Source organism: Terriglobia bacterium (assembly GCA_020072785.1).
In the GTDB taxonomy this organism is placed as follows: domain Bacteria; phylum Acidobacteriota; class Terriglobia; order Acidiferrales; family UBA7541; genus Acidiferrum.
On the sequence record JAIQGG010000004.1, the window covers coordinates 113,302 to 228,644 of the forward strand.

Here is a 115,343-nt window from a genome sequence, read left to right on the forward strand (position 1 = left end):
GGGATCACCTCGACTAATCGGCGGTTGAAATTTTTCGGCCCGACTGTGTCGGACCTCAGGATGACAAGCGAAGAAGGACAACTCCGATGAACATCATCGTATGCATCAAGCAGGTCCCCGCCAAGGACGCCCCGCTGGCCATGGCCGGAAACTGGATCAAGGAAACCGACATTGGCTTCGAGATGAACGAGCCGGACACCTACGCCCTCGAAGAGGCCCTGCGCCTCAAGGAAAAGCACGGCGGCGAAGTGATCGCCCTGTCCCTGGGGCCGGAGCGCGTCAAGCAGACCATCAAGGAAGCGCTGGCCAAGGGCGCCGACCGCGCCATCCACGTCGCCGACGACAATTTCTCTCAGCTCGATCCCCTGGGCACCGCGCGCGCCCTGGCCGCCGCCATCCAGAAGGAAAAGTGCGACCTGGTGCTCACCGGCCTGCAGAGCGACGACCAGGGCTTCGGCCAGACCGGCGTGCTCCTCGCCGCCATCCTCAATCTCCCGCACGCCACGATCATCATGCAGATCGAAGTTGACGGCGGAAAGATGAAGCTCAAGCGCGAACTGGAGGCCGGCTGGTTCCAGTGGATGGAATGCCCGCTGCCCGCGGTGCTCTCCATCCAGTCCGGCATCAACAAGGTGCGCTACGCCACGCTCAAGGGCATCATGGCCGCCAAGAAAAAGGAGATCGCCACCATCACCCGCGAATCCCTGGGCGTTTCCGGCGAGGTTACGCAGCGCGTCGAGCGCCTCTACGTGCCCAGCAAGTCCAAGCAGACCGAATTTCTGACCGGCCCGGCCAAGGAAGTGGCCGCGAAGCTGGTGGAAAAACTCAAGTTCGAAGCGCGCGTGATCTAGGTGTAGGGGCGGGACTGGCCCCGCCCGCGTAAGACGCAAGCTTGATCAAATGTCCGGGAAGGGAACTACGCCATGAAAATCCTCGTCGTCACCGAACAACACCAGGGCAAGTGGAACGCCACGAGCTTCGAAACTCTGGCCGCCGCCCAGCAGATTGCCAAGGAGACCTCCGGCAGCGTCAGCGCCGTGGTCATCGGCAAAGCCGTCGCCGCGCTGGCCGGCGAGCTGGCCGCGAAAAACGTCGCCGAAGTCATCCTTGTCGAGCACGACCTGCTCGACGCCTACACTCCCGATGGCTACTGCGTCGCGCTCGCCCAGGTCATCACCGCGGCCCAGCCCGACCTCGTCTTCTTCCCGCACAGCTATCAGGTGCGGGACTTCGCTCCCCAGCTCGCCGCGTCTCTCAACAAGGGCATGGTCGCCGACTGCATCGCCGTGCGCAACGCAGCCGGCAAGCTGACCTTCGTCCGCCAGATGTTTCAGGGAAAAACCGCCGCCGACGTCACCTTCCAGGGCGCGGGCCCGTGGTTTGCTTCCTTCCAGACCGGCGCCTTTCGCGCGGATCTCCTCGCCGCGCATCCCTCCGGCAAAGCCCCGGTGAACAAGGCCGCCATTGACCTCCAGCCCGGGCAGATCCGCACCAGGCCGCTGGAGCTCTTCCGCGAAGCCAAGCAGGCCGTGGACCTCACCCAGGCCCCGGTGATCGTAGCCATCGGCCGCGGCATCAAGGCCCCGGAAAATATCGCCCAGGCCGAAGCCCTGGCCAAGGCCATCGGCGGGGAAATCGCCGCCTCCCGCCCCATCTGCGACGAAGGCTGGCTGCCCATGGAGCGCCAGATCGGCAGCTCCGGCCAGACCGTGGCCCCCAAGCTGTATCTCGCTCTGGGCATCAGCGGCGCCATCCAGCACGTCGTGGGCATGAAGGGTTCGCGCACCATCGTGGCCGTCAACAAGGACCAGAACGCCCCCATTTTCGAAATCGCCGACTATGGCATCGTCGCCGACATCTTCGAGATCATGCCCGCCCTCACCGAAGCCCTGGAAAAAGCCAAATCCTCGTAAGCGTTCGGCAGCGAAAGTTTGAGTATTGAGTAGACGCAGTGCCATGAAACTCGAAGAGTACAAACCCATTCTCTACCGGCAGGAAGATGGCTCGTGGGTTGCGGAGGTTCCCGCCATCCCGGGTTGTTATGCTCTGATGAACACTCGAGAAGCCGCACTTGAGGAGTTACGTCTCGTCTTTCGGATGATCCCGCAAGAGTATCGCGAGAAGGGTCTTCTGCTTCCCACCTGAAGTCAGAGCCGTGCGTCCTGCGCAGTCGAGGGATCACTCTTCTTTTGCTAGAATGGCGGCAAGCCTATGACCGTCCAACGCGAACAACTGGAAGCCGATGTCCTCATCGTCGGGGCGGGGCCCGCGGGACTTTCCTGCGCCCTGCACCTCGCCAACCTCATCCAGAAGCACAACGCCTCCGGCGCCAAGCCTGAACTCTCCGCCGAAAACATCTACGTGCTGGAAAAGGGCCGGGAGATCGGCGCGCACCAGCTTTCCGGCGCCATCCTGAACCCCGCGGCGCTGCGCGAGCTGGTCCCGGATTTCGAAACCTCCGCGCCGCTGGATACGCCGGTGACCGACAGCGCGCTGCTCTATTTCACGAAAGGCGCATCGCTGCGGGCGCCCATCACCCCGCCGCCTTTTCAGAACAAGGGCAATTACGTCGTATCGCTGAGCAAGCTCACGAAGTGGCTGGGCGGGCTGGTCGAGAAGACCGGCGTCAACCTCTTCACGCAATTCGGCGGCGCGCAGCTGATCTACCAGGGCGATGGCATCGCCGGCGTCATCACCGAGGACAAGGGCCTGGACAAGAACGGCAAGCCCAAGGATAACTACACCCCGGGCTACGAGCTGCGCGCCAAGGTCACCGTGCTGGCCGAGGGCCCGCGCGGCTCGCTGACCAAAGATCTCGTCGCCAGGAAAAATCTTGGCAACATCAACCCGCAGAGCTACGGCCTCGGCATCAAGGAGCTGTGGGAAGTGCAGCCGGGCCGCGTCCAGCCGGGCTACGTCGCCCACACCATGGGCTGGCCGGTCTCTACCGACATGTACGGCGGCGGCTGGATCTACGGCCTCACCGGCAACCGCGTTTCCATCGGCCTGGTGATCGCCCTGGAATACGCCGACCCGCAGTTCGATCCTCACGCCGCGTTCCAGACGTGGAAGACACATCCCGTCCTGAAGAGCATGCTCGACGGCGGCAAGATCGTGCGTTATGGCGCCAAGACCCTGCCCTATGGCGGGTGGTACTCCATGCCCCGCAATTACGTGGACGGCGCCCTCATCGTCGGCGATTCCGGCAGCTTCCTCGATTCCCAGCGCCTCAAGGGCATCCACCTGGCGATGAAGAGCGGCATGCTCGCCGCCGAGACGATCTTCGATGCCCTCGTCGCCGGCGACACCTCGGCCGCAAGACTTTCCGCCTATAAGCAGAAGATCGACCAGAGCTACATCCGCAAAGAGCTGCGCGCCGTGCGCAATTTCCACCAGTCCTTCCAGCACGGTTTTCTCGGCGGTTTCTTCCACGCCGGCCTGCAGATGCTCACCGGCGGCCGGGGCCTGATCGATCCCATGCGCGCGCATGCGGGTTACGAAGCCTATCGCAAGATCGACGGCCGCCCCGCTCCGGAGCGCTTCCAAGGCGACGGCAAGCTCACCTTCGACCGCCTCACCGACGTCTATCACTCCGGCACGCGCCACGACGAGGACCAGCCCTGCCATCTCCACGTCGCGGACACCAACGTCTGCGCCACGAAGTGCGTCACCGAGTACGGCAACCCCTGCCAGTATTTCTGCCCCGCAGCCGTCTATGAAATGGCCCGGGAAAAGGGCGAGATCCGCCTGAAGATCAACCCCGCCAACTGCGTGCACTGCAAGACCTGCGACATCGCCGACCCCTACCAGATCATCACCTGGGTGGTCCCCGAAGGCGGCGGGGGCCCCAACTACGAAGGCATGTGACACGCGCCGCGCGCGCGTGCCTCATCCTCGCGCGTGTCATCCTTCGGGCCGATGCTTTTCATCGGCCCGAAGGATCTCAACCAGCGGTGTTTGCAATAGTTGACGGTGCGAGCGCTCAGGAACTGCGCGGCCAGATGCGCTGCAGAAGACTGCGCACGCGATCCACGACGGAATAGCCCGCGGCAGGCGCGCTCTTCCGCGGCGCCCCGGCCGCCGCATTCGGTGCCGCGGCGAGTGGCGGCGCAACGGCGGCCGAAGCCACCGCTTCGCCCTCCACGCGGCCCTGAAAAATCAGCGTGGGCCGTACGCGCACCCGCCGCACCAGCAGGATCAGCCGGGGGTCCGGCTCCGGCTGCACCGCCGCCGAGGCATTGAACGCCAGCGGCGGCATGAACACCTGGTAGACCGGCTCTTCCCTGGGCGCGGCTTTTTCCGCGGAAGGTTTGGCGGCCCGCACCTCGTCGCCCGAGGCCAGCCGGCTGATTTCCGGCAGACCCGCCTGCAACTCGCAGGAGCAGCGCCCCCCGCTCGTCTGCAGCGAATCGATCTGCCCGTTCAGCAGTTGCACGTTGGCGCCCTGGGGCAGCAGCACGCTCTGCCCGGTGAGCTGCTGCTCGATGCGCACCGCGCCGGAATTGGCCCGCACGCACATGGCCCCCGCCGCGTCCAGCCCGACCAGCAGGTCCTGCGCGTCCCCGCCGATGGCCACCGGCTGCGCCTGGATCTGCGGCGTGTAGATAGTCAGCGCCGGCGCGCTCTCGATGCGCGCATGAATCGTCCCGGAGTCCAGCGCCACGGTCAGCGCCCCGCCGGACTTCAGCACCGAAAAATGCGCCGGCCCGCAGATGAATAGCTGCCCGCCTTCGCTCAGATCCACGCGCGCGCTGCCGGACTTCACCCGCACATCGCCCCCGCTGAGCAGAATCGTGCGCACTTCTTCGCCCGCCACTTCCACCTTCAGCGGGCCTTGCACCGCGATGGAGTTGCCGTCAATGATGCCCACGGCTTCCTTGGGCGGCTCGTCCGGGAGCGGGGCAGCCGGAACGCCCGCCAGGGCCGCCGCGGCCGCGCAGCAGAGCATGCCGCCCGCGGCTAGCAGCGCGCGGCGGGGCGACTTCAGGCCGTCTTGGGGGTTGCGGCGCATTTCGGGGATCCGGCACGAGCACCGGCCGGAAAGCTCGCCTATACTATACGCCGATGAGCACTTCGCCGGCAGCGGGCGGCGCTCCCCAGGAGCCCGTCAGTTCACATTACGATACGCGGCTGCCCCGGCTGCCGCTGACCCGGCGCCTGCAGATCCCGCTGATCGCCGCGGCCGTCTACAGCGTCATCCGCGCCCTCGGCCCCACCCTGCGCTACGAAATTCACGGTTGGCAGCACGCCGGGCGCGTCTACGCCGCGAAGCAGCGCTGCATCTGGGCCTTCTGGCACCGCGTGATTATTCCCATCGCCTGGTGGGCGCGCAATCGCGGCATCGTCATCCTCAATACCACCGCCTTCGACGGCCAGTGGACCCGCAAGGTCATCGAGTGGCTGGGCTTCGGCACTGCCCAGGGCAGCTCCAGCCGCGGCGGCCTGCGCGGCCTCGCGGTCATGGCCCAGCGTCTGGAGGAAGGCCTGGACGTGGGCTTCACCATCGACGGCCCGCGCGGCCCGCGTTACGTGGCCAAGCCCGGCCCGGTGATGCTCGCCCGCCGCACGGGTTGCCCCGTCATGGTCTTCCACATCGGCGTGGACCGCGGCATCACCTTCGAAAAGACCTGGGACCGCTTCCTCCTGCCCAAGCCCTTCGCGCGCGCCGTCATCCTCTTCGCCCCGCCCATCTATGTCCCGGCGGACGCCGGCCGCGACCTGCTCGATGCCAAGCACGCCGAAATGCAGCGCGCCCTCGAACGCGTCCGTGACATCGCCGAATCCTGGTATTCCCTCACCGCGGCCGAACGCGCGCAGTATTGCGCCGAATTCGACCAGTAGACCCGGCATTCCTGCGTGTCCCGCCGCCGGCGCGGGGATTAACTGCCGGACTGCTCGCCGAGCGTCACCGCAATGTCCATCTTTTTCGCGCCGCGGAAAACCGTGACCGTGATCTTGTCGCCCGGCCGCTTGCGGTTCATGGCCACGTTCATGTCCAGCTGGTTGGCCACCGGTTGCCCGTCGATGCCGACGATCACGTCGCCGCCCACCAGGATCCGCCGCATCCCGGCTACCACCGTGCGGTCGCCCCCGCGCAGCCCCGCGCGTTCCGCGGGGCCCCCGCGCGCCACCGTTTCGATCATCAGGCCGTCCTGCACCGGCAGGTCCAGCGCTTCCGCCAGCCATCCGCCTACCGGCAGTGTGCCCACGCCCAGAAACGCCCGGCGCACGCGCCCTTCGGTCATCAGGTCGTGCGCGATCAGTTTCGCGGTGTTGATGGGGATGGCGAAGCCGATCCCCGCCGTCGTTCCGCTCGGCGTGTAGATTGCCGAGTTGATCCCGATCACTTCACCGCGTGAATTCAGCAGCGGCCCCCCGGAGTTGCCGTGGTTGATCGCCGCGTCGGTCTGAATGGCCTCGTCGATGATCGTCGTCTCGCTGGTCTGCACGGTGCGCCCCAGCGCGCCCACCACGCCCGTCGTCAGCGTGCTCTGAAATCCGAAGGGATTGCCGATGGCCAGCACCTTTTGCCCCACCTGCAGCGCCGAGGAATCCCCCAGCGGGAGCGCCACCAGCGGTTTGCCCTTGGGCTCCACCTTGATCAGCGCCACGTCGTTGCGCTGGTCCGCCCCGATGAATTTCGCCGGGTAGCGCGTGCGGTCGCCGAGCACCACTTCGATCGTCTGCGTCTCCGCAACCACGTGATAATTCGTCAGGATGTAGCCGCGCGGATCGATCACGAAGCCCGACCCCGCGCCCTGTACCGCCACCGGATCCATAAAAAAATCGTACTGCGTGGCCTTGGTGAGAATATTCGCGACCGCCGGCGCGGCCTCCCGGTACACCCGTACGTTGATAGCCTCTTCGTCCGTCAGCCCCGCGTCGCGCTGCCTCGCGTTTTCCGCGGCAGCGCCCAGCGGCAGCGCCTCCACGCGCTCCGCCTGCCGCGGCCCCCACTTGGACCCGGCGTAAAAGCCTCCCAGCAGCACCAGCAGCGCCAGCGCCGCCCACCGGATTCGATTCCCTGCCTGTTCTTCACTCATGGCCATTTCCTTCCTGCCTCCCTCGCAAATTCCATTTCGTTCAACCAACGCACCATCATTGTCATTCTGAGCGAAGCGGAGAATCTCGGCGAATACTTCGAGCAAAGCCTGTACGCCGGCGTCCTTCTCCCACCAGTACCTTTTGCTGTGCTCAAGGTGAATCGGGTGGGCTCAAAACGACAATTCCTAGCCATGCGGCCCATGCGGCCGCAGCCTCTCCGCCAGCGCCTCCACCTGCCGCCGCGTCTCTTCCAGAGTCCCTGAGCAATCGATGGTCTCCGTGGCGTGCCGCAGCTTCTCCTCCAGTGGCATCTGCGAAACGATGCGCCGCCGCGCCTCTTCCTCGCCCAGCCCCCGCGCCAACAGCCGCTCCATCTGCTGCTCCGGCCGGCACCACGCCACCACCACGCCGTCGAGCTGCCTCTGAAAGCCCGCCTCGATGATCAGCGCGGCCTCCACAAACACCGCGGCCTGCCCGCCGCGCTCCCACTCCGCGAACTGCCGCTGCATGGCCTCCGCCACCCGCGGGTGCACGATGGCGTTCAGCCGCTCCAGCCGTTCGCGGTGGCCGAAGACCAGCGCTCCCAGCTTCGCGCGGTCGATGCGCCCGCTGGCATCGGCGATCTCCGCGCCGAATTCGCGCAGCACCTCGTCGTGCGCCGGCTGCCCCGGCTCCATCAACCGGTGCGCCAGCGCATCCGCGTCCAGCACCGCAAAGCCCAGCTCGCGCAGCATCCCCGCCACGGCGCTCTTGCCGCAGGCGATTCCCCCGGTGAGGCCGAGTTTCAGCATGAACGTGTCAGCGCGCGCCGCGCGCCGGCGCTGCGCCACCCGCCGGCGCCCCATGCACTACCGCCGCGGGCGCGCCGCGGCGCAGCCGCGCCGCTTTCACCGTGTTGCTCATCAGCATGGTGATGGTCATGGGGCCCACGCCGCCCGGCACCGGCGTCAGCGCCCCGGCCACGTTCACCGCGTCCGGATGTACGTCGCCAACCAGCGCCTGCCCCTTGGCGCGGAACTTCGCCAGCCGCTCGGGATGGTTGCGGAACAGCCGCTCCGCCTCCGCCGCGTCCGTCACCCGGTTCGTGCCCACGTCAATCACCGCCGCGCCCGGCCGGATCCACTCCGCCTGCACGTATCCGGCCTTACCCATGGCCGCCACCACGATATCCGCGCGCCGCACCACTTCCGGCAGGTCGTGCGTCTTCGAATGGCAGATGGTCACCGTGGCATTCGCGTGCATCAGCAGCAGCGCCATCGGCTTGCCCACGATGTCGCTGCGCCCCAGCACCACCGCGTTCGCCCCGGCAATGGGGATGCCGTTGCGCCGCAAAATCTCCATGCACCCCGCCGGCGTGCAGGCCACCAGGCCCGTGCGCCCGCTCACCAGCCGCCCCAAATTCACCGGGTGAAACCCGTCCACGTCCTTGGCCGGGTCTACCGCTTCCAGCACGCGCTTGGTATCCACCTGCGGCGGCAGCGGCAACTGCACCAGGATGCCGTCCACGGCGTTATTCTCGTTGAGCTGGGCCACCAGGGTCAGCAGCTCCTCGGTGGTGATGCTCGCCGAGGGCGTATGCACCCATCCCGCCAGGCCGAGCTGCACGCACGCCGCAATCTTGCTCTTCACGTACACCTGCGAGGCCGGATCTTCCCCCACCAGCACCGCCGCCAGCCCCGGCTGGATGCCCTCCGTGCCCAGCGCGCGGATCTCCACCGCCAGCTCCGCGAACACCTGCTCGCGTATCTTGTTCCCGTCCAGGATGCGTGCCGTCATGCGTCGCTCGCTCTCTCCGCAGCTTCCACCCTGCGCAAATCGAAATCATAGCACACGCAAATTCGCCCGGCGTGACGGGTGACCCATGACGAGTGACTCGTGTGATTGGTGATGACCGTTCGCCTTTCCGCAACGTGGCCAGTATCTCTGTCGGGCTCGCCCTGTGCTGCAAAAGCAAAACGCCCGGGCCGCTGTCGCGCCCGGGCGTTTTGTTCTTGCGGGAATCGCTGGAACCAGGACTGTTCCACGAGTCACCCGTCACGAGTCACCCGTTGCTAGTAAATATCGTACTGCTCCCAGTGCAGCGTGGCGTCCGACTGAATGATCACGTGCTTGTGCGAGGTCTGCTCCAGTTCGTCCATCAGCATCGCCTCGCGCGTCTTCAGCGCCTTGGCGATTTCCGGATGCACGCGCAGCGTCAGGTTCGGCGCATCCTGGTCCGTGGCCATCTTCCGCGCTTCCGCCTGGATCTCGTAGCACAGCGTGGGGATGGACTTGACCATGCCGGAGCCGGAGCACGACGGGCAGGGCTGGCACAGCACGCGCTCCAGCGCCTGTTTGGTGCGCTTCCGGGTGATGGCCACCAGCCCGAACTCGTTGAACCCCAGGGCCTTCGACGGCGCCTTGTCCTCGTCCAGCGCCTGCTGCAGCGCGGACATCACCCGCTCCCGGTTGCGCCGCTCTTCCATGTCGATGAAGTCCACGACGATGATTCCGCCGAGGTCGCGCAGCCGGATCTGCCGCACGATCTCCTTCACCGCTTCCAGGTTGGTCTTGACGATGGTGTCCTCGAGCCGCGTGGACCCGCGCCCCACGTACTTGCCGGTGTTCACGTCGATGGCCACCAGCGCTTCCGTGTGGTTGATGACGATGTAGCCCCCGGACTTCAGCCACACCTTGGGGCGCAGCGCTTTGTCCAGGTCGTGCTGGATGCCGAACTCTTCGAAGATCGGCGTCTCCTTCGTGTACAGCTTCACCCGGTTGACCATCTTGGGCTGGAAGCGGTTCACGAACTCCACCACCTTGCCGTACTCCTCTTCGTTGTCGATCCAGATCGCCGTGTATTCATCGTTCACGTAGTCGCGCAGGATGCGTTCCACCAGGTTCAGGTCGCGGTGCAGCAGCGCCGGCGCCTTGCGGTCTTCCCCGCGCTTCTTGATCTCGTTCCACGTGCGCCCCAGGAACTCGATGTCCGCGCGCACTTCTTCGTCGGTCGCTTCGCCCGCCGCCGTGCGTACGATGAACCCCCCGGGGAAGCTGCCCTTGGCTTCGCTCACCAGCCGGCGCAGCCGCGAGCGGTTTTCCGCCGTCCCAATCTTCCGTGACACCCCCACGTGGTCGATGGTCGGCATGTACACCAGGAAACGCCCCGGCAGGGCCACGTGGCTGGTAATCCGCGCGCCCTTCTTGCCCAGCGGCTCCTTGGCGATCTGCACGATCACTTCCTGGCCCGCCTTCAGCATTTCGGAGATGAGCTGCGGACGCCGTGACGGCGCGGCCTGCCCGCCTGGCCCGCCTTGCGGACGCCGCTCGAACCCCGGCCGCGGACGCCCCCCGCGATCTCCGCGCCGCCCATGCCGCGGACCCCCGCGGTCGCGCCCTCCCCTCTGTGGACGCTGGAAGCGCGCCCGCACATCTCCGCCGATGCGCGCGGATTCCCGAGGCTGTTCTTCCCGCGGGCGCTCTTCCCGGGGCTGTTCCTCCCCAGGCTGCTCCTCGCCCAGCGGCAAGCGCGCGCGCTGTTGCGCGCGGGTCTCTCCGGGCAGCAGATCGCCCTCGAGTTCCAACGGCGGCGCTTCGCCGCCCGCCGCTTCCGCTTCCGCGTGCGCCAGTTCGTGCGCTTCGGCGGCAGCGGCTTCGTGCTCCTCGGCTTCCGCCAGCCGCTCTTCGTGTGCTTCCTCTTCCGTGAGCTCTTCTTCTCCCGGCTCCAGAATCGGTTCGCCGAGCGCCTCGCCTACTTCGGCCGCCTCTTCCTCGGCCTCTTCTTCGGTCGAGATCCCGCCGTTCTCTTCCTCGAACACCGCGCCGCCCACGACGGCGTCGGCTTTCGCCTCTGCTTGAGTCTCTTCGTGCTTGGCTTCGGCGAGCTGTGTAGCCAGCGCCGCGACGTCTTCCTCCGTCAGATTGTTCTCCGCTCGGGTTACGGCCGGAGCTGCGGCAGTTTCCGGCGCTGCTTGCGGCGCGTTCTCCGCGGCCGTCTCGGCTTCGGCATTGGCCAGCAGCCAACTGGGCAGGCTGCGCTTGGCGCGCTGCGGCGTGCCCGGCGTTTCGACCACTGGCGCCGGCGTTTCCACGGCTTCCGCGCGCGGCTGGCTCGGCACATTCACCGGCTCATCAGGGGGCAGCATGGTCGCTGGAGTGCGCCCGCGGTACTTCGCGAGCGATTCGCCCGGCAGCACGATCGGCTCTTCGCCGCCGGCCACGGGTTCGGGGGGCGCAGTAAAGCGCGGCGTCTCCGGACGCCGCTGCTCCGGACCCCGCGGCTCAAACGGCCGCGGTTCGGAACCCTGCGGAGACGCGTACTTGGAAGGCGGCAGGTTGCGTCCGCGCTCCGGTCCGCGTCCTCCGCGGTGCCGCCCGCCACGCCGTCCAAAGCGCCCGCGTCCTCCGCGGTCGCCGCCACGATCGCCACCACGGTCCCCGCCGCGGTCACCACCACCGCCGCCGCGGTATTGTCCGCCCTCCGGGCGCGGCTGAAAACTCTGCTGCCGGTGCGCGGCCTCGTTGTTGCCGATATTTTCCTGCGGCTGGCCTTCGCCCTCGCCTTCCGCGCGCGCTTCCGGCTCAGCCGCGGCTTCCGGGGGTGCTTCCGCCCGCTCCGGCAGCGCGGGGGCCGCCGGTTGCGGCGCCGCAAGGGGCGCTTCCGCATGGGTGCCCGCGGGTTCGTACTCTTCCAGGTTTTCGAATACGTCGCTGACGTACAGGAAGGCGTCGCCGTCCAGGCCGATGTCCACGAAGGCCGACTGCATGCCCGGGAGCACGCGGGTGACCCGGCCCTTGTAAATGCTTCCAACCAGCGCGAACTCTTTCTCGCGTTCGATGTAAATCTCTACGAGTTGTCCTTCTTCCAGAATCGCGACTCGCCGTTCGTGGGCGGGTGCGGAAATAACCAGTTCTTTTGCCATGAAAACTCCTCAGGAGGCATCGCCGCAAGCCCGGGCCCGGCGGAGTCCCGTCCCGTTGTGAGCGGGGCGTACGCTGGCCACACCCCTGGGGATGTGGCCGGACGTTCGAAGCCGGAGGGGTAGTGCTTCCCCATGCTTTCGCGGTAGTTCCGTTGCCGGGTATTTGACGGGCGAACGGCGGACGATGCGATCCTCAATCGTGAATTCCTATCCGCTGCCGCTCGCGCTGTGATCTGGCGGCTGGCGGAAACCGGTGACGGGCTCAGTTGACGAAACGGCGCAACCGTACGTTCATGACCAGGCCCATCGCCAAAAACACAAACAACGTGGCCGAACCCCCGTAGCTCATCAGCGGCAGCGGGATGCCGGTTACCGGCATATAGCCGATGACCATGGCCACATTCACCAAAACATGGAACCCCAGCGCCGCTGCAACGCCCATGACGAGAAACATTCCCGCGCGATCTTTCGCGCGCTGGGCATTTTGCACCAAACGCAGAAGCAACGCCATGTACAGACCTAAGGCAAGCAGCACGCCCTTAAAACCTTGTTCCTCGGCCCATGCCGCCAGGATGAAATCCGAATAGCGGACGGGCACGAAGCCTAGTTGATTCTGGCTGCCGTTGCCAAACCCCTTGCCCCAGAATCCCCCCGAACCCACGGCGATCTTCGACTGCAACAACTGGTAGCCGGATCCTTTCGGGTCTTCTTCCGGTCGCAAAAAGGAGGTAATCCTTTCTTTCTGATACGGCTTCAAAACATGCCAGCCTACGGGCAACAGGAGAATTCCGATCAGGGCGATCGCCACGGCATGCTTCCATTGTAACCCGGCCAGGAACGCGCCGACCACCAGCATGGGCATCAACACCAGCGCCGTGCCCAGGTCCGGCTGCAGCAGGATCAGCCCTAGTGGCACGCCGACCAGCATTCCCGCTTTGAGCAAATCCCCCAGCGAGAGATGGTCCGAGCGCACTTCACTGAAGAAACGTGCCAACTGAATAATTATAATCAACTTTACGAGTTCTGACACCTGAAGATACTGCCCCAGCAAGGGAATCCACCTTTTGGCCCCAAACCGGGTATGCCCCACCACCAGCACCGCCACCAGCGCCGCCAGCCCGATCAGGTAGAACACCGGCGCCTGGTCCAGGATCAGGTGATAGTCGATCCGCGACAGCACGAACAGGCACACCAGCCCCAGTCCCAGCCACCATATCTGCTTGGTGTGCATCCCTGCCAGGTGGCTGGCGTGCGTCGCGGAATAGATCTCCGCCACCCCGATGGTGCAGATGGCCAGCACCAGCGTCAGCAGCCACCAGTCGTATTCGCGGTTTCCTGGAGCGTCTTTCATTGCGAACTCTTCTGTCCCTCTCGCCGAGCCTTCCCGGCTCGCATCCTTCACTAGTGTGACCGCGAAGCGGTCAACCCCGCTCCCCGCCTGCGCCTAGTGCCGGTTCTCGATGTCCGCCGCGGGCAGCGGCGCCACGCTTACTACGGGCTCTGCCGGCTTACGCACCGGGGGCCGGTTCGGTCTTCCGGGCTGTTGCGCCGCCTTCGCTTCCTGGGGTGGCTGGACAACTCCTGCCGTGGGGCTCCCGTCGCCGAGATCATACCGCTTATAGTCGACGGTGTATTGCCCCTGCGTCTTTCTGGCCTTCTTGTCGTAGTAGGCCTTGATGATATCCCGCGCCACGGGTCCCCCCACGGCGCCCCCGTGCTCGCCTTCCTCGATCAGTACGGAAACCACAATCTCTGGATTGCGCCGCGGCGCGTAGCCCACAAACCACGCATTATCCTTGAACCGCGCCTGCTTGCCCACCTTGTCCCGGGTGTTGTACCCGATGACTTGCGCGCTCCCCGACTTCCCGCACAATTCGATGCCCTGCAACCGTGCCCCCGCCGCCGTTCCGCCCTCGTTCACCACCCCATACATCCCCTGCGTCACCTTCTCCACCGTCGCATCGGCTATCGCGAAGCGCTCCTCGCCCACGTGGCGCGCATCCTTCACCAGGTGCGGCTGCTTGAACACTCCGCCCATGGCCACCCCCCCGATCATCCGCGCCAGTTGCAGCGGCGTCGACGTGAGGGCCCCCTGCCCGATGGACACGGAGATGGTCTCCCCGGCGTACCACTTGCGATGAAACACCCGCTGCACCCACTCTTCGGACGGTACCAGCCCGGGCTCTTCGCTGGGCAGGTCGATCCCCGTGCGATGGCCCAGCCCCAGCTTCATCGCGTAATACGCGATTTTGTCGATCCCCAAGCGCATGCCCACGTTGTAGAAGAAAATGTCGCAGGATTGCACGATGGCTTTGTGGAAATCCACCAGCCCATGCCCGCCCTTGCCGAAGGTGTGGCACTTGAACATCCGCCCATAAAACGTCGCATAGCCCGGGCAGAAGACCGTGTAGCTTTCCGGCAACACTTTGGTCTCCAGCATCGCCGTGGCCATCACGATCTTGAACACCGACCCGGGCGCCAGCTGCGCCTGAATCGCCCGGTTCAGCAGCGCCCGGTCGGGATCTTCGTTCAGCCGCTTCCACTCATCCTTGGAGACGCGGATCGCGAAATCGTTGGGGTCCGGCGCGGGCCGGCTGACCATGGCCAGCACTTCCCCCGTGCGCGGGTCCAGCGCCACCACCGCTCCTTTGCGCCCCTGCAGCGCCTGTTCGGCCGCCTCCTGCAGGTCGTAGTCAATCGTCAACTGGATCTGCTTCCCGGGAATGGCCTCCTGCTGGGAGAGCCGCCCCACTTCCTTGCCGACGCTGTTCACGATCACCCGGCGCATCCCGTCGGTGCCCATCAGCAGATCGTTGTACTCCCGTTCCAGTCCCGTTTTTCCCGCGATGTCCCCGGGCCGCAGCCGCCCGTCGCTCGCTTCAATCTGCTTCTCGCTCACTTCTCCCACGTACCCGCTCACGTGGGCCATGAACCCGCCCGGCAGATACCGCCGCCGGTGCACCATCAGCATTTCCAGGTACGGCACATCGGTGCGGTGCGATTCAATAAACGCCACGTCCGCTTTCGTCGCTTCCGGCTTGATCACGATGGGCTGGAATTTCGGCAGGCTCCGCGCCGCCTCCCACTGCTCGCGCAGATCGCTCAGCGGCACGTTCAGCCCCTCCGCGATCTGCGGCAGATTCTTCTCCACCTGCCCGGGATCGTCGCGCAGCAGCAGTACGCTGAAAGAGGGGTAGTTGTCCACCAGCACGCGCCCATCGCGGTCCAGCATCCGCCCGCGCGGCGCGATGATGGGAATCGAGCGCACCCGGTTGCGCTCCGCCATCAGCGCATATTTGTCGGAATCGATCACCTGCAGCTTCCAGAACCCCAGCAGCAGTAGCGCGATCATTCCGATGATGACGTAAGAGGCGACCGACAGCCGCCCTTGTGGCAATCGATTATCGTTGCGGAACCAGTACGACACAGGAACCCCGCGCGCGAGCCCCGATTTCGATCGGGGGAGCCTCATTCATTTCTGTGACCGCGAAGCGGTCAACTATTTCCGTGACCCCAAAGCGGTCCACTCGGCCCGGCCCACACTGGCCTTCTCGCGTCACACCCAAGTTTTCCACAGCGCGAGGCTCTCGAAACTCCCGTAGCACTCCGGCAAAGCTTCCGAACCGCCGCCCGGCCTTCCTTTGTCTGCGTGACCCCGAAGCGGTCAACTGCAAGTGTGACCGCAAAGCGGTCAACCTGCTCAGAACGAAGGCATTTTTAAACCTATCACCTGCCGCATACCCGCGCAAGCTGCCTCCCGGGACAGGTTCGAAGACTGCACCGCGCACATTCCGGGGAATTGGCCTGCTCCAGCGGGGCCAGTCTGGCCCCGCCCCGGACAGCCGTCGGGGCCTTGCCCGCTCCCTGTTCACAACTCCCCGGGGGCACACTGCCTCGGGCCCTGGCGCAGAATGCCGTTGTTTTCGCTGCTGTTATCAGTCTAGAATCCGCCTTCCCCTTATCCCCGCCTCCCGGAGGGCGTATGCAACGCTTCATCTCCTCGGCCTTCTTCGCCGCCGTCTTCGGCACTGTCCTTGTTGCCGCTCTCCCCAGCCGCACCGTTGTTGCTGCCGGCGTTGACCGTTTCGCGGTCACAGAAATAGAGGACCAGGCCGTGCGACAAGCCGACCACGCTCTGCTCCAGGCCATCGCCAAGGGCGACAAACCCGCGGCCGACGCCCTGCTCGACGCAGATTTCACCTGGACGGACCACACCGGGAAAACCCGGACCAGGGCCGAGATCCTTCAGGATTTGCCGGCGCTCGCCGCGGAGAGCGACACGGATCTGCAAGTGCGCGATTATGATCAGGTCATCCTGGTTCGCGGCGCACACCGCATTTCCTCCCGGAATCTTGGCGTGCGTTTTGTGCGCGCCTGGGTCAAGCGGCCCGCGGGCTGGCGTGTCCTCGTCTATCAGGAAACCAAAATTGCCGAGCACGTCCCGGAGCACAGACAGGGCTTCGGCTCCCCGAGCGGCGGCGCCCCGGTCGACTGCGACAATCCCTGCCAGACCGTCCCCTACAAACCGGAAGATCCGGCCGCGCGGGAAGTGGTCGCCATGTGGCAGGCCGTGGAGCGCAGCGTCCTGGATAATGACGTGGACGCCTGGATCCCCAATTTCACCGACGACTTTATTTTCGTCACCCCCGACGGCGGTCCGCCCCTCGACAAGGCCGACCGCATCGCCATGATCAAGGAGCTGAAGCGCACTTCGACCGTGCTGATCCCGCCCAAGGTGCAGTCCATGCAGGTGTGGCCTTTTGGCAATTCGGCGGTCATGCGCTCCGAACACCGGCCGCGCAGCGGCAAGACCCTCCACGTCACCCGCGTCTTCGTCAAGCGCGAAGGGCACTGGCAGATCGCCTTCGGCCAGCAGACCACGATGGAACCGTCCCCCAGCGCAAGCCAATAGCCCGCAGAACGAAACGCGGTAGCCGCCCTCTGCAGTTGACCGCTTCGCGGTCACACCGACAGTTGACCGCTTCGCGGTCACGCATACAGGCGACGGTCTTTTCTTTCTTTCCCCCAGCGCTTCCGCCTGGCCCGAACCACGAGAAATCTCCGCGGTCTTAAGGCCGCGGCTGCAACTCAAGTGGCCGCGCGCCTTGCCGGACTGCCAACCGCCGCGTTATCGTAGAGTGTTCTCTACACAACGATGACCACGACCTCTCACGCTCCGTTGCGTCTGGCCTTCATCGGCATGTCCGGCTCGGGCAAAACTTTTTGGACCCGCAAGCTGGCCGAAGCCGGCTATCCCGCGCTCTCCTGTGACGACCTCATCGAAGAGCGTCTCCGGCCGCTCCTGGCCGCCGGCGGCTATGCCGGCATCGGCGGCGTGGCCGCCTGGATGGGCTGGCCGGACAGCCCGCACTATGGCGAGCGCGAATCGCAGTATCTCCGCGAAGAGACGGCCGTCCTCGATGAGGTCCTCGGGGACCTCGCGCGCCAGCCCGAAAAACCTCTGGTCCTGGATACCACCGGCAGCGTCATCTACACTGGCAATCACCTGCTCATGCGCCTGCGCCGCCAGATGAAGGTCGTCTATCTCGCGGCCTCCGCCGAAGAGCAGCAACTCCTCATCGAGCGCTATCTCACCAATCCCAAGCCGGTCCTCTGGCGCGGCACGTTTCAGCCGCGCTCCGGCGAAACCCCGCGCGACACCGTAGCCCGCTGCTATCCCGCGCTGATCGCCGCCCGCCGCCAGAGCTACGAAGTCCTCGCGCACTGCGCCATTCCCATCCGCGCCCTGCGTGAAGCCGCTCTCGACGCCGCGGCCTTTCTCGCCCTCGTGCAGCAGGCCCTCGAGCGTGCCCGATGAGGTACCGCAGCACCGGCGGCCAGGCCCCGCTTACTTCGCTGCGCTCCGCGGTCCTCCGCGGCCTGGCGCCCGACGGCGGCCTGTACATGCCCGTGGAGATCGCGCGCCATTCCCCGGACGAGCTGGAGGAGTTCCGCCGCCTGCCCTTTACCGAAGTCTGCTATCGCGTGGTGCGCCCCTTCACCGGCTCGGAACTCCCCGAAGAGGTCCTCTGGCAGATCGTCAGCGAGTCCATCAATTTCCCGGTGCGCCTCGTTTCGCTCTCCCCCGGCCTGCACATTCTCGAGCTGTTCCACGGCCCCACGCTGGCTTTCAAGGATTTCGGCGCGCGCTTCATGGCCCGCCTCATGGCCTATTTCGTCCGCGGCGAGACCCGCCCGCTCACCGTTCTTGTCGCCACCTCCGGCGATACCGGCAGCGCCGTGGCCCACGGCTTTCTGCGCGTCCCGGGCATCCGCGTCATCATCCTCTACCCCAGCGGGCGCATCAGCGAAGCCCAGGAAAAGCAGTTCACCACCCTCGGCGAAAACATCACCGCCCTCGAAGTCACCGGCACGTTCGACGATTGCCAGCGTCTGGTCAAGCAGGCCTTTTCCGACGCCGCGCTCAACCAGCGCACCTTTCTCACCTCCGCCAACTCCATCAACATCGCCCGCCTGCTCCCGCAGATGTTCTATCACGTGGCCGCTTACCGCCTCCTCCCGGCCACCTCCACCCCGCTCATCGTCGCCGTACCCAGCGGCAATTTCGGCAATCTCACCGCCGGCATTTTCGCCAAGCGCATCGGCATGCCCGTGGCCCGCTTCGTCGCCGCCACCAACGTCAACGACGCCGTCCCCGAATACCTGCGCACCGGCATGTTCCGTCCGCGCGCGGCCACCGCCACCTACTCCAACGCCATGGACGTCGGCAATCCCAATAATTTTCCGCGCCTCCTGGCCCTCTGCCGCAATCGCCTCGACGAAGTGCGCCGCGAAATCTGGGGCCACGTTGCCACCGACGAAGAAACCCTCGCCGCCATGCGTCAGATTCACGAGCGCCACCACTATCTCGTCGATCCCCACACCGCCGTCGGCGTCCTCGGCTGGGAAGCCTACCGCCGCGAGCATCCCGAGCCGTCGCAAGGCATCGTCCTCTCCACCGCCCACCCCGCAAAATTCGCCGATGTGGTCCTGCGCGCCGTCGGCATCGCCCCCCAGCTTCCCGAGCGCCTCGCCGTTTACCTCCAGCGCCCCAAGCTCTCCCTCCCCATGTCCGCCGACTACGAAGAGTTCAAGCAGTTCCTCCTTACCCGCTAGAACTCCTAAGCAAAATGCCAAGATCACCGCTCGGTCATCTCGAGCGGAGCGGGCCGGCTTCATCGGCCCGCGCCGGCCCGTTTTCTTGCCATCCCGGTGTCTTTTTGCTGACAGTCCGCTGGCATCCCCGCAGACGACAGTTGCGTTTCATGCTTCAATCCGTGTGCGTAGGTTCGTTACTTCATCTTGTCTGGCGGGATGTACTGCCGCAAAGGAAGGTCAAAGCGGCCTTCAATACGTATCTCGAAAAACTGCAACTCGCGGACTAGAACCTATGCAGGTCCGCCTGTGCACTTGCTGGAACAGGGAAAACCGCTCAGGACGGTTTGCGTAGCCGGTCCAGCAGGAAGAACAGCCCGACGGCCACGACGCCGTTCACCAGCGCCGCCAGCCCCAGCCGCATCGTGAACCAGGTCTCCGGCTGCGCCAGCAGCAGGCGCTTGATCAGCACAATCACTCCCTGATGCACCCCGAAGAAGACAATGGTCAGCGCGAAGCGGCTTGCCGGGTGTTCCGTGTCCAGCCGCCCTCCGATGGACGAGGCGATGAACCCGATCACTGTTTTCGCAATGCCGTAAAGGCCCAGCGGCGACTTGCTGAGGCTGTCCTGCAACAGTCCGATCACCATCCCCAGTAGCAGCCCCGTCGAGGGATTGCGCCGGCTCAGCCCGAAATACGTGGTCAGCAGCAGCGGCAGGTCCAGGATGGCGGCCTTGGGGAAATAGACGGGCAGCAGCGCCTGCAGCACCAGCGCCGCCACCATGGTCGCCACCACCGCCCCGGCGCGAAACTTGTGCACCTCGATGTGTGTTTCCGTGTCCAGGCGCAGGTCAAAGGTATCGTTGTTCATGGCTTGGCCGCTGCCGGCGCTGACCCCGCCCGGCTCTTAGCCGGGGCTGCGGCCTCCGGCTCCGCTTCTTTCCTCAAGTCCAGCGGCTGCAGCGTCTGCAGCACCAGCACCTCTTCGAGCCGTTGCAGCCCCGCCGCCGGCCGCACGCGCACCAACTTGAAAGGCATGCCGGGCTTCACGTCCACCACCGTGCCCACCGGCAGATCCTTCGGGAATATCCGGTCCATCCCGCTGGTTACCACGCGCTCCCCGGGATTCACCGCATCATCCTCGCTCACGTACTTCATCTGCAGCAGTGGTTCGCCCATCCCCACTACCGGGCTCTGCAGCCGCGAATCCGCGAGCATGGCTCCAACCCCGCTATCCTTGTCCGTGAGCAGCAGCACCTGCGAGGTGTTGCGGTAGGCCTCAAGCACCTTGCCCACCACCCCGTCCGGCGTGATCACACCCATGTTGGCGAGGACTCCGTCGCGTTCCCCGCGGTCAATGTAGATGGTCTGGCTGGCAGCCTCTGCGCTGGTGCCGATGACCCGCGCGGCAATCAGCGGAGCGTTGGCGTGCTCCTGGCGGAACTTCAGCAGCGCGACCAGGCGGTCGGCTTCCGCGGCCCGGCCCTGCAGCTGGTTGATCTGCATCTTCAGGGTGTCGCGCTCACCCCGCAGGCTGTCGTTTTCCTGCGCCGCGTAGCGCAGCGCGAAGTAATGGTTCCAGGTGCTGCGGACTTTGCCCACCCCCCAGGCCCCGGCGCGCTCAAACGGCGAGATCACCGCCACCGTCCACACGCGGATCAGCCGGTCATGCCGGCCCTGCTGGGCCTGCTGAATCTGCACGGCAAGCAGCAGCACCTGCGCGACGATGGCAATCGCGAGCAGGACCAGCGATCGGTGACGCGAAGCAATAGCGGCCATGGGAGATCGAAACTCGGAACCCGTATCTCTTCACTTGCTTGGCCATTCCCCGGCGTAGCCAAGCTCTTCCAGCGGCATTTCTCCCGACCCGGTCGGCAGGCCGCCGTCTTTCCTTCCTTCCGCAATTCCTCTTAATCGATGCACACCTGCCGCAGCAGCCGGAAGTCGCTCAGCATCTTTCCCGTGCCCAGCACCACCGACGCCAGCGGATCGTCGGCGATGGACACCGGCAACCCGGTCTCCTCGCGGATGCGCTTGTCCAGATTCTTCAGCAGCGCCCCCCCGCCGGTCAGCACTATGCCCCGGTCGCTGATGTCCGCCGAAAGCTCCGGCGGCGTGCGCTCCAGCGCCACGCGAATCGCATTCAGAATCGTGGACACGCATTCACTCAGCGCCTCGCGGATTTCGCTGTCGTCGATGGTCACCGTGCGCGGCACACCTTCGATCAGGTTGCGCCCTTTCACTTCCATGGTCAGCGGCTTTTCCAGCGGGTACGCCGATCCGATCTCCATCTTGATCTGTTCCGCCGTGCGCTCTCCCACCAGCATGTTGTACTTGCGCTTCAGGTACTGCATCACCGCTTCGTCCATCTCGTTCCCGGCCACGCGCACCGACCGCGAATAGACGATCCCGCTCATGGAGATTACGGCGATATCCGTGGTGCCCCCGCCGATATCCACCACCATGTTGCCCGAGGGCTCTTCGATGGGCAGCCCCGCTCCGATGGCCGCGGCCATAGCTTGCTCCACCAGGAAGACTTCGCTGGCACGCGCCCGGTAGGCCGAGTCCTGCACCGCGCGCTTCTCCACCGGCGTGATCTCGCTGGGCACGCCGATGACGATCCGCGGATGCACCAGCACCCGCCGGTTGTGGGCCTTCTGAATGAAGTACGTCAGCATCTTTTCGGTGACCTTGAAGTCCGCGATGACCCCGTCCTTCATTGGCTTAATGGCCACCACGTTGCCCGGCGTCCGCCCCAGCATCTCCTTGGCCTCGCGCCCCACGGCCACCACTTCGCCGCTGTTCTTGTTGATGGCCACGATCGATGGCTCGTTCACCACGATCCCCTTGCCCCCCGAAAACACCAGCGTGTTCGCCGTGCCCAGGTCGATCGCTAGGTCGGATGAAAACAGGCTGAAAATCGACCTCAGATTATATCCGTTCTTGTTCATGTCCCCTCAGTCCCCCCGCGGAGAAATAGTTCTCCGCAGCCCGCGGGAGTTTCCCGCGGGCCCCAGACCAGCGCGCCGGCCGCGCCGCGGTCCTTATTTCGGTATCACGATGGGTACCCGCAGAATCGCCGTGCCTCCGCGGCGATTCTGCCCCGTAATCACAATCGTCTGCTGTCCCGGTTGCAGCTGTTCCGTGAAGTGCCGGAACTTTCCGTCCGGCCCGATCATCGATACCGCCTGCCCGTTTACTATCAAAGCTGCTCCCGGCTCGGTGCGCCCGATGATTTCCACGACGCGTCCGTGCAGCTGCGTGCCGTCTACTTCCAGCACCATCTCCTGTGTCTTGCCCTGTGCCACCAGCGAGAACTTGAACGTATCGCTCACCTCGCTCGTGCGCTTCCTCACGTCCATCGCCGTCACGTTCCAGAAGTACTCCCCGGCTTCCAGCCCGCTGACCTCCGTGCTCGTCCCGGTCACCTTCTTCTCCACGTATTTCGCGAAGACCGTCGAGGTGCTGATCCGCAGCGTATACGATACCGCGTCCGGTACCGCTCTCCATTCGAAATGCACCGCCGCCGCTTTCGGGTCCGCCACGATCAGCGGCTGTAGATTGAGCGGTTCCACCAGGTCCGGCGGCGCCAGTACCGTCGATTTCTGGATCGCTCCGCCTGTCGCGAAGCTGGCCTTCTCCCACTGCGCCAGTTCAATGTGCTCCGACCCGCGCTGTACCTCCGCGCTGCCTTGCGCCACCACGATCTCATGCTCGTTCTTCGTCGGGTCGTTCTTTACGCTCATGCGGCTGTTCTGCCGCGCCTGCGCTTTCGCGTCATCCACCGAAACCACCGCCAGCGAACCCGGCGCCAGGTTCGGCGTCGCCAGGTCCAGCGCACCGGACGTCACGCGCATGGCCACGCTCGTGGGCCGGTCGTGCTCGGTCGAGTTTTCCTCCACGGTCACGAAGGAGTCCGATTTCACCGTGTAGGTCGTGCCGTCCGCAAAGGCGATGCGCGCCGCCCCTTCCGCCGACGTCTTCACCTGGTCGCCCTTGTCCAGCGTCGTGCGGTAGTCCGCATCCACCCATTCCACCGAATTCACTTTCTTGATCTGCACCTTGCCGTCCAGGTTCACGAAGCGCGCCTGCTTCTTCTCCATCGGCGCCGCTTCCCCCTCGCTGCTGCCCATGGCATTCGTCAGTTTCCGGTAGGCCGCCGAGTACCAGTCCGGCACCAGCAGGTACATCCCCGCCAGCAGCACCGCGGTCAGCAATCCCGCGTATACCGCCACGGTCTTGTACGTCACCGCGGTCCACACCACTTCCACGCGCGGTATCTTCTGCTGGTGCGGGTCGGACGGTAGTTGTGTGCTCACGGTTTTTGGCGCAGCTGGAGCGCTAATTTAACAATTTAGCACAGCGCTCCGGGAGCGTCCAACGCCTGCGCGCCTGCGTACTCTATCAGCAAACACCGTCTCCGCCTTTCCTTCCGATCCCGCAGCCCCGCCGCTGCTTCCCGGACGATGCCGGATGTCCTGCTTCCCGGCCCTCTTTTTGCCCCCGGCGCCGCCCTTGTGCGTTTCCGGTTGTGGCGTGTGCCTTCTCTCTCCTATAATGCAACGTTTGTTCCCGTACCCTGGAGACATCGCGGATGGCTGGCATTCTGGATAATCGCAAGACCCTGGTTCGCATCTTCATCGGCATAGTGATCGGCCTGCTCGCCGTCAGCATGCTGCTCTACCTCGTGCCCCAAGGCCCCGCGACGGGCGATGCTGCGCCCGATGCCGTCGCCCGCATCGGCGATCAGACCGTTACCGTCGCCGACGTGCGCGAGCAGTTCGCCCAGATCTCCTCGCGCGGCCAGATCCCCAAACAGCTCGAAGGCCTCTATGCCCAGCAGATCATGAACCAGCTCGTTTTCCAGAAAGAGCTGGAATTCGAAGGCCGCCGTCTCGGTATCCGCGTCAGCGACGAAGAACGCGCCGACCGCATCCGCCAGTTTCTACCCACTGCCTTCAGCGGCGGCACCTTTGTCGGCATGGACCGCTACTCGGCCGAAGTGCAGAGCCGCTTCGGCATGAGCGTCCCGCAATTTGAAGAGCTTGTCCGCCAGGGTCTGCTCGAAGAAAAATTCCGCCGCCTGGTCACCGACGGCATCAGCGTCAGCCCCGCTGAAGTCCAGGAGGAGTTCCGCTACCGCAATCAGAAGATTACACTGGCCTACGCCTACATCAAGCCCGAGGATCTCGAGGCCAAGCAGGCCCCCGACGACGCCGCCATCCAGGCCGAATTCGAAAAGAACAAGGCCCAATACCAGGTTCCCGAGCGCCGCGTCGTCCGCTATGCCCTCGCTGACCTAAACCAGCTTCGCCAGAGCATCCAGGTTTCCGACGACGAACTGAAGGCCCTCTACCAGTCGCGCATCCAGCTCTACCAGGTGCCCAACCGCGTGCACGTCCAGCACATCCTCTTTCGCACCACCGGAAAAACCGATGCGGAAGTCGCGGAGATCCGCAAAAAGGCCGAAGATGTCCTCAAACTGGCCAAAAAGGGCGCCAAGTTCGAGGACTTGGCCAAAAAATATTCCGAGGACACCACCAAGGACAAGGGCGGCGACCTCGGCTGGATCGAGCAGGGCCAGACGGTGGCGGAGTTTGAAAAGGCCGCCTTCAGCCTCCCCAAGGGCGGCATCTCCGATCTGGTGCGCACCCAGTTCGGCTTTCACATCATCAAGGCCGTAGACAAAGAGACCGCGCACACCAAGTCCTTCGACGAGGTCAAGGAGTCCCTGCGCGCCCCGCTCATCCTCGAGAAGGCCGACCAGCGCGCCGCCGACCAGGCCGAACAGATTGCCGCCGTCGTCCGCAAATCCAACCGCGGCTCCCTCGATGACCTCGCTAGCCAGTTCCATCTGACTGTTGCGGAGACCCGCCCCGTGGCCGCCACCGACGTGCTCCTCGAGCTCGGCAATTCCCCGGAGATCAAGGACGCCATCTTCCGCCTGCGCCAGGGCGAACTCGCCCCACCCATCCGCATCGACCGCGGCTACGTTGTGTTGACCGTGCAGGAGATCCTGCCGGCCCATGCCGGCACCCTCCCCGAAGTCCGCGACCGCGTCCTGGCGGACCTCAAGCGCTCCATGGCCGCCACCGCCGCGCGCTCCCGCGCCGAGGAGCTCGTCCGCCGCGTCAAGGCCGGCGAGAAATTCGCCGCCGTGGCCAAATCCCTGGGCCTGGAGTCCAAGACCAGCGACTCCTTCGCCCGCAACGGCTCCATTCCCGGCGTCGCCAGCGGCCGTCAACTGGCTTCCGCCTTCCACATGAACTCCGGCGAAACCGGCACCCCGCTCAGCCTCGGCAACAACTGGCTCGTCTACCAGGTGGTGGCCAAGGAAGAGCCCGACCCCGCCAACTTCGACAAGGACAAGCAGTCGCTGGCCGATCAGGTCCTCCAGAACAAGCGCAACTTGGCCTTCGAAGCCTTCAAGACAGGCCTCCAGAACCGCCTCAAGCAGGAAGGAAAGTTGCAGCTGATGCCCGAACGCCTGAAGAATTTTACCGGCCAAGGCTAATCTAAAATACTGTAAACAAATGACTTATTTATGTTGACGGCTCCTCTTGCCATTCCCCGGCCGTCCAGCTACGCTATATGCATCCGGACCGCCTTTCTTTGCTTCCCCCGCCGTTACTGGCGGCTGACGGAGGAAGGGTGGATTCACTGCTCCTCGGCCCAGGCTCCACAAACTGCCCGCAGTGAATCCGCAGGAAGGCACTGCCGGTGGTACGCGGTTCCCGCAAGTCCTTTTTTCAAGTGAGACTTATATGCCCGCTCGCACCACAACCATCCGCAACGACTATCGTTGCAGCATGGAACGCAATCAGGCCGGCAAGTACTGCGTGCGCATCCGCGTCCATTACCCCCGTCATGCCTGGACCCTGGCCACCTTCTTCATGGCCTCTTCCTTCGATCGGGCCATGAAAAAGCTCGAACAGGCCCTCGATTTCCTCCAGCACAACGAAGAAAAGCTCTGGTTCTGGGGCGTGGACCGCGCCGCCGACCTTGGCTTTTCCGCCGAATTTCTCCGCGAAGCCGGCCTCAAGCTCGATCGCCGCGTGGAGTTCCCCCGCAAGTGCGCCAGCCTCAGCCTGGCTCCCGAGCGCCCCGTCCCCGCCTTCCTCCTGGGACCCGTGCGCCGCGGCCTGGCCGAGTCCGTCGAAAGTCCCCGTAGCGTCGCCGCCGTGGGCGACTGAACCGCTCGTCCTTCTTGGCTTCCCGGTCCAGTTCACGCCATCATTCGCGCGCCCTGAAGAAGATCAGTGACGATTTTCACCCTGCCCCCTCCCGCCAGCGCAACTGGATGCGAATCCTTGCCCGCCGGGCCGCGCATCCGCCGCGCGCAGCACGATCTACTGGTAGTCATCCTGAGGTCCCCACGTTTTCTATGGGGGACTCAGGATCTCCACTGCGGGTGTCTGCAATCTGTTTGGAATTATCCGAGGCGGGATCGCGGAGCAACTCTTCCACTCTTCAACTCTTCAACGGTTGAACCCTTGAACCGTTCGACCCTTTTACTCTTTACCCCTCGCGCAGAATCACTTCGCCCTGCCCGACCATCTGGTCGTTCAGCCACAGCCGGTACTTGTAGATCCCGGCTTTCGTCCCGATGCGCGGCGGCCCGCTCAACAGCCGCATCCCCATCGGCGCCTGAAACACGTTCGAGGAGAACGGGCAGCGGTTCACGTCGAACTCCACGCGCAGATTGCCCGCATCGGAGATCCACGACACCTGGTCCCCGGCCTCCAGCACCACCACTTGCGGGATCAATCCCACCAGCACCGGACGTTCCGCCATCGCTCTCTTCATCCTTTCAGATGCGCTGCGCATCGGCGCCCTGGCAAATTTCCGCGCCCGTCGTGACGATAACATATCCGCGTGCGCGTCGCACCGGTTACCCCCCGGCAAACCATTCCTTGACCCCCTTCCTGCCGCCCCGTAAACTGGGATTGCTTACTCGTGACGGCGTCTCCGGCAGGTTTCGCGCTCGCGGTCGGCGCAAGATTATTTGTCCTCATGTAAGTTAGGACGCAAAGGAAACTCGCTGGATGGCTTCACGGGCTCTATCTATACCTCTGCCGAATGGCTCGCGCATTTCGGTTTTGCATACCCTCCCGTTTGCGCTGATTCACTTGGCCGCGCTCTCGGTCTTCTGGGTCAAATTTCACTGGTCGTATCTGATCGTCTGCCTGGCCCTTTACTGGGTGCGCATGTTCTTCGTCACCGCGGGCTACCACCGCTACTTCTCGCACCGCTCCTTTAAGACCAGCCGCGCGTTTCAGTTCGTCATCGCCTGGATGGCCATGTCCTCCAGTCAGAAGGGTATCCTCTGGTGGGCCGCCCATCACCGCCATCATCACCGCCATTCGGATACCGACGAGGATCTCCACTCCCCCACGCTCTTCGGCTTCTTCTGGTCCCACGTCGGCTGGTTCATCTCCGACAAGTACAACGGCACGCGCATCGAATACATCGGCGACTTCGCCAAATTTCCCGAGCTGCGCTGGCTCAACAAATATCATCTCGTGCCTCCCGTGGTTCTCGCCGTGGTGCTCGCGCTCATCGGCGGCTGGGGGCTCTTCCTCTGGGGCTTCTGCCTGAGCACCGTGCTCCTTTGGCACGGCACGTTCACCATCAATTCGCTCTCACACCTCTTCGGCTCGCGCCGCTACGTCACCTCGGACACCAGCAAGAACAATTTCGTGTTGGCCCTGGTCACCCTCGGCGAAGGCTGGCACAACAACCATCACCACTACATGGCCGCCGCCCGCCAGGGCTTCTTCTGGTGGGAAGTGGACATCACCTACTACGTGCTGAAGGTGATGTCTTGGGTCCGCATCGTCCGCGACCTCCGCCCCGTGCCCCCGCACCTGCTCTCCGAAGAACACGCCTCCGCCTAGCTTGTCTTTCTTGCTTGCCTGCGTCCCCGCAGGATGTGCCGCCTCGCACGGCGGCCATTCCCATTGCTTCTGATTTTCTGCTACCCTGCAGCGTCATCTCGCTCAGCGCGGCCCGTCCGCGGCCCATGCGAGGACCGCTGCGAAGCGCTGCTGGGCAACGCACGCCGCGAACGCGGGCTCACGGGAGGCACCCCATGGAACCGATGTACCTGAAAGACGTGGAAAAGGCGCTGGGCAGCGATTTCCGCGCCCGCATGATCGCCAGGATGCGCGAAGCCGGCCGGAGCGTTCCCCAGATTTTCCACATGTTTGCCTTCAAGCCCGGCGCTACGGCCCATCTCGAGCGCTATACCCAGGAGGTCATGCGCGGCCCCTCGCCTCTCTCGCCCGGCATGCGCGAATTGATTTCTGCTTTCACCTCCAGCCTCAACCATTGCCCGTTTTGAACCGGCACCCATTCCGCCGGTGCGGCGGAACTCCTCGGCGACCGGAAACTGGTGGACGCGGTGCTTCGCGACTTCCGTTCCTCGCCTCTGTCGGAACCCGAAAAGGCTCTCTTCGCCTTTGTCGAGAAGCTCAATGACCAGCCGCACGCGATCTCCCAGCAGGACGCGGACACGCTCAAGACCGCCGGCTGGTCCGACGAAGCCGTCTACGACGCCATCACCGTCTGCGGCCTCTTCAATTTCTACAATCGCTGGTGCGATGGCGCCGGCGTCCACGCCCTCTCCCCGGAGGAATTCGTGGAATCCGGCAAGCGCCTTGCCCGCTTCGGCTACATCGGGGGATAGCCCCCGGATTGTGACGCGCTGCCCGTTTCCAGAAACCGCGTTGTGCATGACTTCCGAGTGCGACATGATCCACCCGCAATCGGCGGCCAGCTCCCAATGCAGCTTCCAACTTCCCACAAGCGGACTTATGTAACTCAGCCATGGGGTCCAATTTAGCGGGCGTCTTGCTTTTGGCTACGTTGCCGAAATGAATTCGCACTTCTTATTCGTTTAACCAAGACGCTCTCTGGACGTAGGAAGGCATTCGTCCACGAGTTTGTCTCCCGACCTCGCAGCAGCAAGCGCTCGAATTCGATGGTGGCACTAGTTTGCAATCTCTACCAATTGGGATAAGCAGCTCATCTCGCAATCCATCAGACCGGCGGACAGCAGCGGACAATCGATGACTGTCCAGGAAGTCCACCGGCCATCATTCATCTGCCATCTTGCCACGACGATGCTGGCGGAGAGCTTCTTGTCTGGGCAACGAACCGTACCGTTGCGGTAGGTGCATGATTCGAGAAGCGATTTGATTGCGGAGGGGTTGGACATAATCCACCTCCCTTGGCGGGCCGAACCTTTTCGAGTCCATACTTATCCCAGTGGCGCAACAAGTCAAGCGCCGCATGGCATCGGGCAAGTGTGACGCGGCCTTCTGCTCAGCCCCGCTGACGAGCATCTGCCGGGGTCCTTTCGTGGTCCGAATGTTGAGCTGCTCCTTACATTCCTCTACAATCTGCCGCCAGCGTCAGCGCCCCATTCCTCGACTCTTGGAGCCTGACCGAATCGAGTTGTGTCCAATCCGATTTTGGCTCGCCCGATGTATTCCCCAATGCGCACATATAACGGCGGATACTTAACTTCTTTACCCAAGCGACAATACGATCCATCGGGATTTTTCAGAGAAAGTCTGATGCTGATCGCGCGTGCCCGCCCTCTTGACCGCCGCTCCAGGCAAGCGTAGCCTCGCGGGAGAAATCCCTGCATTCGCCCTTGCAACCGAAGGAGGCTGCGCATGGTCCCTCTCACTGCACTTTGGCTCCCGGTCCTGCTGTCGGCCGTCATCGTTTTTGTCGCCAGCTCCATCATGCACATGCTTCTGCCTTACCACCGCGGCGACTACCAGCAACTCCCGGAAGAGGACAAGCTTCTTGCCGCCTTACGAGCCGCTGGTTTGAAGCGGGGTCTCTATATGTTCCCTTTTGGCAGCCATAAGGAGATGAAGTCGCCCGCCATGGTGGAAAAATACCAGCAGGGACCAGTGGGGATGCTGACCGTGATTCCCAGCGGCCCACCCGCCATGCCCAAGTTCCTGGGCCTGTGGTTTGCCTATTGCCTCCTCATTGGCTTCTTCGTCGCCTACCTCACCGGACACACGGTTGCGCCCGGCGCCCACTATCTGGCCGTCTTTCGCGTCGTGGGCACCGCCGCGTTCCTTGCCTACGGCCTGGGACACCTGAGCAACGGCATCTGGAAGGGCCAGCCTTGGGGCATGACCCTGAAGGAAGTCATTGATGGACTCGTGTACAGCTTGCTGACCGCAGGCACCTTTGGGTGGCTTTGGCCCCGCTAGCACCCTGACCGGACATGTGCCCGGCGGCGATCACGAGAATTGCCTTGGTCCGGTTAGCGCGTTATAGGGACAAGTGACTTCCGCTGATCTGAGGCAAAGTCCACCTTTGAAGATCAGTCCGAACGTGATCCTGTCGACGGCCCGTGGGTGAGTTGGGAAAAGAGGATTTTATGGAGTTGTGCGAGGCTCACTGCGGGAAGTTCATCTGGCGCGACAGAATCCCGGAAATGCGGGTTGGAGCAGAAGAAAAGCCCAGAATTCGCTAGGAAGCCTCGGGCCCGGCGGATGCGCGGGCCCGAGGCGCGACAACGAGAAATCTCTCGACGCTTCCGTCATCGAGAGCATACAGTTAGAGTGGCTGGCTGGTGCCTCACGCGATGCGGAATACTCGATTGCTTTATGGCTTCACGCCACCGTCCGGGTCCAAGGTCTGCTTGCCGACCGTAACGCTGTATTTGTACCTCTGGTTGTCCTTGGCTTTACTCGTCGGACGGCCAGAAAGCGCACGACGATGACCCTCGAAGTGCGAGTCGTTGAAGGGCGAGCCGGTCGTCTTATCAAAGTCCACCTTGAAGCAGGGATCGTTTGCATCGCCATGTTCATGATGCTGAACGCATACCCACTTCACCTGTTCGTCTTCACATCGGTAGATCCAAAAGGGGTCTGGTTCCACGGTGATTTTTCCGGCAGCGTCGCATCCGATATGGACGCGAACGTCTTGAGGGGCGGTTTGAGGCATTATTTTCGGGGTTGCCATAACGTGTTTCCTCCTTGATATCGGGTTATTGGGTTCTGAGTAATTCCGGGAATTGCGGATTGGTCCGCAAATGGTCGAAGTTGGGAAGGTCTCGAATGCGAGACGGAGAGTAGCCTGCCGCGAGTGCTTTCCTCAACCAGTCGATAGCCTCGTCCGGTTGGTCGAACTGGTTGTAAACGAGCGCTGCTTGAAAAAGTGAGAACGGATTGTTTGGTGAAAGCTGGAGCTCCCGCCGCAGGGCGTCCAGGGCCGGTTTTTTCTCCCCGAGCATCGCGTGACAGATGGCCAGAACGCCGTACGCGTAAGAATCCTTCGGATTGACGCGGAGTTCCTCCCTCGCAATCGCGATCGCTTGCCGGTACGCAGTCACGGATTGATTGCGTTTTCCTGGTGTCCAATAGTATCCGTCCCCCAGATTCCACCATAGGAAGGATTCCTTTTCGCTGAGCTTTACCGCTTGTTCGTAGGCGCGATCGGCCTCCTCGTATCGTCGCAGGAAGAAGTAGGCGTTTCCCAGGTTAGTGTAGCCATAGGCTATCGGTCGGATGGCGATGGAACGCTCGAGAACCGCAATTGCTTCCGTATAACGGCCCTGCTCAACATAGGCGGCACCGAGGTTGGAATAGCCAAGGAAGCTGTCCGGAGCGAGTGCTACCACCTGATTAAACATCTCGGCAGCTTCCCGGTAGCGTGCCTGGCGATAAAAAAACGCGCCCAGCCAGCTATAGTTGGACCAATAATGAGGCCGCAGTTCGATCGCCCGCCGATATGTTGCTTCTGCGTCTTGAGGCTTTCCCAAATGCTGGTACGCGTCCGCCAGGCCATGAAATGCGGCATCGTTGGTGGGCTCATTCTCGACGGCGCGTTCGAATTCTCGTGCCGCCTCCTGATAGTTCCCCGTTCCCGCGTAGAGGGATCCCAGGCAGGCATGGGCGGAGGACAGTCGGCTATCCAAACGGTTGGCCTGTTGACAGGCCTCCCGGCTTCTTTCGATCCAGGCAGGTTCTCTGCTGCTCTCGTATTTCTTCCAGTAAGCATCGCCCAGACCCGCGTAGGCTAAAGCGTAGCGGGGGTCGAGAGCCAGAGCCCGCTCGAAGACTTGGACGGCGCTATCGAGGTTTTCCACCCGGTCGTAGTTCTGAAGATATCCTCTCCCCTGCAAGTAATAGTCATAAGCTCTGGCCACCTGTGTGCCGTGACTTTCGAGAGCCTGACGCTCGCGCCCCTGCACTTTGATTTCGAGCATCCGTATCGCTCCATCTACTACCGCGTCTTGGGCGCCAAATGGATCCGTTGCTGCTACAGTCAGGCTGCTGGCGCGTATCTGCCGGCGTGTTTGAGCATCTACCAGGATGTAATTTACGCGGATCTGCTCCCCCGATTTGTGCAGGCTGCCTTCCAGGGCTAGGTTCGCACCAAACTCCTTGCGTGCGTCGTCCACTGTGCTGATGTGCTTGGCGCGTATCTCGGTGGCGGGAACGACCTGCAACGACGGGTCGCCGGTTAGTTGCGTGAGCTTGGCGGTCAGGGTTTCGGTGAGGCCCGCGCTGAACGCTGCCGTTTCCGGGTCACTGCCCACAACGCTGAACGGCAAAACCGCCACTTGTTTCGCTCGGGGCATAGGACTTAGGCCCAGCCCGGTCCTCAGTTGCTGCCGCAGAGGGGCAAGAACTGCCGCTGTGGCCAAGAAAACCGCCGCAATACCTGCGGCCCAGAACAGGGCTTTCTTGTTTACGCGAACAGAGGACAATTGACGTCCGATAGGGGCTCGCCCTGCGGTGGGTACGGGGCGCTTGTCCCGGCCTAGCCGGCTCAGGTCCGCCGCCAGTTCCTTGGCCGACTGGTAGCGGTCCTCGGGATCCTTCTCCAGACACTTCCCGATGATTCGTTCCAGCTCCGGAGACAGTTTGGGATTCAGCGTTCGGGGCTTGGCAGGAGGACGCCGCAAGATGGCGCCGATCAACTGGCCGCTTTGCACCTCCGCAAAGGGGCGCTGCCCCGTAGCCATCTCATACAACACGAGCCCGGCCCCATGAATATCCGTGCGCGCGTCAAGCTCCTCCCCCATCAGTTGCTCCGGAGCCATATACGCAAAGGTTCCCGAAATAGCTTGCGTCTGCAGCGTGGTTTCCGCCGCGGCACTCTCGGCCAGCGGCTGCCGCAGCTTCGCCAAACCGAAATCCAGAATCTTCAGCCGTCCGTCGCTCGCCAGCCGGAGATTGCCGGGCTTCAGGTCGCGATGCACCACCCCGTGTTCATGCGCTGCGGCCAGACCATCGCTGAGCTGCATTCCCAGGCGCAGGACTTCGTTCTCCGGCAACGGTCCGCCGGCCAACTTCTCGTTGAGGGTGACCCCAGGGATGTATTCCATCACCAGGAAGTCGATGCCGCCCTGAGTATCGAAATCGAAAATCGTGGCGATGTTGGGATGATTCAGTTTGGAGAGCGCCAGGGCCTCTTTGTGGAGATGCTTCCGAGCCCATTCATCGGTGATGGTCCCGGGGAGCAGCACCTTGATGGCGACTTCGCGGTCGAGGTGCTCGTCGTGGGCGCGGAAGACCACACCCATCCCGCCGCTGCCGATTTCTTCGATGATGCGGTAGTGGGAGAGCTCGACCCCGATGAGGGAGTCCAGGGATAGAACCTGGTCCGGCATGGGAAGACCTCCTTCCCATTAACCCTCTATGGCGAGATATACGCTTGCGCCTCTCACAAGTCAATGTACGTCCCGGCCCGCTTCGGCTACATCGTCGGATAGCCCCGCTCTTGCTTCGAGCCTTTACCGTAGCGGACGAAATTTATCCCTACTTGTCCCGGCTTTTTCAGGGCCTGCCCCGGCTCCGCGGGAACCCAGCCGGAATGCCGCCGTCTCCGCTTTTGTGGCACAGCCATTCCTGGCTATGCTCTTCTCTCCTCGTAGAGGGGTGGGTGCCCGCCCGCCAAACAGCGCAGGATTGTTCCCCTGATCCAATAAGCTGGAATGGCCCTGGCCGCTCGGTCCACGAAATCTACCGCCGATGCCGCTGGCCTTTAGGTTGACCTGCGAGTTGAGTAGGCGTCCAGGCGCTTCTTGTAAAGCAGGAGCACGCTCGGACCGAAAGATAACAACATGACGGCGATGCCCGCGGCGATGCCGAAACTCGTCACGGCCGGCGCCGAGCAATCATGACGGCGCCGCACAATCACATGGCTCGGTACCGCGACCAAAAGCTCCAAAACGCTGCCCTTCAGCAGCCACGAAACTGCTCGCGTTGTCAGCTCCGTAGAATTTCGGAAATACAAGTAAAAGAGAATTCCCCAGAGCACCCACAGGATTCCCCAGAAGCCCAGCGCCTGAGCCGCGGTGTTCAGATGCTCTTCCCCGAACTTGTCGCCAGAATCCGCAGACCCCAAGGAATAGATGGCCGCAAACGTAAGAAGAGCGCATAACATCGCCGTGACGGTACACGAAACCAGAATATGCGCTTGGGGCTTTAGCCGTTTCTGCGCAGTGTCGACAGATAAGAAAAGCAGGAGGGCCTGGCCGGACAGGACCACCGCAATGGGAACCCATACCGCCCACTCCTTGTACGTGCCTCTTACTCCCTCGTAGAGTTCCGGCCAGCGGGAGTAGCCGGCAAGGAACACTGCACCCGGCACAAGGAGCCCCAAAACAATCAGGGCGTAAAATACGCTGACGACGATGCCCCATTTGCGCATGTCGCATCCTTTCCGTGGTTCCTGTTGGAAACGGTTTGTCCTGATCCAGCGCAGTTGATTCTGCAGAAGCGCGGCTGGCTTGGCCTCCGTCCTTCTCTTTTCTTGATGGCCGTATACGGTCAGAGGATAGCACTGCTGGAATTCACCCTGGAGTAGTATGACCAGGGAGCCCCACCCCTTCGTTGTCGGGTCTTCGGCAGCTTCCAACGCGCGCCGCGCAGCCCTGGATGCAAACCGCGCACACTTCGAAGCCGTCGCCCACTGGGCCGGCCCCCGCTGAAAGACCCGCTGAAACCGGCCGATAGCGGCAAATTGAATCCAGGGGACCTGCTCGGCTTCACCCGGCGCCGGGGATGGCTGGGTTCGTCGCTAGGGAACGGCTTGCGCCGGTACGACTTTCGTTTCCGTACTCGTAAACACGAACCGCAGGACCCATTCACTCGCTACCTTTCGCCCATCGACCTCCGGCGCCTCAAATTCCCAGCGCTTCGCTGCTTGCAAGCTTTTGCCGGCAAAGTAGGTACTCGGCCCGGGAGATTCCAATTCCGCTCCCACCACATTGCCGGACGGATCGACATGAACTCTCACGCTGACTCGCAACCTGCCCTGGATCGTGCCGCGAGCCTTCTCGGATATATCCGGCATCGCTTGTTGCACGATTTTGCCGGGCACACGATGACGGACAGGCTTCTGCTCTTGTACCTCGGTCTGAATCGCGGCGGGCGGAGCGGGAGTTCCCGTCGAAGCCGGCGGGGCCTCGCTGTTTTTCTTCGTGGACTGCGCTGCCGCATCTGTCGCCGGCCGCGGCTCCGGTTTCCGGCTCACTTTCGGCTCCGCGAGCGCGGGGGCCGAGGCGCGTTCCGTTTCAGAAGGGCGGCTGAATAGTTTTGTTCCGAGATAAAACATAGCTAGTGCGAACACAATTCCCGCTGCCGGAATCAGGTAGCTGCGCTTCGGAGATGGCTTCCGCAAAGAGGCCACTGCCGGCCGTCTTGGCGGAGCGGCGGGAACCGGCGGCGTGGCGGGCTGCAGTCGCTTCACCACGTCAGCCACAGTCCACCGGCTTTGCGGGTCGCGGCGCAGACAGTTGCGCGCGATATCACCGAACGGCGCGGGCAGTGTTTCCGGCAGAATGGGCTCTCCCTGCTGCGCGCGGTCCCAGACCGGCAAATGCTGGCTCAGAACTTCGGCCAGCGTCATTCCCAGCGACCACATGTCGCCGGCGGGCGACTTCCCCGTGGTTTGACTCTCCGGTGCATCGTAAACGCCTGGCCCGTCCATGCTCCTGTTCAGCTCACCCGCCTTGCAGAGATCGTCGCTCGAGATTTTCAATTGATCGCCGGTGGCCATGATGCTCGCGGGCTTCAGACGGCCTTGCACCAATCCTTTGCCGTGCAGGAAACCCAGCACGCCCAGAACGGCCTCGAGCATCTGTCTTGTTTCAACCGCAGTCAGCGGCCGTTCTGGAAGAATCTGCGCGAGATTCTCTTCGGCGTACTCCATCACCACATACAGCATTTCTCTTTCGCCGAGCTGACAACGTCCCATTTCGAAGATGCGGATCAAATTTGGATGAGCAAGCTGTGCGGCCAGCCCCCACCGCGCGAGCCGGAGCTCTGCGTCTTGTGGTTCCGCCGCAATCAGTTTGATCGCGGCTTTCTCGGGCAGACCCCCGCCTCGCTCCGTTAGGAACACGGCGCTGCGGTCGGAGCCTCCCAGATACTGCGTCAGGCGGAAATTCCCATGAATCACCTGGCCTTCCCACTGTTTCCATGCCTCGCTCATAGTGCCCCCTCTCTGCTCCCATCGGTCAGCGCGGCTGCTTCCGGGCCAGCGCGTCGGACCTCATCCGAAGGAAACGCCCTTTGCGCCTGAAATATAAGGCAGACGCAAAGTTGTCATTGTAACGGTCGCCCGGAGAACTCGCATCCGGGCGCTGGTTTACGGTATTCCTGGCTGGGGGTCGGCGACTGCAAAAGGCGGTCTTTGCCGCTACAGACAAATGCTGCGTAAAGACCAAAAACCTTCGTTTTCATAATAGTGATTCAAGTCAGCCGGAAAAGCAAAATACCGATTGTCCAAAAGACACATCCTTTGGCGCAGCCGGCGCGTGGGGCATCCCTTCCGTTTCCCGCACGCTCCGCGCAATCGTTGCAGCCGCATTCATTTCCATCGGAAGTCCGCCGTAGCGTCGCGAGGGTGCCCTCGCTTCTTCATCTCCCGGTGACTTACATGAGCTTAGTTAGAGATCAGCGGACAGTTTGCACTGAATTGCAGGAGTGAAGGCAAGAGGGTGCTCCCTGCCACGGTCGCATCTGTTCGGACTTGTCCCGACCCTGTCGGGATCCGATCGCGGCCGGCTCGGGGCGCCTGGGCTTTTCTTCTTGCTCTCCCCCTGCAGCGATTCTTTTGCCCACTTTTCTACACCCGTTCGCACACTTTACTGCACGGCATCTTGAACGCGGAGTATGCGTCCCGTATAATGATTTTGTTCTTTGGCGCGGAGGAGATAGGATCGCTCCCTTGTCCGTGCCACCGCTCGCCCCGCAACACTCTTTCCCCCTCCCGCAACCCCTCCAGAATCAGCACTTCCGCACTCTTTCGTATCAACGGAAATCTACACGACTTAAAATTCTTTCGTTTCATATTCTTGCGCACTCTTGTGCACGAAGCGCAACGCAACTCCTGCGGAATCAGGCAGTAGCGCACTCTTTGCAAAAAACAACGGGGGTGGGGTGGGGATACCCCCTGGGTTCTGGTACCCATTTCGCCGTCCCTGCAGCTCTCATCTCCCGGCCAATTTGTCGGTTGCACCTCCTCCGCGATTGCGCCAAAATTACTCTTCCCGTCGAGCCCCCTCGTCCCTGGGGCGACTCCCCGGCAAACTGCGAGGCGCGTCATGACCCAAAACATCGGCGAACTGAATCCCCCCATGCGGTTGATGATGACTCCCGGACCCTCGTCCATAGATGCTCGCGTCTATCGCGCCCTGGCCACGCCCCTGGTCGGCCATCTGGACCCTTATTTCCGCGTGGTCATGGACGACACCCAGCAACTGCTGCGCCAGATGTTCCAGACCGAGAGCCGCATCACCTTTCCGCTCTCGGCCTCCGGCTCCGGCGGCATCGAGGCCGCCGTGCTCAATCCCCTGGAAGAGGGCGACGAAGCGCTGATTTGCGTGAACGGCGTCTTCTCCGAGCGCATGGCCATCATCGCCGAGCGCACTCCGGCGCGCGTCACCCGCGTCGAGGCGCCCTATGGCCGGCCGGTCGATCCCGAAGATGTGCGCCGTGCGGGCAAGGGCAAGAAGGTCAAGATTGTCGGCCTGGCGCACGGCGAAACTTCCACCGGCGTGCTCACCAACATTGACGCCTTCCGCAAGGTCGCCGATGAGTTCGGCGCCATGCTGGTCGTGGACACCGTGGCCACCCTCGCCGGCGCGCCGCTGCATGTGGACCGCCAGCGCATTGACATCTGCTTCAGCGGCTCGCAGAAGGCTCTCAGCGCGCCCCCGGGCATGTCCCCCATCACGGTGAGCCCCCGCGCCGAGGAAGCCATCCGCGCGCGCAAATCCAAGGTGCAGAGCTGGTATTTCGATCTCTCCTCGGCCATGAACTACTGGGGCAAGGACCGCCTCTATCACCACACCCCGCCCATCTCCCTCATCTATGCGCTGCGCGAAGCCATGCGCATCGTCGCCGAGGAAGGCCTGGAAAAGCGCTGGGAGCGCCACCGCCAGAATGAGCACGCGCTCACCGCCGGCCTGGAAGCCATGGGCATCGGCCTGCTCGTGAAGAATCCCGCCGACCGCCTGCCCACGGTCACCGCGGTGCTGGTCCCTGACGGCATTGATGAAGTGAAGGTGCGCAATCAATTGCTCGACGAATTCAATATCGAGACCGCCGGCGGCTTCGGCCCGCTCAAGGGCAAGATCTGGCGCGTCGGCCTGATGGGCCACGTCAGCCAGAAGGGCAATGTGCTGCTCTTCCTCGCGGCCTTCGAGAAGATATTGCTGGAAAACGGCTACCGCGCTTCCGCCGGCGCCGGCGTGGCCGCGGCCATCAAGTGCTATACCGAAGCGGAAACGGCCGCCGCCGTCAGCCGTTGATTTTTTCAGGGGAAAGGGAAAACAACTCGTGGCCTCCAAGCCTCTGCTAGCGAATGCCGGTCCGATGAGCCAGTTCGTCGGCCCCTTCGACGTGGTTTCCAAGCTCACCGGGCGCGTCTTTCATTGCCGCTTTTCGCACATGTGGAACGGCATCGCCACCCGCCACAGCGATACGATCGACGCCAAGTTTTTTGTGGATGGTGCCGGCGTCATTCTCGGCCTGGCGCACCCTGCATTCATGGAATTCCGCGCCAAGAACGGCCGCGACTTGAGCGATCGCGAAGCCAGCTTTCTCGCCGCCGAATTTCTCCGCGAGCGCCTCGAGGAAGAAGACGAGCGCGCGCTCTACGACGTCTCCGGCGGAGACGTGCTGCGCCTCATCGCCCAGTTCAACCTGCGCTAAGACTTTTTCAATCGTCGTGCTCGGCGCGGAACGCATCCAGATGCGGATGATGCAAGCCGTCGCGCCGGATGAAGTAGATCACCAGAAACAGCAGCAGCGCCCCGCAAACCATTACCCCCACGGCCACCTGCAGCCCCACCTGCAGATCCCGCAGGTCGGAAATCTTGCCCACCAGTTGCGGGCCGAACGCTCCGACCAGTTGCGTCACGAACATGTACACCCCGATGGAGGTGGCATGCGCGCGCTGCGGCATCATGTCGTGAATCACCGCGGTGACCGGGCCGTGGTACCAGGACATGAAGAATTCCGCGATGAACAGCCCGGTGAGCACAACCCATTTTTCGTCGGACTGAATGGCCAGCAGGACGAAGGGCGCCGCGAGCAAAAAAGCGGCGGCAATGGCGATGATGCGTCCGTAGGCGAATCTTTTCTGCAGGCGGTCGGCGACGTAGCCGCCGGTCAAAACGCCGAGGAGCAGAGAAAACAGGGCGATGGCGGCGAGATAGAGCGCGGCTTCGCGGAGGCTGAATTCCTTGTAGCTGACGGCGAAGTCGATGCCCCAGGTAAGCAGAGACATACTTGAAAAAGTAATAAACACACCGGCGAGAATCATGGCCAGGTAGGCCGGCACGCTGAGCAGCTGGCGGAAGGGCACCACTTCGATGCGCGGGACGCGCGGCGGCTCCTGCAGCTTGAGCACGCTGAGGCCGGGGATCAGGCCGAGCAGGCCGACGAGGAAGAAGGCATAGCGCCAGCCGTGAATCTGGCCCATGAGGCCGCCGAGGGCCAGTCCGGAGGCGCCGCCGAGGAGCATGCCGGCGGCAAAGATGGCCTGGCCCCAGGCGCGGCGTTCCCTGGGAAAGGCGCCGGAAATCAGGGATTGGGCGGCCGGGGCATAGGCGGCTTCTCCGACACCGACCAGGGCGCGGGCCACGAGGAGCATGGCGAAGGAGGGCGCGAGGCCGCCGACGATGGTGGCCAGGCTCCAGAAGGCCACCCCGCCGGCGATGATGCGGGTGCGGCTGATGCGGTCGGCGAAAAAACCGAAGGGCACGCTGGCGATGGCCAGGACGACGAGCAGGGAGGTCTGCAGGGAGCCGAGCTGCGCGTCGGTAACGTGGAGATACTCGCGGAGGATGGGCAGCAGGGGCACGATCACCTGGCGGTCGGCAAAATTCACAAAATTGATCAAGGAAAGTACAACCAGGAGGCGAACCTGATAGGCTGTGAGCGAAGTGGAGCTGGAGTTCATGCGGCTTCGCCGGCGGCCCGGCGAGGGGCCTGCATGCACCGACTTCTGGGATTATATACCGCGCATGAGCACACCCGAATCCACGGCGAAGAATACGAGTGACCGGCTCGCCACGGTGCTGTCCTACGGCGGGCTGCTGCTGCTCGGCTACCTGGTGTACCGGATCACGGAGGGGTTTCTGGTGCCGCTGGCGTGGTCGGCGGTGCTGGCGATCTTTTTTTATCCGCTGCACGAGCGGCTGGCGAGGCGATTTTCCGCGACCACGGCATCGCTGCTGAGCACGCTGGCGGTGATGTTGTTCCTGGTGGCGCCGTCGCTGGTGGTGCTGACGCTGACGGCGCGGGAAGCGCTCGAAGCCTCGGCGGCGGCGCAGAAACTGTTCCTGGACCCGCAGACGCAGTTACCGGCGCAGGTGATGAGCTGGCTGCGGCACGTGCTGCCGGCCGCGTGGCAGCAGGCGGACCTTTCGGGGCCGCTGCGGCAAACGGCGGAGAAGACGGCGTCGTTTCTGGCCGGGCAACTGGCGGCGCTGGTGCGCAACGTCTTTACCTTCCTATTCAGTTTGTTCCTGCTGCTGTTCGCGCTGTTTTTTCTGTTTCGCGACGGGGAGAGCATCGTGCGCGGGGTGCGCGGCCTGCTGCCCTTTGAGGATGCGCTGCAGGAGAGCGTGATGCGGGAATCGCGCGACCTGATCTTCGCGGGGGTGGCCGTGGGGCTGCTGATTGCCGCGGTGCAGGGCACGCTGGGGGGAATCTCGTTTGCGCTGGTGGGATTCGCGACGCCGGTGTTCTGGGGCGTGCTGCTGACGTTTCTGTCGCTGGTGCCGGTGGTGGGCTCGGCGCTGGTGTGGGTGCCGGCGGCGTTGTGGCTGGGGCTGACGGGGCATTGGGGGAAGGCGCTGGTGGTAGTGGCGATCTGCGGGGGGATCGCCGGGGTGGTGGACAACTTCCTGCGGCCGCTGCTGCTGCGCAACCGCACGCAGCTGAATAGTCTGTTGCTGTTCATCGGGGTGCTGGGCGGGCTGGACGCCTTCGGGATGCTGGGGCTGGTGATCGGTCCGACGATCGTGGCGGCGGCGCTGGGCGTTTTCCGGGGCTACATGCAGCAGCGGGAGGCGGGCGGCGCGTGAGATGGGAACGAGGGCGGGAAAAAGATAACGCGGAGACGCGGAGAGCGCAGAGGAGTGCAGTGCGGAGGGGTCTCTACGGTGAAGTGCAGGAGTGGTATGCTCGCGCCGTGCGCAGGCGTCAAAAAGAGAAAAATCGGAAGGCCTGGACCACGCGCTTCCGATGACCTTCACAGTGCGCTGACGCCGAGAGGATGGGACAAGCCAATGATGAAAACTTCATCTATATGTTTTCTGGTCTTGCTTCTGGCTTTCACTGCTCGCGCGACAGGCCAAGCACCCACAACAGAATCAGTAGAGCGCCGCGCTTTGATTTTCCGGGCTCTTCCAGCAAAACACTTGTTTGCTCGGGGTGAAGATGTGGTTCTTGTCCTTTCAATACGCAACGAGTCGGCAGGTCCTGTATTTGTGAGTCGTTTGCTTCAGGATGAGTTTGTAGATTTCAAGGTATCTGGACCTGATGAAAAAGAAGTGGCCTGGCAAGGCAAGGGCAGAATTGACTCCAAGAGTTACTCTCCTTCGGGTTTCACGGTGCTAAAGCATGGAGAGAAGGTCAGCGCAAGAAGAACCATATCATTGAAAAATGGACAAGGGTTTCTAATTGGCAAATCCGGTCAGTATTCTGTGACAGCGGAATACTCGCTGGAACCGCCAGAATATTTTGCGCCAATCGCGGGCAATGTGAAGATTCCGAATGGATCTTTTAGTTCTGTGAAGACCACTTTCTGCGTAGGTACGTGCGGCTCTGGTTCGCAGAAGTGAAAGCGAAACGCCCACTCGAGCTGGCCCGGCGCATGAGTATGCGGAGAGAATAAGCAACGTTTCGATCTCTTGGACATCGGACGAAGGAAAGAACCCACCCTTTAAAACGAAGGGTGGGGCACCCGCGCAAAGAGTGCGGCACCCAAGTTCGCGTCATTTCGTTAAGGGTGTGCCAGGCGTCACCGATTCTTTTTGCTGCAGAGAGGCCAGATAGTCGCAGAGGTTCTTGATGCGCCGCTGCACGGCAACTTCGTTGTAGTGTTCGAGGTAGCCAAAGATAGGCCCCCACGTGGGCATATCCGGGGAGCCGTGCGCGGCGATGCGGATTCCGAAACGGAGGACGTTGGAGACGTAGTCGTACGGAAACCTGCCGCCATGCCGCTTGGCGAGAGTGGTCAGATCCGGCGGCGGTGTGTTGAGCGCGGGAGTGGCAGGGCCGTGGCCTTTGGCGTCGGCACCGTGACAGGCGGCGCAATATTCTTTGTACATTTGCCTGCCGGATGGCACATAGGTGGGAGGAAGCGGTATCTGATCCTCTTGTCTACTGGTGACCGCAGAGCGGCCGACGGCCGGCTTCTGTTGAGCGCCGGCGGCGCAGGCGACGAGAAGCAAAGCATTCAACAGAATGGTGTGGCGGATGCGCATAATCTCCTCCAGGCACTAGGAGCGGATTGGCAGAGAAGTGTTTTTTTCCGCGGAGCTCGCAACTTGGGAGACTATATCACGTTGCAAGTGAGTGAAGAGAAAGGGCACCCGAGCATCGGAGAACACCAAAATCCCTACCCTCGAAACCCGAGGGAGGGGTACCCTCGTTACAATACGTCGCAGTGAAGTGCAGAAGTGGTATGCTCTCGCCGTGCGCAGGCGTCAAAAAGAGAAAAATCGGAAGGCGTGGGCTACCCGCCTTGGGGACAGCATGAGAGGATTGCGCTGCGGTCTCCTTTTTCTTGCATTTGTCTTTTCCCCGGGGACATTTGCGCGACAGGCTAACCCGGTGGCAGATCCATGTCAGCGCACGTCGATTCCGCTTAGCTTCCCGCTAGGCGTAAATTTGAAGCTTGGGGTTGTCAATCATTTCCTCCAGTTCGTATCTGAGGTCGAAGGTGTCTTGTTTCTGCGAAACGACACCGGGGGCCAAATAAGAGGAATCACAATGCTTGTAATTTACCAGGACGAACAAGGGCACCGGCTCTTTACGATAACCTACCAAGCAAATGTCAAAGGAAATGGCAACTCTCATAGGAACATTCAACCTTTTTATGAAGGCAGGTTCACGAGGCCGGTAGAGCCAGGTGAGGTTTTTAATCTTTTAGGAACAAACCTTCAAATGACGACGAGAATTCCGACGAAAGCTGAGGTGTCGGTGATAGACATCCAGGTCGCCGATATGAATATCACCGTTGGGGGGGTTGGCACTTTCCAGTCAGACCCTATTCTCGAACAAGCACCGGCGGACTACTTCCAGCTAGCAACTTCGCCGGATAGCTTGCCTCACGACACTCTCATGAAACTGAGTATCAGCCCGAGGGGTACTGTCACAAATGTGGATTTTGCTTCGGAAACGGAACCGCGAGACCCGATTCTTACACCTGTGATGAATGAGCTACGGAGATGGCGTTTTTCCCCCGCCATTCGCGATGGCTTTGGTATATCTTCCCACCTGTTCGTGCTTCTTCGCTTTCGCCGAACGGACGAACCTCCCGTGCTTGACTGCTTCATTGGACAGGGGGATAAGTATCCGACTACCTTCGTTATTGTGACGCTTGAGCCGGTCCCGAGTCTGAAGGGACGCTGGAGATTTTTCTACGACAAATACCAAGTGAATGGATGGAAGGGCCCGTTCTTGGGCCAACAGATGTTCGAGAGTACTCCGTGGACCTCCAAACCTGAGTAAGTACGTAATCCGTGTGGAGCGTAGTGCACCCCGCTAATTTAGACAATGAGAACCTCGTTTTTCGGTACAGATGTGAAAGCCAAGAACGCCTCCGCTCTTATCGAGGGGCACCCCGACCTTGCTTGATCACTAGGTCTGGGGCACCCACGCACGCTTGTTTCATTCCGCGGCACAGGGGGCGGCGGGGAAGTGCGGAAGTGGTATGCTCGCGCGAGCGCAGGGGTAAAAACGGAGGCGGAAGGGGCGGGCCAGCCGGCATATGAGCAAAGCACTGCTGCCGATACAGGAAATTGCGCGCAAGCTGGGGATTTCGGACGCTTACTTTGAACCGATCGGGCATTACGGGGCGAAACTCAAGCTGGAGCTGCTCAGCGATGCGGCGTTTCCGCGGCGCGGGAAGCTGATCCTGGTGACGGCGACGACGCCGACGGCTTCGGGGGAAGGGAAGACGGTCACTTCGATCGGGCTAACACAGGGGCTGGAGAGAATCGGGAAGAAGGCGGTGATCACCTCGCGCGAGCCGTCGCTGGGGCCCATCTTCGGGATGAAGGGGGGAGCGGCGGGCGGAGGGATGTCGCAGATCGAACCCAACCAGAAGATCAATCTGCACTTTCACGGCGATTTCCACGCGGTCACCACGGCGCACAATCTGCTCGCCGCGCTCCTTGATGCGCATCTCTACCACGGCAACGAACTGGGGCTGGACCCCGAGCAGATCAGCTGGCCGCGCACGCTGGACATGAACGACCGCGCGCTGCGGCACATCGCCGTGAGCGTGGGCGGGAAAAGGGAAGGCGCGGGGCGGCACACCGGATTTGTGATCGCGGCGGCCTCCGAAGTGATGGCGATCCTGGCGCTGGCCAAGAGCCGCGAAGATCTGCGGCGGCGGCTGGAGGCGATCGTCGTAGGGGTTTCGCGTGCGGGGAAGCGGGTGAGCGCGCGGGATCTGGGCGCGACCGGGGCCATGCTGGCGCTGCTCAACGACGCGCTGCTGCCGAATCTGGTGCAGACCAGCGAAGGGACGCCGGCGATGGTACATGCCGGACCCTTTGGAAACATCGCGCATGGCACGAGCAGCGTGCTTGCGCATGAGATGGGGCTGCGCCTGGCGGATTATGTGGTGAATGAAGCGGGATTTGCGGCGGATCTGGGGGCGGAAAAGTACGTGGACATCGTGATGCGCGCGTCGGGGATCGCGCCGGCGGTGGCGGTGCTGGTGACTTCGGTGCAGAGCCTGCGGCTGCAGGGCGAAGGAGATCTGGAGCGGGGCTTCGCCAACTTGGCCAAACACGTGGAAATTCTGCGCCGCCTGGGGCTGCCCATCGTCGCGGCCATCAATCACTTTCCGAAGGACACGCCGGCGGAGCTGGAGCGCATCGCCGGGTATTGCGGGGAGTTGGGAGTGGCCAGCGCGAGGAGCGAGGCGTTCGCCAAGGGCGGGTTGGGCGCAGTGGATTTGGCCGAGAAGGTCGTGGAGACAATCGCCAAGAACCCCAACGTAACACCGCGGCCCATCTATGCGCTCGAAGAGAGGCTCACGGAGAAGATTCAGAAAGTGGCGCAGGAGGTTTATGGGGCCAGCGGGGTGTCCTACAGCGAGGAAGCCGAGAGGAAGCTGCGGCAGTTCAGCGAGTGGGGCTGCGCGGGGCTGCCCATCTGTATAGCCAAGACGCAGTACTCGATCTCCGATAACCCGAAGCTTCCCGGAGCGCCGCGGGATTGGACGCTGCACGTCACCGACGCCTCGCTCTCGGCTGGGGCGGGGTTCGTGGTGGTGCTGGCCGGGAACATCATGCTCATGCCGGGGCTGGGGAAGGTTTCGCGGGCCGCGCAGATCGACGTGTCGTCTGCGGGAGAGATCCTGGGGGTGTGAGGGAGTGCGCAGGGCCACAGGCGGAAGACAAGATGCCGGGCTGAAGCCCGGCGCTACAAAATCCGGACAGAAACGCGCCGGGAGCATCCACGGCGGGTCCGGCTTGTGCTAGAGTAACGCGCTCGGATGAATTCCATGGGCAACAAACCAGCATCGATACCCGGGGGGCTGCCAGCGGAGAAGTTGCGCTGGCGGTGCGATCCGGCGCGGCTGCCGTTTGAGACGACGGCGCAGGCGGAGCTGCGCGAAGGATTCATCGGGCAGGAGCGCGCGCTGCGGGCGCTGAAGATGGGCGTGGAGCTGACGGCGCCGGGCTACAACGTGTTCGTGTGCGGGCTGGCGGGAACGAGCCGCGGAGGCACGATCGCGCGGATGATCCGGGAGGTGCACCCGGAAAGCAAACCCTCGCTGGACCGCTGCTACGTGAACAACTTCAAGAGCGCGGACCGGCCGCGGCTGCTGTCGCTGCCGCGCGGGCAGGCCAATTCCTTCAAGAAGGACATGCAGGCGGGGGTGGATTTTCTGCGGCGGCGGATACCGCAGGTGTTCGAGGGGGAGCCGTTCCAGAGGCAGAAGGCGCGCATTGTGGAGCGGTTTACGGTGCGCGAGAAAGATTTGATGGACGACTTCACGCGGCGCATCGCGCGGGAGCAGTTCGCGCTGGGGCACATGCAGGTGGGGGCGGTGGCGCTGCCGGAGATTTTCCCGGTGCTGGACGGGCAGATGGTGCCCATCGAGGACATCGCCAAGATGGTGCACGAGGGCAAGCTGGAGGCGGGAGCGGCGGAAGGAATCGAGCGGAAGTACGAGCAATTCCGGCAGGAATTCACGGTGGTGTACCGGAAGACGCTGACGCTTTCGCGGGAGCTGGCCAGCGAGCTGAGCTACCTGGAGCAGGAAGCGGCGTCGGTGCTGCTGGACGGGTTCATCGAGGAGTTGAAGGAGAAATATCCGGGCGACGGGGTGATTGATTACCTGGAAGAGGTGCGGCACCACCTGCTGGACAATCTGGAGCCGTTCAAAGAACGCGAGGGCGAGCAGGAGGAGAGCGGGGAGGCGGTGGAAGGGCTGTTGAAGCCGGCGGGGCCGGAGCGCGATCCCTTCCGGATGTACGGCGTGAACGTGATCCTGGCGCACAACGACGAGAAAGAATCGCCGGTGATCTTCGAGACCATGCCGACGTACGCGAACCTGTTCGGGACGATCCAGCGGGCCTATGACGCGCGCGGGGGGTGGAGCAGCGACTTCATGGACCTGCGGGCTGGATCGCTGCTGCGGGCGGACGGCGGCTTCCTGATCATGTACGCGGTGGAAGCGCTGTCGGAGACCGGGGTGTGGCGGGCGCTGAAGCGCACGCTGAACCACAACCGGCTGGAGATTCAGCCGCTGGAGATGTTCTTTCCGTTCGGGGGAAGCGCGCTGAAGCCGGAGCCGGTGGACCTGAACGTGAAGGTGATCCTCATCGGGGACCGGCAGATGTACGAGCTGCTCTACGAGTACGAGGAAGATTTCCAGAAGATTTTCAAGGTGCGCGTGGAATTCGACGAAGAGATGCGCATGAGCGACGGGGTGATCGCGGAATACGCGGGGCGGCTGCGGGCGCTGTGCGAGCAGGAAGGGCTGCTGCCATTCGATCGCGGGGCGTTCGCGGCGATGCTGGAATACGGGGTGCGGCGGGCGGGGCGGCGCAACAAGGTGACCGCGCGGTTTATAGACATTGCGGACCTGGCGCGGGAGGCGTCGTACGCGGCGCGGGGCGCGAGCGCGGCGCAGGTGCGCGCGGATCACGTGCGCAGCGCGCTGGATCTGAAGGTGGAGCGGCACAACCTGATCGAGACGCGCATCCGGGAGATGATCGACGAAGGCACGCTGCTGATCGATGTGGCGGGAGCGCGCAGCGGGCAGGTGAACGGGCTGAGCGTGCTGGAGATCGGCGGGTATTCGTTTGGCAAGCCGGTGCGCATTACGGCGTCGGCGGCGATGGGCAAGGCCGGGCTGATCAACATCGAGCGCGAAGCCAATTTGAGCGGGCGCTTCCACGACAAGGGCATGCAAATCATCTCCGGGTACATCCGCAGCCGGTTCGCGCAGGACAAGCCGCTTTCGCTGGCGGCGAGCATCTGTTTCGAGCAGTCGTATGCGGGGGTGGACGGGGACAGCGCCAGCATCACGGAGATCTACGCGCTGCTCTCGGCGCTTTCCGAGCTGCCGCTGCGCCAGGACATGGCGGTGACCGGGTCGGTGAACCAGCAGGGCGACGTGCAGGCCATCGGCGGGGTGAACGAAAAGATCGAAGGGTTTTACGACGTGTGCCGGATCAAGGGGCTGACGGGGACGCAGGGCGTGATCATACCGGCGGAGAACGTGGAAGACCTGATGCTGCGCGAGGATTTGCTGGAGGCTGTGGGCGCCGGAAAATTCCACATCTATCCGGTGGCCAAGGTGGAAGAGGGGCTGGAGATTTTGTCAGGCGTGGCGGCGGGAAAACTGGGAAGCGACGGCAAGTACGAAGCGGGCACGGTGTTTGCGCTGGCAGACGAGCGGCTGACGAAGATGGCGCAAACGCTGAAAGAGTTTGAGTAGAAGCCTCCGAAGTTCCGCGGTGCAAGCACACAACCAGGAAGCAGGGCAGCGCGGGGAGAGGTGTGGCTAGCGGGGGGCGAGGTAGGCGCGGCGGTGGTCAATGCGGTAGGCGGGGCGGGAGGCAGGAGCGGGCGTGGCGGCGGGTGTAGCCGGCGATGCGGATGGGGGGCCGATGCGGACTTCGAGGGAGTGGACCTGGCCATCGCGGGCGGGCGGGGCAAAGCCGAGGCTGTATTCGTGGCGGACGAGCTGGGCGATCTGAGCGTAGACAGCGGGGTATTCGCGGGGGCTTGCGGGGAAGAAGACGCGGCCGCCGGTGGCGGCGGTGATGGCGGAGAGGCGGGCATCGGCTTCGGCGAAGCCCTGTGCCGCGGCGGCCTTTTCCGGCGAGACGGCATCCGGCGAAGGATTTTTCTTGTCCTGCTTGCGGCGCTTGCCGGGTTTGCCGGAGGGAGGAGGGGCGCGCAATTCGCCGCCGAGAGAGACGGCGAAGATGCGCACATCTCCGGTGAGCAGGCGCGCGGGAAGAGCGTCCCAGGCGGGCTGCGGGGAAGTGTCCACGCCGGTGGAGAGCAGGACGATGGTTTTCTTGCCGGGCACGGAGGCCAGGCTGTCGTAGAGGGCGACGAGGCTGGAGGCGAGATTGAGCTGGCCGAAGCCGAGATTGAAGCGCAAGCCGGCAAGGGCCGCAGCGGCGGTGCGCAGGTCGGCGGTGAAGTCGAGTACGGGTGAGGGGCGGTCGGCGTAGCTCACGATGGCGATGCGGTCGCCGGGGGCGAGACCGTCGAGCAGGGAAGAGGCGGCGCGCACATGGCTGCCCTCGAGGAGATAGACGGCGGGGCCGCTCTCGAGGAGCAGCACGACCTGCGCGGGGTCATCCATGGCGGCAAAGTTGGTGAGGGGCTGCTCGACACCGTCATCGAAAACATGGAAGTCCTCCTGGCGCAGGCCTTCGACGAATTTGCCCTGGGCATCGGTGACAATCACTGCGACATTGACGCGATTTACCTCGACGCGGATGGAAGGCGGGGGTTGCGGAGAAGGCTGCTGGGCGGAGGAGAAGGGAGCCGCAGCCAGCAGGAGAGTTGCGAGAAGAACGAGCGGCGCAGCGGGGCGGAGGAGTCGCATGGTCGAATCCTAGCCCCGTGCCGGAAAAGACGAAAGCCCTGTCCGGCCTGAAATTTCCAGGAGCGGGACAGGGCTTTCGCCGCAATGGAGCGATGTGCGCCGGCGGCCGGAATCAGGAAGCCGGTTTGGGCGCGGGTGCTGCTGCCGGAGCCGCGGGTGCCGCCGGAGCAGCAGGCGCAGCTTCCTTGGGTGTCGCGAGATAGCCCGAGGCCGAGTTCTTGCCCACTTCGAAGACGACGATTTCGTAGGGCATGGTGCGCCCGGCGCCCTTGGTGTAGAACTGGACGGGCTCGCCAACGGTGCGGTCCTTCTTCTCGATGGACTTGTCATCGGCGAAGACGGTCATGGTGTAGCGGCCCTTCTTGGTGTCCACCTTTTGCAGGGAAAGCTGCACGGGGCCGACGCGTTCGGCGTGTTTGGACTTCTGGACGGTGAATTCGAAGTAGTTGCGATCGCCGCGGCGCTTGAGGTCTTCGAGATCGTCGCGGTTGCGGGCGATGAGGCCGCTCATCACGCCCATGTCGCCGAGGGCGCGCTCGAGCTTGGTCTTGGTGGCTTCCAGGTCGGTGCGCGTCGCTTCGATGTCCTTTTTGGCGCCGCCGACTTCCGTGGCCACCGCTCCGATTTTTTCTTCGCTCTCCTGCTTGACCTGGCCGAGTTGGGAGGTCAGGCGCTGATCGGAGGCTTTCTGCTCCTTGCGAATGGCTTCGGCGCGGCTCTTGGCCTCGGCCAGTTCCGCCTGGGTCATGCCGAGTTTCTGCTCGGTGACTTCCATGTGGCCCTTGATCTCGGCGAGGCGGGAATTAGCCTGATCAAGCTGGGCGGAGAAAATTTTGTTCTGATCCTGGGCTTTGGCGAGGTCCTGTGCCACTTTGGTATGTGCCAAGTGTCCGATGACGGCCACGGCAGCGAGTCCAAGAAAAAGAACAATGAACAGCAAGGAAATCCACCGCGGGGTGCCGGCGGCCTCGTAGTGACGAGACTCTTCCGCATTCGGCACATTCGGCGATGTACTCATTTTGCCTCCTCAGTCAACGGGCTGGTGTGGGTTGCCCGGAATGCCCCCGATTATCCCTAGGGATGGCAAACCTGTCCACTATTGTTCAGCGGGGGTTTCTTTCCCGGCGCGGGGAGAGGCGGGGCCAGCGCGCCAGGACGGTGGTGGTGAGACCGCCGCGGGGAGTAAATTCGCCGCGGACGACGCACCACTCGGGGTGGATGGCGGCGACGATGTCGCGAAGCATGCGATTGACGGCGTTTTCGTAGAAAATGCCCAGATTCCGGTAGGCGAGGAGATACATTTTGAGAGCTTTGAGCTCCAGGCAGGCTTTGCGGGGCATGTACTGGATGGTGATGGCGCCGTAGTCGGGGAGGCCCGTTTTGGGGCAGACGGAAGTGTATTCGGGAAAGCGCGTGGTGATGACATAGCCGGGAAACTGATTGGGCCAGGTGTCGAGTTTGGGGAGCTTGGTGTGGATGCCGGACCGCGCGTGGTCTGCAGTATAAGCCGTCATGATGGCTCCTATGTCGTTCCGCATTGTACCCTTTCTGCGGGAAGCAAGCTTGTGCCCGAGGTGCTCGTGCTACTCTATGCGGTAATGGCGTGTCCCAGGAGAGAACCGTTGACCGCTTTGCGGTCACACGCAAAGCTGACCGCTTTGCGGTCACAGACAAAAAGGATACACGAGTGAACTGTCCGGTCTGCAAACATCCGGAATGCCGGCGCTCGCGGCGGCATTCCTATAAGGATCACGCACTGGGCATGGCCGGGCTGCTGCCCTGGCGGTGCGCCGGGTGCGAGTTGCGGTTTTATGCGATGGCCGTGCCCCTGAGCCAGTTTTTTTACGCGCACTGCGGGCAATGCGGAAGTCTCGGGTTGCGGGGGGTTCCGCGAGAGAGCGTGGTGGGACTCTGGTCCTTTGTGGGACGGGCCTTGCGTTTACCTGCCTTGCGGTGCGATCCCTGCCGGAACAATTTCTTTACGATTCGGCCGTTGCGGCAGCCGGAATCGAGGAGCATGACGACTGCGGAGCGCTAAAGGTGCAGGGGATGGCGAGCCGCGAGCTTCCTGCGGTAGGGAAGAGATTGCCATCGCTGAGATTGAAAGCGTGGTAGCGGTACGGGGAATCGAACCCCGGTTTTCAGGTTGAGAACCTGACGTCCTAACCCCTAGACGATACCGCCGAAGGCAAACCGAACAAGCAACGATGACGAGCAAAATCGCTCATGCATATTTTGGCACGGACGATCCTCACTGATCAAGCCGCAGGGTGCACTCCAGCGTTCCGCGAGTGCGAAGTCCGCAAAGGATAGCACCAAGACAGACCTGCAAGAATTTTTGTGCCGGAAGCATCCGGACGGATTGCCCCCGCAGCTCTGTACCGAGTGGGAACGATCTGTCCCGAAAGGCTGGTGGACAGCGGTCTCATTTTTCGCAGGTGGCGGGTTCGGCGGCGGAGGAAATACTGTGGGAAATGCAGTGCTGGAAATGGCGCTGCGTCGGCGGGAGCATGGGACGCTGCCGGAAACGTGGGGGCGGAGGGAGGACGGAGAGTTTGGGGGCAGTTTCTTGCAGCAGCGGGATTAACTGATTTTAAGGTCTTTAGAGTAACATGGGGCCTTTGGAGAGAGTCCTGGCAGGGGCCGGAAGTTGCGGAGCGTTGGGCAATCTCACAAGCCCTGTGTGACGTAGGTCACAGCAATGATGTGCGGCGCTGCGTAGGCTGGGCGAAATCGGGAGAGTGTGCATGGACATCCAGGCGATCGACTTTATGTATTACGTGGCCACCCAGGAGTTCATGGAGCGCTGGGACAAGGCCAAAGAAGGCGAACTACTGTGCCGGATGGAACGCGCCATAGGCGGGCTGCCGCGCTATGAGTCCATCGAGGCCATGCTGGCGAAGATGGACGCCGCGGGTGTGGAAAAGGTTTTCATTACCCAGTGCAAGATGTGGTCGTACTGGCGCAAGTGGATGTATATGGATACGCAGCTCGAGGACGTGCTGCAATACACGGAAAAATATCCCAACCGCTTCGTGGGCCTTGCCGGGTATAACCCCTTCCGCATCAAGGACAGCCTGCGGGAAATCGAAACCGCGGTGACCAAGCACAACTTCAAAGGCGTGTACGTACACATCTACGGGTTCGACATCGGGCTGGACGACAAGAAGATGTATCCGCTGTATGCCAAGTGCGAAGAGTTGGGCGTGCCGGTATCGCTGCAGGTGGGGCACGTGCTGGAAGCCATGCCCAGCGAAGGCGGACGGCCCATGCATCTGGATCGCGTGGCGTGCGACTTTCCGCAATTGAAGCTGATCGGGGCGCATACCGGCTGGCCATGGGTGGATGAGCTGGTTTCGGTCTGCTATAAGTGGGATAACATCTGGCTGGGGGTGGACGCCTGGATGCCCAAGTACCTTCCGCCGCAGGTGCTGCAGTTCATCAACAGCCGCATGGGAAGAGACCGCTGCTTGTGGGGTACGAATGGCCTGCCGTGGAAAGAGAACCTGGAACAGCTGGAGCAACTGGGCTTGAAGGAAGAGACGAAGCAGAAGCTGTTGCGGGGTAATGCGGTGGAGCTATTCGGGCTGGAGGAAAAGACGCCGGCCGCAAAAGTAGCCGCCGCGCCCGCGGCCAAGATGCATCTTGTGGAAGGCCACCTACACTGATGACTGCGGGGAGCGTACAGGGCAAGGCCGTGGTGATCACCGGGGGGGCCCGGGGGATCGGGCGGGCGCTGGCACAGGCCTTTGCGGAGGCCGGTGCGGATATTCTTATCGGTGATTTGCGCGCGGAGGAAGCGGAAGCCACGGCTGGGGAAATTGCGCGGGCGACGGGACGGAAAGTGTTCGCAGCGGGCGCGGACGTGACGCGGCTGGAGGATGCCCAGAAACTGCGGGATGCGGGGATCGTACAGCTGGGGCGGATCGATGTGCTGGTGAACTGCGCAGGGTGGGACCGGCTGATGCCGTTTCTGAAGACCACTCCGGAGCTGTGGGACCGCATCATCGGGATTAACTATCGCGGAGTAATTCACACCTGTTATGCTGTGTTGCCGCACATGAAAGAGCGCAAGCAGGGATGCATCGTGAACATCAGTTCGGATTCGGCGCGGGTGGGATCGATGGGCGAAGCGGTGTATGCCGGGGCCAAGGCTGCGGTGGTGGCGTTTTCGAAAACGCTGGCGCGGGAACACGCGCGGGACAATATCCGGGTGAACGTGATCTGTCCGGGGCTGGTGGATACGCCGCTGCTGGCGGAGATCCAGAAGGAAGAGTTTGGCGGGAAAGTGATCGGGGCGGTGATCGGAGCCATCCCGTTGAAGCGGCTGGGGCGCGCGGAAGAGATCGCGCCGCTGGCGGTGTTCCTGGCGTCGGATGCGGCCGGGTACATCACGGGGCAAGTCACGAGCGTGGATGGCGGATTGACGATGGTGGGGTAGGGAAGAGGCAGGAGGAAGAGGATGACGGAAACGTTGGCCTTCAATTTTGAACGAACGTTCGACCAATGCATGGCGCTGGTCAGCGACCTGACCTTCCCCACGGTGGCCGCCTGGAAGCAGGAGCATCCCGGCGGGCGGGTGATCGGCTATTTTCCAGTGTACGCGCCGAGCGAAATCATTCATGCCGGAGGGATGCTTCCGGTGGCGCTGCACGGCGCCGGGGATGGGCTGGAGCTACAGCACGCCGACGCGCGCTTTGGCTCGTTCATCTGCTCGATCGTAAAGAGCACGCTGGAACTGGCCATGACCGACCGGCTGGCGCTGATGGACGGGCTGCTGTTTTCAACCATCTGCGATTCGGCGCGCAATCTGGCCTTCGTCATCAAGCGCAACCAGCCGGGCAAGTACGTGGACTTTCTGCACCTGCCACACAATCCCAACGGAACGGCCAGCCACGATTTTCTGGCCAGTGAATACCGGCGGCTGATCGGGCATCTCCAGGAGCTGACCGGAAAAACGATCAGCGACGAAGCGCTGCGCAACTCCATCGCGGTGTTCAATGAGAACCGCAATCTGCTGCGCCGGCTGTACGATTTTCGCAGGGAGTATCCCGAGCGGTTGCGGACCTGGGAGCTGTACGTCCTGATGCGCGCGGGAAATTTCGTACCGGTGGAGACGCACAACGAATGGCTACGCGGAGTGCTGGAGGAGCTGCCGGGGCGGACGGGCAAGCGGCGCGACGCCATCCGCGTGGTGGTCGAAGGCTCGTTCTGCGAGCAGCCGCCGCTGGACCTCATCCGGGTGATGGAAGAAGCGGGCTGCACGATCGCGGACGACGATTTTATCCTCGGGCGGCGCTGGTTCAACTCGGATATACCCGTGGAGGGGGATCCGCTGATGAATCTGGCGGAGAGCTATCAGGACCGCTCGGTGTATTCCTCGGTGCGGCATGACAACCGGAATCCGCGCCAGAAGCAGCTGGTCGAGAAAGTGAAGCATGCGAAAGCCCAGGCGGTGGTTTTTCTGACCGCGAAATTCTGCGAGCCGGCCTGTTTCGATTACGTGCTGTTCAAGCGCGAGCTGGAAGCGGCGAAGATTCCGCATCTGCCGCTGGAATTCGAGGAAAAGGCCTACACGTTCGACCGCTTCCGGATGGAAGTGGAAACCTTTGTGGAATCCCTGCTCTTTGAGTGAGCGGGGAGTGAGGGAGTCATGTCCAACACCGAAAAGACCGATTATCGCGGGCAGATTCACCAGTTGCAGAAGGAGATGATGGTCGAGTGGTACCAGAAGCTCGACGAATCGGCGACGACGGGGAAGCCGCCGGCGGTGTCGCTGATGATTTCCGGCAACTGCGTCGAGTTGCTGGAGGCGTTCGACTTGCTGCCGCTGTATCCGGAGGTGAACGCGCTGCAGCTGGCCATCCGGCGGCAGTCGCTCGAACCGATTCTGGTGGCGGAGGAGATGGGTTACGCCACCGACAACTGCGCCTACGTGAAGGCGGATATCGGGGCCATGGTGAAGGGAATCACGCCCGCCGGAGGGAAGCTTCCGGTGGCCGCGCTGGCGCTGTGCAATTTCGTGGGATGCAACGTCTATACGAAGTGGTTCGAGCACATCGCGGAGTTTCAGAAGTCGCCGCTGTTCATGCTGGACGTGCCGTTTCTGCGCACCGATTCGCCGAGCAAGGAGGACATTGCCTACGTGGTGCGGCAGCTGCACGATCTGGTGAAGCAGCTGGAGCAGATCAGCGGGAAGAAATTCGACATGGACCGGTTCCGGGAGGCGGTGCGGAATTCGGCGCGGGTGGAGGAGTTGTGGTCGCGCATCAAGCATCTCTCGAGGAAAAAACCGTCTCCCTATGATGCGTATTTCGACGCCATCTCGCTGATGGGGCCGCTGTATGTGTATCGCGCGAATCCGCGCGGGGTGCACTTTTTCGAGGTGGCGCTGAAAGAATACGAGGGGATGGTGGAGCGCGGCGAAGGGCCGTTCGAAAAGGAGAAATTCCGGGTGGTGCTGGAAGGGCCGCCGCCGTATCCGTTCTTCCGCACGTTCCGGGACATGTTCGCGAAGTGGGGAGCGTGCGCGGTGGCTTCGACATATTCGACGGTGGGCGGGCTGTGGGAGTTCGGTTTCCGGCACGATCCCGCGGAGCCGTTCGAGGCGATCGCGCTGCACATGATCGAAAACAACGTAACCAATCGCAACTACCTGCAGCGCTACGACCAGATCCGGCGGTATGTGGAGGAGTGGAACGCGGACGGGCTGATCATCCACTTCGTGAAGAGCTGCCGGCTGTTTTCTGCGGGGCAGGGAGACATGCGCGATTACTTCACGAAGGAGCTGGGGATCCCGACGCTGTATCTCGAGTCGGACATCGAGGACCCGCGCTACTTCTCCGAGGCGCAGATCAAGAACCGCATGGACGCGTTTTTCGAATCGCTGGGGCATGCCCCGGCGCGCACGGTGGCGCAACTGGGTGCGGGAAGGGCGGGCTCGGGCATTCCCATGGTTCCCACCCAGAGTCCGAAGTTGAAGGTCTTGAATTGAGGAGCGAGGTGAAGACGATGCGCTATGCAGCGGGAGTGGACGTCGGATCGACGCAGACCAAGGCGGTCATCCTGCAGGACGACGGGAACGAGAAGAAGATGATCGCCACGGCGCTGGTGGATACCGGCGCGAACGTGCAGAAGGCCGGGGGCAACGGCTTTCAGGCGGCGTGCAAGGAGGCCGGGATTGCGCCGGAGCAAGTGGGCTACGTGGTGGGCACGGGCTACGGGCGGTACAAGATTCAGTTCGGCAATACGCAGATGACGGAGATCAGCTGCCACGCGCGCGGCGCACATTTTCTCTTTCCCAACACGCGCACGGTGATCGATATGGGAGGGCAGGACAGCAAGGCCATCAGCATCGGCCCAGAGGGGAACGTGCTGGATTTCGTGATGAACGACAAATGCGCCGCGGGGACCGGGCGGTTCCTGGCCAACGCCGCCGATGTGCTGGCGATGCCGCTCGATGACATGGGGCCGTTTTCGCTCAAGGGAAAGAATCCGGTGAAGATCACGACGGTGTGCACGGTGTTCGTCGAGTCGGACATTCTTTCCTATCTGGCGCAGGGAAAGAAGGCGGAAGACGTGCTGAGCGGTGTGAACCTGGCGATCGCACGGCGGACGGTCTCTCTGGCGCGGCGCGTGCCGGTCGAGCCGGCGATCACCATGACCGGCGGGGTAGCGCGCAACGTGGGGATGGTGAAGGCGCTTGAGGACGTGCTGGGAGTGAAACTGCAGATCAGCCCGCTGGCGCATTTTGCGGGAGCGATTGGCGCAGCTTTGTATGCTCTGGAAAAAATGGATCAGGATTCCCAACCGGGAGTCCAGGATGGTGCGCATGTTGCGAATCGCGGGAATTGACGTCGGCACGGGATTTACCAAGGCGGTGGTGATCGGAGTGGCTTCGGCGGACGGGCAAACGCCCGCGGCGGAGGGCGCGCCTGAAATTCTGGGGCGTGCATCGCTGCGCACGGGAGTGGAGATGGAGAAGGCGGCGCGCGAAGCGCTGGCCGCGGCGCTGGAAGCGGCCGGGCAGCGGGATGCGGAGGTGCGCTACGTAGCCGCGACGGGCTTCGGGCGGCATGCCGTCTCTTTCCGCGACATCCAGATCACGGAAATCACCAGCAGCGCGCGCGGCGCGCGGTTCCTCTATCCGCATGCCACCTGCGTGCTGGACATCGGCAGCCAAACCACGCGGGCGATCACGCTGACGGAGACCGGGCGGGTCAACCAGTTCAAGTCCAATGACAAGTGCGCGGCCGGATCGGGGAGCTTCATCGCGCGGGCCACCAAGTATCTGGAAATTCCGCTGGAGCAGGCCGGAGAAAAAGCGCTCGACGCGGACAAGCCGCAGGCCATCAGCAGCATCTGCGCGGTGCTGGCGGAGAGCGAAATCATCAACCACGTTAGCGCCGGGGTGAGCCTGGAGAACATTCTGGCGGGGATCTACGAATCGCTGGCCGACCGCGCCGGGATGCTGCTGAAGCGCACCGGGATGGGCAAGGACCTGGTGTTCATCGGCGGGGTGGCGCGGCAGCGCGGCATGCTGCGGGCGCTCGAGAACCGGCTGAAGGTGACAGTGCACGTTCCCGAGAACGCCGAATACGTGTGCGCGCTGGGAGCGGCGCTGCTGGGACTGCAGCGGCTGCGGGCCACGGAGAATGCGCGGCGCACGGAAACGGCGGGCAATTCCGCCACGGTCGCCGCCTAAGGCGGCCACCGGGCCATCGCGGCACGGCGCGGGGGAAGGGGGCTTCCTCCTGCGGAGCACGCGCGCAGTTCCAGATGTCGGCTATAATTCCCGCCTGTGACCCCCGTTCTCGATTCCATCCGCGTAGTAGAAATGACCGAGGCCATGGCCGGGCCGTATTGCGCCATGTTGCTGGGCGATTTTGGCGCGGACGTGATCAAGGTGGAGCGGCCGGGCGTGGGCGACCAGGCGCGCGGGTGGGGCCCGCCGTTTGTGGGCAGCGAATCGGCGTACTTCCTGGCCGCCAATCGCAACAAGAGATCGCTGACGCTGAACTACGATCAGCCGCGCGGCGCGGAGATGCTGCAGCGGCTGTTGGCGACGGCGGACGTGTTTGTGGTGAACCAGCCGGTGCTGGCGTCGCTCGAGAAGCGCGGGATCGATCCGCAAACGCTGTGCGCGAAATATCCGCGGCTCATCTACTGCAGCATTACCGGATACGGATTTACGGGGCCGAAAGCGGGGATGCCGGGGTACGACATCCTGGCGCAGGCCGAAGCGGGAGTGATGAGCTTTACCGGGGAGCCGGAAGGCAGCCCGATGCGCTATCCAATCGCCATCGCGGACATGACCTGCGGGATGTACGCGGTGATGGGGATACTGGGAGCGCTGTTCGCGCGGGAGAGAAGCGGGCAGGGGCAGTTCCTGGAGGTGGCGCTGTTCGATGCGCAACTGACGTGGCTGGCCAACGCGGGCAGCAGCTACCTGAATGCGGGGGAATTGCCGCGGCGCTGGGGAAACGCGCACCCGAACATCGTGCCGTACCAGGTGTTCCGCGGAAGCGACGCGCGGCACTTCGTGGTGGGCGTGGGGACGCAGGAGCAGTGGAAACGGCTGCTCCCGATGATGGGATTGGAAGAAGAGCTGGGGAGCGACGCGCGATTTGCGAGCAACGCGCTGCGCATTGCGAACCGCACGGAGCTGATCGAGAAGCTGCAGAAGCGCTTTGCGCAGGAGCCGGCGGGCTTCTGGCGGGAGAGACTGGCGGCGGCGGACATCCCAGCGGCGGCGATCCACACGGTGGGCGAAGCGCTGGAGGATGCGCAGACGCTGGCGCGCGGGCTGATCGTGCAACTGGAGCATCCGGCGCTGGGGCCGGTGAAGAGCATCGCCAATCCGGTGAACTTTGCGAATACGCCGGTGAGCTACCGGCTTCCGCCGCCGCTGCTGGGGGAACATACCCGGGAGGTGCTGCAGAGCCTGGGGTACAGCGCGGACGAGATGCGGGCCGGGGAGCGCGAAGGGGCGCTCTGAAGCCGGGTGGGGCGCCGCAAGATTCTGTTTGATTTCTCAAATAATTGATTTAATTTCGCCCATTCTACTCTCCGGCGCAGCGGGTCTACGTGTGGATGGGCGAGCGAAACGTACGGAAGTAAGCCGGTTGCCTGCCTTGCGTTTGTCTACCTAAAGAGAAGCGGCCGCCGCGAAATTTCCGCGGGCGGCCGCCTCCTCGGGTGGAACCCGTTGTGCTTTCTGCCGCGCTTACGCCACGGTTACATCCGGGCTCAGATAGACGTCCTGAATCGCGTTGAGCAGGGAGACGCCTTCCTTCATGGGGCGCTGGAAGGCCTTGCGGCCGGAGATAAGGCCCATGCCGCCGGCGCGCTTGTTGATGACCGCGGTGAGCACGGCTTCGGCGAAGTCGTTGGCGCCGGAAGCGCCGCCGCTGTTGATGAGCCCGGCGCGGCCCATGTAGCAGTTGGCCACCTGGTAGCGGCAGAGGTCGATGGGATGGTCGCTCGACAAGTCGGTGTAGATGCGCTTGTCGAACTTGCCGTAGCTGGAGCCTTCGGCATTGAGGGCCTGGAAGCCGCCGTTATTTTCCGGGAGCTTCTGCTTGATGATGTCGGCCTCGATGGTGACGCCGAGGTGGTTGGCTTGGCCGGTGAGGTCGGCGGAGACGTGGTAGTCCTTGTCCTTCTTGAAAGCGCTGTTGCGCAGGTAGCACCACAGGACGGTGGCCATGCCCAGTTCGTGGGCGTGGGCGAAGGCCTGGCTGACTTCGACGATCTGCCGGGCGCTTTCCGGGGAGCCGTAGTAGATGGTGGCGCCGACGGCAGCGGCGCCCAGGTCGTGGGCCTGCTTGACGGTGCCGAACATGATCTGGTCGAACTTGTTGGGATAGGTGAGCAGCTCGTTGTGGTTGATCTTCACGATGAAGGGAATCTTGTGGGCGTATTTGCGGGCCACGGAGCCGAGTACGCCGAAGGTGGAGGCCACGGCGTTGCAGCCGCCCTCGATGGCCAGCTTGACGATGTTTTCGGAGTCGAAGTAGTCGGGGTTCTTGGCGAAGCTGGCGCCGCCGGAGTGCTCGATGCCCTGGTCCACGGGGAGGATGGAGAGATAGCCGCTGCCGCGCAGCCGCCCGGTGGAGTACATGCGGTGCAGGTTGGCGAGAACGCGGTTGTTGCGGTCCGAGAGCGAGCCCACGCGGTCGATGAAGTCCGGCCCGGGAAGGTTCAGGCGCTCCCTGGCGATTTTCGGCGCTTTGAAGCCGAGCAGGTAGTCCGCCTTATCGCCGAGATACTGGGTGATTTGGCTGTTGCTGAGCGTGGTTGCCATGACTCGTTGTCTCCTAAGATGCGGCGGTGGGAAGAAGGCGGGCCGCCGCTGGGTCCATCATCGCTAGCAATTTACCACTTTTTGGGGGAATGGGCTGCGCGGGAAACGGCTCCGGGGCTACTTGGCCGGATAGGGGTAGCCGCGGGCCAGCACCTGTTCCAAGGCAGCGTCGTAGCCGTAGAGGTCGTCGAAGAAGCGCGCTTCGCCGGTTTCCGTGACGACGGCTGTGGCATAGAAGATGAGCACCGGGATGGGGGTGGCCACGCGCACGTGCTGGTTATCCTTTGCTTGTGTGACCGCGAAGCGGTCAACTCCGCTCTGCATGGCGGCTTCCACCTTCTCCAGGTCCCAGCCGGGATTATGCCGCAGAACCCAGGCGGCGAGCAGCGCGGGATTTTCCACGCGGATGCAGCCGTGGCTGAAGTCGCGGCGCGCTTTGGAGAAAAGCTCCGTTGCCGGCGTGCCATGCAGGTAGACGTCGTAGGAATTGGGGAAGAGAATCTTGACCCCGTCGAGAGCGTTCTTGGGGCCGGGGCGCTGGCGGACCTCGAGCGTGCCGGCCTGCAGCTGGCGCAGGACGTCCGGGGTCAGCTCGCCGGTGACCAGCTCGCCGGCGTGGGTGACGACTTCAAAATCGTTCTTGACGAGGTAGGCGGGATCTTTTTCGAGGGCGGGAAGGATCTCGTCGCGCTGCAGGGAAAGCGGCACATTCCAGTAGGGGCGGAAGACAACCTCACCGATGGAGTCGGCGAAGGCCGGGGTTTCATAGCCGTAGGCCTGGCCCACGACGACGTTCATGGAGAGGGCCACGCCGAGGTTCTCATCGAAGGCGCGCAAGCGATATTCGGGGATATTGACGACGACGGGAGGCTGGGCGAATTCGTGAGGGAGCCAGCGCAGGCGCTCGAGAGTGAGCTGGAACTGGCGGATACGGCGCGCGAGCGGGGTATTGAGTTGGGCCAGGGTGTCCGGGCCGAGGAGGCCGTCGGGCTCCAGGCCATGGCGTTCCTGAAAGCGCTTGACGGCGAGCACCAGCGCGCCGCGGTAGATGCGCGTGCGCGGCGGGACGTGCGCTTCGAGGGGGAGATCGCCGAGCAGGCGCAGGAGCTGGGCCAGGCGCGGGAGGCCGGGATAGCGTGCGCCGGGGCGCACGGCGCGCGGGGGAACGGGCAGGAGTTCGCCGCTATCGTGCCGGGCCAGGGCGAGGTAGTGCTGCAAGGCCTGCTGGATGCGGCGATAGACGGGGAACGGCGGCTCGACGCCGGCGAGGACGGCTTTCACACTGGTAGCGCGCACGACACGCTCGCGGACGAATTCGGAGAGGACGTATTTCTTGTGCTCGATGTCAAAGCCGAAATGGAAATAACGCGGGTTGACCTTGCCGATGTGCAGGTCGGAGATGTAGCGCATGAGGCAGACAGTGACGGCGGCGTCGAAGCGTTCGAGATTGCCGGGGGTGGGCGATTGGCGCAGCTGCTCGATGCGCGCGGCCCAGCGCGGGCCGTCGTAGTCCTCGGTATTCAGCCCTTTGTCATCGGCGGAGCGGAAGACGTCGAAGAGGGCCAGGGCCTGGGGAGTGGGCGCGGCGTTCGCGGACCAGGCGAGGGCGTAATTTGTGGGGAGGTAGAAATCGCGAAGCTCGGAGCGATAGTCGGAGAAATCGGGCCAGCGCAGATCGTCCAGCCGGCCGGTGGCGATGATGGCGCGCAGGGTGGCGCCGGGCCCGGCGAGTTGCGGCGGCGCGGGTTCCTGCCGTGCGGGCGGGGCTGCGCGTAAGGAGACGGGAGCCACAAGCGCCAGGGGGAGCAGGAAGAGCAGCGGCGCCTGCAGGCGATTGCGCATTCGCTGTGGCCGCCTCACGGGTCAGCCGTGCACGGCCGCTTCGAACGATTTGATTCCGGTGGCGGCGTCGCGGCCGAGCTGCACGCGGAGGATGCGGCGTCCGCGCTGCGCCAGGGCCTGGAAATCGCCGAGGGCCTGCGCCTGAATGAGCTGCGCGAAGGTGTAGTCGGTTTCCGGGACGGCCAGCGGCTCGGAGGGCTCGTCAAGAAACTGCACGAAGAGGCCGGTATTGGGGCCGCCCTTGTGCAACTGTCCGGTGGAGTGCAGAAAGCGCGGGCCGTAGCCGAGGGTGGTGGCCAGGCGCGTGGTGTCGCGCAGGGTCTTCTGGAGCGAGGCGAGCGCCACGGTGGTGGCGGCGGTGGGAGCGAGATAGGCTTGCAAGGCGATGTAGTCGCCGGGCTGGGCTGTGCCGAGCCAGTCCGCGACGGCTTTCTGCAGCGCGGCGCGGTCGGAGGCGAGGACCGGCGCGTCTGCGGCGGCGCCCTGCGCCGCGCCGGCCATGGCCTGGCGCGCGAGAGTTTTTGCCAGCTCGACGTCCGGCTGGTCGAAAGGCTGAACACCAAGAGCGGCGCCGGCGGCGGCGACGGCCACTTCCCAGCGGAAAAATTCCTGGCCGAGGTTGCTGTTTTCCCCAGATTCGATGCGGATCACCGGGTGGCCCACGGTCTCGAGGGTCTTCAGGCGGGCCTGCTGGCCGGCATCGGCATCCTGCGCTGCGCGCAGCGAGACGAAGACGCGATCCTGGGCGTATTGTTCCGGAGCGCCGAGGGGTTCGCCGGCGACGGGGATAATGCCTTTACCGTTCTTGCCGGTGCTTTCGGCGATGAGCTGTTCGAGCCAGGCGGGGAGCAGGAACAGCGAGGGCGAAGTGACAAAAGTGACTTTGTCGCGGCCGGCGCGGGCCAGTTCCGCGAGCGCTGCGCCCAGAACCAGACCGGGGTTGCTGGTTGCGGGCACGGTGCCGGCGCAGGCCTGGGCCATGCGGCTGGCCGCCTGCAGGAAGCGCGCGACGTCCACGCCGAGGAGCGCGGCGGGGACCAGGCCGAAGTGGGTCAGCGCGGAATAGCGGCCGCCGACATCCGGGAGAGCTTCGAAGACGCGGCGGAAGTTGCGCGCCGCGGCGTGCTTGCCCAGGACCGTGCCGGGATCGGTGATGGCGACGAAGTGGCTGCCAGGGATTTTGGTTTTCTCGGCGACGCGGGCCCAGAAATAGTTGAGGAAAGAGTTGGGCTCGATGGTCGTGCCGGACTTGCTGGAGACGACGAAAAGCGTGCGTTCGAGGTTCACGCTCTTTTCCACGGCGCGGACGGCGTCGGGATGGGTGCTGTCGAGGACGGTGAGCGCGGGGTAGCCAGCGGTGTGGCCGAAGGTCCTGGAGAAGACTTCCGGAGCTAGGCTGGAGCCGCCCATGCCGAGGAGGACGACGTGCTCGAATCCGGCGGCGCGGACTTCCTGCACGAAAGCGGCGATAGCGGGGACGTGCGCCTGCATGGCGTCGGGCAGCGTGAGCCAACCGAGACGGTTGACGATTTCCGCGGGCTCCTTGGCCCACAGGGTGTGGTCCTTGGCCCAGAGGCGGCGGGCAAAGCCCGTGGCGTCCCAATCGGCGAGGCGCTGGTCGGCGGCGCGCTGCGCGGAGCCGAGGCTTATGCGCAGGGGATTTACGGGGCTATCGAACATCTGCGATCTTTTCGCGCTTGGCTTCGAGGGCCGTGAGGAGCTGTTTGTAGGAGTCTGCGAAAAGGGTGACGCCCTGGCTTTGCAGGGTCTCCGTGATGGCGGCGAGGTCGATGCCGGCTTTGGCCAGCCCGGCGAGAACCTGGCGGGCTTCCGCCAAGCGGCCGGTGAGGGTCAGCTTGACGGCGCCGTGATCGCGGAAGGCCTCGAGTGTGGCGGGGGGCAGGGTGTTGACGGTGTGCGGGCCGATCAACTCGTCCACGTAGAGGACGTCGGAGTAGGCGGGATTCTTGGTGCCGGTGCTGGCCCACAGCGGGCGCTGCACGCGCGCGCCTTTTTCCGCGAGTTTTTGGAAACGGGGGCTTTCGAAAACTTCCTGGAAGCGCTGGTAGACGATGCGGGAGTTGGCGATGGCGGCTTTGCCGCGCAGGGCCAGAGCGTCGGGGGAGCCGTTGCGCTCGAGCTCTTTGTCCACCAGGGTGTCCACGCGGCTGACGAAGAAAGAGGCGACGGAGGCGGCGCCCTGGGGATTCTTGTTTTTCTCGATGCCGCGGATGTAGGCCTGGGCCACGGCTTCATAGTGCGCCAGGGAAAACATCAGGGTGACGTTGACGTTGATGCCCTCGGCGATGAGCGTTTCGACGGCGAAGACGCCTTCCTTGGTGGCGGGCACCTTGATCATGAGGTTGGGGCGGGCGATGGCTTTCCACAGGCGGCGGGCTTCGCTGAGGGTGACCTGGGTGTTGTAGGCCAAGTCCGGGGCCACCTCGAAGCTGACGAAGCCGTCGGCACCGTTGGTGGAGTCGTAGACGGGACGGAGGACGTCGGCGGCCATCTGGATGTCCTCGATGGCCAGGCGCTCGTAGAGGGGAACGGTGTCCATGGCGGGATTGGCGGCCAGGGCCTGGCGCAGGGCTTCGTCGTAGTCGCTGCTGCCGGCGATGGCCTTTTCGAAAATGGTGGGATTGCTGGTCATGCCGCGGAGGCCGGCGTCGACGAGCTGCTGCAGCTCGCCGCTGGTGACCAGGGTGCGGCGGATGAAATCGAGCCAGATGGACTGGCCGAGCTTGTGCAGTTCCTGCAGGGTGTTTCCCGGAGCCATCTTAGTCCCGCCCATATTTGACCTCCAAAGCCTGAACTTTCGCGAGACGCCGCTCGTGGCGCGCTTCGTGGGAAAACTTTGCGCGGACGAAGACGCTGACCAGCTCCTCGGCGAGTTTGGAGCCGATGACGCGCGCGCCGAGGACCAGCACGTTCATGTTGTCGTGCTCCACGCCCTGATGCGCGGAGTAGGTGTCGTGGCACAGGCCGGCGCGGATGCCGGGGAGGATGTTGGCGGCGACGCTGGCGCCGACGCCGCTGCCGCAGATGAGAATGCCGCGGTCGGAGCGGCCTTCGAGGACGGCCTTGCCGATGGCTTCGGCAAAGTCCGGATAGTCGGAGGGCTGGTCGTTGAAGGAGCCGACATCGAGAGTTTCGTGGCCCAGGCCGCGCAGGAATTCGCCGATGGCGTTCTTCAGCGCGAATCCGGCGTGGTCGGAGGCGAGGGCGATTTTCATCTGGTCCTATTTTGCCAGAACTGAGCGGACCGCGGCCATCACGCTCTCGGGCACGAAGCCGAACTTCTTCAGCAGGTCCTTGAGCGGGGCGGAGGCGCCGAAGGCCGTCATGCCGATCGCACGCCCCTTGGCGCCGACGTATTTCTCCCAGCCCTGGGTCACGCCCATTTCGACGGAGACGCGCGCGGTGACGTCCGGGGGGAGGACGGCGTCGCGGTAGGCTTGCGGCTGGCGGTCGAAGAGCTCCCAGGAGGGCATGCTCACCAGACGCACGCGGAGGCCTTCGGCGGAAAGTTTTTCATAGGCCTCGAGGCAGAGGGGCACTTCGCTGCCGGTGGCGATGAGGATGGCTTCGGGCTTGCCGCCTCTGGCTTCGGCGAGAATGTAGGCGCCTTGCGCGACGCCGGAGGCCGGGGCGTAGCGGGTGCGATCCAGGGTGGGGACGGCCTGGCGGGTGAGGATGAGGGCGGCGGGCTCATGGCGCAACTGCAGGATGACGCGCCAGGCTTCGGCGACCTCGTTGGCGTCGCCGGGGCGCAGAACGAGGAGGCCGGGAATGGCGCGCAGCGAGGCGACCTGCTCGATGGGCTGGTGCGTGGGGCCGTCCTCACCGACGGCGATGGAGTCGTGCGTGAAGATGTAGATGACGGGCAGCTCCATGAGGGCGCTGAGGCGGATGGGCGCGCGCATGTAGTCGCTGAAGACGAGGAAGGTGGAGCCGTAGGGGCGAAGTTTGGAAACGGAGAGGCCGTTGGCGATGGCGCCCATGACGTGTTCGCGGATGCCGAAATGCAGATTGCGGCCGCCGCGAGTGGCCGCCTGGAAATGGCCGGCGCCTTCGAAAGTGAGCAGAGTCTTAGTGGAGGGAGCGAGGTCGGCGGAGCCGCCGAGGAGCCAGGGGATATTTTTGGCGACGGCGTTGAGCACTTTTCCGGAGGAGTCCCGGGTGGCCAGGCCCTTGGGGTCGGCGGGGAAGACGGGGAGGTCCTGGTCCCAGCCGTCGGGAAGCTGGCGCCGCTGCATCTGGGAGAGCTGCGCGGCGAGGTCGGGGTACTGCTTGCGGAATTCGGCGAACTTCGCGGTCCAGGCGGTGCATGCTGCGGCGCCCCGGGCGCCGACGCCGCTCTGGAAATGGTCATAGACGCCTTCGGGGACGAGAAACTTGGCATCCTCGGGCCAGCCGTAATTGCGCTTGGTGAGGCGAATCTCTTCTTCGCCGAGGGGCTCGCCGTGGGCGCTGTGGGTGTCCTGCTTGTGAGGGGAGCCGAAGGCGATGTGGCTGTCCACGATGATCAGGGTGGGACGGTCGGTGGTCTGCTGGAAGGTTTGCAGGGCGCGCTCGAGCATTCCGAGGTCGTTGGCGTCGGTGACGTGGATGACGCTCCATCCGTAGCCGGCGAAACGCGCGGCCACATCTTCGTTGAAGGCTAGATCGGTGCGGCCCTCGATAGTGATCCTGTTGCTGTCGTAGAGCCAGCAGAGGTTGGAAAGCTGGAGGTGCCCGGCGAGAGAGGCGGCTTCGCCGGAGAGGCCCTCCATCATGTCGCCGTCGCCGCAGAAGGCGTAGACGTTGAAGTCGAAGAGGTCGAAGCCGGGGCGGTTGAAGGTTTGCGCCAGCCAGAAGCGGGCGATGGCCATGCCCACGGAGTTGGCGAGGCCCTGGCCGAGAGGGCCGGTGGTGGTCTCGACGCCACTGGTCCAGCGGTATTCGGGGTGGCCGGGACACTTGCTGCCGAGCTGGCGGAAGCGCTTGATCTCCTCGAGGGAAACCGCGGGATCAACGAGGGGCTGATCGGCGGGGCTGACGTCTTTGACCTGGGCGAGATGCAGCAGGGAATAGAGGAGCATGGAGGCGTGGCCGCCGGAGAGGACGAAGCGGTCGCGGTTGGGCCAGAGGGGATCGCCGGGATCGAAGCGCAGGAAGCGCTGCCAGAGGCAGTAGGCCACGGGAGCGAGGCCCATGGGCGCGCCGGGATGGCCGGAGTTGGCCTGCTGCACGGCGTCCATGGAGAGCGTGCGGATGGTGTTGATGCAGAGCTGGTCCAACTGGGCCTGGCTGGGGTCTGACTGGCTCACGTTTGCTCCCTGAGGGCAGGGCGTAATCGCCGCTGCCGGACCGTTCTGCGCCGCAGTGCAGGACGGAATGTATAACGGATTTCTGGAGAAAAGGAAAACGGTTCGTTGTTCGGGAACCCGCACAGAATCCGCCACAGATTCTACCCTGTGCGAGGGTACTTTTGCTCGCCAGATGGCGCAAAAGCATTTGGACCAATCCTAAGAAAATTAGGGTTCGGTTAACGGGTTCGAAGTTGAAACAACCTGAGAGCAGCACCCTCAATACCGTGCTGTATGACGCAGCAAGAGGCTAGACGAATCAGCTACATCGCGAATCGAAGTGCAACCATTGATCCCCGGTTCAAATCCTGGCGGGCTCACCAACTGTTCTGAATCCAGACAACACAGTCAGTAGCCCTGCCCATCTCTTGCGCTGCCTCCCGGATTGGACAGTGCGATTTGCGGGAAGCCCGGCGGCGCTAGCCGAACGAGGCCACGGCCTGCGGCAGGTCATCGAAGATCTCAAAGAGTTTGACCAGGGCGACGAGCTTCAGCGTTTGCAGCACGAATTTAGAGGGCTTGAGAAGCTTGACCGTGCCGCCACGCTGCTTCGTGCTGGTGAGCGCGCGGACCAGCAGACCGATGCCGCTGGAGTCGATCATGGGAACTTCCTCGAGGTCCAGGACGAGGCGCAATTCGCCGGCCCCCAACTGGTCGTTGAGGGTTTCGCTGAGACGGTCGAGCGACTCCCCCAGCTTGAGCGCCCCGCGCAGCTTGATAATTTTGACCTGCTCTTGCGTGCGGATGGTGATTTCCAAGGCGTTTCCCCCTCCCTGTTCTGCCAGGGCGTCCGGACCCGGGAGCCCAGCCGGGTTTCGTTGACACCTATTAACTGCTCTGTTAGAGTGCCCGCTCAAGTTAGGAAAAACGGGGACAAATTGCAAGAAGAAGAAATGGAAGTTTCGGAGGTTCTCGAAAAGACATTCCCGGCTTCTGAGATAAGTTATGGCCACGCCAAGTCCGGAATTGCAGATCGATATCGCCGGGTTCTCGACTCGCCTGCTGGCCGAACAGGGGCTTCTCTCCCGCGCGCTTAGCACCGCGCACGCGATCGCTGACCTCCTGCCGGGCACCGCGGTAAACCTTTACCTCCTCACCACCGAAGACGAAGCGGAGTTCTGGGTGCCCCGAGCCTCCACAGGAGAGGTATCCGTGCACGATGAAGCCATACCGGCCGACTCCGGGGCGCTGGGCGTTCTCCATGAGAAGCAGACAGCGCTGCTTTTTTCCGGAAAGGATCTGGTGCGTGAAGAGTACGCCCACCTGGACATTCGTAAGACGCTGGAGTCGCTCGCGTACTTGCCCCTGGTGAAGGACGGGAAACTGACTGGCGCCGTCGAGATCCTGAGTTTTGACCGGGCGCTGCGGGAAGGGCAACTGGCCATCCTGGCGACGTTGGGCAAAGTGGCGGCGGTGGCCCTGGCGGCGGCGCAGGGGTACGAGGAGGAGCGTCACGACGCTCTCACCTCCATCAGCCGGCTGACGCAGCTCTACGACCTTGAGAAGGTTTTTTCATCCACGCTGGAGATGGACGAGTTGCTGCCGATTATCGGGAACAAGTTCTGCGAGGTCCTGGAATGCCAGGGTGTGAACCTCTGGCTGCTACAGGGGGACGAGAGCATCGAGCTGCTGCACCAGGCCGGAGTCGATGTGACGGTAGAACAGGGGATGGTGCAGAAGCCCGGGGAGGGTTTGGCGGGCGCGGTGTCCGACACCGGGGAAGCTGTGCTGCTTGCTGATGCGGAAGACGAGCGGCTAATCGCGCGCAACCAGGGCGTGGAAGAAGGAGCGGTGCAGTCGATCCTGGTGGTGCCGATCCTGGACAAGGAATCGCTGATCGGCGTGGCGGAAGCGGTGAACAAGCTGGACGGCACGGCGTTCGATGAGGACGATCTGTTCGCGCTGACCAACATTACGGAAGCCGCGGCTATTGCGCTGCACAACGCCAGCCTGCTGCAGGCCGAGCGCAAAGTGGAAATCCTGGAAACGCTGGTCACGGTGAGCCACGAGATCACGTCCACGCTGAACCTCGAACGCATGCTGCAGACCATCGTGAACGCGCCGCAGGCGGTGATTCCCTACGAGCGGGCGGCCATCGCGCTGGAGCAGCGCGGACGATTCAAGCTGAGCGCGGTGACCGGGTTAACGCAGGTGAACGCCGATGCCCCGGACATTGCGCCGCTGAATGAAATTCTGCAGTGGGCGGCGCTGGCCGAAGAGGTGGTGCACGTGCGCCAAGAGGACGGGACCATCGACACGCCGCGCGAGGAGACCCGGGCGAAGTTCGCGAAGTATTTCAGCGAGACGGGTATGCGCGCATTTTATGCCATTCCGCTCAACGACGATACCGGACGAGTGGGCATCCTCGGCATGGAGAGCAGCGACCCCGACTTTCTCGCCCCGGCACACAAGGAGATCCTGGAAGTGCTTGCGGGCCAGGCCACGGTGGCGCTGCGCAACGCGCAGATGTACAAAGAAGTGCCTTTCATCAGCGTGCTGCAGCCAGTACTGGAAAGAAAGCGGAAGTTCATGGCCATGGAGAAGCGGCGGCGCCAAGCAATTGTTGCGGTTTCCGCTGCGGCCGTCCTTTTTCTGGTCATTTGCCCTCTACCCATGCGCGTGGATGGCGATGCGGTAGTCACGCCGGTGCACCGAGCGTCTGTCCAACCGGAGTTCGAAGGAGTGGTTGCCAAGGTTTTCGTTCGTGAGGGCGAGCCTGTGAGGCGCGGGCAAGTTTTGGCGGAAATGGAGGCGTGGAACTATCGGTCGGCGCTTGCAGAAGCGGAAGCCAAATACCAAACCGCACTCCTGCAGATGAATCGCTCGCTGGCAGCGAATGATGGGAGCGAAGCGGGAATCCAGCGCGTGCAGGCCGATTATTGGAGAGCCGAGGTGGATCGCTCGCGAGAACTGGTGGACAAGGCACAGCTGCGCTCGCCGATCGACGGTGTCGTAGCGACGCCCCATGTGGAAAATTTGGCTGGCCGGCGCCTGCAATACGGAGATAGTTTTGCGGAAGTGGTAGATACGTCGAATGTGGTGGTGGACGTGGGCATCGATGACGCGGAAGCGAGCCTGCTGAAGACCGGTTCGAAGGCGGTGATGAAATTAAACAGCTACCCGATGCGCACCTTTCGCGGCACCGTTGTCGTGGTCAGCCCCCAAGGCCAGCAAGCGGGGGAATCGCGGGTGTTCTTCGCGCGGGTGCTGGTGCCGAATCAAGATGGGGCGATTCGGACGGGCATGGAAGGCCGGGGGAAAGTTTCGGTTGGTTGGTATCCGTCAGGCTATGTGTTTTTCCGGCGGCCGGTGATGTGGCTATATTCGCATGTCTGGTCGTGGCTGGGGTGGTAAAGATGAAGGAGCAAAACAGAGCGCGCAGCGAGTTTGTTCTGGCGGTGCTGGGCATAGCGGTGGCGGCGGGTTGCGGCGTAGACAAGCAAGTCGCCGCCGCTAACGATCCGGTGCCGGTTTCCACGTCGCGCGGCGCGGAAACCTCCTCCGCGCCGGCGGCTGCGGCGCCGGAACAGCGGGGGCGGGGGACGGGGGACGACCCGCTGGTGGTGTCCGGGCCGCTGGTGGTGGAACACCAGTTGGACCTGGTGGCCATGCGCGAGGGACTTGTCGCGGTGATCCTGGTGGAAGCCGGGAAGCGTGTAAAGACCGGGGACGTGCTCGCGCAGCTCGATGACCGGCAAATTCACGCCGAGCTGGAAGCTGCCCGGGCCAAGACGCGCAGCATCGAGGCCGACGTGCGGAACTGGGAGGCCGAAGCCCGGGTCATGCAGGCGGACTACGAGCGCGCCCAGAAGATGTGGGATGCCAATCTCATCCCCAAGGAACAATTGGAGCACGCCAAGTTCAAAGCGGAATCGGAACAGTGGGACATCCAGCGGGTGCGCGAGCTGCTGACCAATTCGAAAGAGACCGAGCACGGGCTGGAATTGGAGCTCGAAAAAACACGCATCCTGGCGCCGTTTGACGGCGTCGTCGCGCGGCGCTACGTGCGCGAAGGCCAGGCGGTGGCCAAGGGGGACCGCCTCTTCTGGGTGACCGCCGAGGCGCCGTTGCGCCTGCGCTTTACGCTCCCTGAAAAATACCTAGGCCGGCTGAAGCGTGGGCAGGAATTGCCGCTGGCCTCGCCCGATCTGCCGCAGGAAAAGCATACGGCGCGGGTGATTGAACTGAGCCCCGTGGTGGACCCGGCCAGTGGAACGATCGAGGTGCTGGTAGAGCTGGTGGGTTCGCAAGGCAAGCTGCGCCCGGGGATGACCGTCACCGTCCGCCTCGATAATCTGCGATGAACATCACCCGAGCTCTTACCGCAGCTCTGCCGGAGATTCCGGCTCGCACCCTCGCGCAACACTATCCCCGGATGGCCCCGGATATCGTCTCCAAAGATCACATTGAAGATGGCAAGCCGGTAGTCCGTGTCTACGTTCCCAGCGCAGAATCGATGTACAAGTTCCCTCCTCAAAACTGGGCTCTCATCCAGCTCTTTGATGGAAAGCGGTCTTACGAGGAGATCGCTGCAATTTATTCCCAACAGACGGGAATTTGGTATACCGCCGAAGCAGTCCGGGAATTCTCCGATGAACTTGAGGCCGCAGATTTCTGGTACAAGACGCCGCAGGAAAAAAACATCCTGCTGATGCAGAAGAGCACAGAGGAACGCCGAGAACTTTTGAAATCGAAAAGCAAGTACGGCGATCTGTCGCTTTTCCTCTTTCCGGGAGTCAATCCCGACAAGTTCCTCGACTGGTTGTATAAGTACACCAGTTTCTTCTATACCCCATGGTTCACGCTGGTTACCCTGGCGGCATTTGTCTTCACGGCCGGTATCACCATCACGCACTGGCCGGAGATAGGCCGCGACACTCTGGAGTTCTACAACTTCTCGCATAAGTCGTTGTTGGATGTCGTCCAGTTCTACCTGCTGGCGGTGGTGGTCCTCGGAATACACGAACTCGGGCACGGGCATGCCTGCAAACATTATGGCGGGCGTGTGCCCGCGATGGGATTCGCGCTCATCTATCTGGCGCCTGCATTCTACACGGACACAACCGAGGGTGATGTCAAAGGAAATCGACAACAGCGTTTGGTCATCTCTCTGGCTGGAGTTTGGGCCGAATTGATGGTCTGCGCCATTGTCACGCCCATCTGGTGGGGCACACCCCCCGATACTCCTGTCCATAACGCCGCGTACATTCTCATGCTGATTACCGGGATTTCCGCTGCTCTGGTGAATTGGAATCCGCTGATCAAGCTCGATGGCTACCACATGCTTTGTGAGACCCTCGGCATCGTGGACTTGAAAGAGGCCTCGACTGCCTATGTTTCGGGCTGGGTGAAAAATCATATCTGGGGCTTGCCGGTGGAAGTCCCTTACGTTCCCAAGCGGCGGCGGTTCGGATACGCCGTATATGCGCTTCTCTCTGGCCTCTACAGCTACTTAGTGTTGTACGTGCTTGCACACTTCGTGGGTAACGTCTTTCGCAATTTCAATCCCGAATGGTCCTTTATCCCTGAGTTGGCAACAGCGGGCCTGATCTTTCAATCACGGATCCGCCTCTTGGTGAACTTTATGAAATTCGTTTACTTGGACAAGAAAGACAGGGTACTTGGATGGTTCACACCCCGGCGCTCCATGGCAATGGCTGCGGGCATTGGAGCGTTGTTGTTGACCCCCTTGCGGCACGATGCCGTCATGGGGCGCTTCATTCTGGAACCATACAAACGGGTTACGGTGCGTGCCGAGGTGCCCGGCATTGTAACGGACATTTATGCGGACGAAGGAAAGCCGGTGGAATCAGGGGCGTCTTTGGTGCGCTTGCGTAATTTGCCTTTGCAATCGAGGCTGGCGCGCAGCGAGTCTGAATACATCGTTACTTCCGGGCGAGCCGTGTCCGCGACTCTGCGCTATGACAACTTCGGGCCTGTGGTAAAGGAACGAGAAAGGCTGGCCCGACAGACCAGCATGCTTTTCTCCGAGGCCGCCAACCTGGAGCTCAAGAGCCCGATTTCCGGAGTGGTTCTGACGCCACACGCGACCGATCGCGTAGGAGCCTATGTCACGGAGGGAACGGAGCTTCTCGAGATCGCCGATTTGAACCAACTGCGTGCTCGCATTTATGTTTCGGAACACGATATGTATAAGCTGCGGGTGGGCTCCCACGCCAGCTTGCAAGTAGAGGGCATTCTCAAGAAATGGGACGCCCACGCGCTGGCTATTTCTGCCCTGTCTACTGAAATTGACCCAGGACTTGGGGATCAGACCCAGTACAAAGGGCTTCTGTCACCAAACTTCTACCTGGTCGATCTGCTGGTTGCGAACCCCGAAGGAATCCTCAAACCTGGAATGACCGGAACAGCCCGCGTTTACGCACAACGGCACAGCGTTGCTGGGTTCGCCTGGCAGGAGGTCAGGAATTTCTTTGGCCGAAAGGTGTGGTGATCAAAAAAAAAGGAAGGCTGCCCGTAGGCAGCCTTCCGTGTTTTTGAGAGTTCTCGATAATTAATTAGATCTTGCCGAGCTTGCCCAACTTGCCGAGCTTGCCCAGTTTGCCCAACTTCCCCAACTTGCCGAGCTTACCCAGTTTGCCGAGCTTGCCCATGTTCGCGGCCCTGCCCAGGTTCGCGAACTTGCCCAGCTTCACGCCCTGCTCGGATTTTACGTCCGAGGCAGTGACCAGTGGCGCGCTGGCTACGTTGGCCTTCTTGGTCGTCTTCAGAGCGCTGATCAATGATTTCTTTTGGATTGCCATTTTCCTGTCCTCCCTTAATTCCAATCTTGAGTGTGCCCCCGGAACACAGAGAATATAAGCAAGAGTAGTACCAAAGTTCTGCAGGTTTGTCAGAGAAACAACTACTTGCAGAATCAATCAGATGTGTTTCTTCTAATGTCATCGGAAAAGCAATAAATAGTAAAAATTAAACTTTTGGTTAAAATTTAACCATTATTGGGTTAAAAATTAATCTTTTTCAAGGCATAGCTTGCGACACAAATACTTCATACGCTGCGGATCGAGCCGGAGGAGCAGAGCGGCGGCTGATTTCTTGCCCCCGGTACGGCGCAGGGCGGCGGTGAGGTAGGCGATCTGGATGCGTTCCATCTCGGAATCGAAATCCACGCCTTTTTCGGGGATGAGAATGGCCTCCTGGCCGGCAGTGCTGGAAGAGAGCAAGTGCTGGGGCAGGTGCTCGGCGGAAATGACCGCGCCCTGGTTCATCACTACCAGCCGCTGCACGATGTTTTCAAGCTCGCGCACGTTGCCCGGCCAGGCGTAGTCCTCCAGGATCTCGACGACTTCGGGCTGCAATTGTTTGAGGGGCTTCTTGTTGGCCGCGCAGTAGACGCGCAGGAAGTGGTCCACGAGGAGGGGTATGTCCCCCGCGCGCTCGCGCAGGGGCGGAATGAAGATGGGCACCACATTGATGCGGAAATAGAGGTCTTCGCGGAAGCGGCCCTTGCGCACGCAGTCTTCCAGGTCCTCGTTGGTTGCAGTGATAAGCCGGAAATCGATCTTGCGCGCCGAGCGTCCGCCGAGGCGCTGCACGGTGTGCTCCTGGAGCACGCGGAGCAGCTTGCTTTGCAGGCTCTGGTTCAGGGTGGTGATCTCGTCCAGGAAAAGCGTCCCGGTATCGGCCATTTCGATAAGCCCGGGTTTGGCGGCATCGGCTCCGGTGAAGGCGCCCTTCTCATAGCCGAAGAGCTCGGACTCGATGAGGCTCTCGGGAAGGGCCGAACAGTTCAGGCAGACGTAGGGTTTATTCTGGCGGTTGCCGAACTGCACGATGGCCTGGGCGATGAGCTCCTTGCCGGTTCCGCTTTCTCCGCGCAGAACGATGCTGGTATTGCTGTCGGCGACGGCCTGAATGGACTGATAGACTTTCTGCATGGCATCGCTGCCGCCGATCATGCCGCAGAATGCGGATTTGCTCTCCACCTGCTCGAGCATGCGCCGCCCTTCGAGCTCCAGGGCGCGTTTCTCGATAGCACGCACGAGGACAATCTGCAGCTCCTGGAAATTGACCGGGGAGAGGAAGAACTCGTCGGCGCCGGCCTGGCTGGCTTTTAGCGGTATCGCACGGCTCGTGGAGTGCGTCATGGCCACCAGGACGACATCCTCGCGGATTTGACGGATCTCTTTGAGAACCTCGATTCCGTCTTCGGCGCTGTTCTCGATGCTGTCCAGGTCCAAAAGGATGGCATGCAGGGGTTCGGTATCCATCAGGGCCCGGATCTGTTTTTCCGTGCTGGCCAGGACCGTCTGAAAGGCGGGAGCCAGGACGCGGCGCATCTCGAGGAAAGTCGACTCTTCCTCGGTGACAATCGCGATGGAGTACAGCACCCCGTGGGGATCGTTTTCGGAAAGCATGGGATATGACCGAGCCGATGGGATTATAGGGGAAGGTCCGCGTGGAAGAAAAGAACTGCTTCAGGCTATTCTCGGCGCGGCCCGGGAAGGTGTTATTCCAAATAAAACGCCACAGATTCTACTCTGTGCGAGGGTACTTTTGCTTGCCGGATGGCGGAGTCTCCCGGCGGGCACAGGCGGCTGCCACGGAGGCAAGCGCCGTGATAATCTTTTATTTGCCAGGGCTGCCCGGGTGGCGGAATGGCAGACGCTGAGGACTTAAAATCCTCCGGGGATTTTTCCTCATGTGGGTTCGACTCCCACCCCGGGCACCAGTGTTTCCAGGGAATTCCGATCTATTCGTTTGACCGCTAGGTTGCAGCAAAATTTTTGATTTGCCGGTAGCCAGTGCCGGTGATAGAAACAAGCCTCGTTCATGACTCAGCACTTCCACTTCGCTGCGGTTTCTCTTCAACGAATGCTTTCCTGTTGTCGCTGCCTCTAGTTTTTTCTGCGTGGTCTGGCCGCAAGAATCACTCATCTGTTTATTGATTTTTGGCATCTCCTGGCCGCGCTGAATCTCCCCACACACATCCGTCAATCCGTACATTTTTGAAGTTCAACCGGAAGCCGTAAAGATTTTTTGACATCCGAAGAAATAATTCCGACAAGGAGCGTTACGCAAATGAGGTTTACTTTCAGAAGTTATTCAGCGGCATTACTCTTCACCGTGGTTCTGGCCGTCCCGGCGCTGGCGACGGATGGCTATCTTGCCAGCGGGTATGGCGTGAAGCAGCAGGGGCAGGGGGGCGCCGGGGTGGCCCTGCCGGAAGACAGCCTGGCGGCCGCCACGAATCCGGCCGGCATGGTGTTTGTCGGGAACCGCTTCGACTTCGGCGTGAGTTTTTTCCGCCCCATTCGCAGCGGCGCGATTTCCGGCAACCAACTGCCGCCCGGCTACCCGAACGTGAATGGCAGCTACGACGCCAACGGCCGCAAGAACTTCTTCATCCCCGAGCTGGGCTACAACCGCTTGATTCGGCCCCGTATTTCTCTGGGCGTAGCGGTATATGGCAATGGCGGGATGAATACCGTTTTTCTTGCGCCGATCCCGCTGTTCGGCACCGGCCGAGCCGGCGTGAACCTGGTGCAACTGTTTGTGGCGCCAACCATGGCGGTCAAAGTGAACAAGCGCAACGCCTTCGGCATTTCCGTGAACCTGGCCTATCAGCGGTTTCAAGCCGAGGGCTTGCAGAACTTCGCTTCTGCGGCCTATTCGAGCGATCCCGCGAACGTTACCAATCGCGGCTACGATTCTTCGGTGGGCGCGGGAGTGCGCGTGGGCTGGCTGGGCGAGGTCTTTCGGAACGTCACGCTGGGGGCAACGTTCCAGAGCAAGACGTACATGGGAAAGTTCAACCGCTACCGGGGGCTGTTCGCGGAGCAAGGGGGTTTCGACATTCCCGCGAACTTCGCTGGCGGCATAGCCGTGAAGGTTCATCCCAGAGTGACCGCGGCTTTCGATGTGGAACGCATTCTGTATGGACAGGTAAAGTCCATCGCCAATTCCGGTGCGAATCAGGCGCTGCTGGGTTCGGCGAACGGCCCGGGGTTCGGATGGCATGACATCACGGCGTACAAGGCCGGAGTCAACTACAAGGCCAGCTCCGCTTTGACGTTGCGCGCAGGCTATAACCACTCCGGTCTCCCGTTCGCCAATACGCAGACATTCTTCAACCTCGTGGCTCCGGGCATCGTGCAGCATCACGCGAGCTTCGGAGCGACCTGGAAGCTTAGCGGGGGCAAGGAGATCAATTTCGCCTATTTCCATGCCTTCGAAAGAACCCTGAATGGAGTGTCCTCGATTCCGCCCAGCGCGGGCGGCGGGAATGCCAACCTGCGCATGCATCAAAATTCGGCGGGAATCAGCTTTGGCTGGAGGCGGGAGTAGCGCGAAAGGCCCGGGTACCGGTGTTTTTCTGGGTTCGGTGTTGCATCGCCGGGCCCAGTTTTCTTTTTGCCGGGGAATGCGGGAACTTCGTCGGTCATCTTGGGGCCTGTGGTGTACGCTACGGTTTCGAGAAAAGGTGACTCCCGCATGTCCAAGCACCGTTCGTTCTGGCTCCAGGAAATAGCCGGCGATGCACCGGAAGCGCCGCCCCTGCGCGGCGCTGCGAAAGCGGATGTGGCTATCATCGGCGGCGGCTACGTCGGGCTGTGGACCGCCATCCGCATCAAGGAACAGGCGCCGGGCTGCGATGTCACGGTTCTCGAGCAGGACATCTGCGGCGGTGGCGCATCGGGGCGCAATGGCGGCTTCGTGCTCTCCTGGATGTCCAAGCTCTCTTCGCTGGCCCGGCTCTTCGGCATTGCCGAGGCGCTGCGCATCGCGCAACGTTCCGAGACGGCCATCGGGGAGATCGCGGAGTTCTGCCGGCTCCATCAGATTGACGCGGACTTCCGCAAGGGCGGCTGGCTGTGGACGGCGACAAGCAATGCGCAGCTCGATGCCTGGGAGAGCGTAGTGCGGCACTGCGAAGAGAACGGCGTGGCGAGCTTCCAACGGCTGGCGCCAGAGGAAGTTGCCCGGCGGGCGGGTTCGCGCGCGCATCGTGCCGGGGTCTATATCGAAGACGCCGCAGTGGTGCAGCCGGCCGCGCTGGCCCGTGGGCTTCGCCGCGTGGCCCTGGCGCTGGGTGTGCGCATCTTCGAGCACACGACGGTGCGGAATTTTACCCGCAGCTGCCCGGTGACATTGCAGACCGCCGAGGGAACGCTGGTGACGGAAAAACTGGTGATCGCTGCGAATGCCTGGTCGGCCAGCATCCGGGAGTTATCGCGGGCTATCGCCGTCATTTCCAGCGATATCATCGCCACCGCGCCGGCGCCCGCGCAACTCGCGCAGATCGGCTGGCACAAGGACCTCTCCATCACCGATTCCCAGACCATGGTGGACTACTACCGGGTCACGCGCGACTCCCGCGTGGTCTTCGGCAAGGGCGGTTGGACGATCGCCTATGGCGGCAAGATCGGCGCGAAATTCGATCGTCACGCGCAGCGCGCCGCGGAAGTGACCGCCGATTTTCGCCGCTACTACCCGCAACTAGCCGGCGTGCCCATCACCCACAATTGGTCCGGCCCGATCGACCGCACTCCGGAAAGCCTGCCGGTGCTCGGCTATCTGGGCGGGCGGAAGAACATCTGCTACGGCATCGGCTGGAGCGGAAATGGCGTGGGCCCCAGTGTAATCGGCGGGAGGATTCTGGCGAGCCTGGTGTTGGAGCAAAGCGACGAGTGGAGCCGGCACCCGCTCGTTGGCCGTTCTGCCGCGGGATTTCCGCCGGAACCGCTGCGCTTCCTCGGTGCGCATCTGGTGCGCGCGGCCGTGGCCCGCAAGGAACGCGCCGAGATCGAAGGGAAGAAGCCCTCGGTACTGGCCGTACAGCTGGCGAAGCTGGCTCCCGCCGGCCTCGAAGACAAGAAGTGAAGCGCAACATGCCCTTGCACTGTTGGTGGATTGCGCGGGAATAAGCGTTGACCGCTTCGCGGTCACCTGGATAGAAGAAGCGTTTTGGTGTGTGTGCAGAGAGATTGTTGACCGCTTCGCGGTCACAAATATTGATGACCAATACGCACAGACCTGGCCTTTTGGACCATAGTGCCCGTTCTGCGGATGTGATATAGACGGAGCATCAAGAAAGAGAAGTGCGGGGGCGCGAGGCTAAAGCGTGCTGCTGTTCCCGGTGGTGGAATTTCCGTCTGAGCTAGAAATGGGCCTGCGGGCCGGCGGATAAGGCGCGTGACGCGACTAAACGCAAAACTCTTGCTATGTCTGATGGCCTTGCTGCCGCCGATGCGACTCTGCGCGCAGAAGCCCGGGGGCGCCGCGCAAGGACAGCAGCCCGTGGGGATCGCCGGCGCAGCCGCTGGGACTACCGCGCCGGCGGCAAAGCCCGTGATCCGGCAATTCACGCCGGCGCAGGGCGCCCAAGGGACAAGCCTCACGCTGACCATCAGCGGGGCCAACTTCACGCCGGGCCTGCAGGTGGCCTTCAACCCCGCGAGCGGAATCACCGTCCAGGGCACCAGCTTCGTCTCCAGCAACCAGCTTCAGGCACAAATCAGCATCGATCGTTCCGCGCCGCTGGGGCCGCGGCAGTTAAGCATCACAACGATGGCGACTTTAGCGGCTGCGCTGAGCGTGCCCGCGAGGCAGTCGTTCACGGTCGTGCCAGGTGCAGCACCTGCGCCGAATCAGGACCCCGCGAATGCGCCCCCACCGCAGCAGCCCGCGACCGGCGCGCCTCCGGCCACCGATGCGGCCTTGGCGGGAAAGCCTGCGGTCCAGATCCGCGAATTCACGCCGCCGCAGGGCGCCCAGGGGACAACCTTGACCGTGCAAATCGCCGGGGCCAACTTTGCCAAGGGCATGCAGGTGGCCTTCAATCCCCCGGCTGGAATCAAGGTTCTGAGCACCAACGTCGTTTCGAGTTTCCAGCTTCAGGCGCAGATCAGCATTGATCCCGCGGCGCCGCTGGGGCCGCGGAAGCTGGGCATTTCTCTGGCCACGGCGCTGGCGGGAGGTGTGGGTGTGACGGCGCGGCAACCCTTCACGGTCGTGCCGGGCGCGGGCACGCCACAGGCTGGGGGGCCTCCGGCCGGGCGGGACAAGGGACCGGGACCGCTTGTCGTGCGGCTGATACCGAACCAGTTGCCCGTGGGGGCCCGCAATGTCACGCTGGTCATCCGCGGCGAGAATTTCGCACCCAACGCCACGGTGAGCTTCAGTCCGGCGGACGTGCGGGTCACGCCGCCCGTGCTGTTCATCAACAGCTCGGAGCTGCACGTGACCGTCGACGTGTTCTCAACGATCACCGGGCCTCGCGACGTCATCGTCACCAACGCCAGGGGCGGCAGCGGCACGGGCAGGGACCTGCTCCTGGTCCAGGGACTCGAAGCCGGGCCGGGGCGCGGGTACTCGGGGGCCAAGATCATCTCCCTGCCGGTTGCCGCGATCTCCTTGAAGCCCCAAGCGAGCATCAAGCTGGCCGGGCCGGTGGATAAGCAGGAGCTGTGGAACTTTTACGGGACCCATGCGCGTTACGCGTTCAAATGGAGCGACAGCGCGTCCACGAAGCCGCAGATCTACACCGTATCCATCGGCAAAGATGGCGAAGCCCCGGTACTGAAGATCCAGGTGGGGGCGCGCGACTTCCTAAGCGATCCCCTGCTGCTCACCCCGGCCCAGGTCTTCAAGCTCAAGCACGGCGAAAGTTATACCTGGCAGGTGGACGGATACGACGGCAAGGGCAAATGGATTTCGCGCACCATTCAGCCCTGGCACTTCAAGGCGGATGTCTATTTCACCGACAACCTGAACTGCGAGCCCTCCAGCTGCGACGAAGCCACGATCGTGCCGGAGCCGGATTACACGGGCACGGACAAGAACACCGCAACGCTGCTGGCCAACCGGGCGATCAAGTTCACCGTGACCTACGGGCAGAAGCTGAAAGATGCGATGAAATCCGCGCAGGGCGATGCGCTGCCCGGCGAGGAACAGCGCGGCGGCGGGATGAGCCCGGGGAGCGTCACGCAAGCGACATCCATCCAGGCGCCGGTGGCCGACAGTCTGGTCCAGCATTCGGTGAATTACCTCGGACAAAGCGTGATTGCGCTGGGCGTGCAGATTCGCGATCCCTTCGGGCAGCGGCAAGAAAACGAATTCTGCATGCATTGGACGTCGGTGGACTGGGGCGACGGCACTCCTCCGGAGATGATGGACATGTGCCATGGCTGGGCTTGGCCGAGCGATCAGGTCCTGTACAAGGACCACCAGTTTCCGAGCGTGGGCACCTTCACGGTGAAGGTCTATACGGAAGGCGGCGGCTTTTACCACCTGATGGCCTGCATCAAGGTGGATATCCAGCCGCCGCCGTGTCATGTGACCGACCCCATTACCCTGGCGAAGAAGGATCCCTTCAAGCTGACCGGCTATCAGGGCACTGCGGACGCGCAGCCCACCGTGAGCACCTATTGGAAGACGACGCCGCGGCCGGTCGCGCAGATCGGCTACACCGGCGGAAAGGGCTCGGTGGGGATCGAGTGGTCTGTGGACGGCAGCCTGATCGAAACGCAAACCGTGGACCTGGCGGGCTGCGAAGGGATGAAGGCCATCACGCTGGACCGCGACCTGCCGCACAAGAGCACCGACCTGCCGCCGGCGGGCAAGGGCCTGCACACGGTCAGCGCGCGCGTTGTGAGCGTCGCGGGCAGCGCCGCGCCGAAAGAGGACGTAGCCCAGAGCATCAACGCCATCTCCAAGATGCAGTTGCTGGGCGGGCTCGGCGGAGGAAATCCCCCGCCGGCGCAGCAGCCGCTCTCCAAGTTCCTGGTGGCCACCAGCTTCCTGCAGTTGATGGCCCCGGCGGAGATCAGCCCGGTGGACAGCCCGGTCAATCTGAAATACAACGTGGACGATGCGCCCCCGCCGCCGGATATGCCCGTGGAGATCGACATCGCCACGGCCAAATCCGGCAAGTTCGTGATCGTGGATCTCTCCAAGAGCACCAAGATCACCGCCGGGAAGGTGAGCGGCGGCGGGGTCATCCAGTTGCCGGTGACCGACGCGATCGTCAACGTGGCCACCACCTTCAGCGATCTCACCGTCAGCTACGACCCCTCCACGCACATCGCCACGGTGACCGGCGGAGCGATCGACACGCCCCTGTCCAACACCTTTTTCAACGTCGGCAACTTCCAGGGCGAACTGGACAAACTGAAAATCGACATGACCGCGGCCACGGTCAGCGGCAAGGTGACCCTGCCCGCGGCGACCGGGCTGACCGTAGGGGGAAGCACGACCTCCATCCCCTTCAGCGATGCGGAATTTTTCCTGGAGTGGACGGGCGACAGTCCTACGTTCGGCCACTTCTACAAAGAGGGGATCACGCTGCCCGATTCCAATATCTTCAGCACCGGCTTCCGGCTGCTCAGTCCGGCTGTGACCGTGGATTTTTCGAAGCTGAAGGGCAGCGGCGTGGGCACGGAATGCGGCGGCAGCGTGGCCAGCGCCAGCTCGTTCCTGGGCGTGGTGCTGGGCAAGGGCACAAAGATCGCGCCTCCCTCGTCGATCTTCGGCGACGCCCTGGCCAACAGCTATTCGATCCCGCTGGACGACACGGCGGTCATCTCCTCCGGCTTCTCCCGGCAGTTGAAGAATATCCCGATCAATCAGAGCGCCTCGCTGTTCAGCTTCACGGCTTCGCTCGATACCGGCGAGCTAGACTGGTGCGGCAGTTCCTTCGCCTTCACCGTGAACAGCACGCTGAAGAACCTGCCGCTGTTCTCGAACAACCTGTCCGTGAAGGCCACCATCACCCAGGATGGAGGGTTGACGGCATCCAGCAGCGGCGGCACGGTGGGACCGGTCAGCATCGGGCCGCTGACGCTCACCGGGAAAAATTTTGGCTTCGAATTTACCGGCGGGCAGGGCGTACGCGTGAAGCTGGACCTGGACGCCAAGGTGGATCTGCCGTCCACCAATCTCGGCAACCTGCCCTTTCAGGACGTGCGCATCGGGCCCCACGGAGAGTTCTCCATTGGTTCCGGAAGCGTCGAGGGATGGAAGTCGCTGGGTTCCTCGGCCAGCGCCGAGTTTTACGGCTTCGGCTTGTCCCTGAGCGAACTGGGCGCGGGCGTGGAAGCCAAGGGCGGATCAAAATTCCGGGCCTTCCTGGGAGTGAGCGGAGCGCTGACCCTGACCGACATCATCCCCATTCATGGCAAAGCCTCCGCGGACCGTATCCGCTTCTACATGGCGGAAAACAACGGCGTGTTCTCCTTCGATGGCGTGCAGGTGGACAAGATCGCCGTCGATTTCACCTACGCCGACCTCGGCTTCAAGGGCAGCATCGGATGGAAAGGGAATCCGCTCTCCGCGGAGCTGATGCCCGGGCCGTTGGATGGACCAGGAAGCGGGCCGGTCCTGGCGGGGTGGAGAAGCGCCGGGGGTTTCGAGGATCCGGACAGTGGCGATCCACTGTGGGCCAGCCTGAATCCCGCGCCGGGCGCGCTGCCGTCACCCATGGTTCCGCCCATGGACGACAAGTCGAGCCGCTTCTTCGGGGAGCTCGGTGTCAGCCTGATGGATCTCGGCGATTTGAACGCCGGCTTCCTGGTGGGCAACTCTTCCGGGAGCACTTTCTTCCTGGCGCGGCTGACCGCGGATCTTCCTTCGCCCGGAATCATGCTGGGCTCGACACCGCTCTCTCTGCAGTCCATCGCCGGCGGCATCGGGTATCACGTGGCCTGGGGCAAGCTGGGTTCGACCGTCAGCTTTTCGAATCCCTGCGACGCCACGAACGTCAACGACTTCGACGCTCCGCTGGAAAGCGTGGCCTACGACAGCGGGCGCTCCTTTACCTTGAAAGCCGGCGTGGGCATCGGCACGGCGACGGATGACGGCGATCTGCTCTATATGCGCGGCGTGTTCTCGCTGGACCTGCCCGGCCCCAACGTGGGCGTGGACATCGGCGCCTGGTTGCTGGGTGCGGACCGCGGCGGCAATCCGGAGGCCTGCGGGCACGTAGGCTATTACAACGAGACGTTCACCGCGTCGGTGGGCGTGGACCTCAAATTCAAGGACCTGGTCGAGGTCAGCGGCGCCGCCGAGCTGCAGTTCGGCAAGCTGGGCTACCACATCTATGTCGGGACGCAGCAGAACCCGGTGCAGGCGAAGTTCGTGGGTGTGGGCGGCGCGTCCGGTTTCCTGGATGTAGACAGCAGCGGGATCAAGGCCGGCGGCGGCGTCCATGTAATGGTCGGCAAGCAGAAGAGCGGCGGCTGCTGGGACGTTTACGGCTACGCCGGGTCCACTGTCACCTGCGGCATGGGAATCTATCTGAACCCGCCGAGCATTGACGCCTCTTATTCCTTCTCCGTGAGCGGAGGCATGGGGATCACCATTTTCTGTGTGGACATCGGCGTAGATGCCACGGGAACGCTGACGATTTCCGGAAAGCTGCCGCCGCCGCAGATCTGCGGCAACCTGAGCCTGAGCGGCGAAGTCTGCTTCGTCTTTTGCAAGAGTGCCAGCGTGGATTTGAGCGTGTGCTTCCCGCCATGAGGATAAAGGGGACGGCGTGAGCTTTGTGAACAGGCAAACGGCATGGAAACGGCTGGCGGGCGCGGCGGCTTGCGGGCTGGTGTGCGCCGCCGGGTGGGTGCCGCTGGCCGCGCAGCAGCCGGCGATGCCGCCCGCGACGCCGGTGGCCGTGGCCGTCTTTCCCGACCGCGTGCGCCTGCGCTGGGAGCCTCCGGACGTCTATCCAGCCGGCGGGTATGTGATTTACCGCGATGCGGAGCGCCTGACGCCCGAGCCCCTCAAGCCCGTGGCCATGGGCGAGCCGCCGAAAACGCGCAGCGACCGCCCGGAAGATATCGATAATGCCTATCTGTTCCTGATCAACTCTCCGAAGGTGACCAAAGAGCAGCGCTCCCGCCTGGAAAATGTGAAGATTTTCGTGCTCCTGCGCTCCATCGATACCCCGAAGATCGCCACGGACCTGGCCCTGCTGTACGACGATACGACGGCGAAGAAGGGCGCGCTGTACCAATACCGCCTGGTGGCCCTCGATGCCGCGGGCCAGGAAACGACGCTGAACGCCACGCCCGTTCTCGTGGAAGTCACGCCGCCTCCGCCTCCGCCCTCGAACCTGGTGGCCACCAGCAGCGGCGAAAACGGCATTGGCCTGAAGTGGCAGACGGTGCCGCCGCGCGGCGCGACCGATCCCGCCGGCTACTATGTCTACCGCAGCCTGATGGCGGGGGGAGCCTACCAGCGCATCACGCAGAAGGTGGTGCTGGTGATGCGCGCGCGGGACGCCCAGGGCCACGTCACCGAGCCCACGTTTTACGCCACCGATGGCAACGTGGAAGACGGAGTCATCTACAAATACCGGGTCACCGGCGTGGACTTTTTCGGGCGCGAAAGCGCGCCGATCGAATCTCCGCCGATCGAGTACGTGGACCCGCGGCCGCCGCTCTCCGTCGCCGGATTCGCCGCGCAGGCCAGCGCGAAAGAGGTCACGCTCACCTGGACGGTGCCGGAGAAGAGCCGCATCGCGGTCACCATCATCAAGCGCTCGGAGAGCATCGAAGGACCGTTCCTCGACGTGAGCCCGGAACTGCCCGCGGCCACCCCCACTTTTGCCGACAGCACGGTGGTGACCGGCCGCAAATACTTTTACCGCGCGGAAACCCGTTCGCGCCGCGGCCTCTACAATCCAGAACCTCCCACGGTGCTGGCCACGGTGGTAAACCCCGTGCCGCCGGCCTCCGTGCGCCATCTTCAAGCCTCGGCCAAGCTCGGCCAGGTGGCGCTCTCCTGGGACAAGAATGCGGAATCCGATCTGCTCGGCTATCGCGTCTATCGCAGCCTGGAGGAAAAAGGGCCCTGGGCGCTGGTGGGCGACGAGTTGATCGGCGGCGTGCAATACGCCGATGAGGTTTCCGCGCTGCGCCACGACCGTCTGTGGTACCGCGTGGTGGCCGTGAATACCTCGCGCGTGGAAAGCCAGCCCTCGCCCGCGTTCCTCGTGGAGACCCGTTCGGTGGCGGCTCCGCGCACGCCTTCGCTCTCCACCGGGCCGATGACCGAAGGGAAGATCCTCCTGCAGTGGACGGGCGGAGACGCCGGCACAACGGGCTTCAACCTCTACCGGGCCATCCTGGAGGGCTATCCGATGGTGCGGCTGAATGAGAAGCCGCTGCCCGCTGCGCAGTTGCAGTACACGGACACCGACGTCGAGCCCGACCATCCTTACTATTATGTGGTGGAGGCGGTGGGCGCGAATGGCGCGCTCTCCCCGCGCTCGCAGATCGCCAGCGCTTCGACGTTCAGCCGCGCGCCCGCGCCGATGCCCGCCGACCTGCACGCGGAATTCTACGTGCCCAGGGAGCCGCTGGGCGTCACGCTCACCTGGAAGATGCCGGAGAAGGCGCGGCTGCGCTGCGAGGTGCTGCGCTCGGAACTCCCGGACGAGGGCTTCGTGCGCGTAGGTTCGCTGCTTTTCGAAGGGCAGATGAAGTACACGGACTCCTCGGTGAGCGTGGGGAGCACCTATTACTACGTAGTGCGGGCAACGAGCCCCTCGGGCATGGTGAGCGCCAACTCCGCGGCCGTGAAGGTTACGGTTCCCCCGCCGCCACCGCAACGCTAGCCTGCCGCTGCCGCGACCGGCCATTGCGGACCTCTCACGATGGCGACTTCACAACGAGTCACCAACGGCGCTGCGCTTACTCGGCGCTCTCCGGGCCGCCCTCCCGGGTCCAGCAGGCCGCCAGAATGCGCGGGATCCCCTCCAGCCGGTGCTTTTCCACGAAGGCGGAGACTCCCAAGCTCTCGTAGCGCCGCAAATTCCCCGGCTTGGGCGTAATGCGCATGACGATGACCCGCGGGCGCGTCGCCAGTTGCAACACCCGCCGCAGGAAGTCGCCCGTGTGCAGGTCGGCGACGTAATCCTCCAGGAGCAGGGCATCGAACGGCCCGGCTTCCAGATGGCGGAGCGCTTCCAGGCCACTCCAGGTGGAGACGGTTTCGTAGCCGGCGCCGGCGAGGAGTGTTTCCAAACGGGTCAGGACCTCTTCGCTGTTGTCCAGAACCAGAATGCGCTTGCTCTTGCTGCTCGGCATCGCACACTCACGGGGAAGGGGAATATTGGGCAAAAGAGTGCGCTGCCGGGCTGTTTGCGGCAGTGACGTACGTCACTGCGCGGGGTGATGCCTCGCACAGAAAATGCTAGGTGCCGGGCTGTCCCCCGATGGGCCGCACAGGAGGATCCCCATGCACGTGCCGTATGGACTCCACCCCATTGAAGATTGCGAAACCTGTGTCCGCCACGCCGAAAACTGCTTCTGCGAGCTTCCCGCTCCCGCCCGCAAAGTCCTGCAAGAAATCAAGTACACCAGTTACTACCCGGCGGGATCCCTGCTCTTCGTGGAAGGGCAGGAGCCGCGCGGTGTCTACCTGCTCTGCGAGGGCCGCGTGAAACTCCAGATGGCCTCCCCGGAAGGGAAAATGCTTATTCTGCGCATCGCGGGCCCCGGGGAAGTGCTGGGAATGCATGCGGCGATCCCCGGCAAGCCCTTCGAACACACCGCGGAAACTCTGCAGCCGAGCCAGGTGAGTTTCCTCAAGACCGAAGATTTCGTGCGCCTTTTGCACCAGTTTCCGCAGGCCTCCGCGAAGGTGCTGGGACTGCTCAGCGACCATTACCGCGCCGCCTGCTACCAGGTGCGCTGCCTGGGGCTTTCGCGCAGCGCCGGCGAAAAAATCGCCCGCTTTCTCCTGGCCTCCTCCGAGCAGGGCCAGGAGACACGCAAGGGAACCCGCTTTCATCTCTTGCTGACCCACGAAGAGATCGCCCAGCTCCTCGGCGTCTCCCGCGAAACCGTCACGCGCACCCTGACGGAATTCCGGAAGGGACTGTTGATTTCCATTCGCGGCTCCGCCGTGACCATCCGCAACAAAACCGGACTGAGAGGACTGCTGGCTGCCTGAGCGTTCGACCGGTCATCCTTTCTTCTTCTGTATCTAAAGCATTGCAGGGAACGTGCGGGGAGCTGTTTCTCTGCGGGGTGCGGGGAGAAAAGAACAGGGCGGCACACGCCCTTCTAGCTAATGTGCCGCCCCATTTTTCCACCCGAGGTGGAAACTCGTTGAATTGAATCTCGCCGTGTTCCGGTTAGGCCTCCGGCTCCTGAAGCGCCATCCGTACTTTGGCACTCACGGGCTGTATCTCCTTTGCGCGCATTCCACGGCACGCCTGCGGCCGGCTTCAATTCTTGACGGTCAGCACCGGGCACGAGGCTTCGCAAACCACCCGGTAAGTTGTGGCGAAGGGATTGTGCGTCCCCAAGCCTCCACCGCCGGCCCGGGCGCCCATCACGATCAAATCCACATTCCGGGCCCGTGCCATGTTCATGATCTCTTCCGGGGCCGAGCCGAAGCTCACAGCCATCTCCGGGTCGCACCACAGCGCCGATCCAGGAGGCACAAGTCCCTGCAATTGCTGCAGGACTGCTTCGCGCTTGGCCGCCAGTTCACCGTCCGACGCCGTGCCGTGGCGGGTTGCGACATGCAGCAGGGTCAGGCGCGCCTGATACTCCTGCGCCAGAGAGAACGCGTAGGCGACGGCGCGCTCCGGAGTCTTTTCCAGATCCGTGGCAAACAGAATATTCTTCCATTCCGCGGTGCGCCCAGGTTCTCCCGCAAAGCGCGGCCCCACGGTCATCACCGGGCACGCTGCCCGGCGAAAAATCTCCTCCGCGCCGGAGCCCAGGAGCAACTTCTCGATTTTCTTGGCTCCGTGCGTACCGACCACGATCAGGTCGATTTCGTGTTTCTGGATCAGCTTCTCAATGGTGGGCCACAGAAAGCCTTCCTCCAGCACAACCTCGTGCGGCGCCTGGCGCAGCCGCCCCGAAATGAGGATGTCGGCGAGCTTCTGCTCGGCGGCCTGGCGCAGCGCTCCGTGCGTTACCGTGGCCGCTTCCGGAGGCACAAAGGCGTAGGCGTCTGGGGTGAGGACATGAGCCAGATAAATGCGCGAGTCAAAGCGGCGGGCAATAATAAGGGCATAATCCAACGCGTTCTCCGCGCAGGGAGAAAAATCGGTGGCGACGAGAATGTTCGCCAGCGAGACCCGGGTGACCGGCGTCTCTGTGCGTTGCGGGTGTTCCTTGATCTCTTTCATAACTCCCTCCCGGACTGCACATTGGGGAGTGCAAGCGAACTGGGCAATGCCCCTAACAAAGCACATGGCTTGCCATGATCTTCCTTCATTGCTCATTGAAAATAAAGCACTTAAAGCCAATCCTCGGCGGCCACTGGGACTCTTGTGTGTGTTTACGCAGGGCCTTGCGTCAAGTTCCTCACTCGGGATTCTTATCGGACAGGGAGAGCGAAAGTGCTGGGGTCAGAAAAGGAAGGAGGTAGCGGCCGGCGTCGGTTTTGCCCTGTTTTGGGCCGGAACGTCGCGATTGCGGCGCTCCTGCTTTCTACCGTGCGCGGCCGCTACCTAACTTGCGAGACATCGACCCATTTGAGCAGCTTTCCTGCAGCGAATGCTTGCGCTTCCTGGTGCAGCCTCTGCGTCCGAAGCTGCGGCCGGGGCATCCGCTTGGGTCCGATCCATATTTTCTCTCCACTTGCGCCAGTAGTATAGGAGCAACGAAAGTGCCATTCCGGTATCCCGTGCGCGGTTCCCTTAACCCCATTTTCCTCTTTCGCTTATGTGTTTTATCGGTGGCTGTTCCCGGGGTATTGTGCGAACTTGTGTGGCATTTCGCGCTGGCCCGGGCGATCTGACGCAGTGAATGCCCCGCGCTGTGGCAGGCGGGAAGAGTCGTTCAAGCCCCGGCGGAAGCCGCCGGTTCTTCTTCTTCGGGGTGCGAGAGTCCGAACTTTTTCATCTTATAGCGCAGGGCATCGCGGCTGATGTCCAGGAGCTTCGCCGCGCGCATCTGATTTCCGTTGGCCTGGCGCAATGCCATTTCCACCAGCGCGTGTTCCACGTCCTCCAGTGAAGTACCGCCCTCGGGGATCGTCAGGGGAGGAAGGCGGCGCTTGCCCGGCGCTAGGTGATCGCCGGGAGGCTCGTGGGTGGTGAAAGCCACGGCGCTGCGGCCGCCAGGTCCTCCGGAGACGGAGATCGGCAGATAGTCGGGGCGCAGGAGCGGCTCTTCCTCGAGAATCATGGCGCGCTCGATGGCGTTTTTCAGCTCGCGGATGTTGCCCGGCCAGTCGCACTGCAGCAGCAGGCGCCGCGTATCTTCGTTGATGCCCCGGATGGACTTGCGGAACTTGCGGTTGTAATGATCCAGGAAGAAGTCCACCAGCGGGAGGATATCCTCCTTGCGCTCGCGCAGCGGCGGGATGTAGATGGAAATGATTGCCAGGCGGTAATAAAGATCCTGGCGGAAGTGCCCTTCGCGCACGGCGCGTTCCAGGTCGCGGTTGGAGGCGGCGATGACGCGCACCTCGACCTGGATGTCGCGCACCCCGCCGACGCGCCGGATCATCTGATCCTCGAGGACGCGCAGCAGCTTGGCCTGCAACAGCGGCGAGAGTTCGCCGATTTCGTCAAGGAAGAGCGTGCCGCCGTCGGCGACTTCGAACAGCCCCTTCTTCATGGCCTTGGCGTCGGTGAACGCGCCCTTCTCGTGGCCGAAGAGCTCCGCTTCCATAAGCGTTTCCGGGATCGCCGAACAGTTGATGGCCACGAAGGGGCGGTCCTTGCGGGAGCTGTCGTAGTGAATGGCCTTGGCGATAAGGTCTTTGCCGGTGCCGCTCTCACCCTGGATCAGGATGGTGGAGGCTTCGCTGGCGGCGATCTTGCGCACGAACTTCATCAGCTCGGTCATCTTGCGGGAGACGCCGATGACGTCGTGGTAGCCGGCGCGGCGGCGCATTTCCGAGCGCAGCGATTCCACTTCGGTGCGCAGGGAACTGGCTTCCGCGGCGTTCTGAACGGTGACCGCCAGCTCGTCGAACTGGATGGGCTTGGTGATGAAATCGTAGGCCCCGAGGCGCAGCGCGGCTTTGACCTCGTCAAGTTGCGGATCCGCGGTCATCATGATGACCGTGTGCGTGTAGCCGGCCTGCTTGAGCTGCTCGAGCACTTCGATGCCGCTGTGCCCGGGAAGGTGCACATCCAGGAGGATCACGTCCGGCGATTCCGTTTGGCTCAGGCGCAGAGCTTCTTCGCCGTCGGCCGCCTCCACACTCTCGAAACCGTACTCCGTGCACTTCTGGGCCAGCGACCAGCGGACGAGTTTCTCGTCGTCCACAATCAAGATTTTCTTCTTTACCATCGTCTTTACTGTACCACTCCGGCCTTCGCCGCGACACCTTCACCCGCCCGGCGTTCCAGCGGAATCCAGATTTCGATTTGCGTGCCCCGCCCGGGCTCGCTGCGCACTTCAATGCGCCCCTCGTGCGATTCCACGATGCCCCTGGCCAGCGGCAGGCCCAGCCCCGTGCCTTCTTTGCGCGTAGTGAAGAAGGGCCGGAAAATTTTGGACAGCACGTCGCGGGAAATCCCGCGGCCGGTATCACTGACGCGGATCAGGGCCCGCCCGCTCCTCTTTTCCAGGATCACCTCGACGCGCCCTTCTTCGCGGATGGCCTGGATGCCGTTGAGGAGAAGATTGAGCACTACCTGCTGCATCTGCACGGGATCGTGGACTACGGCGGTGAGGTCCGGCGATGGCACAAAGAGCACCTCGATGGGCCGCGTGCGCACCTGTTGGCGCGCCAGCAGGACGGCCTGCTCGACCGTGGCGTTGAGGTCCGCGGAGTGAAATTGCGGAGGCCGCGGCCGAGCGTAAATCAGCAGGTCGTTGAGGATGCCCTGGATCTGGCGGATTTCCGCGTGGACGTCGGCCAGGACCTCGCGGCTGGGGCTGTTGGGAGGGAGGTCTTTGCCGATCACTTCGATGACCCCGGCAATGCCCGCGAGGGGATTGCGGATTTCATGGGCCAGGCCGGCGGCCAGCTCGCCGATGGTGGCCAGGTGCTCGGCGCGGGACATCTCCTGCCGGTGCAGGCGCTCGATCTCCGCCTTGCTTTCGCGCAGTTGCCGCACCATTTCGTTGAAGTGCTGCCCCAGTTCCCCCACGTCGTCGTTGCGCTCCGCGAATTTGACTTCGGCTTGCAGATCGCCGGTGCGCACCAGGGTGATGGTCTTCTTCAGCTCGCGCAATGGCCGCTCCACCAGGATGGCCAGCACCGCCAGCAGCACCCCGCAGATCACCACCGCGCCCGAGGCAGCCACGGTCAGAATCCAGCGCCCGTTGGGGATTTCCTGTACCAGCAGGACGATTTGAAAAGCAAAGAGACCGAGCAGGAGGACGCCGACGACGGGCAGGATGGCCTTCAGCCGCCAGTGCAGGCGCGGTGCGGACCGGAAGAGGCTACCGAGGTCCATACTTACATCTGACCAGAGAGAGCCGCACAAGGCAAGTGCCCCCTGTTCCGGATCGCTTCGCAGCCTGTCTTGCCGGGAAGTCCAGAGGGTGCCGTGCCGCGCGCATCACCTTCGCTTCTAAGTGTTTACCTCATCTCTTTGCATCCCATGAAAAGGTTACCTTGCGTTTACGCAATTGCGCATGGCAATCATCAAAATAATGCGTGAACGCATCTCCGCTTCCGCGGATATGGTGTATTGCATGGCGATCACCGGTTGCCCAATGGAGGTGCCGGTTGCCAGGGAGTTCTTCGATGGTGAGGCAGTACCTGTTGGCGAGCGATTTTGACCAGACGCTGAGCTTCAACGATTCGGGAGTCGTTCTCAGCGAACTCATCGGTTTCCACGGCTTCCGCGAAAAAGTCGCCGGACTGTCGCGCGCTCATCTGGTGCAGCAGGGCGCCGAGCTCGCCTATCTGATCCTGCACGACCCGGATTTCCGCCGCGTGCGCCGCGAACACCTGGTGGAGACCGGGAAGCGCATGCGCCTGAAGCACGACGTCGCACTTTTCGCGCGCGCCCTGGATACCCTGGCCGAGGGCTACAAGTTTTCCTTTTACGTGATTTCCGCCGCGCCGCAGGAGATCATCCAATCGGCGCTGGAGGGTGTTGTGCCGCCGGAGCATATTTTCGGCACACGCTTCCGCTATGTTGACCCCTTAGCGGTCACCGCTACCGGCGGCGCGACCGGGGAAGTGCAGTCCATCGAGCGGGCCTCGGCCGGCTGGGGCAAAGTTACTGCGCTCGAGGAGATTCGCGCGGCGCTGGGCATCAGCCATGACCACATCATCTACCTGGGCGACGGCAGCTCCGACCTGCCGGTGATGATGCACGTCAACCAGCACGACGGGCTGACCATCGCCGTCTCCGAGGCCCAATACATCACGCGCATCGCGCGCCGCACCGTGCTCAGCGACAACGCGATGAGCGTCCTCGTCCCCGTGCTCGAGGACGTGCTGCGCTGGGATTCCGCGCAGATCCGCCGGGTCTTCGCCGGCTTTGGCTTCACTCTCCGCGAATGGGACAAGACCCGCACGGACATGCTCACCATCGAGGACGCCACCCCGCCTGCCGCTTCACCCTGAGCGTATTCGCAGGCTGCACCTTGCGCGCAGCGCGGGCTCTCGCTTCTTGTTGCGTCCGCTGGAACGCGGCCGCGAAGCAAGCATCGGAATTCTTTGCTATGCTTCTTCTCCCCGGAGGTTTTCATGGCCAAGAAATCCATTCTGATGCTGGTCGGCGACTACGTCGAAGACTACGAGGTGATGGTGCCGTTTCAGGCGCTGCTTATGGTGGGCCACAGCGTTCACGCCGTTTGTCCCGGCAAAAAGGCCGGCGAGAGCGTGCGCACGGCCATCCACGATTTCGAAGGTGATCAGACCTACAGCGAAAAGCGCGGCCACAACTTCACGCTCAACGCCGCCTTCGATCAGGTCAAACCCGAAGAATACGGCGCGCTGGTGATCCCTGGCGGCCGCGCCCCGGAATATATCCGCCTCAACCCGCGCGTCCTGGAAATCGTCCGTCATTTTGCCGCCGCGAAGAAGCCCATCGCCGCCATCTGCCATGCCGCGCAGGTGCTGGCCGCGGCGGGCGTCCTGGAAGGGAAGAGCTGCAGCTGCTATCCCGCGCTTGCGCCGGATGTCACCCGGGCGGGCGGGAAGTTCGTGGACATCCCGATAGATGCGGCGTACGTGGACGGCACGCTGGTCACCGCGCCGGCGTGGCCCGCGCATCCGGCCTGGCTGGCGAAATTCCTCGCTGTCCTGGGCACCAAGATCGAAGCGTAATCATTGCCCTGCGGCGCACCCTGTTCGCAGGCTGGAATTCCAATCCCGGGATGAAGGAGAAGCGCATGTTGCAACGCCGCCTCGGCAAGAACGGCCCGCTGGTTTCCGCGCTGGGTCTCGGCTGTATGGGCATGTCCGAATTTTACAGCGGGCGCGATGACGCCGAATCCATCGCCACCATCCACCGCGCGCTGGACCTGGGCATCACCTTTGTGGACACCGCGGACATGTACGGCATGGGCGCCAACGAGGAGCTGGTGGGGCGGGCCATCCGCGGACGCCGCGACCGGGTCTTCCTGGCGACGAAGTTCGGCGTGGTGCGCAGCAATGATCCGGGAATTCGCGGCGTCTGCGGCCGCCCGGAATACGTGCGCGCGTGCTGCGACGCCAGCCTGAAGCGCCTGGGCGTGAATCATATCGACCTCTACTACCAGCACCGCGTGGATCCCGAGGTGCCCATTGAGGAGACGGTCGGAGCCATGGCGGAACTGGTGCGCGCGGGCAAGGTGCGCCACCTCGGCCTGTCCGAGGCCGCGCCGGCCACGATCCGCCGCGCCTATGCCGTGCATCCCCTTGCGGCGCTGCAGTCGGAATACTCGCTGTGGACCCGTGATCCCGAGGACGGCGTGCTGGCCGCGACGCGCGAGCTGGGCGTCGCCTTCGTGGCCTACAGCCCGCTCGGCCGCGGCTTTCTCACCGGGCAGTTCCGGCGCTTCGAGGACCTTGCGCCGGACGACTACCGGCGCAGCTCTCCGCGCTTTCAGGGCGAGAATTTCGCGCGCAATCTGCGGCTGGTGGAGCGCGTGGAAGCGATCGCCAAAGAGAAGGGCATGACCCCGGGGCAGCTGGCCCTGGCCTGGCTGCTGGCCAAGGGCGAAGACATCGTGCCCATTCCCGGCACGAAGAAGCGCACGCGGCTGGAAGAGAACGCGGCGGCCGTCCTGATCCGCCTGAGCGCGGACGAGTTGCGGCGGATTGACGAAGCCGCGCCGCCGGGCGCCGCGAGCGGCGAGCGCTATCACGAGAGCGCCATGCGCTTCGTGCAGCGTTGAGAGCGCATGAACCGCCTGGAAAACTGGTTCTGCGCTTCGTCGTTGTGGCGGAGCTTTACGCGGCGGCATCTGCTGCCGTGGGTTCTCGAAGACGCCGGCCTGGGCGAGCACGTTCTGGAGGTGGGTGCGGGCTTTGGCGCCGCCACCGAGGAATTGCAGCGGCGCACGCCGCGCCTCACCTCGCTGGAATACGCCGCTGATTCCGTAACGCGGATCGCCGCGCGCCGCCGGGGCGCAGTCTCCGGCGTGGTGCGCGGCGATGCCGCCGCGTTGCCCTTTCCGGACGCAACGTTTTCCGCGGTCGTCGCCATCCTCGTCCTGCACCATATGCGCTCCCTCGCGGCGCAGGACCGCGCCTTCGCCGAGATCCACCGCGTGCTGCGCCCCGGCGGCATATTCCTCGCCTTCGAAATTTCCGATAGCTGGATCGGCCGCGTGGCCCACATCCGCAGCACCTTTGTGCCGGTGGCTCCAGCGGGAGTCCGTGCGCGGCTGGCGGCGGCCGGCTTCTCCCGCATTACCGTGGACTTCCGGCGCTCGGCTTTCCGCCTCCGCGCCGTGCGCGCCGCGGAGGCAGCGTTTCACATGGAACACGCCGCCGCGACGAGCTGACACCGCAACTCTTCTTTCGCCGGGAAAGTACACTCAACAGGTGGGGAATTCCTGTGCCGCGGCAGTTTTCTGCCGTAAGCGTGTTGCGCGAGGAGCACGTCTCTTTCAGCTTGCGGCCGAGTGGGCTACCTCGGAACGGGTTTGGATCACGCGCAGGATGGAATCGCGGGAAATCATGCCGATGACGTGCGTGCCGCCGTCGCCCGCACCGGCCACCACCGGCATCTGGTTGATGTCGGCCGCCAGCAGCCGCTCCAGCAGGCCGAGCAGCGGCTCGTTCGGCGTGGCCCACAGGACTTGTTCGCGGGGGATCATCGCCGCCTGCACGGAGGTGGTGGCCCACTCCTCGCGCGGCACGCCATTCAGCTTGTGCACGTTCATCATCCCCACCATGCGGTCGTCGGTAAGCACCAGGTGGCAGCGCCGGCCGGTGCGCAGCACCTCCGCGCCATAGTCTTCGAGTGTGAGGCTGCCGCCGATGGTGGGCACCTCGTGGGTCATGACGTCTCCCGCGCTGAGCCCGGTGAGTGCTTCGCGGATGGCGACTTGCGCCACGCTCTCCTGCGCCGCAGTCAGCAGAAACCAGCCGATGAACGCCAGCCACAGCCCGGTCGGCCACTGCCCCAGCATGGCATACCACGCCCCGAAGAGGATCATGCCGTAGGCGATCAGCTTACCGCTGGTGCCGGCGATCTTCGTGGCCCGTACATAGCTTTTCGTTACGCCCCAGACGATAGCCCGGAAGATGCGCCCGCCGTCCATCGGGAAGCCTGGGAGAAGATTGAAGGTCGCGAGTGCGGCGTTGGTCCAGGCCAGCCAGATGGCCAGCGCTCCTACCATTTCGCTGAACGGAAACATTCTGGCCACGCCGAAAAAAACGATGGCGAGGAAGTAGCTGGACAGCGGGCCGGCCACGGCGATGTTGAACTCCTGCTTGGCGCTGCCGGGCTCCTTGCCGATGCGCGCTATGCCGCCGAAGACAAACAGGGTGATGGAGAGCACCGGGATCTTGTAGTGCAGCGCCACCTTGCTGTGCGACAGCTCATGAAAGAGCACGGAACTGAAGAACAGCACGCTGGTGAGAATGCCCGCGGTCCAGTGTTGCGTGGGGCTCCAATGCGGGTGCTGCTGCGTGTACTGCATGCGCAGCGACAGCGTGATCAGGGCGAAGATGATGATCCAGCTGGGATGCAGGTAGATGGGGATACCGAGGATTCGTCCGATTTGCAGGCCGGGTTTCGGAGCCATCACATTACCATCCTACTCTTTCCTACCACATCTCGGCCTCGGGAGCGAGGGGCGGACGCACAAAGCGTCCGTGCGGCGGGACCCGCTCTGATGCCAGTACACCACGCTGTGTGTAACCGGCCACGACGAAGGCGCTTCCGGCCTTAGCTAACCCCTGTCTTGTCAGGCGCTTGTAAATGGACCTGGGCGTGCCCTCCTGGGAAGGCGAAAGCACTTCTTGGAGGTCACCATGCGGCGGCAGACAGACACGCAACAGTTTTCGAGGCGCAGCACCAGATTTCTCTTCGTCGTGGCGGCCGTCTTGATGGCCGCTTCGCGTACCCGTGCGCAGGCCGCGGGGCCTGCTGCGGCGGCTCCTGGTTCGGCCGAGTCCGCCGCGTCTCCGGTACGGCGCATCGTTGTCAGCATTCCGGACCGCAAACTGGTCCTGTTCGAAGACGGGCGCGTGGTCAAGATCTATCGCGTGGCCATTGGGGCGTCCGCAAGCCCAACGCCGTCCGGCCAATTCAAGATCGTGCACCGCATTCCGAATCCAACTTATTACGCGCCCGGAGTGGTCTTGCCGCCGGGGCCGGAGAATCCGCTGGGAACTCACTGGATCGGTCTGGACATCAAGCACTTTGGCATTCATGGCACGAACCAGCCGCGCTCGATCGGCCGCAAGGCCTCCCACGGCTGCATCCGCATGCGCAATGAGGATGTGGCAAAGCTGTTCGCGCGCGTGCGCGCGGGCGACACCGTGGAATTGCTCGCCGCGCGCACGGAAGAGACGCTGCGGCTCTTCGGTGGAGACCGCCCGGCCGTATTGTCCGCGCAGGCGGCACCTGCCGGGGAGACGGTCCAGGCTGCCCCGGCCGCTTCCGCCGGTCAGCAGTAGCGCCGCCCGGGAAGGGAATCACTTCGTCCGAGGAGACACACGATGAATACCATGCTGGATTTCGCCACACTCCTGCTCTTCACGGCTGTTGCCGGTGCGCTGGCGCTGGCACTCCACTGGATGCTGCTGCGCGCCGCGTTCCGGCTGATGCGCCCGGCGGGAGCCGCGCGGAGTGCAGCGGCCAATGTGCCGGCCGGACAGCGGTTCGCCGCCGGGCGCTGAGCAGGCGCGGATTTTTTCCCTGCAGAGCGGGGAGAAGGGAGAAACACAATGCTGCTTTTGAAATATCTGCTGATGATCGCCGGGGTGGGGCTGTTTGGCAGTGCCGCGGCGCTCGTCGCCTACGACGTCTATATCGCCGCACAACTTCGCCGCCTCCTGGCCCGCGGAGAACAGGAGGGGGGCCGCGCGCCGTTGGAAGCAGAAGGGCCTGCGCTGCTGCGCCGCCCTTTTCCGCCGGTCCGCTGGTCGCTGGCCCAGCGGCTGGCCCTGGCCGCGCTGCTGTCGCTGTGCGTTGCGCTGAGCATCGCCGTGATCCCCGACGGCATGGCGGGGATCCGCGTCAGCCAGATCTCCGGCGTGCGCCTGGGGACGCTCTATCCCGGCGTGCATCTGCTCGTGCCGTTCGTGGACCGCGTGGCGCTGTATGACACGCGCGAGCAGGTGTATACGACGCTGGCCGCGGAAGATCCAAGGAAAAAGGGCGACGTGCTGAAGGTACAGGCGCGCGAGGGGCTGGAGGTCGGTCTTGCGGTGGCGGTGCGCTACCGGCTGGATCCCCGGCGGCTCGGCGCGATTCACGCGGACCTGCCGCAACCGGTGCGGGAAGAAGTGGTGGCTCCGGTCGTCGCGACGGTCTACCGTCAGCTCGCACCCAACTACATCATCCGGGAACTCTTCGCGACCCGGCGCGAGGAACTCCGCCAGAAAGCCGCCGAAGCCATTGCCGCGCGGCTCGGCGCCGACGGAATCGTCGTGCGGGAGGTCCTGCTGCGCGAGATCCAGCTTCCTGCCGAATACGCGCGGGGCCTGGAGGGGCTGCTTCTGAAGGAACAGGAGAATGAGCGCCTGGGCACGGAGCAGGAGATCAAGCAGAAACAGGTACGCATCGCCGAGCTGGAGGCCGAGGCGCAGAAAACCCGCGACGTCAAGCAAGCGGAAGCGAATGCCCAGGTACGCGTGCTCCAGGCCAAGGCGGAATCCGATGCCATGCAGTACACCCTGCCGCTGAAGCAGAAGCAGATCGAACAGACCAAGCTGGAAGCCGTGGCACGCAAGGAAGCCACGCTCCAGAACGCCGACGCCGCGGCACAGGCCAAGATCATCGACAGCAGGGCCGAAGTCGAGCGCCAGAAGAACCTGGCCGAAGCCGAGGCCAACCGGATTCGCGTCACCGCCGCGGCCGACGCGGAGCGCATGCGGCTGGAAGCGGTTGTGCTAAAGCAGAACCCCATGTTGATTCAGAAGATTATTGCAGAGCGCCTCTCCGACAAGTTGCAGATCATGATGGTGCCGATCGACGGAAAAAATTTCTTCGCGAACGATGTGCTGCGTTCCGCCTTCAGCGGCGCCGCGGCCAACAGCAGCGAAGCGGCGCCCAATGATCCCGAAGATCCCCCGGCGAATGTTTCGGCGCAGAAGCGGCCGAGCCGCCGGCCGTAGGCGCACAGGCTGAAACTGTCCGGAGCGAAGTCGAGGAAGCCCGTGCCACAGAACTGCGGAAACGAGCTCCGCCGGCCAAAAACCCTGCGGGTGGCTGGTGAGCGCGACGCACAGTGGAAAAACGGAGGCCGCCGCCTTCGCAAGCCGCCAGCGCCGCGCCGCCAGCCATCCGGCTGGCGGTTTCCTGCCGGCAAAGATCTCCTAGGAGCGCTTCACCGGCTCGCGCAGGCCCATTCGTTCCAGGCGCGGCAGAACCTCGTCGCGGAAGTACGGGAATTCCTTGAGGTAGTTGACGAAGGTGATGGTGCTGCCGATGAACCCGGCCTGGCTGATCTTCGCCAGCTCGCCCGCCACATCGTCGGGCGCGCCGATCAGCGGATAAACACCGTGCCCGCCGACGAAGCGCTCGCGGAAGAGCTGGAACGCTTCCGGCGGAAAAGACTGCGCATGCAGGCCCTGCAGCGTCATCAGGTGCTCCGCCGCGGGAAGATCGCCCATCTTTTTGGTGTAGTAATCGTGGTACTCGACGGCTTCCTTCTTCGTGGGACGCACCACGACGTAGGACGTGGTGAAAACATCGATCGCGCGGTTCATTCCGGCGGCGATGCCCTTGATGCTTTCCACGTCTTTCCTGCCCTTTTCCAGGTCGACCAGCACGGTAAAAAGAAAATCGCAGTTGCGCGCGCCGAACGTGCGGCCCGCGCCGGAGGAGCCCGCGTTCATCACCACCGGACGTCCCCCGTAAGGCTTGGGCTCCCCGACCACCCCGCGCACCTTGAAAAAGCGCCCGCTGTAGTCGAAGGGCGCCTTCTCCGTCCAGATCTTCTGGACGATGTCCCACCACTCCTGGCCGTAGTCGTAGCGTGTGTCGTGCTCGCGCTGCGCGATCCCGAACATCTCGAACTCGTCCTGGTTCCACCCGCAGACGATGTTCAGCCCGAAGCGGCCTTCGCTGATATGCGAGATGGTGACCATCTGCTTGGCCGCGAAGATAGGATGCACCAGGGGAGCGTGCACCGTGCCGAATACGGTGATCTTTTTCGTTTTGGCCAGCAGTCCGCAGGCCCAGGTGAGCGTCTCCAGCGTGCTCCCCTGGAAATTCGATTCGCCGCCGTAGCCTTTCCAGCGCGCGATGGGCAACAGGAATTCAATCCCTGCCTCATCGGCCATCTGCGCCAGCTGGAGGTTGTTCTCCCAGGAGGCGTCCCAGCGCTCAGGCACCTTGGTGACGGCCATGCCGCTCGAGCAGTTGGGCGAAAAGATGCCCAGCTTGAGCTTGTTGCGGTTGAACATCGATGTGGGGGGCCGTGTCATGGAGCCGGTTTCCTTTCCAAAGTAGGAGTGCTATCGAATGCCGGATTATACGGATAAAAAAGCTTTCCGCGCACAGGACTTTTTCGAAAGGGGTTCTCGCAGGATGAGCTTCCCGATTCTCTTCCGCGCGGGTCGCCGATCCCGCGTCACGGCGCTCCGCAGCCGTGCTATCATCGCCGCGCGTCCCCGTGAATGCCACGCGACATCTTCCTGCGCCCCGCCCGCTAAGCCGTCTCTTCCTGTGCGCCCTGTGCTGTTTCGCCGTACTGGGCTTTGCGTCCGCGTCCCGCGCCGGCTCCCTCGAAGAGGCCGCGCGGGGCCTGGCCCGGCAGACGGCGTCCCTCGCGGCGGCGCACGCTCCGTTGCGCCTGGTGTGGGGCAATGCCTCTTCGCTTTCCGAAGCGGAAAGCGAAGCCCTGCGGCGGGCCTTCGTCGCGGAGCTATCCGGCCGCCGCGCCACGCTCACCGAGGAGGCCGCCGCGCCCGAGCTGCGCGTTTCCTTGCGCGAGACCCCGGCGCATCTGCTCTTTGTCGCCGTTTTTCCCGGCGCGGAAGACTCCTCCGAGGTGCGCATGGTGGAGGTGCCGCGCGCCGGAATCTCCGTGGACGAACACGCGCCTTCCGTCCTGCGCCTGCAGAGGGAACTGCTCTGGGGGCAGCGCGAGCCGCTTCTGGACGCCGCGGAATTCCCCGGCGATGCGGCGCGGCCGGGTCTTCTTCTGCTTCTCGGCCGGGAATCGCTTGCTCTGCTTCATGCGGAGAAGGACAGCTGGACGCTGCAGGATTCCGCGCCGCTGCTCCCGGCTGCCGCGCCGGCCCGGGATTTGCGCGGAGAGATTCGCCTCAACGGGCCGCGCGCCCAGGTTATTCTTCCCGGCCGAATCTGCGCCGCGAGTTTCGAAACGAAAATTTCGCTGGACTGCCGCGCCGCCAGCGAGCCCTGGCGCGCAAGAGTGCCGCTGCGCTCGGCCTGCGACTCCGCGCTCTGGCAACTCGCCACCGGCTCCGGCGATTGGTCGGTGGCCGACCAGATCCGCCTGGAGAGCGAGCCCGGACAGAGTTCGGGCGCTTCCACGGCCAGGCCGCTGGATCTGCCTGGGCCGGTATTGTCGCTTTCTCCCGCGCCGGAGAACCGTTCGGCTTGGGCCGTGGTCTGGAATCTCGCTTCGGGGAACTATGAGGTCTATCGCATCACATTGGCGTGCGGGAATTAGCCTGCTGGCGGCGTTCGCGGCCCTGAGCGCGCCGTTGCGCGCCGCGGAGCGCCCGCGCTACGGCGGAACGCTGCGCGTGGAGATGCGCGCCGCCGCGGTCTCCCTCGATCCGCGCGACTGGCGCGCGGGCTCGGAAGAGGCGGCCAGCGGCGCAAAACTTGCGGCGCTGCTTTTTGACCGCCTCGTGGCGCTGGACAACTACGGCCGCTTTCTGCCGCAGCTCGCCGCGGAGTGGTCGCATGACCCTTCCTTCCATCGCTGGCAGTTCACGCTGCGACCGGAGGTGAAGTTTTCCGATGGCACGCCGCTCACCGCCGCCGGCGTGGCCGCCGCGCTCGCGCCGCTCCTGCCCGCTACCCGGCAGGTGAGCGCTTCCGGCAGCGCCGTCGTGTTCCAGTCCGCCGCGCCGATGCCCGATCTTCTCGAGGAGCTCGCCTCCGGCCGCTATTTCATCTATCGCGCGCCCTCCGCGGGCGTTCTCCTGGGCACCGGCCCGTTCGTTCTCGCTGCTGCGCCCCCGGCTAGTGCCGCGGGGGCCGCATCCCCGCCGCCAGGCGCGGCACTCGCGCGCAACGAGGCGCATCTCACGTTTCGCGCCAACGCGGAAGCCTGGTCCGGCCGCCCGTTCGTGGACGCCGTCGAGGTGACGCTGGGTGTGCCGCCGCTGCGCCAGCTCTACGATCTGCAGCTGGGCCGTGCCGACCTGATCGAGCTCTCCCCGGATCTGGTGCGCCGCGCGGTGCAGGCCGGCCTGCACACCTGGGCTTCCGCGCCCGTGACGCTCTACGCGCTGCGCTTCGACGACACCCTGCCCGCCGTGCAGGACGCCCATCTCCGCGAAGCCCTGGCCCTCTCCCTCGATCGCGCTACGATGGCCGGCGTGTTGCTCCAGAAGCAAGCCGAACCCGCCGCCGCTCTTTTGCCGCCGTGGCTCTCCGGGTATGCTTTCCTCTTCACCGTGGAAACGAACGTGGAGCGCGCGAAGGAGATGCGCGCGGCCTTGCCGGCCACCCTGGCGACCGTGGCGGAGCCGCTGCGCCTGCGCGTGGATGCGCCGGGCGACCTGGCCAGGCTGCTCGGGGACCGCATCGCGGTGAACGCCCGGCAGGCTTCGCTGGTCGTCCAGGTGGTGAACCGCATGGGTGCGCGCGCCGCCGCCGGTGTGCCGGCCTCGCGCGAGCCCGCGCCGGGCATGCGCCTGGTCGCCTGGCGGTTTCGCTCGCTCTCCGCACGTGCCGAGCTGGACGCCTTCGCCGCCGCCCTGGGCCTGGCGGAATCGGCGGAGAGCGCCGGGTCAGCCGCTTCGAGCGCCGATCCCGCGCAGCTTCACGCGCGTGAGCTGCGCCTTCTCGCCGAGCGCCGCGTCCTGCCGCTCGTGTTCCTCCCGGAGTTCGCCGGTGTGGGCTCGCACGTGCGCGACTGGATGCCCGCGTCCTGGGGTGACTGGCATCTCGCCGAGGTCTGGCTGGATAGTTCGGAATCGTCCGCGCCCGCGAAATCCTCCGGAGAAACGCCATGAGCTTTCGCACCAAACTCTTTCTGCTATTTCTCCTCACCGTGCTGGCCTCGGTGACGCTGGTGGCCTGGGGCGTGACGCGCTACACGCGCAATGCCTTCGAGGAACTGGATACACAGCGCACCGAAGCGCTGGTGGCCCAGTTCCACAAGGAGTTCGCGCAGCGCGCCGACGAAGTGGCGCATCGCGTCGAGAACATCACCAACGCCGAAGTGACCATAAAGACCGCTCTGGAACTGGCCCAGCCCAATGCCGATCCTTCCGCTTATGTGCACGACGCCAACGGCGCGGCCCAGGAGCAGAATCTCGATTACGTGGAGTTCGTCAATTCCGACGGAACGCTGATCTCCTCGGCGCAGTATCCCGCGCGCGTGGGCTACAAGAACGACTGGGTCACGGTGACGAAGGACTGGCGTTCTTCGCCCGCCTTCCTGAAGCGGGAAGAGTCGCCCGACGGCGTCGCCCTCTCCCTGACCGCCGTGCGCACCCTGCCCGTCGGGGAAAAGATTTTCTACGTGATCGGCGGCCGCCGCCTGGACCAGAACTTTCTGGCTTCGCTGGTGCTCCCTTCCGGGATGCGCGCGCTGCTCTACCGCAATCTGGAGCAGGGCTTCGTGCCCTCGGCGCTGACCGATGCATCGGGGGAAGTGGCGCAGAGCGAGCAGCTCGCCCCGCTCATCCAGCAGATGCAGAAGCAGCCGCGCCCGCTGGTGGAAACGGTGAACTGGTCCGCGGATGCGGCCTCGGCGGAAACGTTTCATGCCATGCCGCTCCTCGGGCGCAACCACGAGTTGCTGGGCGTCCTGCTTGTCGGCAGCCCGCGCCGGGAGCTGGTGCTGCTGCTGCGGCGCATCCAGTCCATCGCTGCGGGTGTCGGCGCGGGCGCCCTGCTGATCGGGCTGCTGCTCACGTGGTGGGTCTCCGCGCGCATCACCCGCCCGGTCGTGGAGCTTGCGGAAGGCGCCCGGGCCGTGGCCGCGGGCAATTGGCACACGCGCATGAAGACCGGCGCGGGCGGCGAAATCGGCCAGCTGGCCGCGGCGTTCAATGATATGACCGGCACGCTCGCGGCGCAGCGCGAGCGCCTGGTGCAGGCCGAGCGCGTGGCCGCCTGGCGCGAGCTGGCCCGGCGCCTGGCCCACGAGCTGCGCAACCCGCTCTTCCCCCTGCAGATCACCCTCGAGAATCTGCAGCGCGCGCGGACCCTGCCGCCCGAACAGTTCCACGAGATCTTCCAGGAGTCCACCGCGACGCTCAAAGCCGAGCTCGCCAACCTGAACATCATCGTCGGCCGCTTCAGCGATTTTTCGAAGATGCCCACGCCGCAGCTTCGCCGCGTCAATGTGAACGATGCCGTGCGCAATGCGGTGCGCCTCTTTGAAGCCCAGTTCAACGCCGTGGGCAAGCCGGCCATCACCCCGGATCTCCGTCTGGACGAGGCCCTGCCGGAGATCGAGGCCGATCCCGACTTGCTGCATCGCGCCCTGCAAAATCTGGTGCTCAACGCCCTGGACGCCATGCCCGCCGGCGGAACGCTCACGCTGCGTACCAGCGCCCGCGACGGCGGGGTGCGTCTGGAAGTCAGCGATTCCGGACAGGGGCTTACGCCCGAGGAATGTTCGCGGCTGTTCACTCCCTACTACACCAGCAAGCAGCACGGCACGGGTCTTGGCCTGGCCATCGTGCAATCTGTGGTCAGCGATCATGGCGGCACGATCAGCGTCGCGAGCGACCCCGGCAGTGGCACGACCTTCCGCATCGAGCTGCCCCCGCGGCCCCCCAAAATTCCGGCCGCGGCGCAAACCGGCGGCTCCGCGCCGCCGTCCGGCCGTCCGGCCTGAGTGCGGCGAAAGGAAGGCGACGTGCCCCGAAAAGCTCATCTCCTCCTGGTGGACGACGATCCCAGCACCCTGGCGTCGCTCGCCCGCGCCTTCCGCATGGCCGGCCACGAAGCCACGGTGTGCGACAACGCCGCGCGCGCCGCCGAACTGCTGCACGCGGAAACGTTCGACCTGATCTTTTCCGACGTGGTTATGCCCGGGAAGGACGGCCTGGCGCTGCTCGAGGAGTTGAAGGCCGCGGGCGTGAAGACGCCGGTGATCCTCATTTCCGGGCAGGCCAGCGTGGAGATGGCCGTGCGCGCGGTGAAGCTGGGGGCGCTGGATTTTCTGGAAAAGCCGCTCTCCACCGACAAACTGCTGGTCACCGTGGAAAACGCGCTGCGCCTGACGCGTCTCGAGGAAGAAAACCGTGAGCTGCGCCGCCGCCTCGGCCGCCACGAACTGGTGGGCAGCGGCCCGGCCATGCAGAAGCTCCTGGCGCAGATCAACCGCGTCGCCCCCAGCGAAACCCGCGTGTGCATACTGGGCGAAACGGGCACGGGCAAGGAGCTGGTGGCCCGGGCCATCCACGAGAAAAGCGCGCGCCGCGACGCTCCCTTCATCACCCTCAATTGCGCGGCGGTTCCCGCCGAGCTCATCGAATCGGAGCTTTTCGGCCATGAAAAGGGCGCCTTCACCGGTGCGGCCGCCCGCCATACCGGAAAATTCGAACAAGCCGGCGGCGGCACGCTCTTTCTCGACGAGATCGGCGACATGCCCCTGGCCATGCAGGCCAAGCTGCTGCGCGTCCTGGAGGAGGGCGAGATCGAGCGCGTGGGGGGCGACAAGCCGGTGCGCGTCAATGTGCGCGTTCTCGTGGCCACCCACCGCAATCTGGAAGAGCTTGTGCGCCAGAACGGCTTCCGCAGCGACCTTTTCCACCGCGTCTACGTCTTTCCGCTGCTCCTGCCGCCCCTGCGCGAGCGGCTCGAGGATTTTCCCGAGCTGACGGCGCATTTCGCGCGCCAGGTGGCCGCGCAGAACGGCTGGAAAGAAAAGGAATTCTCCGCGGAGGCGATCGAGGAACTGCAGCGCTACTCCTGGCCCGGCAACGTGCGCGAGCTGCGCAACGTGGTCGAGCGGCTGGTGCTGCTCGCGGCGGAGGATGCCGTCACGCCCGCGGACGTGCGCCGGGCTCTGCCGGCTCCGGGAGCCGGCGCCCGGGGAGCATCCGCCGGCGCGGGCGCCGAGGCTATTCCCGCTGGCGCCAGCGGAACGCTGACGGAGCGCATGGAGGCCTTCGAACGCGAGGTCCTGCTCGCCGAGCTGCGCCGTCACAATTTCCACATGACCAACGTCGCGCGCGCCTTGGGCCTCGAGCGCAGCCACCTCTACAAGAAATGCCAGCAGCTCGGCATTGACCTGCAAGCCCTCCGGAAATCCGACTAGACAATTCAGCGGTTGCGCACGGGGGCCCGCCGCAGGCCGGTACATTTGCGCGCAGCCGCGGGCTCCAGCCCCTGCCGCTGCAGCGATTTCCAGCTCATGTCTCCGCGCAGGTATTGCCAGATGCCCTGCAACCGCCAGAACATGTTCAGTTGCCGGTAGGGAAAATGCTCAAAGAAGCAGTAGCTCACCAGCCGCGCCACGTCTTTCCAGTCGCTGTACCGTTTGTACGTCAGCTCTTCCTGCAGCACCGCGCCGATGGAAATCACGGTCGCGAAGGCGTAGCCGAAGAGCAGAAACTGCACGAAGAACTCCCGGCTCAGCACCCCGGCCCAGGCCGCCAGCGCGATGGTCACGAGGCCGCCCAGTTCGATCACCGGAGCCAGGAGTTCGAAGATCCACAGATAAGGCAGCGCAAAGCATCCGATCCGCCCGTAGCGCGGCCGGAAGAGCATGTTGCAGTTCGTCCACAGCACGTCCAGCAGGCCCTTCTGCCAGCGGCTGCGCTGCCGTCCCAGCGAGCGCAGGTCCGCGGGCACCTCGGTCCAGCACACCGGGTCCGGCACGAATTTAATTTCGTAGTCGGCATTCTTCTCCAGCAGGCGCCGGTGCATGCGCGTCACCACGTCGAAGTCCTCCCCGATCGAGCTTGCCCGGTAGCCGCCCAGCTCGCGCACCAGGTCCGTTCGGAACACGCCGAACGCTCCGGAGATGATCATCAGCATGTTGCCTTGCGCCCAGGCTTCGCGGCCGATCAGAAACGCGCGCAGGTATTCCACCACTTGAATCACTTCGATGCTTTTGCGCGGCAGGCGGATCCGCCGCAGCCGCCCTCCTTCCAGTTCGCAGCCGTTCACCACCCGCACGATACCCCCCGCCCCGACGATGCGCTTGGGGTCGTTCAGCACCGGAAGCATGATGCGCAGAAGCGCATCGCGTTCCAGCACGGAATCGGCATCCACGATGCACACGTACGGCGAGGTCGCGGCGTTCAGCCCGGCATTCACCGCATCCGCCTTGCTCCCTCCGGGCTTCTTATCCAGCACCAGCAGCCGCCGGTCCGCATCGCTGCGGTACAGGCCGCGCACTTCCGCGCTCTGCACATGCGGCACGTACACCACGCGCACCGGCCGCAACTGGAACTCTTCCTGCAGTTCCTGGAGCGTCTGGTCCGTCGAACCGTCGTTGATGACGATCAACTCGATCTCCGGATAATCCAGCTGCAGCAGGTTGCGCACCGATCCGCGCACCGATTTTTCCTCGTTGTGCGCGGGCACGAGCAGGGTGATGGGCGGCGCGAGCCGTGAGTCCTTGATCCACTCCAGGCGGTGGCTTTCCAGCTTATGGTGGTGCGCCGCACTGGTCTTCAGCGCGATGATCAGCATCGCCAGGTACGCCAGATTGCCGATCAGGTAGTAGTAAAACAGGGCGTGGTTCGCGAGACTCAGAAAGGAAATCATAGCGGCGCCGCGGTCCTGGCGGCAGCCAGCTCTTTTGGAGCGCTTCCCTGCGGAGCTGGAGCTCCGGACTGGAGAACGGCCCGCAGGGCCTTTCGCCGATTCCGGCTGACCAATGTGTGCAAAGCGCTGTCCATGCCTGCTTCCAGGATTCAGCTGCGCGCGGGTTTGCAGTTGACGGGGCTTGCGTGCCTGCTACAGACAGTTCTGGGGCGCAGTCTAGGGGAAGGGGGGAACCGCCGCCGTGCGCTGCTCCGGAAAATCTGCCGAGCAAGCCCGCCCGCGGAGGATTGCCTGCCGGTGGACGAGAGAACTGCACTCTCGCACGCTGGCCAGGAACCAGATGCGCACGGCGCTCCCAAGTACGACAAGCCCGTGGGCGCTCTGGCTCTTCTCCCCTTGCGGGTCGATCCGTAGCGCACTGCTATAGCTACTCTAGCAACAAGAAATCTCCCCTTGTTGGAGGATCATGTACTGGCGTGCATTCTAGTAAATAGCCGGGAATGCAAGCCGGGTGGCACAGGCCTACTCTTCGTGCCTGGGACGCGCCCGGCAGTTGCGCTATGCTGAGTCCGTCGCCATTCCGGCCGTTTCCGGGTAAAGTTTCCGAGTGATGAATCCCCTGATCGTCGTGCTTCCCATCGCGCTCTCCGGTGCCGCGGGCCTCGTGGCCTATGGCGCGGCCTATCCGCGCGCCCAGCTCTTCGGGCCCACCCTGTGCCGCACGGCGTCGCCCCGGCAGTTGGCCCTCACCTTCGACGACGGTCCCAACCCTGCCATCACTCCGCAGCTTCTCGACCTGCTGGCCCGCTATGACGCCCGCGCCACCTTCTTCCTGATCGGGCGCTACGTCCGGCAGTCGCCGGAACTGGTGCGCGAGATCGCCGCGCGCGGCCACGCCATCGGCAATCACACGGAAACCCATGCGAATCTCTTCTGGTGCGGCCCGGCGCGGCTGCGCGCGGAGCTTGGCCGCTGCCAGGAGGCCATCGCCTCGGTGCTCGGCGCGCCCCCGCTGCTGTTGCGCCCTCCCTACGGCTTCCGCAGCCCCTTCCTCGACGCCGCCGCGCGCGCGGCCGGGATTCGCCGCGTGGTGATGTGGACGCTCCTCCCGCACGACTGGTATCCGCAACCCGCCGAGCCCCTGATCTGGCGGATGCAGCCGGTGGCGCGCCGCGCGCAAGGGGCACGGCAGGGCGCGCCGCCGCGCTCCGGCGGCGACATCGTGTGCCTGCATGACGGGGATCACCGGCGCCCGGGCGGCGACCGCCGCCACACCCTTGCTGCGCTCGAATACTGGCTGCCACGCTGGCGCGACCTGGGCCTCGAATTTGTTACAATCCCTGCTATAGCGGGAGAAGGCCCGCGCTAACCATGGACGAACGCGCCTTTTATACCGAACGCGAAGAGACGAAGAAGCAGACCCTGCGCTGCCCGCACTGCAAAAAAGAGTTTGAGTTTCCCGTGCGTTGGAAGGTCTGCACCAAGAAGAAAGAGCTGCCGCGCGGCGCTGGCGAAGAAGACCGCAGGCACTTTGCGAACGCCACTTCCTACATGGTCCGCCTGGACGATCTGGCCGCGTGCTATAAGTGCCGCAAGCGCTTCGAACTCACCGGCCAGTCCACGGTGCTCATCTCCGACGCCGTGGGCGACCCTAACGCGGACCCCGAAAACTTCGGCAACCGCTAAGGAAAAACGCAGACAATGCAGAAGCCGCCGAGAGGGATTTCTGTTTTCGCGCCGGCCTTCGTGAGCGGCCGCTGGGCTAGATTTCCGGGTACATGTCGAAGAAGGCTTCGGCGGATTGCTGGAAGGCCGCTTCGATCTCTTCTTTGCTGCCTTCGATGAGGTGCATGGCCACCCGCACCGTCTTCCCGTTTTTCAATACCACCGTGGCTTCCTTCACCTCGCCCAATTCCTCCGAGGGAAACAGCCGCATCCCATAGATCAGCGCCAGCTTGGCCATGGCTCCGCTCCTTCTTTCCGTCCGCCATCCAGCCTACGTGTTCCCGCTTCCCATCGTCAAATCCGCTGTGCGAAACTCAGGCATCCGGTTTTCGGGGACGTGCATCGCACGGTGCAGAGCGGAGGCCATGGCTATGTTTTCGACGGTTCTGACTCCCCGTAAGATCTTTGCTTGGACGGCGGGCTTTCTCTTGCTGGTGCTGCCCGCCGCGGCCCAGGAGCCTCCCGGACCGCAGACCATGCCGCCGCCTGCCGTCGCTCCCGCCCCGCGCCCCGCGCCAGCTACGCCCAGGGCCACCGGCGAAACGCTGACCGTCCCGGCCGGGACCCGCCTGCCTGTCGTTCTCCAGAACGGTATTTCCACGCAAAGCGCCAAACCCGGCGACTCCGTCTATTTCCAGACCGCCTTTCCCGTCACCCAGGACAACCGCATCCTCATTCCCGTCGGCTCCTACGTGCGCGGCGAAGTCACCGAGGCCAAACGCCCCGGCCGCGTGAAGGGACGCGGCGAAATCCGCTTGCGCCTGGACACCCTCATCTTGCCCAACGGCTACACCATCAATCTCAACGCGGCTCCCACGGGCGCGGACACCGGCGGCAAGGAAAAAGTGGATTCCGAAGGAAAGATCGAGGGTGGCAGCAACAAGGGCGGTGACGCCGCGACGGTTGCGCGCACGACGGCGGCCGGTGCGACGATCGGCGCGATTGCCGACCGCAGCGCGAAAGGCGCCGGTCTTGGCGCCGGCGTGGGCGGCCTCGCGGGACTCGCCGCCGTGCTCCTGACGCGCGGCCCGGATGTCCATCTGCCGCGCGGCGCCACGCTGGATATCGTTCTCGAGCGCAGCCTCACCCTGGATGCGGATAAGCTGCCCTTCGACACTCTCGGGCGGATGTCGCCCATGCCCGCCCCCCTGCGTCGTCCGCCGCAGCAGTAGTCGGCAGGCTGGCTGTTCGATGGGGCGCTTCAGCTCGCCGGATTTGGCGCGCCGTGGAAACGCAGCGGGCTCAGCCGCTCCACGTCCAGCGAGACGCGCTGGTCCACGATCCACTCGCGCACCAGTTGCGCGGTGACGGGCGCGAGCAGAATCCCGCTGCGGAAGTGCCCCGTGGCCAGCAGCAATCCCTTTACGTCGGTGGGGCCCAGGATGGGCAGATGATCCGGGGAATCCGGCCGCAGCCCGCACCACGTCTCCACGATCTCCGCATCGCGCGCCGCCGGCGCGAGCTCCAGGGCCGCTTCCAGCAGGGACAGGATTCCGGCGGGCGTGAGCTTCTTCTCGAAGCCGGCGTACTCCACGGTCGCGCCGGCGACCACCCGCCCGTCGTCGCGCGGCACGAAATAGATGCGCTCGGACCACAGCACGCGCTCGATGTGCAGCGCCGGGGAGCGCAGCGCCAGCATCTGCCCGCGCGCCGGCCGCACCGGCGCGTAGCTACCGGCGCCGCCGATCCCCGCGGAATAGCAGCCCGCGGCGATGACCGTGTTTCCCGCCGCGGTCTTTCCGGCGGAGGTGATCACCCCGGTGCAGCGGCCGTTTTCCGCCCACACCGCTTCGACGCCCGTTCCCGGAAAAATCTCGACGCCGCTGCGCCGCGCCGCTTCCAGCACCGCGCGCGTCAGCAGCCGGTTGTCCACGCAGGCTTCGTCCGGGCGCAGCGCGGCGGCCTGCACCTCTTCGCTCAGCGCCGGCTCCATTTCCCGCGCCTCTTCCGCATGCAGCGGCTCGCAAGCCAGGCCCAGCCCGCGGTGCAGCGCCACCAGCGTGCTTAACTCCTCCCGCGCCTCGTGGGCAAACAGCGCCTGCAGCGTGCCCTTCGCGCGGTACCCGGTGCGCTGCCCGCTGCGCTCTTCGATCTGCGCGATGAAGCCCGGATACAGCGCGGCGCTGGCCTTGCCCAGCGGCACCAGCGGAATCATTCCCGGATGCTCGGGAGCCGGGGAAATAATTCCGGCGCTGGCCCACGACGCCTCCTGCCCCGGCTCCTGACGGTCGAAAATAGCCACCCGCAAGCCGGCGCGCGCCAGTTCCCAGGCGATGGCTCCGCCGATCAGACCGCCGCCGGCAATCACTGCGTCGTACGTTTTCACGCCCACATCTTAGCGCATTCTTTGCAGGCAGGGACTGGCGGCGCGGCCTCGCGGCCGGCCTTCGCGGAGGGTGCTTACAAGGAGCGGATGAGCTCTTCGGAAAGGAGCTGCGCCTTTATGGCCAGATTGCGCGCGCGCACCCAGTCCGCTTCGTGTCCGGCTTCACGGGCCTGGTCGATGAACCCGCGCACTTTTTCCGCCAGGTCCGCCTGCATGCTGGTGAAAGCACGCCCGCGCGCGCGGGCCAGGTTGTGCTCGGCGATGCTCAGGCTCTTGCGAGTCTGCGCCTGCGCGGCGGACGCCTCCGCCACGCTGAGTTGCGGCGCGATCACCGGCGCTTCCACCGGCCCCGCGGAATCCGTCTCCGCGGCAGGCGCCGCGGGCATCCGCGGGCGCGGCGGGGCGTCGTGCAGCGTGCTGAACAGCGCGGCTGGCGGCGGAATCAACGGCTGCAGATCCGGCACGCTCTCCGCGCCCGCGGCGGTGGAGGTCTTCTCCGGCAGGCGCGGGCGGACCCGCACGGCGGCTTCCCAGGGAATCGCCGGCGTGCGGCGGTGCGAATGGATGCCCATGCAGCCGCTGGGCAACAGGAGAATCACGCCCGCCGCGCCCAACAGCGCGCGGCGGCGAAGCTGCTCTTTGCGGCCGGCCTTCGCCGGTGGGAAAGTGCGCATCATGTTCAAGAGGCCAGCGGCAGATCGATGTGGAACGTCGTGCCCCGGCCGACCTCGGAAGTAAAGTCTATCGAACCGTTGAGAAGCTGCACAATGCGGAAGGTGCTCGCCAGTCCGATTCCGCTGCCTCCCGGCCGCGTCGTGAAGAACAGCTGAAAGATCTTCTGCCGGTCCTCCGGCCGGATGCCTCCGCCGGTATCGCTCACGGAGATCTCGGCCATGTCGCCGCGGCGGCTCAGCACCAGCCGCAGTTGCCCGCCTGCCGGCATTGCCTCCACACCGTTCAGCACCAGGTTCAGCACCGCCTGTTTCAGCAGCGCGCGGTCCACATATACTTCCGGCACGTCAATGGGCAGTAGCTGCGCCAGCCCCACATTGGCCTTCTGCAGCTGCGGCTTGGCCACCTCGAGTACTTCCTGCAGCAGTTTGGCGAGCTGCGTCAGCTCCAGGTGCACTTCGGTGGGCCGCGTGAAATCGAGAAAGCGCTTCACCACCGTGTCCAGGCGGTCGATCTCCTTGTCCAGGACCTGCACCGCCTGCTGCGCGGCCTCCGGCTCGTGGGGCAGCGCTTCCTTCAGGTTTTCCAGCCACAGGCGCATGGAATTCAGCGGGTTCTTTACCTCGTGGGCCACGCCCGCGGTGATGCGCCCGAGCGCGGCCAGGCGCTCGCTCACCTGCAACTGCGTATTGATGTTTTCCAGCGAATCGAGGTCCCGCAGCGTCACCAGCGCGCCCATGCGCTCGCCATTCTCCTCGATCGCCTGCACGCTCACTCCCACCCGCTTCGGCCCCTCGCGCGTCTCCAGTTGCGTTTCCGCGGTCACCGCGCTCAGTTCATCGCCCTCCAGGCGCAGCGCTTT

General features: G+C 63.8%; 93 protein-coding genes and 2 tRNA genes (1 of these 95 running past the window's edge). 52 read left to right on the forward strand and 43 right to left on the reverse strand.

Annotated elements, in window-relative coordinates:
- The first annotated feature begins 86 nt into the window (after positions 1-86).
- From LAN61_12015 to LAN61_12030, 4 genes are all read left to right on the forward strand, one after another.
- A complete protein-coding gene (locus LAN61_12015; protein MBZ5541232.1) occupies positions 87-851 on the forward strand; it encodes an electron transfer flavoprotein subunit beta/FixA family protein in 765 nt (254 codons plus the stop codon).
- 72 nt (positions 852-923) lie between these two features.
- Positions 924-1,913, forward strand: a complete 990-nt coding sequence (locus LAN61_12020; protein MBZ5541233.1) for an electron transfer flavoprotein subunit alpha/FixB family protein — start codon at positions 924-926, stop codon at positions 1,911-1,913.
- Positions 1,914-1,956: 43 nt separating this feature from the next.
- Positions 1,957-2,145 (forward strand): type II toxin-antitoxin system HicB family antitoxin, encoded by a 189-nt coding sequence (locus LAN61_12025; protein MBZ5541234.1) that lies wholly within the window; start codon positions 1,957-1,959, stop codon positions 2,143-2,145.
- A 66-nt stretch (positions 2,146-2,211) separates the two neighbouring features.
- The gene (locus tag LAN61_12030; GenBank protein MBZ5541235.1) at positions 2,212-3,867 is read left to right on the forward strand and encodes an electron transfer flavoprotein-ubiquinone oxidoreductase; all 1,656 of its coding nucleotides are present in this window, start codon (positions 2,212-2,214) and stop codon (positions 3,865-3,867) included.
- A gap of 115 nt (positions 3,868-3,982) precedes the next feature.
- On the opposite strand, the gene LAN61_12035 is transcribed toward LAN61_12030, so the two are convergent.
- Positions 3,983-5,011 (reverse strand): hypothetical protein, encoded by a 1,029-nt coding sequence (locus LAN61_12035; protein MBZ5541236.1) that lies wholly within the window; start codon positions 5,009-5,011, stop codon positions 3,983-3,985.
- Positions 5,012-5,064: 53 nt separating this feature from the next.
- Here LAN61_12035 and LAN61_12040 point away from each other — a divergent pair, with 53 nt between their 5' ends.
- The gene (locus LAN61_12040) at positions 5,065-5,841 is read left to right on the forward strand and encodes a lysophospholipid acyltransferase family protein (GenBank protein ID MBZ5541237.1); all 777 of its coding nucleotides are present in this window, start codon (positions 5,065-5,067) and stop codon (positions 5,839-5,841) included.
- Between the two features lie 38 nt (positions 5,842-5,879).
- On the opposite strand, the gene LAN61_12045 is transcribed toward LAN61_12040, so the two are convergent.
- The 6 genes from LAN61_12045 to mrdA form a co-directional block, all read right to left on the reverse strand.
- A complete protein-coding gene (locus LAN61_12045; protein MBZ5541238.1) occupies positions 5,880-7,043 on the reverse strand; it encodes a trypsin-like peptidase domain-containing protein in 1,164 nt (387 codons plus the stop codon).
- Between the two features lie 186 nt (positions 7,044-7,229).
- Positions 7,230-7,889, reverse strand: a complete 660-nt coding sequence (gene coaE / locus LAN61_12050; protein MBZ5541239.1) for a dephospho-CoA kinase — start codon at positions 7,887-7,889, stop codon at positions 7,230-7,232.
- Positions 7,843-8,820 (reverse strand): bifunctional 5,10-methylenetetrahydrofolate dehydrogenase/5,10-methenyltetrahydrofolate cyclohydrolase, encoded by a 978-nt coding sequence (locus LAN61_12055; protein ID MBZ5541240.1) that lies wholly within the window; start codon positions 8,818-8,820, stop codon positions 7,843-7,845. The genes coaE and LAN61_12055 overlap by 47 nt, the downstream gene beginning before the upstream one ends.
- Positions 8,821-9,095: 275 nt before the next feature.
- Positions 9,096-11,945, reverse strand: coding sequence for an Rne/Rng family ribonuclease (locus tag LAN61_12060; protein ID MBZ5541241.1), 2,850 nt, complete (start codon positions 11,943-11,945; stop codon positions 9,096-9,098).
- A gap of 262 nt (positions 11,946-12,207) precedes the next feature.
- A complete protein-coding gene (rodA, locus tag LAN61_12065; protein ID MBZ5541242.1) occupies positions 12,208-13,296 on the reverse strand; it encodes a rod shape-determining protein RodA in 1,089 nt (362 codons plus the stop codon).
- Between the two features lie 93 nt (positions 13,297-13,389).
- Positions 13,390-15,372: a penicillin-binding protein 2 gene (gene mrdA, locus LAN61_12070; protein ID MBZ5541243.1), complete on the reverse strand. Its 1,983-nt coding sequence runs from the start codon at positions 15,370-15,372 to the stop codon at positions 13,390-13,392.
- Between the two features lie 555 nt (positions 15,373-15,927).
- On the opposite strand from mrdA, the gene LAN61_12075 reads away from it, so the two are divergent.
- The 3 genes from LAN61_12075 to thrC all read left to right on the forward strand — a co-directional run bounded on the left by LAN61_12075 (position 15,928) and on the right by thrC (position 19,061).
- On the forward strand, positions 15,928-16,857 hold the full coding sequence (locus tag LAN61_12075) for a nuclear transport factor 2 family protein (GenBank protein ID MBZ5541244.1): 930 nt from the start codon (positions 15,928-15,930) through the stop codon (positions 16,855-16,857).
- 243 nt (positions 16,858-17,100) lie between these two features.
- A complete protein-coding gene (locus tag LAN61_12080) occupies positions 17,101-17,763 on the forward strand; it encodes a hypothetical protein (protein ID MBZ5541245.1) in 663 nt (220 codons plus the stop codon).
- Entirely contained in the window at positions 17,760-19,061 is a 1,302-nt protein-coding gene (gene thrC, locus LAN61_12085) for a threonine synthase (GenBank protein MBZ5541246.1), read from the forward strand. Before LAN61_12080 ends, thrC begins: the two co-directional genes overlap by 4 nt.
- Before the next feature lie 316 nt (positions 19,062-19,377).
- Here the strand turns inward: thrC and mreD are convergent, their stop codons facing one another.
- The 4 genes from mreD to LAN61_12105 form a co-directional block, all read right to left on the reverse strand.
- Entirely contained in the window at positions 19,378-19,911 is a 534-nt protein-coding gene (gene mreD / locus LAN61_12090; protein ID MBZ5541247.1) for a rod shape-determining protein MreD, read from the reverse strand.
- Positions 19,908-20,819, reverse strand: coding sequence for a rod shape-determining protein MreC (gene mreC, locus LAN61_12095; GenBank protein MBZ5541248.1), 912 nt, complete (start codon positions 20,817-20,819; stop codon positions 19,908-19,910). The genes mreD and mreC overlap by 4 nt, the downstream gene beginning before the upstream one ends.
- Before the next feature lie 131 nt (positions 20,820-20,950).
- Positions 20,951-21,991: a rod shape-determining protein gene (locus tag LAN61_12100; GenBank protein MBZ5541249.1), complete on the reverse strand. Its 1,041-nt coding sequence runs from the start codon at positions 21,989-21,991 to the stop codon at positions 20,951-20,953.
- Positions 21,992-22,084: 93 nt separating this feature from the next.
- Positions 22,085-23,359 (reverse strand): FecR domain-containing protein, encoded by a 1,275-nt coding sequence (locus LAN61_12105; GenBank protein MBZ5541250.1) that lies wholly within the window; start codon positions 23,357-23,359, stop codon positions 22,085-22,087.
- Between the two features lie 275 nt (positions 23,360-23,634).
- Between LAN61_12105 and LAN61_12110 the strand changes: the two genes are divergently transcribed.
- Together LAN61_12110 and LAN61_12115 are read left to right on the forward strand one after the other, a co-directional pair.
- A complete protein-coding gene (locus LAN61_12110) occupies positions 23,635-25,554 on the forward strand; it encodes a peptidyl-prolyl cis-trans isomerase (protein ID MBZ5541251.1) in 1,920 nt (639 codons plus the stop codon).
- Between the two features lie 250 nt (positions 25,555-25,804).
- Positions 25,805-26,233: a hypothetical protein gene (locus LAN61_12115; protein ID MBZ5541252.1), complete on the forward strand. Its 429-nt coding sequence runs from the start codon at positions 25,805-25,807 to the stop codon at positions 26,231-26,233.
- 325 nt (positions 26,234-26,558) lie between these two features.
- Here the strand turns inward: LAN61_12115 and LAN61_12120 are convergent, their stop codons facing one another.
- The gene (locus LAN61_12120; GenBank protein MBZ5541253.1) at positions 26,559-26,834 is read right to left on the reverse strand and encodes a hypothetical protein; all 276 of its coding nucleotides are present in this window, start codon (positions 26,832-26,834) and stop codon (positions 26,559-26,561) included.
- Positions 26,835-27,085: 251 nt separating this feature from the next.
- On the opposite strand from LAN61_12120, the gene LAN61_12125 reads away from it, so the two are divergent.
- The 3 genes from LAN61_12125 (at position 27,086) to LAN61_12135 (ending at position 28,728) form a co-directional block, all read left to right on the forward strand.
- On the forward strand, positions 27,086-27,937 hold the full coding sequence (locus LAN61_12125; protein ID MBZ5541254.1) for an acyl-CoA desaturase: 852 nt from the start codon (positions 27,086-27,088) through the stop codon (positions 27,935-27,937).
- A 194-nt stretch (positions 27,938-28,131) separates the two neighbouring features.
- Entirely contained in the window at positions 28,132-28,383 is a 252-nt protein-coding gene (locus LAN61_12130) for a peroxidase (protein MBZ5541255.1), read from the forward strand.
- Between the two features lie 51 nt (positions 28,384-28,434).
- On the forward strand, positions 28,435-28,728 hold the full coding sequence (locus tag LAN61_12135) for a peroxidase (protein ID MBZ5541256.1): 294 nt from the start codon (positions 28,435-28,437) through the stop codon (positions 28,726-28,728).
- Positions 28,729-29,031: 303 nt separating this feature from the next.
- On the opposite strand, the gene LAN61_12140 is transcribed toward LAN61_12135, so the two are convergent.
- A complete protein-coding gene (locus LAN61_12140; GenBank protein MBZ5541257.1) occupies positions 29,032-29,259 on the reverse strand; it encodes a hypothetical protein in 228 nt (75 codons plus the stop codon).
- Between the two features lie 463 nt (positions 29,260-29,722).
- Here LAN61_12140 and LAN61_12145 point away from each other — a divergent pair, with 463 nt between their 5' ends.
- Positions 29,723-30,280 (forward strand): hypothetical protein, encoded by a 558-nt coding sequence (locus tag LAN61_12145; GenBank protein MBZ5541258.1) that lies wholly within the window; start codon positions 29,723-29,725, stop codon positions 30,278-30,280.
- A 397-nt stretch (positions 30,281-30,677) separates the two neighbouring features.
- Here LAN61_12145 and LAN61_12150 read toward each other — a convergent pair whose 3' ends face one another.
- The 4 genes from LAN61_12150 to LAN61_12165 form a co-directional block, all read right to left on the reverse strand.
- On the reverse strand, positions 30,678-31,037 hold the full coding sequence (locus LAN61_12150) for a hypothetical protein (GenBank protein ID MBZ5541259.1): 360 nt from the start codon (positions 31,035-31,037) through the stop codon (positions 30,678-30,680).
- Between the two features lie 25 nt (positions 31,038-31,062).
- Complete coding sequence (locus LAN61_12155) at positions 31,063-33,693, reverse strand: tetratricopeptide repeat protein (GenBank protein ID MBZ5541260.1); 2,631 nt, start codon at positions 33,691-33,693, stop codon at positions 31,063-31,065.
- Between the two features lie 374 nt (positions 33,694-34,067).
- Positions 34,068-34,736, reverse strand: a complete 669-nt coding sequence (locus LAN61_12160) for a hypothetical protein (protein MBZ5541261.1) — start codon at positions 34,734-34,736, stop codon at positions 34,068-34,070.
- 369 nt (positions 34,737-35,105) lie between these two features.
- Complete coding sequence (locus LAN61_12165) at positions 35,106-36,521, reverse strand: TonB family protein (protein MBZ5541262.1); 1,416 nt, start codon at positions 36,519-36,521, stop codon at positions 35,106-35,108.
- Positions 36,522-37,635: 1,114 nt separating this feature from the next.
- On the opposite strand from LAN61_12165, the gene LAN61_12170 reads away from it, so the two are divergent.
- Both LAN61_12170 and LAN61_12175 read left to right on the forward strand, forming a co-directional pair.
- Positions 37,636-38,844 carry an alanine--glyoxylate aminotransferase family protein gene (locus tag LAN61_12170; GenBank protein MBZ5541263.1) on the forward strand — a complete coding sequence of 403 codons (1,209 nt, stop codon included), beginning with the start codon at positions 37,636-37,638 and terminating at the stop codon, positions 38,842-38,844.
- Between the two features lie 28 nt (positions 38,845-38,872).
- Positions 38,873-39,247 (forward strand): hypothetical protein, encoded by a 375-nt coding sequence (locus tag LAN61_12175; GenBank protein ID MBZ5541264.1) that lies wholly within the window; start codon positions 38,873-38,875, stop codon positions 39,245-39,247.
- 7 nt (positions 39,248-39,254) lie between these two features.
- Here the strand turns inward: LAN61_12175 and LAN61_12180 are convergent, their stop codons facing one another.
- Positions 39,255-40,499: an MFS transporter gene (locus tag LAN61_12180; protein ID MBZ5541265.1), complete on the reverse strand. Its 1,245-nt coding sequence runs from the start codon at positions 40,497-40,499 to the stop codon at positions 39,255-39,257.
- A gap of 64 nt (positions 40,500-40,563) precedes the next feature.
- On the opposite strand from LAN61_12180, the gene LAN61_12185 reads away from it, so the two are divergent.
- Entirely contained in the window at positions 40,564-41,628 is a 1,065-nt protein-coding gene (locus LAN61_12185; GenBank protein ID MBZ5541266.1) for an AI-2E family transporter, read from the forward strand.
- Between the two features lie 204 nt (positions 41,629-41,832).
- Complete coding sequence (locus LAN61_12190; protein MBZ5541267.1) at positions 41,833-42,387, forward strand: hypothetical protein; 555 nt, start codon at positions 41,833-41,835, stop codon at positions 42,385-42,387.
- 153 nt (positions 42,388-42,540) lie between these two features.
- On the opposite strand, the gene LAN61_12195 is transcribed toward LAN61_12190, so the two are convergent.
- Entirely contained in the window at positions 42,541-43,032 is a 492-nt protein-coding gene (locus tag LAN61_12195) for a cytochrome c (GenBank protein ID MBZ5541268.1), read from the reverse strand.
- A 508-nt stretch (positions 43,033-43,540) separates the two neighbouring features.
- Between LAN61_12195 and LAN61_12200 the strand changes: the two genes are divergently transcribed.
- The 3 genes from LAN61_12200 to LAN61_12210 all read left to right on the forward strand — a co-directional run bounded on the left by LAN61_12200 (position 43,541) and on the right by LAN61_12210 (position 48,737).
- Complete coding sequence (locus LAN61_12200) at positions 43,541-44,281, forward strand: energy transducer TonB (protein ID MBZ5541269.1); 741 nt, start codon at positions 43,541-43,543, stop codon at positions 44,279-44,281.
- 259 nt (positions 44,282-44,540) lie between these two features.
- Entirely contained in the window at positions 44,541-46,154 is a 1,614-nt protein-coding gene (locus LAN61_12205; protein MBZ5541270.1) for a formate--tetrahydrofolate ligase, read from the forward strand.
- A 135-nt stretch (positions 46,155-46,289) separates the two neighbouring features.
- Positions 46,290-48,737 carry an AAA family ATPase gene (locus tag LAN61_12210; protein MBZ5541271.1) on the forward strand — a complete coding sequence of 816 codons (2,448 nt, stop codon included), beginning with the start codon at positions 46,290-46,292 and terminating at the stop codon, positions 48,735-48,737.
- Between the two features lie 66 nt (positions 48,738-48,803).
- Here LAN61_12210 and LAN61_12215 read toward each other — a convergent pair whose 3' ends face one another.
- From LAN61_12215 to LAN61_12230, 4 genes are all read right to left on the reverse strand, one after another.
- Entirely contained in the window at positions 48,804-49,865 is a 1,062-nt protein-coding gene (locus LAN61_12215; protein MBZ5541272.1) for a VWA domain-containing protein, read from the reverse strand.
- Positions 49,866-49,977: 112 nt separating this feature from the next.
- Positions 49,978-50,883, reverse strand: a complete 906-nt coding sequence (locus LAN61_12220; GenBank protein MBZ5541273.1) for a hypothetical protein — start codon at positions 50,881-50,883, stop codon at positions 49,978-49,980.
- Between the two features lie 85 nt (positions 50,884-50,968).
- A complete protein-coding gene (gene queF / locus LAN61_12225; GenBank protein MBZ5541274.1) occupies positions 50,969-51,379 on the reverse strand; it encodes a preQ(1) synthase in 411 nt (136 codons plus the stop codon).
- Positions 51,380-51,974: 595 nt separating this feature from the next.
- Positions 51,975-52,049, reverse strand: a tRNA-Glu gene (locus LAN61_12230).
- A gap of 563 nt (positions 52,050-52,612) precedes the next feature.
- Between LAN61_12230 and LAN61_12235 the strand changes: the two genes are divergently transcribed.
- The 7 genes from LAN61_12235 to LAN61_12265 all read left to right on the forward strand — a co-directional run bounded on the left by LAN61_12235 (position 52,613) and on the right by LAN61_12265 (position 59,862).
- A complete protein-coding gene (locus LAN61_12235; protein ID MBZ5541275.1) occupies positions 52,613-53,533 on the forward strand; it encodes an amidohydrolase family protein in 921 nt (306 codons plus the stop codon).
- Positions 53,533-54,306, forward strand: a complete 774-nt coding sequence (locus LAN61_12240; GenBank protein ID MBZ5541276.1) for an SDR family oxidoreductase — start codon at positions 53,533-53,535, stop codon at positions 54,304-54,306. The genes LAN61_12235 and LAN61_12240 overlap by 1 nt, the downstream gene beginning before the upstream one ends.
- Positions 54,307-54,327: 21 nt before the next feature.
- Positions 54,328-55,500, forward strand: a complete 1,173-nt coding sequence (locus LAN61_12245; GenBank protein ID MBZ5541277.1) for a 2-hydroxyacyl-CoA dehydratase — start codon at positions 54,328-54,330, stop codon at positions 55,498-55,500.
- A gap of 18 nt (positions 55,501-55,518) precedes the next feature.
- A complete protein-coding gene (locus LAN61_12250; GenBank protein MBZ5541278.1) occupies positions 55,519-56,859 on the forward strand; it encodes a 2-hydroxyacyl-CoA dehydratase family protein in 1,341 nt (446 codons plus the stop codon).
- Between the two features lie 8 nt (positions 56,860-56,867).
- Positions 56,868-57,719, forward strand: a complete 852-nt coding sequence (locus LAN61_12255) for an acyl-CoA dehydratase activase (GenBank protein ID MBZ5541279.1) — start codon at positions 56,868-56,870, stop codon at positions 57,717-57,719.
- On the forward strand, positions 57,697-58,569 hold the full coding sequence (locus tag LAN61_12260; GenBank protein ID MBZ5541280.1) for an acyl-CoA dehydratase activase: 873 nt from the start codon (positions 57,697-57,699) through the stop codon (positions 58,567-58,569). The genes LAN61_12255 and LAN61_12260 overlap by 23 nt, the downstream gene beginning before the upstream one ends.
- A gap of 96 nt (positions 58,570-58,665) precedes the next feature.
- Entirely contained in the window at positions 58,666-59,862 is a 1,197-nt protein-coding gene (locus tag LAN61_12265) for a CoA transferase (protein MBZ5541281.1), read from the forward strand.
- Positions 59,863-60,090: 228 nt separating this feature from the next.
- Here LAN61_12265 and LAN61_12270 read toward each other — a convergent pair whose 3' ends face one another.
- The 7 genes from LAN61_12270 to LAN61_12300 all read right to left on the reverse strand — a co-directional run bounded on the left by LAN61_12270 (position 60,091) and on the right by LAN61_12300 (position 69,121).
- Complete coding sequence (locus tag LAN61_12270) at positions 60,091-61,170, reverse strand: class I fructose-bisphosphate aldolase (protein MBZ5541282.1); 1,080 nt, start codon at positions 61,168-61,170, stop codon at positions 60,091-60,093.
- 117 nt (positions 61,171-61,287) lie between these two features.
- Entirely contained in the window at positions 61,288-63,012 is a 1,725-nt protein-coding gene (locus LAN61_12275) for a L,D-transpeptidase family protein (GenBank protein MBZ5541283.1), read from the reverse strand.
- Positions 63,013-63,033: 21 nt separating this feature from the next.
- Positions 63,034-64,692 (reverse strand): hypothetical protein, encoded by a 1,659-nt coding sequence (locus LAN61_12280; protein MBZ5541284.1) that lies wholly within the window; start codon positions 64,690-64,692, stop codon positions 63,034-63,036.
- Positions 64,682-65,791 (reverse strand): transaldolase, encoded by a 1,110-nt coding sequence (tal, locus tag LAN61_12285; protein MBZ5541285.1) that lies wholly within the window; start codon positions 65,789-65,791, stop codon positions 64,682-64,684. The genes LAN61_12280 and tal overlap by 11 nt, the downstream gene beginning before the upstream one ends.
- Position 65,792: 1 nt before the next feature.
- Positions 65,793-66,248: a ribose 5-phosphate isomerase B gene (gene rpiB, locus LAN61_12290; GenBank protein MBZ5541286.1), complete on the reverse strand. Its 456-nt coding sequence runs from the start codon at positions 66,246-66,248 to the stop codon at positions 65,793-65,795.
- Between the two features lie 6 nt (positions 66,249-66,254).
- Entirely contained in the window at positions 66,255-68,255 is a 2,001-nt protein-coding gene (gene tkt, locus LAN61_12295) for a transketolase (GenBank protein MBZ5541287.1), read from the reverse strand.
- Positions 68,256-68,782: 527 nt separating this feature from the next.
- Positions 68,783-69,121, reverse strand: a complete 339-nt coding sequence (locus LAN61_12300; protein ID MBZ5541288.1) for an STAS domain-containing protein — start codon at positions 69,119-69,121, stop codon at positions 68,783-68,785.
- Positions 69,122-69,308: 187 nt separating this feature from the next.
- Between LAN61_12300 and LAN61_12305 the strand changes: the two genes are divergently transcribed.
- Genes LAN61_12305 through LAN61_12315 form a run of 3 tightly spaced genes read left to right on the forward strand, consistent with a single transcriptional unit; the run spans position 69,309 to position 74,817 of the window.
- Entirely contained in the window at positions 69,309-71,717 is a 2,409-nt protein-coding gene (locus LAN61_12305) for an efflux RND transporter periplasmic adaptor subunit (protein ID MBZ5541289.1), read from the forward strand.
- A gap of 2 nt (positions 71,718-71,719) precedes the next feature.
- Positions 71,720-72,667: an efflux RND transporter periplasmic adaptor subunit gene (locus LAN61_12310; protein ID MBZ5541290.1), complete on the forward strand. Its 948-nt coding sequence runs from the start codon at positions 71,720-71,722 to the stop codon at positions 72,665-72,667.
- Positions 72,664-74,817: an efflux RND transporter periplasmic adaptor subunit gene (locus LAN61_12315; protein MBZ5541291.1), complete on the forward strand. Its 2,154-nt coding sequence runs from the start codon at positions 72,664-72,666 to the stop codon at positions 74,815-74,817. The genes LAN61_12310 and LAN61_12315 overlap by 4 nt, the downstream gene beginning before the upstream one ends.
- A gap of 64 nt (positions 74,818-74,881) precedes the next feature.
- On the opposite strand, the gene LAN61_12320 is transcribed toward LAN61_12315, so the two are convergent.
- Together LAN61_12320 and LAN61_12325 are read right to left on the reverse strand one after the other, a co-directional pair.
- Positions 74,882-75,127, reverse strand: a complete 246-nt coding sequence (locus LAN61_12320) for a hypothetical protein (protein MBZ5541292.1) — start codon at positions 75,125-75,127, stop codon at positions 74,882-74,884.
- Between the two features lie 207 nt (positions 75,128-75,334).
- Positions 75,335-76,741, reverse strand: a complete 1,407-nt coding sequence (locus tag LAN61_12325) for a sigma-54 dependent transcriptional regulator (GenBank protein ID MBZ5541293.1) — start codon at positions 76,739-76,741, stop codon at positions 75,335-75,337.
- A gap of 226 nt (positions 76,742-76,967) precedes the next feature.
- Here LAN61_12325 and LAN61_12330 point away from each other — a divergent pair.
- From LAN61_12330 to LAN61_12350, 5 genes are all read left to right on the forward strand, one after another.
- Positions 76,968-77,055: transfer RNA gene (locus LAN61_12330), tRNA-Leu, on the forward strand.
- 350 nt (positions 77,056-77,405) lie between these two features.
- On the forward strand, positions 77,406-78,671 hold the full coding sequence (locus LAN61_12335; GenBank protein MBZ5541294.1) for an outer membrane protein transport protein: 1,266 nt from the start codon (positions 77,406-77,408) through the stop codon (positions 78,669-78,671).
- A 147-nt stretch (positions 78,672-78,818) separates the two neighbouring features.
- A complete protein-coding gene (locus LAN61_12340; protein ID MBZ5541295.1) occupies positions 78,819-80,207 on the forward strand; it encodes an FAD-binding oxidoreductase in 1,389 nt (462 codons plus the stop codon).
- A gap of 312 nt (positions 80,208-80,519) precedes the next feature.
- Complete coding sequence (locus LAN61_12345) at positions 80,520-85,844, forward strand: hypothetical protein (GenBank protein ID MBZ5541296.1); 5,325 nt, start codon at positions 80,520-80,522, stop codon at positions 85,842-85,844.
- A gap of 16 nt (positions 85,845-85,860) precedes the next feature.
- Positions 85,861-87,939, forward strand: coding sequence for a hypothetical protein (locus LAN61_12350; protein MBZ5541297.1), 2,079 nt, complete (start codon positions 85,861-85,863; stop codon positions 87,937-87,939).
- A gap of 76 nt (positions 87,940-88,015) precedes the next feature.
- Here LAN61_12350 and LAN61_12355 read toward each other — a convergent pair whose 3' ends face one another.
- Positions 88,016-88,411 (reverse strand): response regulator, encoded by a 396-nt coding sequence (locus LAN61_12355; GenBank protein ID MBZ5541298.1) that lies wholly within the window; start codon positions 88,409-88,411, stop codon positions 88,016-88,018.
- 151 nt (positions 88,412-88,562) lie between these two features.
- Here LAN61_12355 and LAN61_12360 point away from each other — a divergent pair, with 151 nt between their 5' ends.
- Positions 88,563-89,279: a Crp/Fnr family transcriptional regulator gene (locus LAN61_12360; protein MBZ5541299.1), complete on the forward strand. Its 717-nt coding sequence runs from the start codon at positions 88,563-88,565 to the stop codon at positions 89,277-89,279.
- A 277-nt stretch (positions 89,280-89,556) separates the two neighbouring features.
- Here LAN61_12360 and LAN61_12365 read toward each other — a convergent pair whose 3' ends face one another.
- The 3 genes from LAN61_12365 to LAN61_12375 form a co-directional block, all read right to left on the reverse strand.
- The gene (locus LAN61_12365; GenBank protein ID MBZ5541300.1) at positions 89,557-90,474 is read right to left on the reverse strand and encodes a universal stress protein; all 918 of its coding nucleotides are present in this window, start codon (positions 90,472-90,474) and stop codon (positions 89,557-89,559) included.
- A 655-nt stretch (positions 90,475-91,129) separates the two neighbouring features.
- Positions 91,130-92,593: a sigma-54 dependent transcriptional regulator gene (locus LAN61_12370; GenBank protein ID MBZ5541301.1), complete on the reverse strand. Its 1,464-nt coding sequence runs from the start codon at positions 92,591-92,593 to the stop codon at positions 91,130-91,132.
- A 5-nt stretch (positions 92,594-92,598) separates the two neighbouring features.
- Positions 92,599-93,708 (reverse strand): HAMP domain-containing protein, encoded by a 1,110-nt coding sequence (locus LAN61_12375; GenBank protein MBZ5541302.1) that lies wholly within the window; start codon positions 93,706-93,708, stop codon positions 92,599-92,601.
- Positions 93,709-93,889: 181 nt separating this feature from the next.
- On the opposite strand from LAN61_12375, the gene LAN61_12380 reads away from it, so the two are divergent.
- From LAN61_12380 to LAN61_12400, 5 genes are all read left to right on the forward strand, one after another.
- The gene (locus tag LAN61_12380) at positions 93,890-94,036 is read left to right on the forward strand and encodes a hypothetical protein (GenBank protein MBZ5541303.1); all 147 of its coding nucleotides are present in this window, start codon (positions 93,890-93,892) and stop codon (positions 94,034-94,036) included.
- Entirely contained in the window at positions 94,002-94,832 is an 831-nt protein-coding gene (locus tag LAN61_12385) for a haloacid dehalogenase-like hydrolase (protein MBZ5541304.1), read from the forward strand. The genes LAN61_12380 and LAN61_12385 overlap by 35 nt, the downstream gene beginning before the upstream one ends.
- A 123-nt stretch (positions 94,833-94,955) precedes the next feature.
- On the forward strand, positions 94,956-95,537 hold the full coding sequence (locus LAN61_12390) for a DJ-1/PfpI family protein (protein ID MBZ5541305.1): 582 nt from the start codon (positions 94,956-94,958) through the stop codon (positions 95,535-95,537).
- A 65-nt stretch (positions 95,538-95,602) separates the two neighbouring features.
- Complete coding sequence (locus LAN61_12395) at positions 95,603-96,589, forward strand: aldo/keto reductase (protein ID MBZ5541306.1); 987 nt, start codon at positions 95,603-95,605, stop codon at positions 96,587-96,589.
- A gap of 6 nt (positions 96,590-96,595) precedes the next feature.
- Positions 96,596-97,201: a class I SAM-dependent methyltransferase gene (locus LAN61_12400; protein MBZ5541307.1), complete on the forward strand. Its 606-nt coding sequence runs from the start codon at positions 96,596-96,598 to the stop codon at positions 97,199-97,201.
- A gap of 105 nt (positions 97,202-97,306) precedes the next feature.
- Here the strand turns inward: LAN61_12400 and LAN61_12405 are convergent, their stop codons facing one another.
- A complete protein-coding gene (locus LAN61_12405; protein ID MBZ5541308.1) occupies positions 97,307-98,449 on the reverse strand; it encodes a site-2 protease family protein in 1,143 nt (380 codons plus the stop codon).
- A 304-nt stretch (positions 98,450-98,753) separates the two neighbouring features.
- Here LAN61_12405 and LAN61_12410 point away from each other — a divergent pair, with 304 nt between their 5' ends.
- Genes LAN61_12410 through LAN61_12420 form a run of 3 tightly spaced genes read left to right on the forward strand, consistent with a single transcriptional unit; the run spans position 98,754 to position 100,988 of the window.
- The gene (locus LAN61_12410) at positions 98,754-99,326 is read left to right on the forward strand and encodes a L,D-transpeptidase (protein ID MBZ5541309.1); all 573 of its coding nucleotides are present in this window, start codon (positions 98,754-98,756) and stop codon (positions 99,324-99,326) included.
- 42 nt (positions 99,327-99,368) lie between these two features.
- Positions 99,369-99,548, forward strand: a complete 180-nt coding sequence (locus tag LAN61_12415; protein ID MBZ5541310.1) for a hypothetical protein — start codon at positions 99,369-99,371, stop codon at positions 99,546-99,548.
- A 48-nt stretch (positions 99,549-99,596) separates the two neighbouring features.
- The gene (locus tag LAN61_12420) at positions 99,597-100,988 is read left to right on the forward strand and encodes a hypothetical protein (GenBank protein ID MBZ5541311.1); all 1,392 of its coding nucleotides are present in this window, start codon (positions 99,597-99,599) and stop codon (positions 100,986-100,988) included.
- 201 nt (positions 100,989-101,189) lie between these two features.
- On the opposite strand, the gene LAN61_12425 is transcribed toward LAN61_12420, so the two are convergent.
- The gene (locus tag LAN61_12425; GenBank protein MBZ5541312.1) at positions 101,190-102,281 is read right to left on the reverse strand and encodes an LLM class flavin-dependent oxidoreductase; all 1,092 of its coding nucleotides are present in this window, start codon (positions 102,279-102,281) and stop codon (positions 101,190-101,192) included.
- A 209-nt stretch (positions 102,282-102,490) separates the two neighbouring features.
- Here LAN61_12425 and LAN61_12430 point away from each other — a divergent pair, with 209 nt between their 5' ends.
- Genes LAN61_12430 through LAN61_12445 form a run of 4 tightly spaced genes read left to right on the forward strand, consistent with a single transcriptional unit; the run spans position 102,491 to position 108,301 of the window.
- On the forward strand, positions 102,491-103,516 hold the full coding sequence (locus tag LAN61_12430; protein ID MBZ5541313.1) for a hypothetical protein: 1,026 nt from the start codon (positions 102,491-102,493) through the stop codon (positions 103,514-103,516).
- Entirely contained in the window at positions 103,479-105,035 is a 1,557-nt protein-coding gene (locus LAN61_12435) for a hypothetical protein (protein ID MBZ5541314.1), read from the forward strand. Before LAN61_12430 ends, LAN61_12435 begins: the two co-directional genes overlap by 38 nt.
- Entirely contained in the window at positions 105,032-106,873 is a 1,842-nt protein-coding gene (locus LAN61_12440) for a HAMP domain-containing protein (protein ID MBZ5541315.1), read from the forward strand. Before LAN61_12435 ends, LAN61_12440 begins: the two co-directional genes overlap by 4 nt.
- A gap of 21 nt (positions 106,874-106,894) precedes the next feature.
- Complete coding sequence (locus tag LAN61_12445; GenBank protein MBZ5541316.1) at positions 106,895-108,301, forward strand: sigma-54 dependent transcriptional regulator; 1,407 nt, start codon at positions 106,895-106,897, stop codon at positions 108,299-108,301.
- Between the two features lie 5 nt (positions 108,302-108,306).
- Here the strand turns inward: LAN61_12445 and LAN61_12450 are convergent, their stop codons facing one another.
- Positions 108,307-109,758 carry a glycosyltransferase family 2 protein gene (locus LAN61_12450; GenBank protein ID MBZ5541317.1) on the reverse strand — a complete coding sequence of 484 codons (1,452 nt, stop codon included), beginning with the start codon at positions 109,756-109,758 and terminating at the stop codon, positions 108,307-108,309.
- A 610-nt stretch (positions 109,759-110,368) separates the two neighbouring features.
- Between LAN61_12450 and LAN61_12455 the strand changes: the two genes are divergently transcribed.
- Both LAN61_12455 and LAN61_12460 read left to right on the forward strand, forming a co-directional pair.
- Positions 110,369-111,127, forward strand: coding sequence for a polysaccharide deacetylase family protein (locus tag LAN61_12455; GenBank protein ID MBZ5541318.1), 759 nt, complete (start codon positions 110,369-110,371; stop codon positions 111,125-111,127).
- Between the two features lie 2 nt (positions 111,128-111,129).
- A complete protein-coding gene (locus LAN61_12460) occupies positions 111,130-111,444 on the forward strand; it encodes a hypothetical protein (GenBank protein ID MBZ5541319.1) in 315 nt (104 codons plus the stop codon).
- 76 nt (positions 111,445-111,520) lie between these two features.
- Here the strand turns inward: LAN61_12460 and LAN61_12465 are convergent, their stop codons facing one another.
- A complete protein-coding gene (locus tag LAN61_12465; GenBank protein MBZ5541320.1) occupies positions 111,521-111,721 on the reverse strand; it encodes an allantoinase in 201 nt (66 codons plus the stop codon).
- Between the two features lie 133 nt (positions 111,722-111,854).
- On the opposite strand from LAN61_12465, the gene LAN61_12470 reads away from it, so the two are divergent.
- Positions 111,855-112,655 carry a TrbI/VirB10 family protein gene (locus LAN61_12470; protein MBZ5541321.1) on the forward strand — a complete coding sequence of 267 codons (801 nt, stop codon included), beginning with the start codon at positions 111,855-111,857 and terminating at the stop codon, positions 112,653-112,655.
- A 29-nt stretch (positions 112,656-112,684) separates the two neighbouring features.
- Here the strand turns inward: LAN61_12470 and thiO are convergent, their stop codons facing one another.
- The 3 genes from thiO to LAN61_12485 form a co-directional block, all read right to left on the reverse strand.
- Positions 112,685-113,809, reverse strand: a complete 1,125-nt coding sequence (gene thiO / locus LAN61_12475) for a glycine oxidase ThiO (GenBank protein MBZ5541322.1) — start codon at positions 113,807-113,809, stop codon at positions 112,685-112,687.
- Between the two features lie 74 nt (positions 113,810-113,883).
- Positions 113,884-114,486 (reverse strand): hypothetical protein, encoded by a 603-nt coding sequence (locus LAN61_12480; protein ID MBZ5541323.1) that lies wholly within the window; start codon positions 114,484-114,486, stop codon positions 113,884-113,886.
- A gap of 2 nt (positions 114,487-114,488) precedes the next feature.
- A protein-coding gene (locus tag LAN61_12485) for a HAMP domain-containing protein (GenBank protein ID MBZ5541324.1) crosses the window boundary here: on the reverse strand, positions 114,489-115,343 show its end. It continues 1,002 nt past the right edge of the window; only the last 855 of its 1,857 coding nucleotides appear in the window; the start codon falls outside the window, past its right edge; its stop codon occupies positions 114,489-114,491.

What these genes read in the sequence shown, in the direction of transcription:
- LAN61_12030 (MBZ5541235.1), top strand. Translation starts at nt 2,212, where the DNA reads ATGACCGTCCAACGCGAACAACTGGAAGCCGATGTCCTCATCGTCGGG.
- LAN61_12215 (MBZ5541272.1), bottom strand. Translation starts at nt 49,865, where the DNA reads ATGCGACTCCTCCGCCCCGCTGCGCCGCTCGTTCTTCTCGCAACTCTC.
- coaE (MBZ5541239.1), bottom strand. Translation starts at nt 7,889, where the DNA reads ATGGGGCGCCGGCGGGTGGCGCAGCGCCGGCGCGCGGCGCGCGCTGAC.
- LAN61_12400 (MBZ5541307.1), top strand. Translation starts at nt 96,596, where the DNA reads ATGAACCGCCTGGAAAACTGGTTCTGCGCTTCGTCGTTGTGGCGGAGC.
- LAN61_12250 (MBZ5541278.1), top strand. Translation starts at nt 55,519, where the DNA reads ATGTCCAACACCGAAAAGACCGATTATCGCGGGCAGATTCACCAGTTG.
- LAN61_12440 (MBZ5541315.1), top strand. Translation starts at nt 105,032, where the DNA reads ATGAGCTTTCGCACCAAACTCTTTCTGCTATTTCTCCTCACCGTGCTG.
- LAN61_12325 (MBZ5541293.1), bottom strand. Translation starts at nt 76,741, where the DNA reads ATGCTTTCCGAAAACGATCCCCACGGGGTGCTGTACTCCATCGCGATT.
- LAN61_12480 (MBZ5541323.1), bottom strand. Translation starts at nt 114,486, where the DNA reads ATGATGCGCACTTTCCCACCGGCGAAGGCCGGCCGCAAAGAGCAGCTT.
- LAN61_12100 (MBZ5541249.1), bottom strand. Translation starts at nt 21,991, where the DNA reads ATGAACAAGAACGGATATAATCTGAGGTCGATTTTCAGCCTGTTTTCA.
- LAN61_12150 (MBZ5541259.1), bottom strand. Translation starts at nt 31,037, where the DNA reads ATGGCAACCCCGAAAATAATGCCTCAAACCGCCCCTCAAGACGTTCGC.
- LAN61_12460 (MBZ5541319.1), top strand. Translation starts at nt 111,130, where the DNA reads ATGGACGAACGCGCCTTTTATACCGAACGCGAAGAGACGAAGAAGCAG.
- LAN61_12240 (MBZ5541276.1), top strand. Translation starts at nt 53,533, where the DNA reads ATGACTGCGGGGAGCGTACAGGGCAAGGCCGTGGTGATCACCGGGGGG.
- LAN61_12020 (MBZ5541233.1), top strand. Translation starts at nt 924, where the DNA reads ATGAAAATCCTCGTCGTCACCGAACAACACCAGGGCAAGTGGAACGCC.
- LAN61_12165 (MBZ5541262.1), bottom strand. Translation starts at nt 36,521, where the DNA reads ATGAGCGAGGCATGGAAACAGTGGGAAGGCCAGGTGATTCATGGGAAT.
- rodA (MBZ5541242.1), bottom strand. Translation starts at nt 13,296, where the DNA reads ATGAAAGACGCTCCAGGAAACCGCGAATACGACTGGTGGCTGCTGACG.
- LAN61_12340 (MBZ5541295.1), top strand. Translation starts at nt 78,819, where the DNA reads ATGTCCAAGCACCGTTCGTTCTGGCTCCAGGAAATAGCCGGCGATGCA.
- LAN61_12110 (MBZ5541251.1), top strand. Translation starts at nt 23,635, where the DNA reads ATGGCTGGCATTCTGGATAATCGCAAGACCCTGGTTCGCATCTTCATC.
- LAN61_12220 (MBZ5541273.1), bottom strand. Translation starts at nt 50,883, where the DNA reads ATGAGTACATCGCCGAATGTGCCGAATGCGGAAGAGTCTCGTCACTAC.
- LAN61_12155 (MBZ5541260.1), bottom strand. Translation starts at nt 33,693, where the DNA reads ATGCCGGACCAGGTTCTATCCCTGGACTCCCTCATCGGGGTCGAGCTC.
- LAN61_12360 (MBZ5541299.1), top strand. Translation starts at nt 88,563, where the DNA reads ATGCACGTGCCGTATGGACTCCACCCCATTGAAGATTGCGAAACCTGT.
- rpiB (MBZ5541286.1), bottom strand. Translation starts at nt 66,248, where the DNA reads ATGAAAATCGCCCTCGCCTCCGACCACGCCGGATTCGCGCTGAAGAAC.
- LAN61_12185 (MBZ5541266.1), top strand. Translation starts at nt 40,564, where the DNA reads ATGAGCACACCCGAATCCACGGCGAAGAATACGAGTGACCGGCTCGCC.
- LAN61_12040 (MBZ5541237.1), top strand. Translation starts at nt 5,065, where the DNA reads ATGAGCACTTCGCCGGCAGCGGGCGGCGCTCCCCAGGAGCCCGTCAGT.
- LAN61_12145 (MBZ5541258.1), top strand. Translation starts at nt 29,723, where the DNA reads ATGGTCCCTCTCACTGCACTTTGGCTCCCGGTCCTGCTGTCGGCCGTC.
- LAN61_12015 (MBZ5541232.1), top strand. Translation starts at nt 87, where the DNA reads ATGAACATCATCGTATGCATCAAGCAGGTCCCCGCCAAGGACGCCCCG.
- LAN61_12365 (MBZ5541300.1), bottom strand. Translation starts at nt 90,474, where the DNA reads ATGAAAGAGATCAAGGAACACCCGCAACGCACAGAGACGCCGGTCACC.
- LAN61_12115 (MBZ5541252.1), top strand. Translation starts at nt 25,805, where the DNA reads ATGCCCGCTCGCACCACAACCATCCGCAACGACTATCGTTGCAGCATG.
- LAN61_12035 (MBZ5541236.1), bottom strand. Translation starts at nt 5,011, where the DNA reads ATGCGCCGCAACCCCCAAGACGGCCTGAAGTCGCCCCGCCGCGCGCTG.
- LAN61_12410 (MBZ5541309.1), top strand. Translation starts at nt 98,754, where the DNA reads ATGGCCGCTTCGCGTACCCGTGCGCAGGCCGCGGGGCCTGCTGCGGCG.
- LAN61_12235 (MBZ5541275.1), top strand. Translation starts at nt 52,613, where the DNA reads ATGGACATCCAGGCGATCGACTTTATGTATTACGTGGCCACCCAGGAG.
- LAN61_12045 (MBZ5541238.1), bottom strand. Translation starts at nt 7,043, where the DNA reads ATGAGTGAAGAACAGGCAGGGAATCGAATCCGGTGGGCGGCGCTGGCG.
- LAN61_12270 (MBZ5541282.1), bottom strand. Translation starts at nt 61,170, where the DNA reads ATGGCAACCACGCTCAGCAACAGCCAAATCACCCAGTATCTCGGCGAT.
- LAN61_12275 (MBZ5541283.1), bottom strand. Translation starts at nt 63,012, where the DNA reads ATGCGCAATCGCCTGCAGGCGCCGCTGCTCTTCCTGCTCCCCCTGGCG.
- LAN61_12390 (MBZ5541305.1), top strand. Translation starts at nt 94,956, where the DNA reads ATGGCCAAGAAATCCATTCTGATGCTGGTCGGCGACTACGTCGAAGAC.
- LAN61_12305 (MBZ5541289.1), top strand. Translation starts at nt 69,309, where the DNA reads ATGGCCACGCCAAGTCCGGAATTGCAGATCGATATCGCCGGGTTCTCG.
- LAN61_12025 (MBZ5541234.1), top strand. Translation starts at nt 1,957, where the DNA reads ATGAAACTCGAAGAGTACAAACCCATTCTCTACCGGCAGGAAGATGGC.
- LAN61_12320 (MBZ5541292.1), bottom strand. Translation starts at nt 75,127, where the DNA reads ATGGCAATCCAAAAGAAATCATTGATCAGCGCTCTGAAGACGACCAAG.
- LAN61_12180 (MBZ5541265.1), bottom strand. Translation starts at nt 40,499, where the DNA reads ATGAACTCCAGCTCCACTTCGCTCACAGCCTATCAGGTTCGCCTCCTG.
- LAN61_12395 (MBZ5541306.1), top strand. Translation starts at nt 95,603, where the DNA reads ATGTTGCAACGCCGCCTCGGCAAGAACGGCCCGCTGGTTTCCGCGCTG.
- LAN61_12205 (MBZ5541270.1), top strand. Translation starts at nt 44,541, where the DNA reads ATGAGCAAAGCACTGCTGCCGATACAGGAAATTGCGCGCAAGCTGGGG.
- LAN61_12335 (MBZ5541294.1), top strand. Translation starts at nt 77,406, where the DNA reads ATGAGGTTTACTTTCAGAAGTTATTCAGCGGCATTACTCTTCACCGTG.
- LAN61_12465 (MBZ5541320.1), bottom strand. Translation starts at nt 111,721, where the DNA reads ATGGCCAAGCTGGCGCTGATCTATGGGATGCGGCTGTTTCCCTCGGAG.
- LAN61_12190 (MBZ5541267.1), top strand. Translation starts at nt 41,833, where the DNA reads ATGATGAAAACTTCATCTATATGTTTTCTGGTCTTGCTTCTGGCTTTC.
- LAN61_12470 (MBZ5541321.1), top strand. Translation starts at nt 111,855, where the DNA reads ATGTTTTCGACGGTTCTGACTCCCCGTAAGATCTTTGCTTGGACGGCG.
- LAN61_12210 (MBZ5541271.1), top strand. Translation starts at nt 46,290, where the DNA reads ATGGGCAACAAACCAGCATCGATACCCGGGGGGCTGCCAGCGGAGAAG.
- LAN61_12310 (MBZ5541290.1), top strand. Translation starts at nt 71,720, where the DNA reads ATGAAGGAGCAAAACAGAGCGCGCAGCGAGTTTGTTCTGGCGGTGCTG.
- LAN61_12125 (MBZ5541254.1), top strand. Translation starts at nt 27,086, where the DNA reads ATGGCTTCACGGGCTCTATCTATACCTCTGCCGAATGGCTCGCGCATT.
- LAN61_12195 (MBZ5541268.1), bottom strand. Translation starts at nt 43,032, where the DNA reads ATGCGCATCCGCCACACCATTCTGTTGAATGCTTTGCTTCTCGTCGCC.
- LAN61_12415 (MBZ5541310.1), top strand. Translation starts at nt 99,369, where the DNA reads ATGAATACCATGCTGGATTTCGCCACACTCCTGCTCTTCACGGCTGTT.
- LAN61_12450 (MBZ5541317.1), bottom strand. Translation starts at nt 109,758, where the DNA reads ATGATTTCCTTTCTGAGTCTCGCGAACCACGCCCTGTTTTACTACTAC.
- LAN61_12375 (MBZ5541302.1), bottom strand. Translation starts at nt 93,708, where the DNA reads ATGGACCTCGGTAGCCTCTTCCGGTCCGCACCGCGCCTGCACTGGCGG.
- mreC (MBZ5541248.1), bottom strand. Translation starts at nt 20,819, where the DNA reads ATGGCCGCTATTGCTTCGCGTCACCGATCGCTGGTCCTGCTCGCGATT.
- LAN61_12260 (MBZ5541280.1), top strand. Translation starts at nt 57,697, where the DNA reads ATGTTGCGAATCGCGGGAATTGACGTCGGCACGGGATTTACCAAGGCG.
- LAN61_12315 (MBZ5541291.1), top strand. Translation starts at nt 72,664, where the DNA reads ATGAACATCACCCGAGCTCTTACCGCAGCTCTGCCGGAGATTCCGGCT.
- mreD (MBZ5541247.1), bottom strand. Translation starts at nt 19,911, where the DNA reads ATGAACAACGATACCTTTGACCTGCGCCTGGACACGGAAACACACATC.
- LAN61_12170 (MBZ5541263.1), top strand. Translation starts at nt 37,636, where the DNA reads ATGACCCAAAACATCGGCGAACTGAATCCCCCCATGCGGTTGATGATG.
- LAN61_12160 (MBZ5541261.1), bottom strand. Translation starts at nt 34,736, where the DNA reads ATGCGCAAATGGGGCATCGTCGTCAGCGTATTTTACGCCCTGATTGTT.
- LAN61_12405 (MBZ5541308.1), bottom strand. Translation starts at nt 98,449, where the DNA reads ATGGCTCCGAAACCCGGCCTGCAAATCGGACGAATCCTCGGTATCCCC.
- LAN61_12455 (MBZ5541318.1), top strand. Translation starts at nt 110,369, where the DNA reads ATGAATCCCCTGATCGTCGTGCTTCCCATCGCGCTCTCCGGTGCCGCG.
- queF (MBZ5541274.1), bottom strand. Translation starts at nt 51,379, where the DNA reads ATGACGGCTTATACTGCAGACCACGCGCGGTCCGGCATCCACACCAAG.
- LAN61_12370 (MBZ5541301.1), bottom strand. Translation starts at nt 92,593, where the DNA reads ATGGTAAAGAAGAAAATCTTGATTGTGGACGACGAGAAACTCGTCCGC.
- LAN61_12435 (MBZ5541314.1), top strand. Translation starts at nt 103,479, where the DNA reads ATGAGGTCTATCGCATCACATTGGCGTGCGGGAATTAGCCTGCTGGCG.
- thrC (MBZ5541246.1), top strand. Translation starts at nt 17,760, where the DNA reads ATGAGGTACCGCAGCACCGGCGGCCAGGCCCCGCTTACTTCGCTGCGC.
- LAN61_12380 (MBZ5541303.1), top strand. Translation starts at nt 93,890, where the DNA reads ATGGCAATCATCAAAATAATGCGTGAACGCATCTCCGCTTCCGCGGAT.
- tal (MBZ5541285.1), bottom strand. Translation starts at nt 65,791, where the DNA reads ATGGCTCCGGGAAACACCCTGCAGGAACTGCACAAGCTCGGCCAGTCC.
- LAN61_12140 (MBZ5541257.1), bottom strand. Translation starts at nt 29,259, where the DNA reads ATGTCCAACCCCTCCGCAATCAAATCGCTTCTCGAATCATGCACCTAC.
- LAN61_12385 (MBZ5541304.1), top strand. Translation starts at nt 94,002, where the DNA reads ATGGTGAGGCAGTACCTGTTGGCGAGCGATTTTGACCAGACGCTGAGC.
- tkt (MBZ5541287.1), bottom strand. Translation starts at nt 68,255, where the DNA reads ATGGACGCCGTGCAGCAGGCCAACTCCGGCCATCCCGGCGCGCCCATG.
- LAN61_12245 (MBZ5541277.1), top strand. Translation starts at nt 54,328, where the DNA reads ATGACGGAAACGTTGGCCTTCAATTTTGAACGAACGTTCGACCAATGC.
- LAN61_12080 (MBZ5541245.1), top strand. Translation starts at nt 17,101, where the DNA reads ATGACCACGACCTCTCACGCTCCGTTGCGTCTGGCCTTCATCGGCATG.
- LAN61_12130 (MBZ5541255.1), top strand. Translation starts at nt 28,132, where the DNA reads ATGGAACCGATGTACCTGAAAGACGTGGAAAAGGCGCTGGGCAGCGAT.
- LAN61_12200 (MBZ5541269.1), top strand. Translation starts at nt 43,541, where the DNA reads ATGCTTGTAATTTACCAGGACGAACAAGGGCACCGGCTCTTTACGATA.
- LAN61_12355 (MBZ5541298.1), bottom strand. Translation starts at nt 88,411, where the DNA reads ATGCCGAGCAGCAAGAGCAAGCGCATTCTGGTTCTGGACAACAGCGAA.
- LAN61_12280 (MBZ5541284.1), bottom strand. Translation starts at nt 64,692, where the DNA reads ATGTTCGATAGCCCCGTAAATCCCCTGCGCATAAGCCTCGGCTCCGCG.
- LAN61_12055 (MBZ5541240.1), bottom strand. Translation starts at nt 8,820, where the DNA reads ATGACGGCACGCATCCTGGACGGGAACAAGATACGCGAGCAGGTGTTC.
- LAN61_12420 (MBZ5541311.1), top strand. Translation starts at nt 99,597, where the DNA reads ATGCTGCTTTTGAAATATCTGCTGATGATCGCCGGGGTGGGGCTGTTT.
- LAN61_12425 (MBZ5541312.1), bottom strand. Translation starts at nt 102,281, where the DNA reads ATGTTCAACCGCAACAAGCTCAAGCTGGGCATCTTTTCGCCCAACTGC.
- LAN61_12060 (MBZ5541241.1), bottom strand. Translation starts at nt 11,945, where the DNA reads ATGGCAAAAGAACTGGTTATTTCCGCACCCGCCCACGAACGGCGAGTC.
- LAN61_12120 (MBZ5541253.1), bottom strand. Translation starts at nt 26,834, where the DNA reads ATGGCGGAACGTCCGGTGCTGGTGGGATTGATCCCGCAAGTGGTGGTG.
- LAN61_12075 (MBZ5541244.1), top strand. Translation starts at nt 15,928, where the DNA reads ATGCAACGCTTCATCTCCTCGGCCTTCTTCGCCGCCGTCTTCGGCACT.